This window comes from Streptomyces sp. NPDC007346 (genome assembly GCF_040703535.1).
Lineage (GTDB): Bacteria > Actinomycetota > Actinomycetes > Streptomycetales > Streptomycetaceae > Streptomyces.
The window spans coordinates 1-83,378 of record NZ_JBEYKR010000013.1 but is presented as its reverse complement, the minus strand read 5'-3'; the positions used below and the strand labels follow the sequence as shown (position 1 = coordinate 83,378).

The 83,378-nt window shown below is 71.8% G+C and carries 74 protein-coding genes and 1 pseudogene; 28 read left to right on the top strand and 47 right to left on the bottom strand.

Annotated features, from left to right (window positions below):
* Positions 1 to 93: 93 nt before the first annotated feature.
* On the bottom strand, positions 94 to 1,731 hold the full coding sequence (locus tag AB0917_RS06860) for an ABC-F family ATP-binding cassette domain-containing protein (RefSeq protein ID WP_366818419.1): 1,638 nt from the start codon (positions 1,729 to 1,731) through the stop codon (positions 94 to 96).
* Between the two features lie 130 nt (positions 1,732 to 1,861).
* On the opposite strand from AB0917_RS06860, the gene AB0917_RS06855 reads away from it, so the two are divergent.
* Positions 1,862 to 2,794 (top strand): FAD-dependent oxidoreductase, encoded by a 933-nt coding sequence (locus AB0917_RS06855; protein ID WP_366818421.1) that lies wholly within the window; start codon positions 1,862 to 1,864, stop codon positions 2,792 to 2,794.
* Between the two features lie 27 nt (positions 2,795 to 2,821).
* Here AB0917_RS06855 and AB0917_RS06850 read toward each other — a convergent pair whose 3' ends face one another.
* Together AB0917_RS06850 and AB0917_RS06845 are read right to left on the bottom strand one after the other, a co-directional pair.
* Positions 2,822 to 4,570 (bottom strand): BCCT family transporter, encoded by a 1,749-nt coding sequence (locus tag AB0917_RS06850; RefSeq protein WP_366818418.1) that lies wholly within the window; start codon positions 4,568 to 4,570, stop codon positions 2,822 to 2,824.
* Between the two features lie 72 nt (positions 4,571 to 4,642).
* Complete coding sequence (locus tag AB0917_RS06845; protein WP_366818416.1) at positions 4,643 to 6,019, bottom strand: M14 family metallocarboxypeptidase; 1,377 nt, start codon at positions 6,017 to 6,019, stop codon at positions 4,643 to 4,645.
* Positions 6,020 to 6,466: 447 nt separating this feature from the next.
* Between AB0917_RS06845 and AB0917_RS06840 the strand changes: the two genes are divergently transcribed.
* Positions 6,467 to 8,038 carry a M1 family metallopeptidase gene (locus AB0917_RS06840; RefSeq protein ID WP_366818415.1) on the top strand — a complete coding sequence of 524 codons (1,572 nt, stop codon included), beginning with the start codon at positions 6,467 to 6,469 and terminating at the stop codon, positions 8,036 to 8,038.
* Positions 8,039 to 8,080: 42 nt separating this feature from the next.
* Here AB0917_RS06840 and AB0917_RS06835 read toward each other — a convergent pair whose 3' ends face one another.
* Entirely contained in the window at positions 8,081 to 8,971 is an 891-nt protein-coding gene (locus AB0917_RS06835) for an oxygenase MpaB family protein (RefSeq protein ID WP_366818414.1), read from the bottom strand.
* 165 nt (positions 8,972 to 9,136) lie between these two features.
* Positions 9,137 to 9,229, bottom strand: a pseudogene (locus AB0917_RS06830) (Appr-1-p processing protein); the annotation flags it as partial.
* Positions 9,230 to 9,359: 130 nt separating this feature from the next.
* Here AB0917_RS06830 and AB0917_RS06825 point away from each other — a divergent pair.
* Positions 9,360 to 10,091, top strand: a complete 732-nt coding sequence (locus AB0917_RS06825) for a MerR family transcriptional regulator (RefSeq protein WP_366818413.1) — start codon at positions 9,360 to 9,362, stop codon at positions 10,089 to 10,091.
* A gap of 30 nt (positions 10,092 to 10,121) precedes the next feature.
* On the opposite strand, the gene AB0917_RS06820 is transcribed toward AB0917_RS06825, so the two are convergent.
* From AB0917_RS06820 to AB0917_RS06805, 4 genes are all read right to left on the bottom strand, one after another.
* A complete protein-coding gene (locus tag AB0917_RS06820; protein WP_366818412.1) occupies positions 10,122 to 12,293 on the bottom strand; it encodes a 3-hydroxyacyl-CoA dehydrogenase NAD-binding domain-containing protein in 2,172 nt (723 codons plus the stop codon).
* 40 nt (positions 12,294 to 12,333) lie between these two features.
* Positions 12,334 to 13,548 carry an acetyl-CoA C-acetyltransferase gene (locus AB0917_RS06815; protein WP_366818411.1) on the bottom strand — a complete coding sequence of 405 codons (1,215 nt, stop codon included), beginning with the start codon at positions 13,546 to 13,548 and terminating at the stop codon, positions 12,334 to 12,336.
* Between the two features lie 64 nt (positions 13,549 to 13,612).
* Positions 13,613 to 14,755: an acyl-CoA dehydrogenase family protein gene (locus AB0917_RS06810; RefSeq protein WP_366818410.1), complete on the bottom strand. Its 1,143-nt coding sequence runs from the start codon at positions 14,753 to 14,755 to the stop codon at positions 13,613 to 13,615.
* A gap of 8 nt (positions 14,756 to 14,763) precedes the next feature.
* Positions 14,764 to 15,897 carry a CaiB/BaiF CoA-transferase family protein gene (locus AB0917_RS06805; protein ID WP_366818409.1) on the bottom strand — a complete coding sequence of 378 codons (1,134 nt, stop codon included), beginning with the start codon at positions 15,895 to 15,897 and terminating at the stop codon, positions 14,764 to 14,766.
* A gap of 235 nt (positions 15,898 to 16,132) precedes the next feature.
* Between AB0917_RS06805 and AB0917_RS06800 the strand changes: the two genes are divergently transcribed.
* Positions 16,133 to 17,323 (top strand): saccharopine dehydrogenase NADP-binding domain-containing protein, encoded by a 1,191-nt coding sequence (locus tag AB0917_RS06800; RefSeq protein WP_366818408.1) that lies wholly within the window; start codon positions 16,133 to 16,135, stop codon positions 17,321 to 17,323.
* A 24-nt stretch (positions 17,324 to 17,347) separates the two neighbouring features.
* On the opposite strand, the gene AB0917_RS06795 is transcribed toward AB0917_RS06800, so the two are convergent.
* Both AB0917_RS06795 and AB0917_RS06790 read right to left on the bottom strand, forming a co-directional pair.
* Positions 17,348 to 17,491 carry a hypothetical protein gene (locus tag AB0917_RS06795; RefSeq protein ID WP_366818407.1) on the bottom strand — a complete coding sequence of 48 codons (144 nt, stop codon included), beginning with the start codon at positions 17,489 to 17,491 and terminating at the stop codon, positions 17,348 to 17,350.
* A 78-nt stretch (positions 17,492 to 17,569) separates the two neighbouring features.
* A complete protein-coding gene (locus AB0917_RS06790) occupies positions 17,570 to 18,262 on the bottom strand; it encodes an endonuclease V (RefSeq protein WP_366818406.1) in 693 nt (230 codons plus the stop codon).
* A gap of 53 nt (positions 18,263 to 18,315) precedes the next feature.
* On the opposite strand from AB0917_RS06790, the gene AB0917_RS06785 reads away from it, so the two are divergent.
* The 5 genes from AB0917_RS06785 (at position 18,316) to AB0917_RS06765 (ending at position 24,684) form a co-directional block, all read left to right on the top strand.
* Entirely contained in the window at positions 18,316 to 18,618 is a 303-nt protein-coding gene (locus AB0917_RS06785; protein ID WP_366818405.1) for a YciI family protein, read from the top strand.
* Between the two features lie 227 nt (positions 18,619 to 18,845).
* Positions 18,846 to 19,262 carry an SsgA family sporulation/cell division regulator gene (locus AB0917_RS06780; protein ID WP_366818404.1) on the top strand — a complete coding sequence of 139 codons (417 nt, stop codon included), beginning with the start codon at positions 18,846 to 18,848 and terminating at the stop codon, positions 19,260 to 19,262.
* Positions 19,263 to 19,497: 235 nt separating this feature from the next.
* Positions 19,498 to 21,129 carry an ABC-F family ATP-binding cassette domain-containing protein gene (locus tag AB0917_RS06775; RefSeq protein ID WP_366818403.1) on the top strand — a complete coding sequence of 544 codons (1,632 nt, stop codon included), beginning with the start codon at positions 19,498 to 19,500 and terminating at the stop codon, positions 21,127 to 21,129.
* Positions 21,130 to 21,196: 67 nt separating this feature from the next.
* A complete protein-coding gene (locus AB0917_RS06770) occupies positions 21,197 to 23,518 on the top strand; it encodes an excinuclease ABC subunit UvrA (protein ID WP_366818402.1) in 2,322 nt (773 codons plus the stop codon).
* A 191-nt stretch (positions 23,519 to 23,709) separates the two neighbouring features.
* The gene (locus AB0917_RS06765) at positions 23,710 to 24,684 is read left to right on the top strand and encodes an acyl-ACP desaturase (protein ID WP_366818401.1); all 975 of its coding nucleotides are present in this window, start codon (positions 23,710 to 23,712) and stop codon (positions 24,682 to 24,684) included.
* 274 nt (positions 24,685 to 24,958) lie between these two features.
* Here AB0917_RS06765 and AB0917_RS06760 read toward each other — a convergent pair whose 3' ends face one another.
* Positions 24,959 to 25,213, bottom strand: a complete 255-nt coding sequence (locus AB0917_RS06760) for a WhiB family transcriptional regulator (RefSeq protein WP_366818400.1) — start codon at positions 25,211 to 25,213, stop codon at positions 24,959 to 24,961.
* Between the two features lie 94 nt (positions 25,214 to 25,307).
* A complete protein-coding gene (locus AB0917_RS06755) occupies positions 25,308 to 26,102 on the bottom strand; it encodes a VOC family protein (RefSeq protein WP_366818399.1) in 795 nt (264 codons plus the stop codon).
* Between the two features lie 211 nt (positions 26,103 to 26,313).
* Here AB0917_RS06755 and AB0917_RS06750 point away from each other — a divergent pair, with 211 nt between their 5' ends.
* On the top strand, positions 26,314 to 28,494 hold the full coding sequence (locus tag AB0917_RS06750) for a DEAD/DEAH box helicase (protein WP_366818398.1): 2,181 nt from the start codon (positions 26,314 to 26,316) through the stop codon (positions 28,492 to 28,494).
* Positions 28,495 to 28,501: 7 nt separating this feature from the next.
* Here AB0917_RS06750 and AB0917_RS06745 read toward each other — a convergent pair whose 3' ends face one another.
* Complete coding sequence (locus AB0917_RS06745) at positions 28,502 to 29,548, bottom strand: multicopper oxidase domain-containing protein (protein WP_366818397.1); 1,047 nt, start codon at positions 29,546 to 29,548, stop codon at positions 28,502 to 28,504.
* A 305-nt stretch (positions 29,549 to 29,853) separates the two neighbouring features.
* Between AB0917_RS06745 and AB0917_RS06740 the strand changes: the two genes are divergently transcribed.
* Together AB0917_RS06740 and AB0917_RS06735 are read left to right on the top strand one after the other, a co-directional pair.
* Positions 29,854 to 32,358, top strand: a complete 2,505-nt coding sequence (locus AB0917_RS06740; protein ID WP_366818396.1) for a ThuA domain-containing protein — start codon at positions 29,854 to 29,856, stop codon at positions 32,356 to 32,358.
* On the top strand, positions 32,355 to 34,595 hold the full coding sequence (locus AB0917_RS06735) for a family 16 glycoside hydrolase (protein WP_366818395.1): 2,241 nt from the start codon (positions 32,355 to 32,357) through the stop codon (positions 34,593 to 34,595). Before AB0917_RS06740 ends, AB0917_RS06735 begins: the two co-directional genes overlap by 4 nt.
* Before the next feature lie 18 nt (positions 34,596 to 34,613).
* On the opposite strand, the gene AB0917_RS06730 is transcribed toward AB0917_RS06735, so the two are convergent.
* Together AB0917_RS06730 and ligD are read right to left on the bottom strand one after the other, a co-directional pair.
* A complete protein-coding gene (locus tag AB0917_RS06730; RefSeq protein ID WP_366818394.1) occupies positions 34,614 to 35,789 on the bottom strand; it encodes an ABC transporter permease in 1,176 nt (391 codons plus the stop codon).
* On the bottom strand, positions 35,786 to 36,811 hold the full coding sequence (gene ligD, locus AB0917_RS06725) for a non-homologous end-joining DNA ligase (protein ID WP_366818393.1): 1,026 nt from the start codon (positions 36,809 to 36,811) through the stop codon (positions 35,786 to 35,788). The genes AB0917_RS06730 and ligD overlap by 4 nt, the downstream gene beginning before the upstream one ends.
* A 76-nt stretch (positions 36,812 to 36,887) precedes the next feature.
* Here ligD and AB0917_RS06720 point away from each other — a divergent pair, with 76 nt between their 5' ends.
* Positions 36,888 to 37,949 carry an ATP-dependent DNA ligase gene (locus tag AB0917_RS06720; protein ID WP_366818392.1) on the top strand — a complete coding sequence of 354 codons (1,062 nt, stop codon included), beginning with the start codon at positions 36,888 to 36,890 and terminating at the stop codon, positions 37,947 to 37,949.
* A gap of 119 nt (positions 37,950 to 38,068) precedes the next feature.
* A complete protein-coding gene (locus AB0917_RS06715) occupies positions 38,069 to 38,500 on the top strand; it encodes an ATP-binding protein (protein ID WP_366818391.1) in 432 nt (143 codons plus the stop codon).
* A gap of 75 nt (positions 38,501 to 38,575) precedes the next feature.
* On the opposite strand, the gene AB0917_RS06710 is transcribed toward AB0917_RS06715, so the two are convergent.
* The 17 genes from AB0917_RS06710 to AB0917_RS06630 form a co-directional block, all read right to left on the bottom strand.
* The gene (locus AB0917_RS06710) at positions 38,576 to 39,910 is read right to left on the bottom strand and encodes a lytic transglycosylase domain-containing protein (protein ID WP_366818390.1); all 1,335 of its coding nucleotides are present in this window, start codon (positions 39,908 to 39,910) and stop codon (positions 38,576 to 38,578) included.
* Between the two features lie 39 nt (positions 39,911 to 39,949).
* Positions 39,950 to 40,813 (bottom strand): hypothetical protein, encoded by an 864-nt coding sequence (locus AB0917_RS06705; RefSeq protein WP_366818389.1) that lies wholly within the window; start codon positions 40,811 to 40,813, stop codon positions 39,950 to 39,952.
* A 78-nt stretch (positions 40,814 to 40,891) separates the two neighbouring features.
* Positions 40,892 to 41,422: a hypothetical protein gene (locus AB0917_RS06700; RefSeq protein WP_366818388.1), complete on the bottom strand. Its 531-nt coding sequence runs from the start codon at positions 41,420 to 41,422 to the stop codon at positions 40,892 to 40,894.
* 20 nt (positions 41,423 to 41,442) lie between these two features.
* Positions 41,443 to 42,033, bottom strand: coding sequence for a hypothetical protein (locus AB0917_RS06695; protein WP_366818387.1), 591 nt, complete (start codon positions 42,031 to 42,033; stop codon positions 41,443 to 41,445).
* Positions 42,030 to 42,551 (bottom strand): hypothetical protein, encoded by a 522-nt coding sequence (locus tag AB0917_RS06690; protein ID WP_366818386.1) that lies wholly within the window; start codon positions 42,549 to 42,551, stop codon positions 42,030 to 42,032. Before AB0917_RS06690 ends, AB0917_RS06695 begins: the two co-directional genes overlap by 4 nt.
* On the bottom strand, positions 42,548 to 43,837 hold the full coding sequence (locus AB0917_RS06685; RefSeq protein WP_366818385.1) for an MlaD family protein: 1,290 nt from the start codon (positions 43,835 to 43,837) through the stop codon (positions 42,548 to 42,550). Before AB0917_RS06685 ends, AB0917_RS06690 begins: the two co-directional genes overlap by 4 nt.
* On the bottom strand, positions 43,834 to 45,024 hold the full coding sequence (locus AB0917_RS06680; protein ID WP_366818384.1) for an MCE family protein: 1,191 nt from the start codon (positions 45,022 to 45,024) through the stop codon (positions 43,834 to 43,836). Before AB0917_RS06680 ends, AB0917_RS06685 begins: the two co-directional genes overlap by 4 nt.
* Positions 45,021 to 46,208, bottom strand: coding sequence for an MCE family protein (locus tag AB0917_RS06675; RefSeq protein ID WP_366818383.1), 1,188 nt, complete (start codon positions 46,206 to 46,208; stop codon positions 45,021 to 45,023). The genes AB0917_RS06680 and AB0917_RS06675 overlap by 4 nt, the downstream gene beginning before the upstream one ends.
* Before the next feature lies 1 nt (position 46,209).
* Complete coding sequence (locus AB0917_RS06670) at positions 46,210 to 47,226, bottom strand: MCE family protein (RefSeq protein WP_366818382.1); 1,017 nt, start codon at positions 47,224 to 47,226, stop codon at positions 46,210 to 46,212.
* Positions 47,223 to 48,254: an MCE family protein gene (locus AB0917_RS06665; protein ID WP_366818381.1), complete on the bottom strand. Its 1,032-nt coding sequence runs from the start codon at positions 48,252 to 48,254 to the stop codon at positions 47,223 to 47,225. The genes AB0917_RS06670 and AB0917_RS06665 overlap by 4 nt, the downstream gene beginning before the upstream one ends.
* Entirely contained in the window at positions 48,251 to 49,531 is a 1,281-nt protein-coding gene (locus AB0917_RS06660; RefSeq protein WP_366818380.1) for an MCE family protein, read from the bottom strand. The genes AB0917_RS06665 and AB0917_RS06660 overlap by 4 nt, the downstream gene beginning before the upstream one ends.
* Complete coding sequence (locus AB0917_RS06655) at positions 49,531 to 50,334, bottom strand: ABC transporter permease (protein WP_366818379.1); 804 nt, start codon at positions 50,332 to 50,334, stop codon at positions 49,531 to 49,533. Before AB0917_RS06655 ends, AB0917_RS06660 begins: the two co-directional genes overlap by 1 nt.
* Positions 50,335 to 50,339: 5 nt before the next feature.
* Positions 50,340 to 51,203, bottom strand: a complete 864-nt coding sequence (locus AB0917_RS06650; RefSeq protein WP_366818378.1) for an ABC transporter permease — start codon at positions 51,201 to 51,203, stop codon at positions 50,340 to 50,342.
* The gene (locus tag AB0917_RS06645; protein ID WP_366818377.1) at positions 51,200 to 52,198 is read right to left on the bottom strand and encodes an ATP-binding cassette domain-containing protein; all 999 of its coding nucleotides are present in this window, start codon (positions 52,196 to 52,198) and stop codon (positions 51,200 to 51,202) included. Before AB0917_RS06645 ends, AB0917_RS06650 begins: the two co-directional genes overlap by 4 nt.
* A gap of 361 nt (positions 52,199 to 52,559) precedes the next feature.
* The gene (locus AB0917_RS06640; protein WP_366818376.1) at positions 52,560 to 54,113 is read right to left on the bottom strand and encodes a DUF6801 domain-containing protein; all 1,554 of its coding nucleotides are present in this window, start codon (positions 54,111 to 54,113) and stop codon (positions 52,560 to 52,562) included.
* A gap of 332 nt (positions 54,114 to 54,445) precedes the next feature.
* Positions 54,446 to 55,102: a hypothetical protein gene (locus AB0917_RS06635; protein WP_366818375.1), complete on the bottom strand. Its 657-nt coding sequence runs from the start codon at positions 55,100 to 55,102 to the stop codon at positions 54,446 to 54,448.
* Positions 55,103 to 55,304: 202 nt separating this feature from the next.
* Positions 55,305 to 56,237 (bottom strand): hypothetical protein, encoded by a 933-nt coding sequence (locus AB0917_RS06630; RefSeq protein WP_366818374.1) that lies wholly within the window; start codon positions 56,235 to 56,237, stop codon positions 55,305 to 55,307.
* Between the two features lie 634 nt (positions 56,238 to 56,871).
* On the opposite strand from AB0917_RS06630, the gene AB0917_RS06625 reads away from it, so the two are divergent.
* From AB0917_RS06625 to AB0917_RS06600, 6 genes are all read left to right on the top strand, one after another.
* Positions 56,872 to 58,086: a helix-turn-helix domain-containing protein gene (locus AB0917_RS06625; RefSeq protein WP_366818373.1), complete on the top strand. Its 1,215-nt coding sequence runs from the start codon at positions 56,872 to 56,874 to the stop codon at positions 58,084 to 58,086.
* A gap of 201 nt (positions 58,087 to 58,287) precedes the next feature.
* The gene (locus tag AB0917_RS06620; RefSeq protein WP_366818372.1) at positions 58,288 to 58,551 is read left to right on the top strand and encodes a hypothetical protein; all 264 of its coding nucleotides are present in this window, start codon (positions 58,288 to 58,290) and stop codon (positions 58,549 to 58,551) included.
* 138 nt (positions 58,552 to 58,689) lie between these two features.
* Positions 58,690 to 59,154, top strand: a complete 465-nt coding sequence (locus AB0917_RS06615; protein ID WP_366818420.1) for an SCP2 sterol-binding domain-containing protein — start codon at positions 58,690 to 58,692, stop codon at positions 59,152 to 59,154.
* A gap of 4 nt (positions 59,155 to 59,158) precedes the next feature.
* Positions 59,159 to 60,373 (top strand): acyl-CoA dehydrogenase family protein, encoded by a 1,215-nt coding sequence (locus AB0917_RS06610; protein ID WP_366818371.1) that lies wholly within the window; start codon positions 59,159 to 59,161, stop codon positions 60,371 to 60,373.
* A gap of 103 nt (positions 60,374 to 60,476) precedes the next feature.
* On the top strand, positions 60,477 to 61,325 hold the full coding sequence (locus tag AB0917_RS06605) for a hypothetical protein (protein WP_366818370.1): 849 nt from the start codon (positions 60,477 to 60,479) through the stop codon (positions 61,323 to 61,325).
* 57 nt (positions 61,326 to 61,382) lie between these two features.
* Positions 61,383 to 63,476, top strand: a complete 2,094-nt coding sequence (locus AB0917_RS06600) for an MDR family MFS transporter (RefSeq protein ID WP_366818369.1) — start codon at positions 61,383 to 61,385, stop codon at positions 63,474 to 63,476.
* A gap of 369 nt (positions 63,477 to 63,845) precedes the next feature.
* On the opposite strand, the gene AB0917_RS06595 is transcribed toward AB0917_RS06600, so the two are convergent.
* Positions 63,846 to 64,289, bottom strand: coding sequence for a YchJ family metal-binding protein (locus AB0917_RS06595; protein WP_366818368.1), 444 nt, complete (start codon positions 64,287 to 64,289; stop codon positions 63,846 to 63,848).
* 102 nt (positions 64,290 to 64,391) lie between these two features.
* The gene (locus tag AB0917_RS06590) at positions 64,392 to 65,357 is read right to left on the bottom strand and encodes a helix-turn-helix domain-containing protein (protein WP_366818367.1); all 966 of its coding nucleotides are present in this window, start codon (positions 65,355 to 65,357) and stop codon (positions 64,392 to 64,394) included.
* Between the two features lie 52 nt (positions 65,358 to 65,409).
* On the opposite strand from AB0917_RS06590, the gene AB0917_RS06585 reads away from it, so the two are divergent.
* Positions 65,410 to 65,835, top strand: coding sequence for a cupin domain-containing protein (locus AB0917_RS06585; RefSeq protein WP_366818366.1), 426 nt, complete (start codon positions 65,410 to 65,412; stop codon positions 65,833 to 65,835).
* Between the two features lie 12 nt (positions 65,836 to 65,847).
* Here the strand turns inward: AB0917_RS06585 and AB0917_RS06580 are convergent, their stop codons facing one another.
* The 3 genes from AB0917_RS06580 to AB0917_RS06570 form a co-directional block, all read right to left on the bottom strand.
* Positions 65,848 to 66,657: an SAM-dependent methyltransferase gene (locus AB0917_RS06580; RefSeq protein ID WP_366818365.1), complete on the bottom strand. Its 810-nt coding sequence runs from the start codon at positions 66,655 to 66,657 to the stop codon at positions 65,848 to 65,850.
* Positions 66,658 to 66,786: 129 nt separating this feature from the next.
* The gene (locus AB0917_RS06575) at positions 66,787 to 67,023 is read right to left on the bottom strand and encodes a DUF397 domain-containing protein (RefSeq protein WP_030573999.1); all 237 of its coding nucleotides are present in this window, start codon (positions 67,021 to 67,023) and stop codon (positions 66,787 to 66,789) included.
* Complete coding sequence (locus AB0917_RS06570) at positions 67,023 to 67,883, bottom strand: helix-turn-helix transcriptional regulator (RefSeq protein WP_366818364.1); 861 nt, start codon at positions 67,881 to 67,883, stop codon at positions 67,023 to 67,025. Before AB0917_RS06570 ends, AB0917_RS06575 begins: the two co-directional genes overlap by 1 nt.
* A 205-nt stretch (positions 67,884 to 68,088) precedes the next feature.
* Here AB0917_RS06570 and AB0917_RS06565 point away from each other — a divergent pair, with 205 nt between their 5' ends.
* Entirely contained in the window at positions 68,089 to 68,547 is a 459-nt protein-coding gene (locus AB0917_RS06565) for an ATP-binding protein (RefSeq protein ID WP_366818363.1), read from the top strand.
* A complete protein-coding gene (locus AB0917_RS06560) occupies positions 68,541 to 68,969 on the top strand; it encodes a hypothetical protein (protein ID WP_366818361.1) in 429 nt (142 codons plus the stop codon). Before AB0917_RS06565 ends, AB0917_RS06560 begins: the two co-directional genes overlap by 7 nt.
* Positions 68,970 to 68,983: 14 nt before the next feature.
* On the opposite strand, the gene AB0917_RS06555 is transcribed toward AB0917_RS06560, so the two are convergent.
* The 6 genes from AB0917_RS06555 to AB0917_RS06530 form a co-directional block, all read right to left on the bottom strand.
* Positions 68,984 to 70,330, bottom strand: a complete 1,347-nt coding sequence (locus AB0917_RS06555) for a 6-phospho-beta-glucosidase (protein WP_366818360.1) — start codon at positions 70,328 to 70,330, stop codon at positions 68,984 to 68,986.
* A 100-nt stretch (positions 70,331 to 70,430) separates the two neighbouring features.
* Positions 70,431 to 72,008 (bottom strand): cytochrome P450, encoded by a 1,578-nt coding sequence (locus tag AB0917_RS06550; RefSeq protein WP_366818359.1) that lies wholly within the window; start codon positions 72,006 to 72,008, stop codon positions 70,431 to 70,433.
* Positions 72,009 to 72,192: 184 nt separating this feature from the next.
* Entirely contained in the window at positions 72,193 to 72,807 is a 615-nt protein-coding gene (locus AB0917_RS06545) for an ATP/GTP-binding protein (protein ID WP_366818358.1), read from the bottom strand.
* The gene (locus AB0917_RS06540; RefSeq protein ID WP_366818357.1) at positions 72,788 to 73,159 is read right to left on the bottom strand and encodes a DUF742 domain-containing protein; all 372 of its coding nucleotides are present in this window, start codon (positions 73,157 to 73,159) and stop codon (positions 72,788 to 72,790) included. The genes AB0917_RS06545 and AB0917_RS06540 overlap by 20 nt, the downstream gene beginning before the upstream one ends.
* Positions 73,156 to 73,563, bottom strand: a complete 408-nt coding sequence (locus tag AB0917_RS06535; protein ID WP_006128841.1) for a roadblock/LC7 domain-containing protein — start codon at positions 73,561 to 73,563, stop codon at positions 73,156 to 73,158. The genes AB0917_RS06540 and AB0917_RS06535 overlap by 4 nt, the downstream gene beginning before the upstream one ends.
* On the bottom strand, positions 73,560 to 75,269 hold the full coding sequence (locus AB0917_RS06530; protein ID WP_366818356.1) for an ATP-binding protein: 1,710 nt from the start codon (positions 75,267 to 75,269) through the stop codon (positions 73,560 to 73,562). The genes AB0917_RS06535 and AB0917_RS06530 overlap by 4 nt, the downstream gene beginning before the upstream one ends.
* Positions 75,270 to 75,836: 567 nt before the next feature.
* Between AB0917_RS06530 and AB0917_RS06525 the strand changes: the two genes are divergently transcribed.
* A complete protein-coding gene (locus AB0917_RS06525) occupies positions 75,837 to 76,601 on the top strand; it encodes an IclR family transcriptional regulator (RefSeq protein WP_366818354.1) in 765 nt (254 codons plus the stop codon).
* A gap of 92 nt (positions 76,602 to 76,693) precedes the next feature.
* Here the strand turns inward: AB0917_RS06525 and AB0917_RS06520 are convergent, their stop codons facing one another.
* From AB0917_RS06520 to AB0917_RS06510, 3 genes are read right to left on the bottom strand one after another with little or no spacing between them, the layout of a single operon-like run.
* The gene (locus tag AB0917_RS06520; protein ID WP_366818353.1) at positions 76,694 to 77,200 is read right to left on the bottom strand and encodes a MarR family transcriptional regulator; all 507 of its coding nucleotides are present in this window, start codon (positions 77,198 to 77,200) and stop codon (positions 76,694 to 76,696) included.
* Entirely contained in the window at positions 77,197 to 79,020 is a 1,824-nt protein-coding gene (locus tag AB0917_RS06515; protein WP_366818352.1) for an FUSC family protein, read from the bottom strand. Before AB0917_RS06515 ends, AB0917_RS06520 begins: the two co-directional genes overlap by 4 nt.
* 19 nt (positions 79,021 to 79,039) lie before the next feature.
* Positions 79,040 to 79,972 (bottom strand): phospholipid scramblase-related protein, encoded by a 933-nt coding sequence (locus AB0917_RS06510; RefSeq protein WP_366818351.1) that lies wholly within the window; start codon positions 79,970 to 79,972, stop codon positions 79,040 to 79,042.
* Positions 79,973 to 80,045: 73 nt separating this feature from the next.
* On the opposite strand from AB0917_RS06510, the gene AB0917_RS06505 reads away from it, so the two are divergent.
* From AB0917_RS06505 to AB0917_RS06490, 4 genes are all read left to right on the top strand, one after another.
* Positions 80,046 to 80,477, top strand: coding sequence for a hypothetical protein (locus AB0917_RS06505; RefSeq protein ID WP_366818350.1), 432 nt, complete (start codon positions 80,046 to 80,048; stop codon positions 80,475 to 80,477).
* A 128-nt stretch (positions 80,478 to 80,605) separates the two neighbouring features.
* Entirely contained in the window at positions 80,606 to 81,256 is a 651-nt protein-coding gene (locus tag AB0917_RS06500; protein WP_366818349.1) for a DUF3105 domain-containing protein, read from the top strand.
* Positions 81,253 to 81,909: a DUF305 domain-containing protein gene (locus tag AB0917_RS06495; protein WP_366818348.1), complete on the top strand. Its 657-nt coding sequence runs from the start codon at positions 81,253 to 81,255 to the stop codon at positions 81,907 to 81,909. Before AB0917_RS06500 ends, AB0917_RS06495 begins: the two co-directional genes overlap by 4 nt.
* A gap of 94 nt (positions 81,910 to 82,003) precedes the next feature.
* On the top strand, positions 82,004 to 83,251 hold the full coding sequence (locus tag AB0917_RS06490; RefSeq protein ID WP_366818347.1) for an ROK family protein: 1,248 nt from the start codon (positions 82,004 to 82,006) through the stop codon (positions 83,249 to 83,251).
* The last annotated feature ends 127 nt before the right edge of the window (positions 83,252 to 83,378 follow it).

Sequence of the window (83,378 nt, the reverse complement as noted above, 5' to 3'; positions counted from 1 at the left end):
GCTGGGGGGCGGGGGGCGCTCCCCCCGGGTGGTCGGGGGGGGGGCCCGCCGGGGGCGCCCCCCCCCCGCCCCCGTACTGCTCCGTAGGCGCGCTCAGACTTCCTTGACCCGGCCGTCGGCCACCTCGATGCGGCGTGTGGTGCGGACCGCCTCCAGCATCCGCCGGTCGTGGGTGACCAGCAGCAAGGTGCCCGTGTAGCTCTCCAGGGCCGCCTCCAACTGCTCGATGGCGGGCAGGTCCAGGTGGTTCGTCGGCTCGTCGAGCACCAGGAGGTTGACGCCGCGCCCCTGGAGCAGGGCGAGGGCGGCGCGGGTGCGCTCGCCTGGGGAGAGGCTGGTGGCCGGGCGCATCACATGGTCGGCGCGCAGGCCGAACTTGGCGAGCAGCGTGCGGACTTCGGCCGGTTCCGTGTCGGGTACGGCGGCGCAGAAGGCCTCCAGCAGCGACTGCGATCCGAGGAAGAGCCTGCGGGCCTGGTCGACCTCGCCGACCACGACGCCCGAACCGAGCGCGGCGTGGCCGGAGTCGAGCGGGAGCCGCTCCAACAGGGCGGCGAGCAGGGTGGACTTGCCCGCGCCGTTGGCGCCGGTGATGGCGACCCGGTCGGCCCAGTCGATCTGGAGGGAGGCGGGGCCGAAGGAGAAGTCACCGCGCACCACCTGGGCTTCGCGCAGGGTCGCGACGACCGATCCGGAGCGGGGGGCGGTGGCGATCTCCATCCGCAGCTCCCACTCCTTGCGCGGCTCCTCGACGGTGTCCAGGCGCTCGATCATGCGCTGGGTCTGCCGGGCCTTGGCCGCCTGCTTCTCGCTCGCCTCGCTGCGGGCGTTGCGGCCGAGCTTGTCGCCGTCGGTGGCCTTGCGGCGGGCGTTCTTGACACCCTTGTCCATCCAGGAGCGCTGCATGTGGCCGCGCGCTTCGAGGGCGGCCTTCTTGTCGGCGTACTCCTCGTACCCCTCGCGGGCGTGCCGGCGCGCGGTCTCGCGCTCCTCCAGGTAGGCCGCGTAGCCACCGCCGTAGAGGTTGATCTGCTGCTGGGCGAGGTCGAGCTCCAGCACCTTGGTGACCGTGCGCATCAGGAACTCGCGGTCGTGGCTGATGACGACGGTCCCGGCGCGCAGTCCCGAGACGAAGCGCTCCAGGCGCTCCAGGCCGTCGAGGTCCAGGTCGTTGGTGGGCTCGTCCAGCAGGAAGACGTCGTAGCGGGAGAGCAGCAGCGAGGCGAGTCCGGCGCGGGCCGCCTGGCCGCCGGAGAGCGCCGTCATGGGCAGGTCCAGGCTCACGGTCAGCCCCAGCTCGGCGGCGACCTGCGCGGCCCGCTCCTCCAGGTCGGCGCCGCCGAGGGCGAGCCAGCGCTCCAGGGTCTCGGAGTACGCGTCGTCCGCGCCCGGAGCCCCCGCGACCAGGCCCTCCGTCGCCTCGTCCATGGCGCGCTGGGCGTCGGCGACCCCGGTGCGGCGGGCCAGGAACGCGGCCACGGTCTCGCCCTCGCGCCGCTCGGGCTCCTGCGGGAGGTGGCCGACGGTGGCGGTGGGCGGGGAGAGCCGCAGCTCGCCCTCCTCGGGGCGGTCGAGCCCGGCGAGCAGGCGGAGCAGGGAGGATTTTCCGGCGCCGTTGACTCCGACGAGACCGATCACGTCTCCGGGGGCGACGACGAGGTCGAGTCCGGCGAAGAGTGTGCGGTCGCCGTGTCCGGCGGCGAGGTCCTTGGCGACGAGGGTGGCAGTCATCAGGGGGCCGATTCTAGTCTCCGGCGCTCCAGGCCCTTCGCCCTGTGCCCCTGGCCTCCGGATTCCGTTAGCGTCCGTGCAGCGACGGGCGTGCACCCGTCGACCGGGGTACGGACGACAGGTGACGGGAGTGACCGTGGTGACGGATGTGATCGTGGTGGGCGGCGGGGTCATCGGGCTCACCACCGCCGTGACGCTGGCCGAGCGCGGGCTGCGGGTGCGGGTCTGGTCGCGCGACCCGGCCGGGGCGACGACCTCGGCGGTGGCGGGGGCGCTGTGGTGGCCCTACCGGATCGAGCCGGCCGAGCGGGTCGGCGCCTGGTCGCTGGAGACGCTCGCGGTGTACGAGGAGCTGGCGGCCGGGCCCGGGGGGACCGGCGTACGCCTGGTGGCGGGGGTGCACGGCGGTGAGCGGTTCGCGGCGCTGGGGGCCTGGGCCGCGGAGCTGAAGGGCGCGGTGGAGGTGGCCGAGGGGCTGCGGGTGACGCTGCCGCTGCTGGACATGCCGGTCCACCTGGCGTGGCTGGAGCGCCGGCTGGTGGCGGCGGGCGGCGCGGTGGAGCGGCGTGCGGTGGCGGGGTTCGAGGAGGCGGCGGCGCATAGTCCGGTGGTGGTGAACTGCACGGGGCTGGGGGCGCGCGAGCTGGTGCCGGACGCGGGGGTGCGGCCGGTGCGGGGGCAGCTGGTCGTGGTGGAGAACCCCGGGATCGGGGAGTGGTTCACCGAGGCGGATCCGGCGTCCGCGGCGACGACGTACTTCTTCCCGCAGCCGGCCGGTCTGGTGCTGGGCGGTACGGCGCAGGTGGACGACGAACGCCGGGAGCCCGACGCGGCGGTGGCGCGGGAGATCGTGGCGCGGTGTGCGCGGGTCCGGCCGGAGATCGCCGGCGCCCGGGTGCTGGGGCACCGGGTGGGGCTGCGGCCGGTGCGGGAGGCCGGGGTGCGGATCGAGGCCCAGGCCCTGCCGGGCGGTGGTCTGCTGGTGCACAACTACGGGCACGGCGGTGCGGGGGTGACCGTGGCCTGGGGCTGCGCGCGGGCGGCGGCCGCCCTGGTGGGCTGAGCCGCCGCCGCGCGGTGGTACTCGGGGTCAGTCGTCCTGGGGGCGCTTCTTCACCGGGGCCTCCTTGTGGCGTTCGTCCGTGGTGACCGTCGTGCCGGGGCCGATACGGATCTCGAAGTCGCCGTCGTACTTGGCGTGCCCCTCGATCACCGCGGACTCGACCGCCTCCACGCCGAACTCCTGGCGGACGATCTGCGGGTCCCTGCGCAGGTCCCGCATCAGGGCCACGCACATGCCGAGCATCACGACGACGAAGGGGGCGGCGACCAGGATCGTGAGGTTCTGGAGCCCCTCCAGCGCGTTCTCCTTGCCGTCACCGATGAGCAGCATGACCGCGGCCACGGCCCCGGTCACGACACCCCAGAAGATGACGACCCACTTCCCCGGTTCGAGGACGCCCCGCTGGGAGAGCGTGCCCATGACGATCGAGGCGGCGTCGGCACCGGAGACGAAGAAGATGCCGACGAGGATCATGACCAAAATGCTCGTCACGGTGGCGATCGGGAACTCCTGGAGGACGCCGAAGAGCTGCGCCTCGGGGGTGTCGGCGCCGGTGAGCTTGCCCGCCTCGTCCACCTTCATGGCCGTGCCGCCGAAGACGGAGAACCAGATCAGGCTGACGGTGCTGGGGACCAGGATGACGCCGCCGACGAACTGGCGGATCGTGCGGCCGCGGCTGATCCGGGCGATGAACATGCCGACGAAGGGCGTCCAGGAGATCCACCAGGCCCAGTAGAAGACGGTCCAGCCGCCGAGCCAGTCGGCCACCTCACCGCCGCCGGTGGCCTCGGTGCGGCCGGCGAGCTGTCCGAGGTCGCTGATGTAGGCACCCAGCGAGGTGGGGATCAGGTCGAGCACGAAGATCGTGGGACCGGCGATGAAGACGAACACGACCAGCAGCAGGGCCAGCACCATGTTGATGTTGGAGAGCCACTGGATGCCCTTCTCCACACCGGAGACCGCGGAGGCGACGAAGCCGACCGTCAGCACGGCGATGATGGCGACGAGGAGGCCGGTGCCGGCCTTCTCCAGCCAGTCCAGCTCCTGGATTCCGCTGCCGATCTGGAGCGCGCCGAGGCCCAGCGAGGCCGCCGAGCCGAAAAGCGTCGCGAAGATGGCCAGGATGTCGATGAAGCGCCCGAAGCCTCCGTGGGCGTGGCGCTTGCCGATCAGCGGCTCGAAGACCGCGCTGATCGTCTGGCGCCTGCGCATCCGGTAGGCGCTGTAGGCGATGGCGAGGCCGACCACCGCGTAGATCGCCCAGGGGTGCAGCGTCCAGTGGAAGAGGGTGGTGGCCATCGCCGTCTGCATGGCCTCGGCCGAGTCGGCGGGGTCGGTGCCCGGCGGCGGGGTACGGAAGTGGGCCAGGGGCTCGCTCACGCCCCAGAACATCAGCCCGATGCCCATACCGGCGCTGAACATCATCGCGACCCAGGAGATGGTCCGGAACTCCGGCTTCTCGCCCTCCTGGCCGAGGGAGATCTTCCCGTAGCGGCTGATGGCCAGCCAGAGGGCGAAGATGACGAAGCCCGAGGCGGCGAGCATGAAGGCCCAGCCGCCGTTGTGGATGAGCCCGTTGAGCAGCTTGCCGGAGGCGGTCTCCAGCGAATCGGTGGCGGTCGCGCCCCAGATGACGAAGGCGAGGGTGAGGACCGCCGTGACGCCGAACACCACCCGGTCGGTGGTCGGGGCCCTCGTGCTGACCGGGTCGGGGGGGAGGTCCGCCGTGACCGACAGTTCCTCCCGGCCCTCCGCCGGCTGGTCGTCCTGGGACACAAATGCACCTTTCACCGAGTCCGAAAAACGCTCTCCGTAGGCAGTACCACACCTGCCTACGTTCTCGAAGGATCAACAAGCCGTATCGGCTTGACCATAGGTGAGGGAATGGGCCGCCCGCCGGTCGAGGAGCAGGGGGATCAGGTTTCGGGCCGACTGGCGCAGCGGCACATACGCGCCATCGCCGTCCCGGTGGGCCCGGACGCCGTGCAGGGCGAGCGTGTCCTTCACCGCCGCGTACCGGGCCGCGTCGAGCCGGTAGCCGCACGGCGGGTCGGTGAGGATCTCGCCGGGTGCGGCCGGTTCGTTGTCCGCGCCGTCCAGGTGGACGGGGCCGCGGTCGGCCGATCCGGTCAGGCGCGAGAGCGCGGTGGCCGCCCGGATGCGGGCGCCCTGCTCCTGCGCGAAGTCGAGGAGACCGCCGAGCGCCGTGCGCTGGGAGTCGACCCTGCGGCGGTGGTTGAGGGCCGGGTCGTCCTTCTCGGCCTCGCTCAGGGCGTCGATGCGTGACTCGACGAGGAGGCCGACCGCGTGCTTGAGGCCGGAGGTGTTGCGCAGGATGCGTTCCTGGCCGTCGCCGGCGGTCTGCTTGACGGGGTCGCCGGTGGCCGGATCGGTCCAGATGCCGTAGTGGCCGCCGGCGGTCGCGGCGGGCCGCACGTACTGCTCCGAGAGGGTCCGGGACGCGCTGCGGATCCGGCTCGACACGTTCAGGTTGCGGGGCCACAGCACGAAGAGGTCCTTGTCGTAGTACGGCTGCGTGGCCACGTACTCGTGCAAGTCGTAGATCACATCCGGCCGTTCGTCGCGGATGACGGCGGCGATGGCCCGGCCCTCCGCAGTCTCCAGGGCGATGTGGTCCCGGTTGATGTCGACGCCGTCGGCGTTGCCCCTGGTGGCGGCGGCGCGCCCGTCCGGGTTGGCGGTGGGCAGCACCAGCACCGTCGTACGGGAGAGGAGGGCGCGGGTGGCGCGGTCCTCGGCGAAGGCCAGGTCGCGCAGGGTGGTCAGACAGGCCTCACGTCCGGCGGGCTCGTCCCCGTGCTGACTGCAGATCAGCAGGACCGTGGTGGCGGCGGGGCGCTGCTCGCCGATGCGTACGAGCTGGAGGAGGCGGCCCTCCTTCGTGGTCCCGATCCGGTCGACGCCGACCCGGTCGCTCGCCCGGTCCACCGCCCCCAGGAAGGCCTGCTCCTCCCCCGGCCCGGTCCAGCGCGCTCCCTCGCTCGTCTCGAACCCGGTGCGCGGCGGACGGGGCGCGGCCTCGGCGGGTGCGATGGCGAAGGGGACCGCCAGCGCCGCCAGGACCCCGGCCACCACCGCACTCCGGCGCAGGCCGGCCGGGCCGCGGCGCCCCGCACCGGACGGCGGACGCCCGGGTCCGGCGACCGGCCCGAGCCACGGGTGCGGGCTGAGCATACGGAGCGCGCGGGTGGTGCGAGGGGTCATCAGCGGCTGCCTCCCGGAGTACGAGCGGAGTACGGGCGGTGTACGAGCGGTGCGTGCGGCGTACGGGCGCGGGGTGCGGCGTACGGGCGGAGTACGAGCGCGGCGTGCGCAAAGTGGGCGCGACGGACACCACGCTCCCCGCCCGGTCTGTCGGCGCTGCGGACGTTACCCGTGTGAACTCCTGTGCAACAGGGGGCGATCACTGCCGGTCGTGACGAGGTCATGGCGATCGTGTGACAGGGATGCCCGGATTCGACCGTCCTGCCCGGCGGGCTGCTTAGCCTCTTTCCTGACCGGTCGGAACCATCCCCCGCCCGGTTGCACGACCGGGCCGGGACCCTCCCCGGTCCGGTACGACGACCGGGCCGGGACCCTCCCCGGTCCGGTACGACGACCGGGTCGGACCCGTCCCCACCCGGTCGACCGTCCCGACGACTTGGAGTATGCGTGCACCGCAGATTCATCGTCCCCAGCGCTCTGGCGGCCACCCTCGTGCTGGCGATCCCGGCATCGGCCGCCACAGGCACCGTGGGCGCCCCGGGTATCGGCGACCCCTACTACCCGGCCAGCGGAAACGGTGGCTACGACGTCTCCCACTACGACCTGCGGCTGAAGTACGAGCCGGCGACCGACCTGCTGGAGGGCACGGCGACGATCCTCGCCACCACCGGACAGGAGCTGACCCGCTTCAACCTCGACTTCGGGCTCGCCGTCTCCGAGGTGCGGGTCAACGGCAGGCCGGCCTCCTTCGCCACGAGCGGCGACCATGAGCTGGAGGTCACCCCGGCGCAGCCCCTGGCGAAGGGCAAGGACGTCACGGTGGTCGTCCGTTACGCCGGGAAGCCCTCCGAGCTGAAGATCGACGGCTGGACCGCCTGGGCCCGGACCCCGGACGGCGGCGTCGCCGCCCAGGAGCCCGAGTCGGCGGTCTGGTGGTACCCGAGCAACGACCACCCGCTCGACAAGGCCACGTACGACATCTCGGTCTCCGTGCCGGACGGCACGCAGGCGATCAGCAACGGGGTGCTCCAGTCGCAGAGTTCCCGGCTCGGCTGGACCCGCTTCAACTGGCGCTCCGACAAACCGCAGGCCACCTACCTCTCGACGCTCGCGATCGGGAAGTTCGACATCACGACCGACAGGACCGCCGACGGCCTGCCGGTGCTCAACGCCTACAGCAAGGACCTCGGCGCCCATGCCGGTGCCGCCCGTGCCAGCATCGAGCGGACCACCGAGGTCGCCGAGTGGCTGACCGAGATCTTCGGCCCGTACCCGTTCAACGCGCTCGGCGGCTATGTCCCCAATGTGACGAGCGGCTTCGCCCTGGAGACCCAGACGCGGCCCTTCTACAGCCCGCGGCAGTTCGCCGACGGCGCCAACGTCTCGGTCGTCGTCCATGAGATCGCGCACCAGTGGTACGGCAACAGCGTCTCGGTCGACGGCTGGAAGGACATCTGGATCAACGAGGGCTTCGCCCGCTACAGCCAGTGGCTCTGGTCGGAGAAGGAGGGCGAGGGCACCGCGCAGGAGCTGGCGGACTACGTCTACGCCCAGCACCCGGCCGACGACCCGTTCTGGAAGGTGAAGCCGGGCGACCCGGGTCCGGACAACCAGTTCCACCTCGCCGTCTACGACCGGGGGGCGCTGGCGCTCCAGGCGCTGCGCAACGAGGTCGGCGACGAGACCTTCTTCGCCCTGCTGAAGGGGTGGCCGACCGAGAAGGCGCACTCCAACGCGACCGTGGGCGACTTCCTGCGGTACGCGGAGCGGGTCTCGGGCAAGCCGCTGGCGGGCCTCTTCGACACCTGGCTGTACCAGCCGAAGCGGCCGGCGCTTCCGGCGGCGTCCACGGCGGGGGCCGGCCGGGGCGCGCTGTCGGCCCGTGCGGCGGTCCGGCCGGAGCAGCCGGCGTCCTGGAAGAAGATCGCGGCGACCAACACGATCCATGACCACCGGGACCACGGTCACGGTCACGGGGAGCACGGCGAGCACGGTCACGGGGGTCACGGCCACCGCTGACCGCTGTACGCGATCCATCGGGGGTCGTCGGAGCGGTGTGGTTCAGCCGTTCCGACGGCCTGCGGTCGTGTACGCCGCCGATCGCCGGGCGGCGCGGGCCGCCCGCGCCCTCGGCAGGTACCGCAGCCGCTCGGGGAGTACGGGGACGACGACCCGCAGCACCGCGCAGAGCCGCCGCAGCCGCTTCTCCTGGGCCGCCGTCCACGGCAGTCCGAGCACGGCGCGGGCGTCCGGCGGCATGAGGCCTGTGGTGACGAACCTGCGGAAGCGGGCCAGCGGTGGCAGCAGCACCGGCCACAGGGCCCGCAGGACCGCCCGCAGCGCCCACGGGCCTCGGTCCGGTGGCGGGACGGGCTGGTCGACGGCGACCAGTTCACGCACCACGGCCGTCGCCTCGATCTCCTTGGCGAGCATCTTCTCCCAGTACGGCCAGAACTCCTCGATCGTCTGCGGCATGTCCCGGTCGTGGATGCCGAGTATCCGGCCGACCCGGAGCCACTCCGCGTACAGGGCGCGCTCCTGGGCGGGGCTCATGGGCCGGATCAAGTAGCGCGCCGCGTGCCGGTAGACCGGGAAGCCGGTGGCGTGCACCCAGGCGTAGTTGGCGGGGGCCAGCGCGTGGTAGGCGCGGCCCCGGGTGTCGGTGCCCCGGATGGTGCGGTGGAGCCGGCGCAGCCTGCGGCCCTCCTCGGCCGCCTCCGCGCCGCCGTACACCCAGAGCTGGAGCGAGCGCAGGGAGCGTTCGCCGCGCCCCCACGGGTCGGTGCGGAAGACGGAGTGCTCGTCGACGCCCGCGCCGACGGCCGGGTGGGCGACCTGAAGCGTCAGGGCGGCGGGCAGCATCAGCAGGGCCCGGATGTCACCGGCCAGGCTCCACAGGACACCGCCGGGCGGGGGAGGCGGAGGGCCCCCCGCATCCTTCGTGCTGCTCATCCGGTGCTCCCACGGTCCCGACGGGCCTGCCGTGCGCTGCCCGTCCCTCCCCTCCATGGTCCCTCGCACCCGGCGGAGACCGCAGCGGCGGGGTCCGGGGGCGGCGGAGCCCACGGGCGCCCATGGTGGTCGCACACCGTCACACGCACACCCCCGGGGCGGTCAGCCGCCCAGGTCGTTGCAGACATGGGCTATCACCTTGACGCTCCTGCCCTGCGGCGCGGTGGCGTCCCCCCGTACATACGTGATCCCCGACATGGCTTCACCGTACGGGCCCCCACTGACAACGGGCCGGGGTGGACGGCGGGGCCCCGGTGCCGGAGACTTTCACAGTAATGGTGAGACAGCGGCACTGTCCGGTGCGAGGGTCCGACGGCGGGGAGCAGAGATGGCGACGGGGACCGACGAGCCCACGCTCACGGTGGACGAGCTGGCGGCGCGCGCCGGGGTCACCGTGCGTACCGTGCGGTTCTACAGCACCCGGGGCCTGCTGCCGCCCCCGGTCATCGGGCCGCGCCGGGTCGGGCACTACGGGGCCGATCACCTCTCCCGGCTCGCGCTGATCGAGGAGCTTCAGCACCAGGGCATGACGCTGGCCGCCATCGAACGCTATCTGGAGCAGCTGCCGCCCGACCTGAGCGCCCACGATCTGGCGATCCACCGGGCGCTGGTGGCGTCCTGGGCGCCGGACACGGCGGAGGACATGACGGGGGCGGAGCTGGAGCGGCGGGCGGGGCGGGCGCTGGCGGAGCCGGATGTGGACCGGCTGGCGGCCATGGGGGTCCTGGTGCGGCCGCAGGAGGAGGGCGGGGCGTACCGGGTGGACCTGGGGCTGCTGCGGCTCGGGGTGGAGCTGCTGGACGTGCCGATCGCGCACGAGACGATCCTGGCGGCGCGGACCGTGCTGCTGGAGCACACCCGCTCGGCCGCCCAGGAGATGACCCGGCTGTTCCGGGACGAGGTGTGGAACCCCTACCGGGAGCGCGAGGGCGATCCGGAGCATGTGGCGGCGATGAAGTCGCTGTCGGCGCACATGCAACCGATCGTGGTGCAGGCGCTGGTGACGGCCTTTCAGCGCTCGCTCAAGGAGGAGCTGCGGACCGCGTTCACCGCCGAGTGACAGCGGCGGTGAACACGGTGCGCGACGGCCTCAGTCGTGGAAGGTCTCGCCCTTCGCGGCCTTGTCCACCAGGAGCGCGGGCGGCAGGAACCGGTCGCCGTAGCGCTCGGCCAGCTCCCGGGCGCGGGCCACGAAACCGGGCAGGCCGCCCTCGTACCCGTTGATGTACTGGAGCACGCCGCCGGTCCACGGCGGGAAGCCGATCCCCATGATGGAGCCGATGTTGGCGTCGGCGACGGAGATGAGGACGTTCTCCTCCAGGCAGCGGACGCTGTCCAGTGCCTCGGAGAAGAGCATCCGCTCCTTCATGTCCTCGAAGGGCACGTCCGCGTCGGCCTTCGTGAAGTGCTCGCGCAGGCCGGGCCAGAGGCCTGCGCGCCTGCCCTCGTCGTCGTAGTCGTAGAAGCCGGCTCCCCCGCTGCGCCCGGGGCGGCCGAACTCGTCGACCATCCGGTCGATGACCTCGTCGGCGGGGTGGCCGGGCCAGGTGCCGCCGGCCTCCTCCACCGCCCGCCTGGTCTCGTCGCGGATCTTGCGCGGCAGGGTCAGGGTCAGCTCGTCCATCAGGGAGAGCACCTTGGCCGGGTAGCCGGACTGGGCGGCGGCCTGCTCGATCGAGGCGGGCTCGACGCCCTCGCCGACCATGGCGACGCCCTCGTTGATGAACTGGCCGATGACGCGCGAGGTGAAGAAGCCGCGCGAGTCGTTGACGACGATCGGCGTCTTCTTGATGCGTCGTACGAGGTCGAAGGCGCGGGCCAGCGCCTCGTCGCCGGTCCGCTCGCCCTTGATGATCTCGACGAGCGGCATCTTGTCGACCGGTGAGAAGAAGTGCAGGCCGATGAAGTCGGCCGGGCGGGACACTCCCTCGGCGAGGACCGTGATGGGGAGGGTGGAGGTGTTGGAGCAGAGCAGGGCGTCGGGCTCGATGACGTCCTGGATCTCCTGGAACACCTTGTGCTTGAGCGCGGTGTCCTCGAAGACGGCCTCGATCACCGCGTCGCAGCCCGCGAGGTCGGCCACCTCGCCGGTCGGGGTGATGCGGGCCAGCAGCTCGTCGCGCTTCGCCTCCGTCGTACGGCCCCGGGAGAGCGCCTTGGCGAGCAGCTTCTCGCTGTACGCCTTGCCCTTGGCGGCCGCCTCGGTGGAGACGTCCTTGAGGACGACGTCGATGCCGGCCTTGGCGCAGGAGTAGGCGATGCCCGCGCCCATCATGCCGGCGCCGAGGACGGCGACCTTGCGCACCGGGCGCTCGGGGACGTCGTCGGGCCGGTTGGCACCGGAGTTGACGGCCTGGAGGTCGAAGAAGAACGCCTGGATCATGTTCTTGGAGACCTGGCCGGTGACCAGCTCGGTGAAGTACCGGGCCTCGATGGTCAGGGCGGTCTCGAAGTCGACCTGGGAGCCCTCGACGGCCGCCGCCAGGATGTTGCGCGGCGCGGGCATGGGCGCGCCCGCGATCTGCTTCTTCAAGTTGGCGGGGAACGCGGGGAGGTTGGCCGCGAACTTGGGGTGGGAGGGGGTGCCGCCGGGGATGCGGTAGCCCTTGACGTCCCAGGGCTGCTGGGACTCGGGGTTGGCGTCGATGAAGGCGCGGGCCTTGGCCAGCATCTCCTCGCGGGTGGCGGCGACTTCGTGGACGAGGCCGTTCTCCAGGGCCCGCCGCGGGGTGTACTGGGTGCCCTGGAGGAGCACCTTGAGCAGCGCGTCGGCGATGCCCATGAGGCGTACGGTGCGGGTGACGCCGCCGCCCGCCGGGAGCAGGCCGAGGGTGACCTCGGGCAGGCCGATGCGGGAGCCGGGGGCGTCGAGCGCGATCCGGTGGTGGGAGGCGAGCGCGATCTCGTAACCGCCGCCGAGGGCAGCGCCGTTGATGGCCGCGACGACGGGCTTGCCGAGGGTCTCGATGCGGCGCAGCGAGCGCTTGATGGCGGTGCCGGTGTCGAAGGCGGCCTGGGCGTTCTCGGGGCCGACCTTGATCATGTCCTTGAGGTCGCCGCCCGCGAAGAAGGTCTTCTTGGCGGAGGTGTAGATGATGCCGCGGATGGAGTCCTTCTCGGCCTCGGCGCGGTCCGCGATGGCCGCGATGGAGTCCTTGAAGGCCTGGTTCATCGTGTTGGCGGACTGGTCGGGGTCGTCGAGGACGAGGGTGACGACGCCGGTCTCGTCCTGTTCCCAGCGGATGGTGGTGCTCTCGGTCATGTCGGTGTCTTCTCCGTAGGAAGGTGGTGCCGGGAACAGGTCAGATGCGTTCGACGATGGTCGCGACGCCCATGCCGCCGCCGACGCAGAGGGTGACCAGGCCGAACCGCTGGTCGCGGCGCTCCAGTTCGTCGATGACGGTGCCGAGGATCATCGCGCCGGTCGCACCGAGGGGGTGGCCGAGCGCGATGGCGCCGCCGTTGACGTTGACCTTGTCCAGGCTCAGTCCCATGTCCTTGACGAAGCGCAGGACGACCCCGGCGAAGGCCTCGTTGATCTCGACGAGGTCGATGTCGTCGATGGTGAGCCCGGCCTTGGCGAGCGCCTTGCGGGTGGCGGGGGCGGGGCCGGTGAGCATGATGGTGGGCTCGGAGCCGGAGACGGCGGCGGAGACGATGCGGGCGCGCGGCGTGAGGCCGTAGCGCTCGCCGACCTCCTGGGAGCCGATGGCGACGAGGGCGGCGCCGTCGACGATGCCGGAGGAGTTGCCCGCGTGGTGGACGTGGTCGATCTTCTCGACCCAGTGGTACTTCTGGAGCGCCACCGCGTCGAAGCCTCCCAGGTCACCGATGGTGGCGAAGGACGGCTTGAGGCCGGCGAGGGAGTCGGCGGTGGTGCCGGGGCGCATGTGCTCGTCGTGGTCCAGGACCAGCAGGCCGTTGCGGTCCTTGACCGGGACGACGGAGCGGGCGAAGCGGCCGTCCTTCCAGGCGGCGGCGGCGCGCTCCTGGGAGAGGGCGGCGTACTCGTCGACGTCACGGCGGCTGAACCCCTCGATGGTGGCGATGAGGTCGGCGCCGATGCCCTGCGGGGCGAAGCCGGTCTCGAAGCTGGTCATCGGGTCCATCGCCCAGGCCCCGCCGTCCGAGCCCATCGGCACCCGGGACATCGACTCGACGCCACCGGCCAGGACGAGGTCCTCCCAGCCCGAACGCACCTTTGCGGCGGCCAGGTTGACCGCCTCCAGGCCCGAGGCACAGAAGCGGTTCTCCTGGACACCGGCGACGGAGTCGGGCAGCCCGGCGGCGATGGCGGCGATCCTCGCGATGTCGGAGCCCTGGTCGCCGAGCGGGCTGACCACGCCGAGGACGATGTCGTCGATGGCGGCCGGGTCCAGGTCCGGGAAGCGCCCCTGGATCTCGTGGATGAGGCCGACGACCAGGTCGATCGGCTTGGTGCCGTGCAGGGCGCCGTTGGCCTTGCCACGGCCGCGCGGGGTGCGGATCGCGTCGTAGACGAATGCTTCGGTACTCAAGACAGCTGCCTTTCGCAGGGTGGCGGAGAGTTCGCAGGGTGGCGGAGAGGGGGCGAGGAGGTGGTCAGGCGAGCAGCGAACGGCCGATGATCTCCTTCATGATCTCGGTCGTGCCGCCGTAGATGGTCTGGATACGGCCGTCGGTGAACGCCTTGGCGACCGGGTACTCGCTCATGTAGCCGTAGCCGCCGTGGAGTTGGAGGCAGCGGTCGGCGACGCGCTTTTGCAGTTCGGTGGCCCACCACTTGGCCATGGAGGCGTGGACCGCGTCCAGGACGCCGTCGGAGTGGTCGACGATGCACCGGTCGAGGAACGTCCGGGTGACGGCGCACTCGGTGGCCATCTCCGCGATCTCGAACCGGATGTGCTGGAGCTTGGCCAGCGGGCGCCCGAAGGCCTCGCGCTCCTTGACGTACCGCGTCGTGATCTCCAGCAGGTGTTCGGCGGCGGCGATCCCGGCGACCGCTATGCCCATGCGCTCCTGGGCCAGGTTGGTCATCAGGTGGATGAACGCGCCGTCCAGCTCACCGAGGAGGTTCTCCTTGGGGACGCGGACGTCGTTGAAGAACAACTCGGCGGTGTCCTGCGACTTCTGGCCGATCTTGTCGAGGTTGCGGCCCCGCTCGAACCCCTCCGCTCCGCGCTCGACGACGATCAGCGAGAGCCCCTTGGCGCCGCCGTCCGGGGTGGTCCTGGCGACGACGATCACCAGGTCGGCGAGGATGCCGTTGGAGATGAAGGTCTTCGATCCGTTGAGCAGCCAGTGGTCGCCCTTGTCCTCGGCGGTGGTGCGGATGGCCTGGAGGTCGGAGCCCGCGCCCGGTTCGGTCATGGCGATGGCGGTGATGGTCTCGCCGGAGCAGAAGCCGGGGAGCCAGCGCCGCTTCTGCTCCTCGGTGGCCAGGCCGGTGAGGTAGGGGCCGATGATGTCGTTGTGCAGGCCGATCGCCAGGCCGGGCGCCCCGGCGCGGGTGAACTCCTCGGCGAGGACGGCGCTGTAGCGGAAGTCGGTGGAGCCGCCGCCCCCGTACTCCTCGGGGACGGCGAGGCCGAGCAGCCCGGCGCGCCCGGCGGCGAGCCAGGCGTCGCGGGAGACGATGCCGTCGCGCTCCCACTGCTCGTAGTGCGGGAGCACCTCCTTGGCCAGGAAGGCCCGGACGGTCTCGCGGAACGCGTCGTGCTCCTCGGTGAAGATCTGGCGTTGCACAGGGTCTCCTAGTCGTGAGGGTCGGGCCGGAGCCCCGGTACGTCCCAGTCGGCGGCGACGTCGTCCGTGTCGGCGCCCGGCCGTGCGGGGCCGCTGCGGACGGAGACGGGGGTGGCGGAGAAGCGCGGGGCGGGGGCGGGCTGGGCGATGCCGCTGTGCTCGACGAAGGTGGAGCGGGCGGCCAGGTGCGGGTGGTGCGGGGCCTCGCGGAGCGAGAGGACGGGGGCCACGCAGGCGTCGGTGCCCTCGAACACCTCGGTCCACTCCGCACGCGTACGGGTCAGGAAACGCTCGGCGACGGCGGCGCGCAGCTCGTCCCAGCGGGCCAGCTCCCACCGGTCGGGGAAGGCGTCCGCCAGGCCCAGGAGGCGGACGAACTCCGCGTAGAACTGTCCCTCCAGCGGGCCGACCGCCATGTGGCCGCCGTCGGAGGTGGCGTAGGTGCCGTAGAAGGGGCAGCCGCCGTCCAGCAGGTTGGTCCCGCGCCGGTCCTGCCAGCTCCCGGCGGCCAGCATGCCGTGGATCATCGAGGCGAGGTGGGCGGCGCCGTCGACGATCGCCGCGTCCACCACCTGCCCGGCGCCGCCGGGGGTGCGGGCGTGCTGGAGGGCGGCGAGGACCCCGACGACGAGGTAGAGCGAGCCGCCCGCGTAGTCACCGACCAGGTTGGCGGGGACCACGGGCGGCTCGTCCGGCCTGCCGATCATGGAGAGGGTGCCGGTGAGGGCGAGGTAGGCGATGTCGTGCCCGGCCCGCTGCGCCAGCGGCCCGTCCTGGCCCCAGCCGGTCATCCGCCCGTAGACCAGCCTCGGGTTGCGGGCGAGGCAGGCCTCGGGCCCGACGCCGAGCCGTTCGGCGACGCCGGGGCGGTACCCCTCGATCAGGATGTCGGCGCGTTCGGCCAGGTCGAGGACGCGGTCGGCGCCGCCCTCCCGCTTGAGGTCGACGAGGACGGAGCGTTTGTTGCGGTTGGTGATGTCGTACGCGGGGTCGATGCCGAGCGCCGGGCCGCCGGGCCGGTCGACGCGTACGACGTCCGCCCCGAGGTCCGCCAGCAGCATCGCCGCGAAGGGGCCGGGGCCGATGCCCGCCAGCTCGACGACACGGACGCCCGTCAGCGGGCCGTGCCCGGTCCTTGTCATCCTTGAGCCCCCAGGGGTGTGACACAACCGATGTAACATCAATGATGTTAAGAAGGCGCCACGCTCCGCACAACCCCTCGGGCCGAGCAAGCGCTTAGTTCTTCCCGCGATCCTCTCGCATCCCCGCCGGACCTTCCACGCGCAGCGCCTGTGCCCCGCCCGGCCGCAGCCCCGTCGGCCCCCTCCGTTAGCCTGCCTGCCACGTCTCCACCCGTCCCCGTGCCCGGAGGTATTCGTGAACAGGCAGAACGGGGCGGCACGCCCCCTGGACCTCGTGCTTTTCGGCGCCACCGGCTTCGTGGGGATACTCACGGCCGAGTACCTGGCGGCACACGCCCCCGAGCAGCTGCGCTGGGGGCTGGCCGGCCGCAGCCGCTCCAAGCTGGAACGGCTGCGCGAGCGGCTCACGGAGATCGACCCGGGGTGCGCCGGGCTGCCGCTGCTGGAGAGCGACGCCGACGACGAGGACGCGCTGCGCGAACTGGCCGCCTCCGCACGGGTGGTGGCCACCACCGTGGGCCCGTACATCCTGTACGGCGAGAAGCTCGTCGCCGCCTGCGCGGAGGCCGGGACGGACTATCTGGACCTCACCGGCGAGGCGGAGTTCATCGACCGGACCTACGTACGCCACGACGCGCGGGCCCGGGAGACGGGCGCCCGCATCGTGCACGCCTGCGGCTTCGACTCCGTACCCCATGACCTGGGGGCCTACTTCACGGTCCGGCAGCTGCCCGAGGGCGTGCCCCTGACCGTCGACGGTTTCGTCCGCAGCAACGCCGTGTTCTCCGGCGGTACGTTCGCCTCGGCGCTCACCGCGATGGGCCGCGGCCCGCAGATGCTGCTCGCGGCCCGGGAGCGGCGCCTGTACGAGCCGCGCCAGGCGGGGCGCCGGGTCCGCACCCCCACCGGCTCCCCCCACTTCGACGGGGCCACGGGCGCCTGGGCGCTGCCGCTGCCGACGGTGGACCCGGCGGTCGTGGGGCGCTCCGCGCGGGCGCTCAAGCGGTACGGCCCCAACTTCCGCTACCGCCACTTCGCCTCGGTCAGGACCCTTCCGATGGCCCTGGGGGGTCCGGCGGCCGTGGGCGCGCTGGTCGCCGCCGCGCAGGTCGGGCCCGTGCGCGAGTGGCTGATGGGGCGGTACGCGGCGGGGCGGGGGCCGGACGCGGAGCGCCGCGGGCGGAGCTGGTTCACCGTCCGCTTCGTCGGCGAGGGCGGCGGCCGACGGGTCTTCACCGAGGTGTCCGGCGGCGATCCGGGCTACGACGAGACGGCCAAGATCCTCGCCGAGTCGGCCCTGTGCCTCGCCCTGGACGAGCTTCCGGAGACTTCCGGCCAGGTCACCACGGCGACGGCGATGGGCGACGCGCTGCTGGAGCGCCTGAGCGCGGCGGGGCTGCGCTTCCGGGTGGCGGCGGTGCGGTGAGCGAGCACCGACCGGGGAGAGGCGCTAGAAGATCCAGCTGACCAGCGTGTAGAGCATCGCGCCCAGCCAGACGAGGCCGACCACCCCGCCGAGGGCCATACCGAGTGCGATGCGCCGCTGGGCGGCGTCGAGGGGCGCGGTGCGGACGGCTGTGCGAGAGGTGTTCATATGTTCAGCCTGCCCAGCAAGGCCGGTTTACGCCATCCGTACACGTACTCAATCGCATCCCGTGGATGACGCCCGGTCTCAGGCGGTCGCTTCCCGCAGGGTCTGCCGGCACAGGGCGTCCGCCCGGCGGGTGCTCTCGGGCTGGCGGAAGCGGCGGGCCAAGCGCAGGGTGTGGGCGCAGGCGTTGTCGAGGCTGATGCGGTGGCCGACGGAGACGAAGACCGGGTTGGTGTTCTCCTGGGTGCGCAGCGCCCGGCCCACCACCTCGTCGCCGTCCACCAGCGAGGAGGAGTCGCCGCGCCGGGGGCCGGGGGCTTCGTACGAGAAGGTGAAGGGGTTCTTGCCGACGCCGATCACGGGCAGCCCGGTGAGCACGCCCAGGTGGCTGGCGAGCCCGAAGCGGCGCGGGTGGGCGAGGCCGTAGCCGTCGCAGATGACGAGGCCGGGGTCGACGGTCAGCGACTCCAGGGCCTCCAGCACGGTGGGGATCTCGCGGAAGGCCAGCAGGCCGGGGACGTAGGGGAAGGTGATCCTGCCGACCGCGGTGGCCTCGTCGACGGTCTCCAGCGTCTCGGCGTCCAGGACGACGGCGGCCGCGACCACCACGTCCTTCTCGTCGTCGTACGCCACGTCGACCCCGGTCACCAGGCCGCTGCCGGGCGCCGGGCCCGGCTCGTCCAGCACCACCAGCCCGCGCAGGCGGTCCTGGATCGCCCGGCCCTCGGCTTCGTCCGCGGGGGTCTCATGGGCGGGAGGGGGCTGCGTAGTCATGACCAGCAGCTTAGGCGGTGTCGGGGCGTCCCCCGTCCCGTAGCCTGACGATCATGTTCGTACTCGAATTGACCTACACGGCTCCGGCCGAGCGCGCGGACGCGCTGATGCGGGAGCACATCGCCTGGCTCGACGAGCAGTACGCCGCGGGCGTCTTCATCGCGTCGGGCCGCAAGAACCCCCGTGACGGCGGGGTGATCCTCGCCGTCGGGGACGACCGGAAGCGGATCGAGGAGATCGCCGCGGCCGACCCCTTCGCCGTGCACGGGGTCTGCGCCTACCGGGTCACGGAATTCATCGCGACCAGGACGGCACCCGAACTCGCCCCGTTCAAGCAGGAGTTGCCAGGCCAGTAGGCAGAGCGGCCACGGCCTCTTGGGCCTTCTTCCCCGCCGGAGCGCACACCGGTCAGGGTGGGCGGCCCAGAAGCGGGCAGGAGGGCGAGGGTGCAGGAGAGCGCGGAGGAGAGGCGGGGCGTGGGCGGTGACGCAGCTCACGCCACCCGCCGGTGCACGGATCGATGCGTTCCGTCGTCTACTCCAATGCCGGGAACCGTTCACCCAGCCGCGAGAGGGAGCAGGTCTTGTCCAGCGTTATCGAGCAGTCCGTGCAGGCCCGCATGGTCGCGTCCGCCCCGCGGATGGAAACCCTGCCGGCCACTTTGAGTTACGACCGCAAGGACCCCTTCGCCGTGCGGATGGCGTTCCCGGCCCCGGCCACCCTGGAGGGCACCGAGGTGTCCTGGGAGTTCTCCCGTGAGCTGCTGACGGCGGGCGTCGAGACCGCCGCCGGGGAGGGGGACGTGCGGGTCAGGCCGTTCGGGTACGAGCGGACGGTGCTGGAGTTCCACGCGGCCGAGGGCATCGCCATGGTCCACGTGCGCACGGCGGAGCTGCGCCGCTTCCTGGAGCGGGTGCAGGAGCTGGTGCCGGTGGGTGACGAGTACCGCCATCTGGACCTGGACCGGAGCCTGACCGAACTGCTCGGCGGCGCGTGCTGACCGGCGGATCGCCGGCGCCGTAGCCGCGCCGCCGTAAAACCGGTTGCCGGGCCGCGCTCCCCGGCCCTACTTTCGTGTCGTTCCTGTTGTCGTCGATCGGAGAAGGACGTTGCTGATCTGAGGTCCCCCGCACCGTGCAGCGCCGCCACGCCCCGCCGTGGCCGAGGCGCCCGTGTGCGATCTCAGCTCGTCAGCCGTCCTCAGCTCACTTCCCCGACGTACACGGGAGATCCGTATGTCTGCGTCCGACACCCACATCAGCTGTACCTCCCTCTCCTTCTCCTGGCCCGACGGCACCGAGGTCTTCTCCGGCCTCGACCTCACCGTGGGCCCCGGCCGCACCGGCCTGATCGGGCTCAACGGGTGCGGTAAGTCCACCCTGTTGCGGCTGATCGCCGGTGAACTCGCCCCGCTGGAGGGGCGGATCAGGACCCGTGGCGGGCTCGGGTACCTGCCGCAGAGCGTGACCCTGGACACCGCGCTGCGGGTCGACCAGGTGCTGGGCATCGCGGACCGGCGCGCGGCGATCGACGCCGTCGAGGCCGGTGACGTACGCGAGGAGCTCTTCACCGTGATCGGCGACGACTGGGACGTGGAGCAGCGGGCCCGCGCCACCCTGGACGGGCTCGGCCTCGGGCGGATCGGCCTGGACCACACCGTCGGGGAGATGTCCGGCGGCGAGTGCGTGCTCCTGCGGCTGGCGGCCCTGCTGCTGGCCCGGCCGGGGGTGCTGCTGCTGGACGAGCCGACGAACAACCTGGACGCGGTCGCCCGCGGGCGGCTGTACGACGCGGTCGACGCCTGGACGGGGGCGCTGCTCGTGGTGAGCCACGACCGGGAGCTGCTGGAGCGGGTCGAGCGGATCGCGGATCTGCGGGAGGGCTCGGTCACCTGGTACGGCGGGAACCTGTCGGCGTACGAGGAGGCGCTCGCCGTCGAGCAGGAGGCGGCGCAGCGCATGGTGCGGGCCGCCGAGTCGGATGTGCAGCGGCAGAAGCGCGAACTGGCCGAGGCTCACATGAAGTTGGCCCGGCGCAGGCGCTACGGGCAGAAGATGTGGGACACCAAGCGGGAGCCCAAGGTGGTGATGGGCCAGCGCAAACGGTCCGCCCAGGAGTCGGCCGGCAAGCACCGCATCCTGCACACCGAACGGCTGGCGGAGGCCAGGGAGCGGCTCGACGAGGCGGAGTCGGCGGTGCGCGAGGACGAGGAGATCCGTATCGAGCTGCCGACGACCCGCGTGCATCCGGGGAGCGGGGTGCTGCTCCTGCGGGAGACGGTACCGCCCTACGGGCCGCCGCTGCGCGGGGAGTTGACCGTACGCGGGCCCGAGCGCATCGCCCTGACCGGGCGCAACGGGGCGGGCAAGACGGCGCTGCTGCGGACGATCGCGGGCGACCTCCTGCCGCTCTCCGGCGAGGCCACGACCCCGTTGCCGGTGGGCTTCCTGCCGCAGCGGCTGGACACGCTGGACGACGGGCTGTCGGTGGCGGAGAACGTGAAGCGGTCGGCGCCCGGCCTGACGGACAACGGCGTACGGGCCCGGCTCGCCCGCTTCCTCATCAAAGGCGGAGCCGCCGATCACCCGGCCGGGACCCTGTCGGGCGGGGAGCGTTTCCGGGCGACGCTGGCGATGCTGCTGCTGGCGGACCCGGCGCCCCGGCTGCTGCTGCTCGACGAGCCGACCAACAGCCTCGACCTGGCGAGCGTACGGCGGCTGACCGAGGCCCTGGAGGCGTACGAGGGGGCGCTGATCGTGGCCGGCCACGACGTGCCGTTCCTGGAGTCGATCGGGATCACCCGGTGGCTGCGGCTGGACGGGGAGCTGCGGGACACCACGGCGCGGGAGGTGCGGGCGGGGCGGTGAGCGGCCGTGCGGGATCCGCCGGAAAAGGCGACAGAAGCTGTCGGGTATCGCGCCTAGCGTCACGGACATGGATCACGGCACCGAGCACACGCCCGCCACCGGCGGCCACCGCCCCACCGAGCGCGGCATCGTCATCACCGGAGCGCACGAGAACAATCTGCGCGACGTCTCCCTCACCCTGCCCAAGGGCCGGATCACCGTCTTCACCGGGGTCTCCGGTTCGGGGAAGTCGTCCGTCGTCTTCGACACGATCGCCGTGGAGTCCCAGCGGCAGCTGAACGAGACGTTCACCTCGTTCCTGCGCAACCGGCTGCCCAAGTACGAGCGGCCCAGGGCGGAGTCCATGGAGGACCTGTCGGTGGCCGTCGTCATCGACCAGAAGCCGCTGGGCGGCAACGTCCGCTCGACCGTGGGCACGGCGACGGACATCTGGTCGGTGATCCGGGTGCTGTTCTCCCGGTACGGCACCCCGAGCGCCGGCGGGGCGAGTGCGTACTCCTTCAACGACCCGGCGGGGATGTGCCCGGAGTGCGACGGAGTGGGGCGTACGGTCCGGCTCGACCTGGACCGGGCGGTGGACTGGTCGAAGTCGCTGAACGAGGGGGCGCTGCTGCTGCCCGGCCTCTCGGTGGGCAGCTGGGAGTGGAGCCTGTACGGCGGGTCGGGGCGGTTCGACAACGACCTGCCCCTGTCCGAGTTCGGTGAGGAGGAGCGTCGGCTGCTGCTCCACGGCTCGGGGTTCACCGTCCGGGTCGACATGCGGACGGCCTCGGCGGAGATGCGGTTCGAGGGGGTGGTGGAGCGGTTCAACCGGCTCTATCTCCAGCGCGACACGGCATCGCTGTCGGACAAGCGGCGCCAGGCGGCGGCCCGGTTCACCGTCGAGCGGGTCTGCGCCTCCTGCGATGGGGCGCGGTTGAACGCCGCGGCGCTCGCCACCCGCGTCGACGGGCTCTCGCCCGCCGACTACGGGCGGATGGAGGTGGCCGATCTCGTCGGCGTACTGGCCCGGATCGACGATCCGGTGGGCGGCCCGATCGCGGCGGCGGCCCGCGAGCGGCTGGAGCGGCTCGTGGGGATCGGGCTGGGCTATCTCAGCCTGGACCGGGAGACGACCACCCTCTCGGGCGGCGAGGGGCAGCGGCTCAAGATGGTCCGGCACCTGGGCAGTTCGCTGACCGGGCTGACCTTCGTCTTCGACGAGCCGAGCGTCGGGCTGCATCCGCGCGACGTCGGGCTCCTGGGCGATCTGCTGGTGCGGCTGCGCGACAAGGGCAACACCGTGCTGGTCGTCGAGCACGACCCGGACGTGATGGCGGTCGCGGACCACATCGTCGACATGGGGCCGCGGGCCGGGTCCCAGGGCGGACATGTCGTCTTCGAGGGGACGTTCGACCGGCTGCGGGAGGCGGACACGCTCACCGGCCGGTGCCTGCGCCGACGCACGCCGCTCAAGGGCGAGTTCCGCTCCCCCACCGGTCTGCTCCCGGTCCGGGGCGCCGATCTGCACAACCTCAAGGGGCTGGACGTGTCGTTCCCGGCCGGGGTGCTGACCGTGGTGACGGGCGTGGCGGGTTCGGGCAAGTCGACGCTGGTGTCGGAGGTGTTCACGGCGGCCCACCCGCAGGCGGTGGTCATCGACCAGAGCGCGATCACCGCCTCCTCCCGCTCGACCCCGGCTTCGTACATCGGCGCACTGGACACCATCCGCAAGGTCTTCGCCCGGGAGAACGGAGTCGACGCGGGGCTGTTCAGTTTCAACTCCGCCGGGGCCTGCCCGGGTTGCTCGGGGCGTGGGGTGATCTCCACCGACCTGGCGTTCATGGACCCGGTCACCACGACCTGCCAGGAGTGCGAGGGCCGCAGGTTCCACGACGACGTACTGGCCCACCGGGTCGGCGGCCGGTCCATCGTCGACGTCCTGGAGATGACGGCGGCGCAGGCCATCGGGGTGTTCGAGGACCGCGCGCTGCTGCGGAAGCTGCGCACGCTCGACGAGGTCGGCCTCACCTACCTGACGCTCGGGCAGCCGCTCAGCACGCTCTCGGGCGGCGAGCGCCAGCGGATCAAGCTCGCCACCCAGCTGCACCGGACCTCCAGTGTGTACGTCCTGGACGAGCCGACGACCGGGCTGCACCTGGCCGATACGGGGGCGCTGGTGGATCTGCTGGACCGGCTGGTCGACGCGGGCAACACGGTGATCTGCGTCGAGCACAACCTGGAGGTGCTCAAGCGGGCGGACCGGGTGATCGACCTCGGCCCGGACGGCGGGAGGAACGGCGGTGAACTGGTCTTCGAGGGGACGCCGCAGGAGCTGCTGGCGGACCGCACCTCGGTCACCGCCCGGTATCTGCGCCGGGATCTCGGCCTGCCCGAGGGGCCCCTGTGACCTGCGAAGACCCAGGACGACGCCCCCGAGGCCCGCCGGGGCCCGCGGAGGACGGCCGTGAGCTGCACGCATGACGGTAGGTGATCGGGGGCCAGCGGGGACGGGCTTGGCTTTGCCCTTACCGTCGCCTTAACCTACGGTCACGTAACCTACGAAGCCGTAGGTAATTCTCCCGTCCCCAGGAGCTCCCCGTGACGATCACCTCTCCCCATCTCGGCAGTTCGAAGGAGTGGACCGACGCCCAGCTGCTGTACGCGCTGGAAGAGGTGGTGGAGAAGGAACTCAACCGCCATCTCAAGGTCGCCAAGGACTGGATGCCCCACGAGTACGTCCCCTTCTCCGACGGCCGGAACTTCCCCGGCGTCTTCGAGGACGGCGAGGCGTGGGCGGCGGACCAGTCCAAGGTCACCGACATCGGCAAGATCGCGCTCGTGGTGAACCTCCTCACCGAGGACAACCTCCCCAGCTACCACCACGAGATCGCCTCCCTCTTCGGCCGCGACGGCGCCTGGGGCACCTGGGTGCACCGCTGGACCGCCGAGGAGGGCCGCCACGGCATCGTGATGCGTGACTACCTGCTCACCTCGCGCGCCGTCGACCCGGACAAGCTGGAGCAGTTCCGCATGGCCCACATGGCGGAGGGCTTCGAGTCGGACAACCGGCACTCGATGCTGCACTCCGTCGCGTACGTCGCCTTCCAGGAGCTGGCCACCCGCGTCTCCCACCGCAACACCGGCCACCAGTCGGGCGACCCGGTCTGCGACCGGATGCTGGCGCGGATCGCGACCGACGAGAACCTGCACATGGTCTTCTACCGCAACCTCCTGGGCGCCGCCTTCGAGCTGGCCCCGGACCTGACCATGCAGGCCGTGCGCGACGTCGTCGTCGACTTCCGGATGCCCGGACACGGCATGCCCGGCTTCGAGCGGGCCGCCGCGCAGATGGCGATCGGCGAGATCTACAACATGCGCATCCACCACGACGACGTGATCCAGCCGGTGCTGCGCTACCTGAAGGTCATGGACATCGACGGGCTGGGCCCGGAGGGCATGAAGGCGCAGGAGGAGCTCGGCCTGTACATGGGCGGGCTGGACAGCGAGGCGTCGAAGTTCGACGAGAGGCTCGCCGCCCGCAAGGCGCGCATGCTCGCGCGCGACCGCGGCTGAGCGCACCCGGCGTCATGCCACCGCGGTGACCTCCGCGTACGCCGTCCGTACCGTCCAACTCCAGTGGCTCCGACGAGCAGGGCCACGGCGTGCGGCGGCGGGTCCCGGTGGCCGGCGCGGGCCCGCCCGGCCTCACCGCGTACGGCCCTGCCCCGCGCGTCGTACGTCTCGGCCCGCTCCGTCGGCGCCCCGGCCGGCAGGCAGGGGCGCCGGCGGGCGGGCCGGTCCCGCTCCGGGCGGACGGCGGAGGTCCGGCGGGTCCGGGAGCGGTGGTTCAGGCCCGGCCGCGCTCTTCCCGGCGCAGCCGTTCGCGCTCCTTCTCTGAGAGCCCGCCCCAGACGCCGAACCGCTCGTCGTTGGCGAGTGCGTACTCCAGGCAGGCCACGCGCCCCTCGCAGGCGCCGCACAGCTGCTTGGCCTCGCGCGTCGAACTGCCCGGGGCCGGAAAGAAGAACTCGGGTCCGGCCTGCGCGCAGAGCGCGGTCTCCTGCCAGTCGAGCGCGTCCTCGGTCACCGTATTGATCAGCATGGGACATACGGTGCCTGCCCGCGATAAACGACCGATCAACGATTCATCAATCGCCGGGCGCGGCGGCCGTCGGGCGCGGTCCGCCGCCGGCCCGCTACTGCCTCGGCTGGGGCTTCATCAGTGCGAAGACCGCACCGAAGGGATCGATGACGTTGGCCATCGTGCCGACGCCCGGCACCTCGATCGGCGGCAGCGACTCGGCCCCGCCGAGCCGCTTCGCGGCGGCCACGGCCGCCTCCACGTCCTCGACCGCGAAATACGGCAGCCAGTGCGGTCCGCGCGCGGCCTCGGCCGGGACGTCGCTCATCGTGACCAGGCCGCCGAACGACAGCTCCGGGCCGGTGCCCGCGGGGTGGACCGTGGTGTAGACGTAGTCCGTGCCCTCCACCTTCAGCGGCTCGGCCTTCCAGCCGAAGACATCGGCGAAGAACCTGGCCGCCGCCGGGACGTCCGGGGTGTACAGCTCGGCCCACAGGAACGAGCCCGGCTGCTGGATGACGCCGAGGCCGGGGTTCTGCTGCGGCTGCCACACCCCGAAATAGGCCCCGGCCAGGTCCGTGAAGCCACCCATCCGCCCGTAGTCGAGGATCTCCATCGGCGCGAAGGCGGAACGGCCGCCGGACCGGGTCACCAGCTGGGCGGTGGCGTTGATCTCGGGCGACTGGAAATAGATCGACCAGGCGCTGGAGGACTGCTCCTCGGGGACCGCCATGACACCGCCCACCGTGTGGCCGTCCAGGGTGAACATCCCGTACCCCCCGACCTCGTCGCCGCCGGGGACGAGCTCCCAGCCGAAGAGGCCGCCGTAGAAGGTGGCGGCCCCCTCGACGTCGGGCGTGCCGAGATCGACCCAGTTGGGTGCTCCGTCGGGGAAGGCGGGGTTGAGCATGGTGTGCGCTCCTTCAGCAGATCCCGTGGCCCCGCACGCGCGGCGGGGGGCTGTTCCCTGTCCCGTCGAGTCTCGCACCGGCCACTGACAACCGCAGTCCGCGCGGGGCCGACCGGGCTGTGGGGCCGGGACACGGGGGCCTGTCGGCGGGCCGTGGGACGATGGCGGCGTACGGCGAGAAGACCACTTTCCGATGGCGGCGAGAGCGACGATGACGGACACGGGGGCCAGGGCCGCCCGCCCCGCGGCCACGGGCCGGGCCGCCCGTGAGCTGGTGGCCGAGGCGGAGGGCCTGCTGGGCCGGGCCCGCGCCGTACGCGAGGACCACGCCCGCGCCGTCGACACCGTACGGACCGTCCTCGTCCCTCTCCTCGGCTCGCTGGTCGACCGGGAGCTGGCCGCCATCCCGGTCTCCCGGCTCAAGGACGTCACGGAGGGCCGGCTGCGCCTCGGCGCCCTCGAACAGGCCGGTTTCGCGACCGTCGGGCAGGTCCACGGCACCGCCCGCCACGCGCTCCGGCTGATCCCCGGGGTCGGGGCGCACACCGCCGATCAGGCGCTGGCGGCGGCCGGGCAGATCGCCGGCGCGGTGCGCGAGACCGTCTCCGTACGGATCGACATGGACGCCCCCGACGAGGCGACGACCGCGCTGGTCGTCGCCCTGCACCGGCTGGTGGAGGCCGGTCCGGACGCGCGGCGGGCGGTGGAGGCGGCCCAGCGGCTGGACGAGCGGCTGGAGCCCCTGGTGGCCGCCGCCGCGCCGGCCGGGAGCAGGCTGCGGATGCTGTTCACCGGCGGACGGACGCGGACCCGGGTGCTCGACGCCGTGGCCGCCCTGCGTACGGCGCTCACGGAGGCGGCCGACCAGGGCCTGCCGATGCTGTTCGGCCAGGTCTCGGTCGACCTGCTGCGGGCGCCGGAGCCGGAGGCCGGGGCGTGGGTCGACTTCGAGCTGCGGTCCGCCGAGTTCTACAGCCTGCTCGCCGAGTTGTCGGGCAGCGGCCCGGACCGGGACGCCGCCGAGGGGTTCCTGCCCGCCGGGATCGCGGACCGGGTGCGGGCGCTGCGCCTCGACGACACGCGGCTGCGGGTCTCGCTGCGCGGCTACCAGTCGTTCGGGGCGCGCTTCGCGCTGGCGCAGAAGCGGGTGGTCATCGGGGACGAGATGGGGCTCGGCAAGACCGTGCAGGCCATCGCCGCCCTCGCCCATCTCACGGCGCGGGGCGCGAGCCACTTCCTGGTGGTGTGCCCGGCGAGCGTGCTGATCAACTGGGACCGGGAGATCCGGGCCCGGTCGACCCTGCGGGCCCTGCCGGTGCACGGGGCGGAGCGACTGGACGCGTTCGCGCAGTGGCGGACCGAGGGCGGGGTCGCCCTCACCACGTTCGACGCGCTGCGCACCCTCCCCGAGGAGACCACCGTCGCCCCGGCGATGCTGGTCGTGGACGAGGCCCACTTCGTGAAGAACCCCGCCACCCGCCGGGCGCAGGCCGTCGCCGGGTGGGCGGAGCGCGCGGACCACGTCCTGTTCCTCACCGGGACGCCGATGGAGAACCGAGTGGAGGAGTTCCGCAGCCTGGTGCGCCAACTCCGCCCGGATCTGGCCGATGTGGTGTCCTCCACGCACGGGGCGGCCGGTTCGCAGGCCTTCCGCCGGGCGGTCTCCCCCGCCTACCTGCGCCGCAACCAGGTGGACGTCCTCGCCGAACTCCCGGCGCTGGTGCACGTGGACGAGTGGGAGGAGTTCAGCGCCGGGGACCTGGAGGCGTACCAGGAGGCGGTGGCGTCGGGGCAGTTCATGCGGATGCGCCGGGCCGCGTACGCGGTGCCCGCCACCTCCGCCAAGCTGGAGCGGCTGCGCGAACTGGTCGACGAGGCACGGGACAACGGGCTGAAGGCCGTGGTCTTCTCCTACTTCCGCGAGGTGCTGGCCACGGTCGGCGAGGCGCTGGGACCGGAGGCGTTCGGACCGGTCTCGGGCAGCGTCCCGGCCGCCCGGCGGCAGGAGCTGGTCGACGCCTTCTCCGCGGTGGACGGGCACGCGGTGCTGCTGAGCCAGATCCAGGCCGGGGGCACCGGACTGAACGTGCAGGCCGCCTCGGTGGTCATCCTGTGCGAGCCGCAGATCAAGCCGACGCTGGAGCACCAGGCCGTCGCCCGCGCCCACCGGATGGGGCAGGTGCGCACGGTCCAGGTGCACCGGCTGCTGGCGGCGGACAGCGTCGACCAGCGCATGGTGGAGCTGCTGGCCCGCAAGGACCGGCTCTTCGACGCGTACGCCCGGCGCAGCGATCTCGCCGAGGCCGCGCCGGACGCCGTCGACGTGTCCGACGGTGAGCTGGCCCGGCGGATCGTCGAGGAGGAGCAGCTGCGGCTGGCCCGCCCGCGGTGACCGGGGGTCAGTGCTGGTGCTCCGCCGCGCCCTTGTCCGCGGAGGCCTCGTTCTCCGAGGCCTTGTCCCCGGCGTCCTTCTTCGCGTCCCCGCCCGCCGCATGGTGGGGTTCGTAGCCCGGGATCGTGCCGTCCGGCTTCTTGATCAGCAGCAGCCCGGCCATGCCCATGTCGGAGTGGCTCTGGACGTGGCAGTGGTACATCCAGGCGCCCGCGCCCACCCGTTCGCCCGCGACGAACTGGAAGCCGAAGGAGTCGGCGGGCCCGCAGATCTTGTTGTCGACGACCCGGCTGGGGTCGTCGGGACCGGTCAGTATCCCGGTCCGGTTGTCGGCCCAGCGATGCCCGTGGATGTGGAAGGTGTGGTAATACTCGCCGTGCGTGATCATCACGACTTCGAGCCGATCGCCCACCGTGGCCTCGAAGTTGGTGCTGTTGTGCTCGGCCTTGTTGTTGATCGTCATGTCGTTGAAGACGATCGTGAACGTCCTGTCGGGCAGGATGTCGCCCTTGCGGCGCACGACGACCGGCCCGTAGAGCCCCTTGCGGATGCCGCCGGTGCCGTGGTCCGTGCCGACGACATGGTCGTGGTAGTGCCAGTAGCCCGCGCTGCCCGGCTCCCAGGTGCCGTCCTTCCGGCGGCCCGGGGCGTGGGTGCGCCAGGTGTACGTACGGGTGCCGCCGGGCTCGACGTGGCTCCTGTTCATCCGGGTGCCGTCGTTGGCGATGTCGTAGTCGACGCCGTGGACATGGAGGCTGGCGTCGACGTCGGTGAGGTTCTCGAAGTCGATGTGGACCGTGTCGCCCTCGTTGAGCTCGATGAGGGGGCCGGGGATCGAGGCCCTGCCCTTCTCGAAGCCGTAGCCGAGCTGGCCGTCCGGCAGCTTCTCGGCGTACATCTTCAGCCGTCGCACCACTCCCCCGGCCGGTGCCGTGCGGGGCGGGTTCTCCGCCGAGCGGGCCTCCACCGCACCCAGTGACAACGATGTCACACCCGTCGCCGCCGCAGCCGCGCCACCGACCAGCATCCGCCGGCTGAAGGTCCTTCGGTCCATGTCGAACTCCCCACTGCGATAAGGAAACTGGCGGTCCGCGGAGACGGGAGGGGCCCAGAGGCGACCCCGGAACGGGCCACACCGTAGCCGGGGGGCGAGCGTTTATCCACACCCAGGACAAAGTTCGTGCGATTGCTGCCATAGCTATTGGCGGGCCGCGAAAAGAGGTCTAGCTTCGTGCGCTGTCGCAGTCGACACGGGGACAGCCGGCACAGAAGAACCGGTCAACACCGAGGAACCGAAGAAGTGTTGGCGATCCGACAGTCACCGAGAGGTGCAGTGACCACGAAGGGGTGGGTGACCACATGCAGCGCGCATCACATCACCGGTCCAGATCACGACGCGGCCTCGCGGCGGTCGTGGCGGCCGGCGCACTGACCGTCTCCCTGCTGAGCGCGGGAGGCCCGGCCAACGCGGACACGTCGCCGGACCGGGCCCTGGTCGAGAAGATGGCGACAACGTTGTCCCTGCCGTCACCGCCGGGCGCCGCGGACCAGGTCAAGGTGCTGGTCTTCCACGCCTCGGCGGAAGACGAGGCACCGTACACGGACGCCGGGATCGCGGCGATCGAGAAGATCGGGCAGACCGGCCCCGAGGCCGGGCGGTTCACCACCGTGGCCACGGCCGACCCCAAGGTCTTCACCAACGGCAAGCGGCTGGGCTCCTTCCACGCGGTCGTCTTCCTCACCGGCGGCGGTGACGTCCTGGACCCGGAGCAGGAGGCGGGCCTGGAGGCGTACATGGAGGCGGGAGGCGGTTTCCTCGGCATCCATGACGCGGCGCGCACCGAGCCGTACTCGGACTGGTTCACCGGCCTGGTGGGCGCCCGCCCGGCGGCGGACAGCCCGAGCGCCGTGCAGCGGGCCACGGTCGAGATCGGCGACCGGGTCCACCCGGCCACCAAGAACCTGCCGCTGGAGTGGAAGCGCCCCGACAAGTGGCTGAACTGGTCAGAGAATCCCTCCGGTGACGTGCACACGGTGGCGCGGGTGCGGGAGTTGACGTACGCGCCCGGCGCGAGCGGCAACGGCTGGGACCACCCGGTCTCCTGGTGCCGCGACTACGACGGCGGACGCTCCTTCTACACGGCGATGGGCGGTACGGCGGACAGCTTCGCCGAGACCGACTTCCGCGACCATCTGCGCGGCGCGCTCGCCTGGACGAACCGGACCTCCCAGGCCGACTGCACGGCGACCATCACCGCCAACTACACCGCCGAGCGCCTGACCCGGCCCAACCAGCCCGGACAGAACGACCAGATCGGCGAACCGCACGGCCTGGTGACCGCCCCGGACGGGCGCGTCTTCTACATCGGGCGCGGCGGCGCCGACAGCTCCGTGCCCGTCGTCACCGACTGGGACGACCCGGACATCGGCAAGGGCAGGGGCGAGATCCACGTCTACGACCCGAAGACCGGGGAGGCCACCCTGGCCGGCGCCCTGGACGTCTTCGGCAACAAGGGCGGCGGCGACGAGCTGGTGAAGGTGGAGGAGGGGCTGCTCGGCATCGAGCTGGACCCGGACTTCGCCTCCAACGGCTGGGTCTATCTGCACTACACGCCGCACGCGAAGATCGACCGCGACACGCACATGGCGGTGCGTCAGGTCTCGCGCTTCACCTTCGACTCGGCGGCGAACGAGCTGGACCTGGCCTCCGAGAAGGTGCTGCTCGACTGGCCGGTGCAGATCCACAGCTGCTGCCACGCGGGCGGCGGCATGGCGTGGGACTCGAAGGGCAACCTGTACATCGCGACCGGTGACAACAACTCCTCCGGTTTCAGCGACGGTTACTCCGGCAACAACCCGCAGCCCAACTTCAAGGGCGTCTCCTTCGCCGACGCCCGGCGCACCTCGGGCAACACCAACAACCTGAACGGGAAGATCCTGCGGATCCACCCGGAGGACGACGGCACCTACACCCTGCCCGCCGGCAACCTCTTCACCGGCGACGAGCCGGACGAGGGCGGCGGCAAGACCCGGGGCGAGATCTATGTGATGGGCGTGCGCAACCCGGCCCGGATCTCGATCGACCCCTCCACCGACACGCTGTACGCGGGCTGGGTCGGCCCCGACGCGGGCGCAGCCTCCACCACCTGGGGGCCGGCGAAGTACGACACGTTCGCCGCGATCACCAAGGCGGGCAACCACGGCTGGCCGTTCTGCATGGGCAACAACCAGCCCTACCGGGACCGCAATCTGCCCGACCCGAGCAAGCCGCTGGACTGGTACGACTGCGACGCCCCGAAGAACGAGTCGCCGAACAACGACGGCCTGGTCGAGCTGCCGCCGGTGACCCCCAACACCATCTGGTACTCGCCGCAGGGCGGCGGGGTCGACTACCCGCGCGACGCCGACGGCGTCCCCAGCTACCAGGCCGACGAGCAGAGGGAGTTGCTGCCCTGGCTGAAGGGCGGCGGCCAGGCGACCATGAACGGGCCGGTCTACCGCTACGACGCGCAGAGCGACTCCGCCGACAAGTGGCCCGCGTACTGGGACGGCAAGTGGTTCGTCGGTGACTTCTACGACGACACCCAGCCGCGCCACGCGGTGATCACCGACCCGAAGACCGTCGGGAAGGGCGGACTGCCCACGCACGCCGAGTCGTTGAAGAAGATCATCCCGGTCGGCGCGGACGGCATCCGCAACCTCATGGACTGGAGGTTCGCACCGGACGGTTCGCTCTACGTCCTGGACTACGGACGCGGCTTCTTCACCTCCGACTCCCGGTCCGCGCTGTGGCGCGTCACCTACAAGGGCGGCGGGGCGACTCCGGCCGTCAAGGACCTGGCCGGAAAGGCGGCAGCCAAGTGAGACACCCCACGTACCTCGCCCGGCGGCGGCACCGGCCGCCCAGTTTCTGGGTGGCCCTGCTGGCCTCCCTCGTCATGGTCCTCGGGCTGACGTCGACGGCCGCGTACGGCAAGGGCGGCGACGCCCCTGGCCGGAAGGCCGCCGACCAGGTGCTGACCTGGACCGCGGGCGACCCCATCGACCGCTATCTGACCGCGCCCGAGACGGCGGTGGCCGGCAGGGCGACCATCGTCTTCGAGAACAGCACGGCGACCGGCAACACGACGAGCATGCCGCACACGCTGACGTTCGGCGTCTCGGACCCGGAGCACAACAACGACGTCCAGCTGAACATCCTGGCCAACCCCGGTGACGCCGAGGGCGGCAGGCACAGCGTCGAGGTCACGCTGACGCCGGGCACGTACTTCTACCACTGCACGATCCCCGGCCACGGCGACATGAAGGGCATCCTGACCGTCACCGAGGGCGGCGGCGAGGAGGACACCGAGGCCCCCGCGACCTCGGCGAAGGTCGACGGCGACCGGAACGGCGACGGCGCGTACATCGGCCAGGCCACCGTCACCGTCGAGGCGGCCGACGAGGGTTCCGGCGTCGACACCGTCGAGTACGCACTCGGTGCCGACGGCGAGTGGCAGCCGTACACCGCGCCCGTCGTGGTGGACGAGGTCGGCGACCACACGGTCCGCTACCGGGCCACCGACAAGGCGGGCAACGCGGCGGCGGAGAAGTCCGTCGACTTCGCGGTCGCCGCGCCGCCGACCGACGACGAGACCCCGCCGGAGACCTCGGCGACCGTGTCGGGTGAACAGGACGCCGACGGCGCGTACCTGGGCATGGCCACGGTCACCGTGACCGCGTCCGACACCGGGTCCGGCGTCAACACCATCGAGTACGCGATCGGCGCGGACGGGCAGTGGCAGCCGTACACCGCTCCGGTGATGGTCCACGAGGTGGGCGAGCACACCGTCCGCTACCGGGCCACCGACCGGTCGGGGAACGTCGCGGACGAGGCGAGCGTCGCGTTCACCGTCGTCGAGCCGCCGTCCCAGGACAGGACGGCGCCGGAGACCTCGGTGAAGGTGGAAGGGGACAAGAACTCCGACGGCGCCTTCATCACCAGCGCCAGGGCCACGATCACCGCGACCGACGACGACTCGGGCGTGGACAAGGTCGAGTACTCGCTCGACGGCGGCCCCTACCTCGCGTACGCCTCCCCCGTGATCGTCGACCGGGTCGGCCACCACACGGTCGCGCACCGGGCCACGGACAAGGCGGGCAACACCTCCGAGGCGCGGCGGGTGTCGTTCACCGTCGCCCAGGGCGGCGGGGTCCCGGCGCCGAACTGCGCGGAGTTCGACGAGCGGCACACCGTCTTCGTCGGCACCGTCGACACGGGCGTCCCGAACCGGATCACCGGCAACCGCTGCACGATCAACGAGCTGATCGAGGACGAGAAGGACTGGTCCTCCCACGCGCTGTTCCTCAAGCACGTGACGTCGGTGCTCGACAGGCTCAAGGCCGACGGTGTGATCGACCAGCGCGAGCGCAGGGCGATCAACCAGGCCGCCAAGCAGTCGGGCATCGGGCAGCCGGGCCAGTCCGAGGGGTACACCAAGCTCTTCGACGGCACGGCGTCCTCGCTCGCCAAGTGGAGCCACGTGGGCGGCGGTGCGTTCGGGCTGAACGAGGAGGAGGGCTCGATCACCAGCTCCACCACGGTGGACGGCATGGGCATGCTCTGGTTCCCGACCCGCGCCTACGGTGACTTCTCGCTGAAGCTCCAGTGGCGGGACGACGCCCCGGGCTCCGGCAACGCCAACGGCGGGGTCTTCGTCCGCTTCCCGAAGGTCCACGACCACCCGGAGGAGTCGCGCCCGGAGTGGGTCGCCATCAAGTACGGCCATGAGATCCAGGTCAACGACCGGCCGGACGGCGACATGTACAAGACCGGTTCGGTCTACGGATTCGACCGGGTGGGTCTCGGCGGCGCCGGGGTCACGCCCAAGGGCACCTGGAACGACTACGAGATCAAGGTGGTGGACCAGCATTACGAGATCTACCGCAACGGTGTCCTGATCAACGAGTTCGACAACACCGGCGGCCGGCTCTTCGAGCCGCCGCGCGACGACGACCCGGGCACCGACGGCCGGCGGTTCGCCTCCGGTCACATCGGGCTCCAGGTGCACGGTGTCACGGACGTCATCTCGTACCGCGACATCCGCATCAAGGAGCTGTAGGCCGTAGGTCGCGCGCTCTCAGGAGGCCGTGGCCGCATGCTCCGGCGTGCGGGCGCGGCCTCCGGGGTGCTGGTGGCGCCACACCCAGAAGACGGTGCAGGAGACCAGCGACCAGGCGGCCAGGACCAGGTAGGGGAAGACGAACTGGTGGCCCTGGTAGTAGACGGCGGTGTGCTGGGCGTTGACGGAGGCGCCCGGCGGCAGCCAGCGGCCGATGTGTCCGAGGAGGGAGGGCAGCAGCGGCCAGGAGACGGCACCGCCGGACGACGGGTTGCCGAGCAGCACCATGACGCCCCAGGTGGGGATCATCGCCCAACGGCCCATCAGGGTGTTGAACATGCTGAAGACCATGCCCGAGGTGAACATCGTGAACGCCAGGATCAGCCAGGACTGCACGAACGGCAGGTGCACCGCCCCCAGCCACCAGTCCACGGCCGCGGCGATGGTGAACCCGCCGAGCAGGGCGTAGGCGACCGTGAACGCGATCCGTTCGGCCGGGTCGAGGCCGTTGGCGTGGACGCTGAGCTGGATCGCTCCGAGGAAGCCCATGATGACGGCGGCCAGCGAGATGTAGAACAGGGCGAGCCCGCGCGGGTCCCCCTTCTGGAGCGGCTTGACGTCCCGGACGGTGACCTCGACCCCGGTGGCGTCGCCCACCTTCAGCCCCGCCTCGCCCAGCACCTCGGCCACGGTGGCCCCCGAGGCACTGGCCACGTCGAGCGCGAGCCCGTCCCCCGACGTGTGCAGGATGGCGAACACCTTCTGGTCCTCCAGGGCGCGGCGGGCGTCCGCCACGTCCGGGTACTCGCGCAGTTCGAGCGAGGCGTCGAGCGCCTTCTCCATCCCGGCGACGAACTCCTTGCCGCGCTCCGGCTCCGGCTGGGTGACCAGCGCCGCCGGGATGCGGTGCGGGGTGGGGTTGGCCATCGCGTAGGTGTAGGAGCCGGCGAAGAGACCGGCCGCGGCGGCGATGATGAGGACGATGACGGTCGCGGGGAGGAAGGGGCTGTGCTTGTACGCCTCCCAGCGCTCGCGGAGGGTGAGCGGCCGCCCGTGGGCGCCGTGCCGCTGGCTGCTCCCGCCCCTCTCGGAGCTGTCGCCCTCCGCGCGGCTCCCGTTCTCCTCGGCGCCCCGGCCCCCCTTGCCGAGCCCGCTCTTCCCGCCGTACCCGTTCTCCTCGCCCCTCCCGCTCACGCCGTCCCGCCCTCGTCGTCGTGGCGGGCCCGGCTGGGCTGGACCCGCTTCGGTTCGCCGGGCATCTTCGGATACTCCGGCGGGTAGGGCATGTCCCCGAGGCCGCGCTCCTTCTCGTCCCGGTCGGCCAGCTCCAGCAGCCCGTCGAGCCGGAACGCCTCCTGGTCCATGTCCGCGTGGACGTCCCCGAGTTCGGCGTACCGCCCCGGCATCGTGCGGATGTCGAAGTCGCGCGGTTCGGCGTCGTCGATCTCCTCCCAGCGCAGCGGCGCGGAGACCGGGGCGTGCGGGAAGGGGCGTACGGAGTAGGCGGAGGCGATCGTGCGGTCGCGGGCGGTCTGGTTGAAGTCGACGAAGATCCGCTCGCCGCGCTCCTCCTTCCACCAGGCCGTCGTCACCCGCTCGGGCATCCGCCGCTCCAGCTCACGCCCGGCGGCGATGGCGGCGCGCCGGACCTCGGTGAAGGTCCAGGCCGGCTCGATGGGGACGAAGACGTGCATCCCGCGCCCGCCGGAGGTCTTGGGCCGGCCGCGTACGCCGTGGTCCTCCAGGACGGAGCGCAGCTCGTGGGCGGCGGCGACCGCGTCGGCGTAGTCGGTGCCGGGCTGCGGGTCCAGGTCGATGCGCAGCTCGTCGGGGTGGTCGGTGTCCCCTGCCCGGACCGGCCAGGGGTGGAAGGTGAGGGTGCCGAGGTTGGCGGCCCAGATCACGGCGGCGAGTTCGGTGGGGCAGAGCTCGTCGGCGGGGCGGCCGCTGGGGAAGGCGATCGTGGCGGTGGGGATCCACTCGGGGAGGTTCTTCGGGGCGCGCTTCTGGTAGAAGAACTCGCCCTCCACCCCGTCCACGAAGCGCTGGAGCGTGGTGGGCCGGTGGTTCAGGGCACGGGTGATCCCGGGGCCCACGGCCAGGAAGTACTCGGCCACGTCTCTCTTGGTGTAGCCCTTCTCCGGGAAGTACACCTTGTCCGGGTTGGACAGCCTCACCGCTCGTCCGCCCGCGTCCAGCTCCACCGCCGCTCCCATGTCGGCCACCGTAGGCCGGTCGCACATATGCCGCACATCGGGAGACATGGGCCGGGTGGCGGTCCAGAATCGGGCCATGGACCTGCCGGTGATGCCGCCCGTGAAGCCGATGCTCGCCAAGTCGGTGTCCAGGATCCCGCCCGGCATGAGTTACGAGGCGAAGTGGGACGGCTTCCGCGCGATCGTCTACCGGGACGGCGACGAGGTGGAGATCGGCAGCCGCACCGGCAAGTCGCTGACCCGCTACTTCCCCGACCTGGTCGACGCCGTACGGGAGAACCTCCCGCCGCGCTGTGTGATCGACGGGGAGATCGTCATCGCCCACGAGGGCCGGCTCGACTTCGAACGGCTCAGCGAGCGCATCCATCCGGCGGACTCCCGGGTGCGGATGCTGGCCGAGCGGACCCCGGCGAGCCTGATCGCCTTCGACATCCTCGCGGTCGACGACACCTCCCTCCTCTCCGCCCCGCAGACCGACCGCCGGGCCGTCCTCGAGGCCGCCCTCTCCGGCGCCTCGGAGCCCGTACTGCTCGCCCCCTCCACCACGGATGTGGAGGTCGCCCGGGAGTGGTTCGAACGGTACGAGGGCGCGGGGCTGGACGGGATCGTGGCCAAGCCGCCGAACCTGCCGTACCGGCCCGACACCCGGGTGATGTACAAGATCAAGCACGAGCGGACCGCCGACTGCGTGGTGGCGGGGTACCGCGAGCACAAGAGCGGCCCGGTCGTCGGCTCACTCCTGCTGGGCCTGTACGACACCGGGGGCGTGCTCCAGCACGTCGGGGTCTGCGCGGCCTTCTCCATGAAGCGGCGCACCGAGCTCGCGGACGAACTCGCCCCGCTGCGCACCGGGTTCGCCGACCACCCGTGGGGGGCGTGGGCGGACGCGGCGGCGCACGAGGCCTCCCGGCTGCCGGGGACGCAGAACCGCTGGTCGGGCAAGAAGGACCAGTCGTGGGTGCCGCTGCGGCCGGAGCGGGTCTGCGAGGTGGCGTACGACCACATGGAGGGCGACCGGTTCCGCCATACGACGCAGTTCCGGCGGTGGCGCCCGGACCGGGCCCCCTCCAGTTGCACCTACGCGCAACTGGAGGAGGTCGTCTCCTACGACCTGGCCGAGGTGCTCTCGGGCGGCTGAGCCGCGGCTCCGCGTACGTTCGCGACCGCCCGTGAGGTGTGGATGCGGCGGCAGGGGGAATGCGGTGGTTTCGACAGCAAGTTCCGCATTCACCGACGGCGTGGAAAGGAGGTACGGGCATGTGTGACATCCCTCCCGTACATCACGCCGACGTTCCGGCGGACGGCTCGTCCGTGGGCCTGCCGCAGAGCTCGGCCCAGGCGCGCGATGCCGTGACCCGGCTGCTGGCGGCCGAGTTCGGCGGGCTGTCGGACGAGACCCTCTCGAACGTGATCGTGGCGGACGCCCTGCTGGTGACCTCGGAGATCGTGACCAACGCGTTGCGGCACGGCGGTGGCCTGACCGGCTTCTCGGCCCGGATCACCGAGGGCGGGCTCCGCCTCGTCGTCGACGACGCGGATCCCCGGCATCCGGTCCTCCAGGAGCCGCCCCCCGGCTCGGTCGGGGAGGGCGGTTACGGCTGGTCGCTGGTCCATCGGCTCACCGCACGGCTGTCCGTCACACCTCACGAGGGCGGCAAGCGCATCGTCGCCGTGGTGTCGCTGGTCTGACGGGCCGCCGGCCGGATGCGGCTCCGGGCCACGGGTCCGGACGTGGCTCCGGGCCGCCGTCCCGGTGACGTCGGCTCAGGTGGCGGACCCCTCGCCCGGTGCGCAGGGTTCCCCGTCCCCGCCCTTCACGGACCGGCTCCCGGCGGCGGCCGAGGGCTCGGGCGGGACCGGGGCGCCGCTCGGGCAGCCGGGGTCGGTGGGGTCCGGGCTCGGGTCGGGGTCCGGGTCCGTGGGAGCGGGTGTGGGGTCGGTCGGGCCGGGTGTGGGCGTGGGGTCCGGGTCGGTCGGGCCGGGGTCGGGGTCGGTGGGGTCGGGGTCGGGCGTGGGGTCCGTCGGGTCCGGCGTCGGGGTCGGGCCGGGGCCCGGGTCCGTGGGGCCGGGGTCGGTCGGGGCGGGGCTCGGGCTCGGGGAGCCGGGTGCGGTGGGGGCTGGGGTGGGTGTGGGTGTCGGCGTGGGGCTCGGCGGGCGCGTGGGCTGCGGGCCGATGACGATGCCGCCGCCCTTGCCGGGCGCGCCCGGGGTGCCGGAGCCGACCGGCGCCTTGGGGCGGTTCACGCCACCCGGCCCGGGGCTGGTCGGAAGGGGGCCCTGCCCGTCGGCCACCGGGTGGGTGCCCTTGCGGTAGAACTCCAGCCAGGACAGCACCGTACGGAGATAGGCGCCGGAGCGGTTGTAGCTGAGGATCGCCCGGTCCAGGTCGGCCCGGACGCTCAGATCGCGGCCTCCGGCGCAGAGGTAGTGCCCGGCGGCGAGAGCGGCGTCGTAGATGTTGCCGGGATCCTTGCGGCCGTCGCCGTTGCCGTCCTTGGCCCAGTTCACCCAGGTGGACGGGATGAACTGCATCGGCCCGACGGCCCGGTCGTACGTACGGTCGCCGTCGTACACCCCGTTGTCGGTGTCCCGGATCAGCGCGAAGCCCACGCCGTCGAGCGCGGGCCCCAGGATGGGGGTGAGCGTGGTGCCCCGCGCGTCGACCCTGCCGCCGGCGGCCTGCCCGGACTCGACCTTGCCGATCGCCGCGAGCAGGTGCCAGGGCAGCCGGCAGCCGGGGGTGCTGCGGCGCAGGGAGCGTTCGGCGTTCCGGTAGGCGTCGAGCACGGTCGCCGGGATGCCCGCCTCGGACCGGAACCGGCCGACCAGGGGAGGCGACGGCCGCGCCCCGGCCTCGGGCGGCTTCAGGGGCGCGGGCGGCTGCGGGCTCGCCAGCGGCGGCAGCTCGGTGTGGTACGCGTCGTCGCCCGGCACCTCGCTCCACACCACGTCGTCCGTGCCCGACGCGGCCCGCTCCTCGTGCGAGGCCGCCACCGCGCCCGCGAAGCCGGGCGCCTGGGACGCGGTGAGCGCGGCCATCGCCGCCATCGCCGTGACCGTGCCGGTGAGCTGACGGCGCACCGTGCCGTTGAACCTCATAGCTGGTCCCCTCTCCCGGGCTGTCCTGGGCTCGGCTGTTCAGCGGGTGAACGTGTCGATGGCGGCGATCCGCCAGGTGTCCCCCTGGCGGACCGCGTCCACGGCGAACATGGCCGCCGCGTAGGTGGTCTCCTCGTCCTTGCCGGTACGGGTGTTGCTCTGGTCGGCGAAGATCAGCAGCCGGGCGCGGTCGCCGTCCAGGTACTCCACCCCGCTCCCGGTGACGGTCGTGGTGAGGACGAGCTTCTGCTGCGGCGCCTGTTCCCGTACCTCCGCGAGCATGTCCTTGTGCTGCTGCACGGCTCTGCCGGTCAGGTGGGTCTCGGCGGCGCGGTCGGAGCGGGCGGGCGAGGCGTAGTCGTACGAGAACACGGCACCGACCGCCTCGCCGATCCTGCCCTTCACCTCGCTCGTGCGGGCGATGTCGGTGAGCGCGGTGTTCTGCCGGGCGGGCTCGTCGCGCAGGCTCGCGGCCGAGGTGAACGCCCAGGTGGCGAAGGCCCCGAGGAGAACGGTGAGGGCGCAGAGGGCGGCGGGGAGCCGGGGGCGGAGCCGCCGTGGGGGCCTTATTACGTCCTCCGGATCGGGCCCGGACTCCGGATCAGGCCCGGACTCTGGCTCGGACCTGGGTTCCGGCTCGGACCTGGGTTCCGGCTCGGGCCCGGATTCCGGGTCGGGGTCCGGCGTCGGCTCGGGTTCCGGCTCCGGCCTGGGCTTGAGTTCCAGGTCGGGATCCGGCTCGGGCGTGGGCTTGGAGTTGGGCTCCGGTCGGCTCGGTGGGGCGGTGGTCTCCTGCCCGGCCTTCTCCGCGGCCTTCTCCCCCGGCACCGGTACGGCCGTCGCACGTGACGGGGAAGTGGCCAGCCTCCGGCGGCGGTTGACCAGGTGGCGGGTCGTCGACATGGGAGCGGTCCTCTCGGATGCGGAGCAGGAGCGGGGCGAGAGCGGGAGCGGGAGCCGGGGCGGGTACGGGGTGCGGGGTCAGCCGGCCGTGGAGCCGACGGGCGCCTGGCCGAGCGCGCTGAGCTTCCACCCCTGGGAGGTCCGGGTGAGGGTGCCGAGCATCCGGCTCTCCTTCACCGCCGGTTCGCCCTTGGGCGCGGTGACGGTGACCCGCAGCGCCACCATGACCCCGGCCCGGCCGGCCCGTTCGTCGAGTTCGGTCACCGCGCCGGAGAGGACCTTCGCGGTGCTGACCGTCTTCGCCGCCACGATCTGCTCGGCGAACGCGTCCCGCCCTTCGACGAGTTGCTGGTGCAGGTCGCCGGTGGTCGACTCCTCCCAGCTGTCGAGGCCCTTGTCCAGCGTGCGGTGGTCCAGGGTGTTCATGTTCTGCACCGCCTGCTCGCCCGCCGCCAGCGCGTCGTCCCGCGCCTGCGCGTAGGAGGCCGCACTGTCGTGGGCGGCGTCGTAGCGCTGCCAGCCGCCCCAGCCCGCCGCCCCCGCCGCGACGACCGTGAGCGTCGTCGCCGCGATCACCAGCGGGTTCCTCGCCGTTCCTGCCCGTGCCATGTGCTGCCTCTCCCCTGCCGTCATATGGAGCTGATCTCGACGATCCGCCAGCGCTCGTCCCGCAGTTCGGCGGTGACGGAGAGCTGCGCGGAGGCGGTGGTGGCGGGCCGGCCGCGGCGTTCGTAGACCTGGTCGAGGAAGACCAGGAGGTGCGCGCCGGTTCCGGTCAGCCGGGTCACTCCGGCCCGTACGACATGCGTGGTGAGCGTCAGCTTCTGGTCGGCGGCCTGCTTCTCGACCTGGCCGAACAGCGTCGCGTACTGCTGGAGGGCCTTGCCCGCCAGGACCTGCCGCGCCGCGTCCTTGGTGAGGGCGGTGGCGTCGGGGCCGTACGAGAAGATCCTGCCGAGCGCGTTGCTGACGTCGCCCGTGACCCGGGTGGTCGCCTCGGCGTCCGTGAGGGCGAGGTTGGCGGTGGCCGGGGTGTCGCGCAGCTCCCGTCCCTCGGCGAAGAGGACCCCGCCGGTCGCGAGGAGGGCGAGTGCGAGGAGGGCGCCGACGACGCGGGGCCACCTGCGGCGCGGGGGCTCGTCCGCACGGTCCGGTTCGGCGGCGTCGATGGGTTCCTCGTCCTCGGTGTCCCGGCTCACCAGCGCCGTTGGCTCGCTCATCCGCCCTCTCCCGCCGCCGTCGCCGTCAGCGCCTTGACCTTCCAGCCGTCTCCCGTGCGGGCGAGCGTGGCGGTGAAGCGCTTGCGCTGGGTGCCCGGGGCGCCCGTGCGCGGGGTGACCCGGACGTCCACGGTGGCGATCAGCTCGGCCGTACCGGTGCGGTCGTCCAGAGCCGTGAGCGCCGCCGAGGTCACCTTGCCCTCGGCGGTGTCGCCCGACTCCGTGAGCGTCTTCGCGTCGGCCGCCGACGTCCGCTTCAGCTGGTCGTGGAGCGGACCGGTGGAGGAGTCGCGCCACGCCCGCAGGCCGGTGGAGACGCTGGCGGCGTCGGTGCCGTCCAGGCTGTTCAGCGTGGCGAGGTGCCGCTTGCCCTGGGCCAGGGCCGTGTCGCGGGCCTTGGCGTGGGCGAGGGTGCGGTCGCCGCGCGCCTGGGCGTACGACCAGGTGCCCAGTCCGCAGACGAGGGCGGCGGCCAGCAGGACGGCCCAGCCGCCGAGGTGGCGGGTGCGGGGTGTCATGAGCCGCCTCCCAGCCCCAGGAGTCCGGCCATGCCGGGGGCGGGCGGCGCGGTGCGGGGTGCGATGCCCAGCGCCCCGGGAAGCCGGTCCTTCGCAGCGCCCGCGCCTTGGCTGTTGCCGTTGCCGTCGCCGTTGCCCAGCAGCATCGAGCCGGGTGTGGCGGGCGTGGGGACCGGGCCGCCCTTCGGGGCGTTGGTGCTGCCCCGGACGTTGATGCCGGTGCCGGGCGAAGAGGCGCATCGGGCAGCGGTGTTGAGGGCGGGCCCGGGTGAGGTGTCGAGCCCGTTGCGGTACGTCGTGGCGCCGTACCCCGAGGTGCAGGGCAGCGGCTCGAAGAAGGTGACCGACATACCGAACCGGGCGCCGTCCTCGTCGACCGCGCTCGCCCCGGCCGCCACCACGGCCGGCAGCTTCACCAGCAGCTCCTCCAGGCCGCGTTGGCGGGTGAGCGCGACCTCCGATGTGGTGAGCAGGTTGGCGACGACGACACCGAAGGCGGGGTCGAGGTCGCGCAGCAGCCCGCTGATCTGGACGGCCGCCTCCGGCGTGGTCGCGATCAGCCGCCGCAAGTCGCCGTCCGAGTCCTTGAGTTCGGCGGCCAGCTCCTTGGCCCCGGAGGCGAACCCCTTGAGCGCCGCGCCCTGTTCGGCCTGGGTGCGCAGCACTCTCTCGCCGTCGGCCATCAGCCGGGTGGTCGTCGGCAGGGCCCGGTCGGCCGCGTCGACGAAGTCGGCTCCGCTGTCCAGCAGCACCTGGAGGTCGTCGCCGCGCCCTTCGAAGGCGGTGCCGAACTCCTCGACCACCGTGCGCAGATGCTCCAGGTCGACCGAGCTCGCGAAGTCGTTGACGCTGGTGAGGACGGTGGTGGGCGGGGCCGGGAGGGTGGTGTCGGCCTCGTCGATCACCGAGCCGTTGCCCAGGTAGGGGCCCTCGGAGCGGGTCGGCCGCAGGTCGACGTACTGCTCGCCGACCGCCGAGAGGTTGGCGACCACCGCCTGGAGGCCGTCCGGGATGGGCGGGGCGTCCTTCTCGATGCGCAGCTCGGCCTCCACCCCGTCGTCGGTCAGCTCGATGGGGCCGACCCGGCCCACCGAGACGCCTCGGTAAGTGACGTTGGAGTGGGTGTAGAGGCCGCCTGTCTGCGGGAGTTGGACCGTGACGGTGTAGTAGCTGCGCAGCCCGACGTAGTGGCCGAGACCGGCGTACCGCACGCCCAGGTAGCCCAGGACCAGCACGGCGATGACGAGGAAGGCGATGTTCTTGAGCCGGATGGCGGGTGTGATCACGGCGTGCTCCCCTTCTCGGGCCCCGCGGGCCCCGGCGTACGCGCGACGGCCGGCAGCGGGAGCGGAAGGGCGCTGCGGGCCGACGCCGCGCCCTCCGCGCCGGGCTCGTGCGGCGGTGGGGGCAGGGTCGGGTCGTCCGGGGTGAGCGCCGGGATGATCCGGGTGCCGGGTGCGGCCGTGACGTCGAGATAGACGTTCAGGTAGTCGCCCTTCACCCCGCGCAGCACCTCGTCCGTGAAGGGGTAGGTCAGCGAAACCTGGAGCGCGTCGGGGAGGTCCTGGCCGGAGTCGGCGAGCGCCTTGAGGGTGGGGGCGAGCGCCTTCAGGTCGGCGATCATGTCCGCCTTGCTCCGGTTGACGGTGTCGACGGCGACGGTGGAGAGGGTGTCCAGGGAGCGCAGCATGGTGAGGAGCGAGCCGCGCTGCTTCTCCAGGACCTTCAGCCCGGGGCTGAGCCCGGTGAGGACCGTTCCGACGTCCTGTTTACGGGTGGCGAGGGTGGCGGCGAGCCGGTTGACGCCGTCCAGGGCCCGGGTGATGTCGCCCTTGTTGCTGTCCAGGTCGGTGACGAGGGTGTCGACCCGGTTCAGCATCGAGCGGATCTGCGGCTCCTGGCCGGTGAGGGCCTTGTTCAGCTCGGTGGTGATGGTCTTGAGCTGGTTGATCCCGCCCCCGTTGAGGAGCATGGACAGGGCTCCGAAGACCTCTTCGACCTCGGGGTTGCGGTTGGTGCGGGTGAGCGGGATGCGGCCGGTCTCCGCCAGCGAACCGCGGGCGGTGCCCTCGGCGGGCGGGGTGAGCTGGATGAACTTCTCCCCGAGCAGGCTGGACTGTTCGAGGCGGGCGTAGGCGTTGGCGGGGAGGTCGATGTCCCCGTTGACCCGCATGGTGACCTTGGCGCTCCAGCCGTCGGCGGCCAGGGCGATGCCGGTGACGCGGCCGACGGACACGTCGTTGACCTTGACCGAGGACTGCGGTGCCAGGCTGAGGACGTCTGCGAACTCGGCGGTGATCTCGTACGGGCTGTCGCCGAGGTCGGCGCCGCCGGGCAGCGGGATCTGCTCGATGCCGGTGAAGACCGGTCCGTCGGTACGGACCACGGCCAGGGCGATCAACGCGCCGGTGGCCAGCAGGGCCACGGCCCCGGTGGCCGCCCGGACGACGGTGGTACGCGGGGAACCACTCATCGTTCCGCCCCCTTCTTCCGCTGCTCCGGACTCTGCTGCGCCGGGTTCTCCCGCTCCGGACTCCGCTGCGCCGGGCTCTTCCGCTCCGGCTGCTTCTCCGGGGTCCCGAAGACCGTGCCGACCTCCGGCAGCGGCAGGACGGGCAGGGCCTTGCGGCGGTCGGCGTCGACGGGTGCGAGTCCGGGCGGCGGGCCGGAGGCCGCGTCCGGGCCGACGAGGGGACCGCCCATGGAGAGTTCGTTGAGGTTGGCCCGGCCGTTGAGGGTCCGGTTGGCCGGGTCGTACGCGTTCAGGACGTTGCCCGCCGCCAGCGGCAGCGTGTCCATGGCCTCCGCCAGCGAGGCACGTTGATCGACGAGCGCCTGGGTGATGGGGACCAGGGCGTCGACGTTCTTCTTCAGCGCGCCCCGGTTCTTGGCGATGAACGTCTTCACCTGGCCGAGGGCCGCGCCCAGCTCCTTCAGTGCCGCGCTCAGGTTCTTCTTGTCGTCCGCGAGGAACGAGGTGACCGAGTTGAGCTGCTGCTCGGCGGTGCGGACCTCGCTGTCGTTCTCCTTGAGCATGGTGGTGAAGGACTGGAGGTGGGAGAGGGTGTCGAAGAGGTCGCCGCTGCTCCTGTCGAGCGTCTTGGCGGCCTTGCCGAACTGTTCGACGGAGTCCCCGATCGCCTTGCCGTTGCCGTCCAGGTTCTTCGCCCCGGTCTCCAGCAGCCGGGCCAGCGCCCCGTCGGCGTTGGCCCCGTTCGGGCCGAGCGCCGTGGTGATCTCGGTGATCGACGCGTACAGCTGGTCGACCTCGACGGGGGTCGCGTTGCGGGCGGCGGGGAGTTCGGCGCCGTCCGCGAGGAGCGGTCCGCCGTCGTAGGCGGGGGCGAGCTGGACGTACCGGTCGGCGACGAGGCTGGGGGCGACGACGACCGCGTGGGCGTCCTTCGGCACCTTGACGCCCTTGTCCAGCCGGAGGACGACCTTCACCTCCTGGCCCTGGGGGGTGACGGACTCGACCGTGCCGACGCGGACCCCGAGGACGCGCAGGTCGGACCCGGCGTAGACGCCCGTCGCCCGTTCGAAGTAGGCGGTGACGGTGGTCCGGGAGTCCTGCTCCAGGGCGCTGACCCCGGTGGTGGCGGCCACGGCGACGACCGCGAGTCCGGCGCCGATCCCGATGATGCGTGTACGTCTCATGTCAGCGGCCGCCTTGCTTCGGTGGCATGCATCCGGTAGCCGGGGGTGTGCCGGCGGGGAGGTAGTTCGGGGGGACGACTCCGCAGGCGTACGTGTCGAACCAGCGGCCGTTGCCCAGGGTGTTGCCGACGAGCCGGCTGTAGGTGCCGGTCATGGCGAGCACCTTGTCCAGGCTCGTGCGGTTCTTGGCCAGGACGTCGGTGACCCGGCCGAGGGAGGCGAGGGTGGGCCCGAGCTGCTTGTCGTTCTCCTCGACGAGTGCGGTGAGCTGGGTGCCGAGCTTGCGGGTGCCGGTGAGCAGCAGGTGGATGGCGTCGCGGCGGGCCTGGAGTTCGCCGAGGAGCAGGTTCCCGTCCTCCAGGAGGGTTTCGAAGCTGCTCTTCTTGCCCGCGAGCGTCTTGGTGAGGCGTTTGCTGTTCTGGAGGAGTGTGGCGAGCTGGGCGTCGCGCGTGGAGACCGTACGGGAGAGGGCGGAGAGCCCTTCGGCGGCGCTGCGGACGTGGGGCGGGGAGTCCTTGAAGGTGGCGGAGATCGTCTCGAAGCTCTTGGCGAGCTGTTCGGTGTCGATCTCCTCGATGGTCTCGCCCAGTCCGTTGAACGCCTGGGTGACGTCGTACGGGGAGGTGGTGCGGCTCGCGGCGATACGGGAGCCGGGGTCCTGGGGGGCGTTGCCGAGGGGGTCGACGGCGAGGTACTTCTCGCCCAGCAGGGTCTTGATGGCGATGCCCACGGTGGAGGAGTTGCCGATCCAGGCGTCCTTGACCTTGAAGTCGACCTTGACGCGGGCCCCGTCGAGCGAGACCCCGGTGACCTCGCCGACCTTCACCCCGGCGATGCGCACCTCGTCGCCCTCGGAGAGGCCGGCGGACTCGGTGAAGTCGGCGCTGTACGTCGTGCCGCCGCCGATGAAGGGCAGGGAGTCGGCGCGCCAGGCGGTGAGGGCGAGGAGGGTGAGGACGATGAGGCCGACGAGGGCGACAGCGACCGGGTTGCGTTCCCGGATGGGGGTGAGGGTCATGCCAGGCACCTCGGCTGGGTGATGGCGATGCCGGTGGGGGGCGTGGAGCCGTCGTCGGTGGCCACCCCTCCGACCTTGGCCTCGCAGAGGTAGAGGTTGAGCCAGGAGCCGTAGGAGGTGAGGCGGCTGATCGCCTCCATCTTGGCCGGGGTCTTCTCCAGGAAGCTCTCGATCTGCGGTGTGCCCTTCTCCAACTCGCCGCTGAGTCGTCCCAGTTGGCGGATGTTCTCCTTGAGGGGCTTCCTGCCGTCCTGGAAGAGGTCCGCGGTGACGGTGGTCAGGGCGCCCATGGCGGTGACGGCCTCGCCGAGCGGTTTGCGGTCACCGGCGAAGCCGGAGACGAGCTTCTCCAGGGTGACGACGAGGTCATCGAAGCCCGCCTCCCGGTCGTTGACCGTCTTGAGGACCGTGTTGAGGTTCTTGATCACCTCTCCGATCACCTTGTCCTTGGCGGCGACGGTGGTGGTGAGCGAGCCGACGTGGCGCAGGATGGAGTCGACGGTGCCGCCCTCGCCCTGGAGGACCTGGACGATGGAGCCGGCGAGCTGGTTGACGTCCGGTGGGGAGAGGCCTTCGAAGAGGGGCTGGAAGCCGTTGAAGAGCTGGGTGAGGTCGAGCGCCGGAGTGGTGCGGGTGAGCGGGATGGTGGCCCCGGCCGCGAAGGTCCGGCCGACCGGTCCGGCGCCCCGGCCCAGGTCGACATAGCGCTGGCCGACCATGTTGAGGTACTTGATGGACGCCGTCACCGAGGCGGGGAGCGTACGCCCCTTGCGTACGCCGAAGGTGACCTCGGCGACCCTGCGGTCGGCGACCCGGACGGACTCGACCTGGCCGACCTTGACCCCGGCGATGCGGACGCTGTCGCCGGGGATGAGCCCGGTGGCGTCGGAGAAACGCGCCTTGTACGTGGTGGTGTCGCCCACGCCCGTGTTGGCGATGGAGAGCCCGAGGACGGTGGTGGCGAGGACGGTCACCAGGACGAAGACGAGGGACTTGGTGAGCGGTCCCGCGAGGGAGCGGCGTTTCACTTGAGCTTCACCTCCGCACCGCGGAAGGCCGGACCGATGAGCACGCTGCTCCAGTCGGGCAGGGTCTGCGGCTGCACGTTCAGTGAGGGGGCGACCAGCTCGTTGACGAGCTGGGACTCCTGGGGCGAGTTGGGCAGGCCGAGCGCGGTGTCCTGGGCGGCGGGGGGCGGTGCGGTGACGTCGGCCGCCCGGCGGGTGTCGGCGGTGGGTGCGCCCTTGCCGACGTACGGCACCGAGTAACAGCGCGGTCCGCCGGTGGCGTCGTAGACCGGGGTGTCCTTGCCGGGGACGTACTTCCCCTTCGAGGGAACGGACTTGACCGTCACATGCAGTCCGGGCTCGTTCGTTCCCTTGCCGAGCGCCTTGTCCATGGCGGGTACGAAGCCGGCGACCGTACGCAGCGTGCAGGGGAAGGAGTCGGCGTACTTCGCGAGGAGTTCGAGGGTGGGCCGGCCGGAGGAGGAGAGCCGGATGAGGTTCTCCTTGTTCTCCCGCAGGAAGGAGGTGACATCCCGCGCGGAGGCGGTGGTGGTGCCGTACAGCGCGGCGAGCCGCGCCTCCTGTTCGGCGATGGTCCCGCTCGTGGTGGTGGCGTCGGTGAGGGCGTCGAGCACGTCCGGGGCCGCGTCCGCGTAGAGCGTGCTCACCTTGACGAGCTGCTTGATGTCCTCGTTGAGCGTGGGGAGTTGGGGGTTGAACTTCTTCAGGTGCCCGTCCAGCGTGGTCAGCGTCTCACCGAGTTTCTCGCCGCGCCCTTCGAGCGCCTGCGATACGGCGCTCAGCGTCGCGGAGAGCTTCTCGGGCTTCACGGCGGTCAGCAGCGGCAGGACGTTGTCCAGCACCTCTTCCAGCTCGATGGCGTTGCTGGAGCGGTCCTGCGGGATCACCGCACCGGCGCTCAGGGGCCGCGCGGAGGGGACGCGGGGCGGGACGAGGGCGACGAACCGCTGGCCGAAGAGGGTGGTGGGGAGCATCTGCGCGGTGACGTCGGCGGGGACGTGCTCCAGCTTGTCCCGGTCGATGGCCAGGGTGAGGCGGGCCCCCTCACCGTCGGTGGCGATGGATCTGACCTGGCCGATGACGACCCCGCGCAGCTTCACATCGGCGTTGTCGTGCATCTCGTTGCCGACCGGTCCGGTGCGGACGGTGACGGTGGCGTCGTCGGTGAACTCCTTGTCGTACACGGCGACCGAGACCCACACCAGGAGGGCGGGGACCAGGAGGAAGACGACCCCGGCGGCTCTGCGGCGGGCGGTCCGTACTCCGCGTGGACTCATCAGCCGGCCACCTTCACCGTCGTCGTGGCGCCCCAGATGGCGAGCGAGAGGAAGAAGTCGGTGACGCTGATCAGCACGATCGCGTTGCGCACCGACCGGCCCACGGCCACGCCCACCCCGGCGGGGCCGCCGGTGGCGTGGAAGCCGTAGTAGCAGTGGGCGAGGATCACCAGCACGCTGAAGATCAGCACTTTGAGCACCGACAGCAGCACGTCGTCCGGGGAGAGGAAGAGGTTGAAGTAGTGGTCGTAGGTGCCCGCCGACTGCCCGTTGAAGAGGATGGTGATGTAGCGGGAGGCGAGGTACGAGGAGAGCAGGCCGATCGCGTACAGCGGGATGATCGCGACGACGCCGGCGATGATCCGGGTGGTGACGAGGTAGGGCATGGAGCGCACGCCCATCGCTTCGAGGGCGTCGACCTCCTCGTTGATCCGCATCGCGCCGAGCTGCGCGGTGAAGCCGGCGCCGACGGTGGCGGAGAGGGCGAGTCCGGCGACCAGGGGGGCGATCTCCCGGGTGTTGAAGTAGGCGGAGATGAACCCGGTGAACGCCGAGGTGCCGATCTGGTCGAGCGCCGCGTACCCCTGGAGGCCCACGACCGTGCCGGTGAAGAGGGTCATGGCGACCATCACGCCGATGGTGCCGCCGATCACGCCGAGGCCGCCGCTGCCGAAGGCGACCTCGGCCAGCAGCCGCTGCACCTCCTTGAGGTAGCGGCGCAGGGTGCGCGGGATCCAGAGCAGGGCCCGTACGTAGAAGGTGAGTTGGTCGCCCGATCGGTCGAGCCGGCTGAGCATCGCCATCTGCCTCAGCCCCCCTTCGCGGGGACGATCTGGAGGTAGATCGCCGTGATGACCATGTTCACGAAGAACAGCAGCATGAAGGTGATGACGACGGACTGGTTGACCGCGTCGCCGACGCCCTTGGGGCCGCCTCGCGGGTTCAGGCCGCGGTGGGCGGCGACGATGCCCGCGATGAAGCCGAAGATGAGGGCCTTGAACTCGCTGACGTAGAGGTCGGGCAGCTGGGCCAGGGCGGAGAAGCTGGCGAGGTAGGCGCCCGGGGTGCCGTCCTGCATGATCACGTTGAAGAAGTAGCCGCCGAGCGTGCCGACCACCGAGATCAGGCCGTTGAGCAGGACGGCGACGAGCATGGTGGCCAGGACCCGGGGGACGACCAGGCGCTGGATGGGCGAGACGCCCATGACCTCCATCGCGTCCAGCTCCTCGCGGATCTTGCGGGAGCCGAGGTCGGCGCAGATCGCGGAGCCCGCGGCGCCGGAGATGAGGAGCGCCACGATGATGGGGCTGGCCTGCTGGATCACGGCGAGGACGCTGGCGCCGCCGGTGAAGGACTGGGCGCCGAGCTGCTGGGTGAGCGAGCCGACCTGGAGGGCGATGACCGCGCCGAACGGGATCGAGACGAGGGCGGCGGGCAGGATCGTGACGCTGGCGACGAACCAGAACTGCTCGATGAACTCGCGCAGTTGGAAGGGCCTGCGGAAGACGGCGCGGCCCACCGCGATACCGAGCGCGAACAGCTTCCCGGTCTCCCGCAGGGGGGCGAGCAGCCGGCTGGGGCGCCGCTGCTCGGGGGCCTTGGAGAGGGCCGTCGCGGGTCTCCCGGGCGGCTCGGGCGGCTCCGGCGGTCGCACCGGCATCGGGGCGGTCACGCTCGCGCACCCCCCGCGGCCGGGGCGTAGCTGTCGAGGATGGCCCTGCGGGCGGCCTCCGGCAGCTGGCCCATCATCGCCATGACCCGCTCGCGGCGGCGCAGCGCCCCCTGGCGTACGGGCATCCCGGGCGAGGGTTCCAGCTGCGGGACGACGCTGCGGGGTACGGCGGCCGTGCGGGGGAAGCCCGCGGCGTCGCTGAGCTGCTGCTCGGCGGCGAGGGTGGCGGCGTCCTTCTCCTCCGACATCCCGATGGGCCCCTCACGGCGTCCGGCGAGGAACTGGGAGACGACCGGGGTGTCACTGGTCAGGAGCACCTCGCGCGGCCCGAAGGTGACGAGGTTGCGGCAGAACAGCATCCCCATGTTGTCGGGGACGGTCGCCGCGATGTCGAGATTGTGGGTGACGATCAGCATCGTCGCGTCGATCTGCGCGTTGAGGTCGATGAGGAGCTGCGAGAGGTACGCGGTGCGCACGGGGTCGAGTCCGGAGTCCGGTTCGTCGCAGAGGATGATCTGCGGGTCCAGGACGAGGGCGCGGGCCAGGCCGGCGCGTTTGCGCATGCCGCCGGATATCTCGCCCGGGAGCTTCCCCTCGGCGCCGAGCAGCCCGACGACGTCGATCCGCTCCATGACGATGCGGCGGATCTCGGATTCCTTCTTGCGGGTGTGTTCGCGCAGCGGAAAGGCGATGTTGTCGAAAAGGGACATCGAGCCGAAGAGAGCCCCGTCCTGGAACATGAGGCCGAAGAGCTTGCGCGTCTCCATGATGTCGCGCTCGGAGCTGTTCACCATGTCGACGCCGTTGATGAGGACGCGTCCCTGTTCCGGCTTCAGCAGTCCGATGATGGATTTCAGGAACACGGTCTTTCCGGTGCCGGAAGGACCGAGCATGACACTCACTTCACCGGCGGGCAGGGTGAGGCTGACGTCCTGCCAGATGTTCTGCTTGCCGAAGGACTTCGTCAGGCCTTCGACGACTACTTCGATTCCCATCGGTCCTCCTTCGAAGTGGTGGTGACCAAAGTCATCTGTCGGCGCTCCGGCTGTCGGAAATCGGTGAACGCGGTACTGGGTGGATCACTTGTCACTCGGTGACAAACACGCTTCCGAGCCGCCCAGCTGGGACGCTACGGCTCGGTAACCTGACTTCGCAATACTGGATACGGAACTTTCTGACGCGCGATCGAACCGCCTCGATTTCTTGTTTCCGAGTGAGTGATCGGCGTGCCAAACCTGTTAATCGATGATGAGTTTCCGGCGGGGCGGCCGGCGTCCTCGCGTGCCGAAGAGCCCTTCCGGCCGGGCGAGGGACCGGAAGGGCCGCGGAGGTCGGTTCACCTCACCGGCAGCGCGGTCACCGCTCGGGGTCCGGCACCTTCGGCGGGCAGTCGGGGCCGTCCGGGTTGGTCGCCACGCAGAGCGGTGCCTGCGTCATCTTGGTGTAGTTGTCGGCCTTCTTGCCGACGCTGGAGATGGCCGAGGTGAAGAGCGGGTCGAGGTTCTCGCCGACGCCGCACCCCTTGAACGGCGGGATGTGCGCGTGGCCGGTGAGGTTTCCGCCGTACGCCACGAGGTAGCCGGCCGGCGGGTAGCTCTGGCCGTATCCCTTCAGGACCTGCTCGAAGGGCCGTTCCGTGCGGCAGTCCGGGCCCACGTCCAGCGGTACGCCGTTCACCTCCACGTCGTACAGGCGCATGGAGAGCTGGGCGGTGACCGTGGATTCCTCGGGGTAGGTCGGGGTGTTGGTGACCGTGTGGGTCTGGACGACGGCCGGCGGGCCCACCTGTTCCAGCACCATCGTGGCGGTCGTCGGCATGAACCCGTAGCTGAGGAAGGTCGCCTTCGTGGGCGGGAGCTGCCGTTTGCCCTCGTGCTCGAACTCCACCTCGGAGGTGACGTCGACGGTCGAGGCGCAGGAGTCGTTGATGTACCGCTTGTTCAGGACCACCTTCATGAACGCGGGGCCCAGCGCCACGGCCCCGTCCAGCTTCACGGCGTTGGCGTACCCGGCGGCGTACGTCTCCGCCGTGGTCATCACCCACTCGGGCGGGATCTCGATCGGGCAGCTCCCGGGGTCCTCGTCGTCGAGCGCTTCGAGCCGTGCCTCGGTGAGGTCGTCGATCTTGCGGTGGGCGTCCGGGTCGAGCCCGGGGGCCGGCCGGGCCGGTGTCGCGGGTGGTTCGGCCGGGTCCTCGCCGGGGGCGGGGTCCTCCGGGGCGGGGGCCGTCGGGCCGGCGCCGTCGCGGACGGTGATGCGGGCGAGCGGGCGCTCCTCGTCGGCGTCGGGCTCGCAGGCGACGGTGAGCCCCGGCGGCGAGGTGGGGGCGCCGTCCCGGGTGAAGGAGGCGAAGGTGAGGCCGAGTCCGGCCGGTGCGATCGTCGCGTGTCCGGGGGTGCCGAACGTGACGGTGGGTACGTCGCCGGTGGCGGCGAGCACCACGCCGCCCTGTCCCCTGCCCTGCCCCCCGCCCTCGCCTTCGCCTCCGCCCTCATCTTCGTCCTCCGTCGGCAGGGTGACCTCGGGGGCTTCGAGCCGGCGCCAGGAGGCGTCGGCGGTGTGTTCGCCGACGGTGTTGCGTACGGTCAGCTCGGCGACGGCCGACATGGTGGCCGCCTCCACGGCCGTGAACTGCGTCAGGGCGGAGCGTCGCAGCGCCACCTCGACGGAGACGTCCCCGGGGCGGATCTCCTCCCCCGTCCGGGCCGAGGCGGGCAGTAGCGCCCGTACCGCGACGTCCGCCTTCTCCGCGCCGGAGGGGAACTGGCACGTATAGGCGATGGTGACCTCGGCCGTCTGGTCGGCTGCCACCGATTCGGCGCTCGGGATGAGCGCGGTGGCGACGACGAGCGCCCCGCCCACGGCGAGGTGGAGGGGGCGTCTCGCCGCGGCGCGTGCATCGAGGGTCATGCGGATGGTGTCCTTCCGGCGCGCGCGGGCCCATCGGTTCGATGGCTGCGAAATGGGGTCCACTTCTCGGCAACGGCCTTTCGGTGGCCTGGGAACGGTCCACCTACCGACCGGTACGCTACGCACACCGCCGACGCCCTGGGAAGAGCCGGGAATTCCGCCGTTCCCCGGGAACGCCTTTTTTGGCAGGCGATGACAATTCCGTACCGGCGAACCTGTCGGTGAGTGAGTGATTCATCGGTGGGTGAGTGAGTTCGGGCGCACGCGGGTGCCCGGCCGCCGGACCGTACGGCCGGGCACCACGCTCATGCGCCGGTCACGACCGGCCGGGTTCAGCCGCTGATGACGGGGGACGCGCCGGAGGCCGTGTTGGCGATGGTGTAGAGGCCCTGGAAGCCGGCGGTCGTGCCGACGATGCCGCAGCCGCCGCCGACCTTGTTGGCGATGGTCAGCGTGAGACCGCCGCCCGCCGTGTTCAGCGTGCCGTTGCTCCCGCCGGTGCTCGGGTTGTTGTACTTGGCCGCCACCTTGCCGGTGACGTCGAAGGTGCACGGGCCCAGCAGGCTGCTCCCGGTCACCTTCGCCTTGATCGCCCGGATCTCGCCGGTCACCTGGCCGGTGGAGTTGGTGCCGGCGCCCGCCGCGTAGTCGAGCCCCCAGATCTGCCAGGGAACCGTGGTGGTCACGGTCCACGTCGAGCTGAACGGTCCGGTGCAGGGCGAGTTGAACGAGATCGCCGAGATGGACGCGAGCTGTGCCGGGGAGCCGGCCACGGGGGACGTGGGGGCGGAGCCCGACGCCGCGGAGGTCGCACACTGGATCTTGTTGCCGTTGTTGTCGGTCAGGACGGTCACGCCGGCGCTGCCGGTGAAGGCGCCGGTCGGCGTGATGGTCCAGCTGGCCGGCGCGGCCACGGCCGACGGAACGGCCAGGGCGACGGATGCCACGGCGGCACCGATCGCGGTCAGTACACCGGATCGCTTGATCATGGAATTACTCCCTTTTCTTGTCCCGTTGGGGATACGAGTGGACGTGCGCACGGGAATTCCGGGCGACACGCTTCGAACTGGACTGGAGAAGGCGCGGCTCTCTTTCAGGGCCGGTTTTCCGTCAGGAGTGATCAGGCGGCTGTCGCACCACCTCCTTCTTCCGGTTCCGTCATGCCCCCGGGGGAATGCGGGGCGTGGACCGCTACCGCACCGCGGAGTGCCAGAATTCCGACAGCTTCCGGCCCGCGTCCGGTGCCAGGCCGGCCGGGTCGTAGGGGCTGCCGAAGTAGGTCGAGGTGTCGTCGAGCGTCACGCTGTTCTTCCCGGCGGCCGACGGGAGACCGGTCTTGAGGTTCACCGCCCAGTCCAGGAGTCCGGCTCCGCAGCCGCTCGCCCCGGGGACGGCGAACGCGGCATCACCCTGGTCCGCGCCGGAGAAGGTGTACCGGCCCATCTCGCCCTCGTCGTCACGGGTTCCGTCGGCCGCGAACCGCTCCAGCGAGAGGGACGGCGCGTTCAGGTTCCGCGGCTTGAGCAGCACGGGGTTGGCGGTGGTGCCGATGTAGCACTTGTCACCGAGGAACGGGTTCTTGAGGTGGATGCGGACCGGGATGGTGAGAATGGGCTCACCGGTGGAGAAGGACGCCGCCATGTCGAAGTCCTTCGGCGCACCGGCGGGTTCGATACTGGCCGTGATCCGGTTGAGGTTGTTGTCCGTCAACTGGCGGCAGATCGCGGTGACGAAGGGGACGGAGCTGGGGCACATCAGCCCGAGCAGCCCTCCGGGGACCTCGGCCGGGTCGGCGGTGAGCGCTCCCCCAGGGGGTGCGACCAGGGTGTTGGTGCCGTCGCTGTGCTGAACGACGCCGAGTTGCAGATCACTGTTGCCGGTGGGGACCTGACTCTTGCCGAGGGTGATGGAGCCGGTGACCGAACTCGACGCGATACAGGTGGCGACATCGGTGATGCCGTCCGCCGCGAGCATGGCGGGCGCGTCCACCGGGCAGCGGTCGAACGGCGCCCAGTCACCGTTGAGCTGGGTCGCCGCGGTGGCCGAGCCGGTGGAGAGCACGGCGCTGAACGCGGTGAGCGCCGCGAGCATTCCGACACGGGTGCGGTTGGAAACGGATCTCATGTCATCCCCTCTGATGAGCCGCTACATTGCGGCCTCGTGCGCGAAGTCGACCGGTTCTCCGACGCATGCCCGCACCGCGACGAAGTCGTCGGCAGTGGTGGAGCCGCGGGGTGGACCCGGGGGAGAAGGATCTGAGCGTCCAATTTCGGGCAGATTTCGCGACCGAATTGAATGAAGCGTGATGTTACTCGCGGGAAACACAGCGACACAATCCGTCCGTCCAAGAATTTTTGTGCGGCCCTGTTTTTGATCCGTAAATGAGTAACCGGGGGTCACCCCCTTATCAAGGAATGCGCATCCGGCACCACCGAAATGCTGACCGGCCACCGGCACCCGGCCTCCGCCGGCCGCCGGGACGGGCCTCGGCGCGGTGTCGCCACCCTTGTCACCACCGGAGCAGGCGGCTGAAATTCATTGTCCGAAAGTGCGTAGTACCGCCCGACCTGCACGGAAGTCCCACCGCGCGGACACGATGCGTGCCCCCTGCACTCCGATCTTGTCCAAGTGGTGTGCAGTGCCTGTTCCTTGGTCTATCTTCGTCGCGGACTTGGTATGCACCCTGTCGGTTCGTGGGAGCGCTTTCCCTCACCGTCTCACCCCCACCACCGGGCGCCGAGAGCAGAGGGGACATGGCATGGCACACCTCATACAGCCGTTGGACACCGATGACCCCCTGGGGCCGCTCCCCCAGGAATTCGCCGCGATCATGCGGCCCGAACTTCCCAGCCTCATCAAGGAAATCGGCGTGGAGGTCACCCGCGCCTATCCGGAATACGCCCGGCTGCTGGACGGCCCGAACGGCCAGGCCATCCGTGTGGGCGTGGAGCAGAGCCTGGCCTCCTTCGTCGACCTGGTGGCCGAGCCCACCACCTCCACCACGGTGCGGGACGACATGTGCCGGCGCTTCGGGCGGTTCGAGGCGTACGAGGGCCGGACCATGGACACCCTCCAGGGCGCCTACCGGCTCGGCGCGCGGGTGGCGCTGCGACGGGCCAAGAAGGTGGGGCAGAGCTACCACCTCTCGCCCACCTTGATGCTCAGCTTCGCCGACGCGCTCTTCGCCTACGTCGACGAGCTGGAATCGCTCTCCCGCGAGGGGTTCCTGGAGGTGCAGTCGCAGTCCGGGGAGCAGAGCGAGGCGCTGCGCCGGCGCCTGCTCCACCTCATCCTCGCGGGGCGCCCCGCGCCCCGGAGCGCCATCGCCGACCTGTGCGAGCAGACCGGCTGGACGCTGCCCGACGAGGTCACCCTGGTCGCCGTCCGCGCCCCGGCCGCGCTGGACCGCCTCAGCGCGGACCGGGACATCCTCCTCGATCTCAGCCACCCGCAGCCGCACCTGCTCATCCCCGGCCCCCTGGACGACGCGCGAAGATCCATGCTGGAACAGGCCCTGTCGGCCGGCCACGCGGCGATCGGGCTGACCGTCCCGACCGCCCTGGCCTGCGACTCCATCCGCTGGGCCCGCCGGGTGCTGGAGCTCGTCGACTCCGGCGTGATCGACGGCGCCCCGCTGATCCGCTGCGAGGACCACCTCATCACCCTGTGGCTGCTCTCCGACCCCGCCCTGCTGGACCAGCTCGCCCAGCGGGAACTGGCCGCCGTGGCCGGCATCAGCACCTCCCGCCGCGAGCGGCTGGTCGAGACGCTGCGGATCTGGCTGGACACCCGTGGCACGGCTGCCCAGATGGGCGAACTGCTCGATGTGCACCCGCAGACCGTGCGCTACCGGATGCGCAGCCTGGAGACCATCTTCGGTGATCAACTCGTCGACCCGGAAAGCCGTTTCGCGACCGAGGCCGTGCTGCGCGCGCTGCGGCTGCGCGCCCGCTCGGCCGGCACACCCCCCTGATCCCGATCACATCCGGCGCGACGGGTCAACTTACCCGCGCGTAAGGGGAAATAGACGGTCACTCCCAAACGGTTGCGACACGGAGACGTATCCGACGAGAAACCCGGAACCGCGTCCCGTACACAAGGAGGAGTCCGCCGCTCATCCCGCGGCGGCACTCATGTACCGCCTCCTGGCCAACCATCCGAGAGGGAACGCCCCATGACCGCCTCGCACCTCCTCGTACCCGTGCCGATCCCGGACCGGGTCGCCGCACTGATCGGCTCGTGCATCCCGTCACACATCCTGGACGCGGAGTTCGAAGCCGACTGCGCGGCCCGCGAGGTCCGCAGGTTCCGGGGGCCCCGGCTGGGCATCGAGGACCAGGCCGACCGGGAGCAGGCGCTGTCCGAACTGGCCCGCGCCAACAAGATCCTGGCCGCTCACCACCCCCGGCTGGCGGTGGGTCCCGGCTCGTTCTCCTGACCCGGCCCCGGCGCCCCGGACCGCTTGCGGTGCGCCGCCGCTCCCCTTACCTTACTCCAAAGTAAGTTGACCCTGGAGTAAGGATTTGGCGTGGACGGCAACAGCGTGGATGGCGTGAGCAAGGGCGGGGCATCCGGCATGAGCGGCGGCGACCTTACCCACGACCTGTCCCGGCTCGACTTCGCGGCCGTCTCGCCCGAGGAGTTCGCCCGGATCGTCAAGGGGCTGTCCGCCCGTCAGCTCGGTGAGGTCCTGCACGGCGACCTGCGCGCCCGGGTGCTCGGCGAGGTCTTCGGCCGGATGAAGCAGCAGTTCCGGCCCGAGGCGGCCGGTGCGCTCACCGCGCTCATCCGCTGGAAGATCACCGGCGAGAGCGAGGAGGTCTACGAGACCGCCATAGCCGACGGCGCCTGCGAGGTCACCCGGGGCCGCTCCTCGGGCGAGCCCCGCACGACCCTCGTCATCAAGGACGCGGAGTTCCTCAAGCTCGTCTCCGGCAACGGCAATCCGGTGACCATGTTCATGACGCGCAAGCTGAAGGTGGCCGGGGACGTCGGCCTGGCCTCGGGGCTGACCCGCTACTTCGACATCCCGAAGGCCTGAGCCCATGAGCTTCTTCTCGCTGGCACTGACCGAGGAACAGCAGGACCTGCGCAACTGGGTGCACGGCTTCGCCGCCCAGGTGGTCCGCCCGGCGGCCGCCGAATGGGACGCCCGGGAGGAGACCCCCTGGCCCGTCATCCAGGAGGCCGCCCGGATCGGTCTGTACGGATTCGAATCGCTCGCCGACCTCTACGGCGACCCCACCGGGCTCTCCCTCCAGATCGCCAACGAGGAGTTGTTCTGGGGCGACGCGGGCATCGGCATGGCCCTGTTCGGCACCTCGCTCGCCGTCGCCGGAATCTTCGCCTCCGGCACCCCCGACCAGCTCGCCGAGTGGGTGCCGCAGTGCTACGGCGACGAGAACGACCCGAAGGTCGCCGCCTTCTGCGTCTCCGAACCCCAGGCCGGATCGGACGTCTCCGCGATGGCGACCCGGGCCCGCTACGACGAGGCGGCCGACGAGTGGGTCCTGACCGGGCAGAAGGCGTGGATCACCAACGGCGGCATCGCCGAGATCCATGTCGTCGTCGCCTCGGTCGACCCGTCGCTCGGCTCCCGCGGCCAGGCGGCGTTCATCGTCCCGCCCGGCACGAAGGGCCTGACGGCGGGCCGCACGGTCAAGAAGCTGGGCCTGCGCGCCTCGCACACGGCGGACCTCTTCCTCGACGACGTACGCGTCCCCGGCCACTGCCTGCTCGGCGGGAAGGAGAAGCTGGAGGCCCACCTCGCCCGCGCCCGGGAGGGCTCGGCGGCCAAGGGCCAGGCGGCGATGGCGACCTTCGAGGTGAGCCGCCCGACCGTCGCGGCCCAGGCGCTGGGCATCGCGCGGGCCGCGTACGAGTACGCGCTGGAGTACGCCGGTGAGCGCGAGGCGTTCGGCAGGCCGATCATCGAGAACCAGTCGGTCGCCTTCGCCCTGGCCGACCTCCGTACCGAGATCGAAGCCGTACGCCTGCTGATCTGGCAGGCCGCCTGGATGGCCCGCAACGACCGGACCTTCGACGCGGGCCAGGGCTCCATGTCCAAGCTGCGGGCGGGCGAACTGGCGGTCGCGGCGACGGAGAAGGCGGTCCAGATCCTCGGCGGGGCGGGCTACAGCCGGGAGCATCCGGTGGAGCGGATGTACCGCGACGCCAAGATCTACACCATCTTCGAGGGGACCAGCGAGATCCAGCGGCTGGTCATCGCGCGGGCGATCTCGGGGCGTCACATCCGCTGACGGGCGCGGTCGCTCCGCCCCCGCACCCGTCGGCCCCGGCAGCGGCCCCGGTGGGGCCGTCAGGGATAGTGGCCGTCCATCCGTTCGCTCATCCGGAGAATCCATGACCGCCCCTACCGGTACCCGCCGCTCCTCGCTCCTCCTCGTCACCGATCTCGGCTACGAGGCGCGCGGGCGCCGCTACTGCGACGAGGACATCTTCCTCGCCTCCCGGCTGCGCGAGGAGTTCGACGTCGCGCTCTGCCACCCCCGGGACGCGGCCGCGCTGCTGGACCGGTTCGACCTCGCCCTCGTACGCAACAGCGGGCCGGTCCTGCACTACCGGGAGGCGTACGAGGCGTTCCGCGCCCGCGCCCGGGAGCTGCGGGTGCCGGTCTGCAACCCGCTGGACGGGCGCGGCGACATGGCGGGCAAGGAGTACCTGGTCGAGCTGGGCCGGGCCGGGTTCCCGGTGATCCCGACGGTGGACCGGGCGGCGGATCTGGGGCTGCTGCCCAAGGCCCGGGAGTACGTGGTCAAGCCGAAGCTGGGGGCGGACTCGGTCGGGCTGCGGTTCGTCGCGGAGGCGGAGGTCGGGGCCGAGCTGGAGCGGGAGGCGGAAGGAGCCCTGCTCGTGCAGCCGCGGATCGACTTCCGCCACGAGGTGTCCTTCTACTTCGTGGACCACGACTTCCAGTACGCGCTGTACGCGCCGGATCCGGAGCGGCGGTGGGTGCTGGAGCCGTACGCGGCCGACGCGGCCGACCTGGCGTTCGCGCGGCGCTTCGTCGAGTGGAACTCCCTCGACCACGGTATCCAGCGGGTCGACGCCTGCCGTACGGCCGAGGGCGAGCTGCTGCTCGTGGAACTGGAGGACCTCAATCCGTACCTCTCGCTCGACCGGGTGGGCCAAGAGGCCCGGGAGGCGTTCGTCGCGCGGCTGAAGCGGTCGCTGGCCTCGCTGGCCGGCTGACCCCCGTCCGGACTGTCCCCGCATGCGGGGGGCGGGGGCCGGTGTGAGGGTGCAGACGTGACCACTGCCAGCGAGCAAGCCCCCGCCGCGCAGAGTGCCGCCGCGCCGCCGCCCGTCCTGGACCGGCGGCGGCGCAACATCATCTTCGCCACCATCGTGCTCGGCATGCTGCTGGCGGCGCTGGACCAGACGATCGTGGGCACGGCCCTGCCGACGATCGTCTCGGAGCTGGGCGGCGCCGAGCACATGTCGTGGGTGGTCACCGCGTATCTGCTCGCCGAGACGGTCGCCACCGTCCTGGTCGGCAAGTTCGGCGACCTGTTCGGGCGGAAGCTGGTCTTCCAGATTTCGGCGATCGTCTTCATCACCGGCTCGTTCCTGTGCGGTCTCGCCTCGGACATGCTGCTGCTGATCATCTGGCGCGGTATGCAGGGCATCGGCGCGGGCGGGCTGATGGTCACGTCGATGGCGCTGATCGCGGACGTGATCCCGCTGCGCGAGCGGGGCAAGTACCAGGGTGCGATCGGGGCGGTGTTCGGCATCTCGACGGTGATCGGGCCGCTGCTCGGCGGGCTGTTCACCGACCACCTGACCTGGCGCTGGGCGTTCTACGTCAACGTGCCGATCGCGATCGTGGTGGTGATCGCCGCCGCCCGCAACATCCCGTCGGTGAAGGCCGCCGGACGGCCGGTCATCGACTACTCCGGCATCGCCCTGGTCGCCGTCGGGGCGAGTGCGCTGATCCTCGCGACGAGCTGGGGCGGGAACGAGTACGCCTGGGGCTCCCCCATGATCATCGGGCTGTTCGTCGCCGGGATCGTCGCGCTGGCGCTGTTCTGCCGGGTGGAGACGCGGGCGAGGGAACCGATGCTGCCGATGCGGCTGTTCCGGAACCCGGTGTTCACCGTCTGCTCGATCCTCAGCTTCATCGTGGGTTTCGCGATGCTCGGCTCGATGATCTTCCTGCCGACCTACCTCCAGTACGTGGACGGGGACTCGGCGACGCTCTCGGGCGTGCGGACCCTGCCCCTGGTCGCCGCCCTGCTGGTCGCCTCGATCTTCAGCGGCACGGTGGTCAGCAAGACCGGCCGCTACCGCGTCTTCCCCATCGTCGGGACGCTGATCATGGCGGCCGGTCTTTTCCTCCTCTCCCGGATGGGCCCCGAGAGCGGGGTGTGGGTGGAGTCGCTCTACATGGTGGTGCTGGGGCTCGGGATCGGGCTCGCCATGCAGGTGCTGACGATCGCCGTGCAGAACACCGTCGAGTACGCGGACCTGGGTACGGCGACCTCGGGCGTGACGTTCTTCCGTACGCTCGGCAGCGCCTTCGGCACGGCCGTGTTCGGGACGATCTACGCCAACGCCCTCAAGCCCAACCTCACCGACGGGGTCGCGCAGGCGGTGGCGGCGGGCGGTGACCCCGCGACGCTGGCCGGTGCGTCGCAGAGCCCGCAGGCGCTGCACGCGCTGCCCGCCGCCCAGGTGGAGCCACTGGCCCAGGCGTACGCGCAGACGCTGCACACCGTGTTCCTCTGGACGGTTCCGGTGGCGCTCATCGGCTTCGTCGTCGCGCTGTTCCTCAAGGAGGTGAAGCTGCGGGACTCGGCCCGGCTCGCGTCGACGGACATGGGTGACGGCTTCGCCCAGCCCGGCAGCGGCGACTCCGAGAAGCTCCTGGAGACCGCGGTCGCCACGATCCTGCACGGCGCCGGCCCGGACACGGCCCGGCGGATCGTCGCCGGGTCCGACACGCGGCTGGACATGGCGGGGGCCTGGGCGGTGATGCAGGTGGACCTCTTCACCCGGCTGGTCGGCCACGCGGGCCTGCGGCTGATCGCGGCCCGGCACCGCCTCCCGCCGGAGGTGCTGGTCCCCGTCTTCGACCGGATGATCGAGGAGGGCTTCCTCACCGGGGACGGCCGCCTCTTCTCCCATACGGCGGCGGGCCTGCGCGAGGCGAGGGTGATCACCGACGCCTGGGGCCGCTGGCTCAACGAGCGGCTCGACGAGGACGGGGCCCGGCCCGACGACACCCAGCTCCGCGCCACCGTGGACGTGATCGCGAAACGGCTCCTGGCCGAGGACCTGGCCCAGGAGCTGTCGCCGGCGCCGCACCCGGGCGGTTCGACGCGGGTGGGGGCGCCGGCCTGACTCCCCGCGTCAGACGTGGTCCCAGGACCGGGGGCGGGTCTGCGCCTCCCACTCCGTACGGAGCAGAGCGAGGAGCGCGTTGTCGTGGCGGCGGCCCCGGTGCAGGCAGGAGGAACGGCGTACGCCCTCCTGCGTGAAACCCGCTCCCCGGCCACACGCCGATCTCCTGGGCGGCGACCGGGTCGGCGCGCCAGTGCTGGATCAGCTCGGCGTCGTCCGGCTCGACGGGGGTGAAGGCCACGTGCTCGCCGCACCAGAATCGTTCCCGCGCGGCGTACGGCGCGGCTTCGTCGTCGTTCATGCGCGGATCGTACGGGCCTGTCCGCCCTGGTGGGAAAGGGGTTTCGGGGCCGGCTCCCACGGTCGGGCTCAGTCGACGAAGACCGCCGTCGCGTAGACCCAGGCGCCCTCGTGGCGGGCGAAGCGGCTCTGCTCGTGGAGGGAGTCGGGGCGCCCGCCGTCGGTGTAGTGGGCGCGGAAGGTGACGGTCCCGCTGGTGTGGAAGGCGCTGCCCTCGGTGGTGCCCAGGATCTCCAGGCCCGTCCAGCGCATCGCGGGGTCGAAGTCGACGCCGGGCGGCCGGGTCTCCGGGTGCCAGGTGCGCAGCAGGTAGGCCGCGTCCTGGACGACGAAGGCCGCGTACCGGGAGCGCATCAGTGCCTCGCAGGTCGGGGCGGCGGCGCTGCCGGAGTGGAAGCGGCCGCAGCACTCCCCGTACGTCGCGCTCAGGCCGCAGGGGCAGGGCGAGGCGGGCGTGATGCGCGGGGCCTGCGGGGCGGCGGGCTGCCGGGGGCGGGAGGAGCGTCGTGACATGGCTCCATTGTGACCCGCACCGGCTCGGCGCCCCCGCCCCGGTACACCCTGCGCCCCGCCTCGCCCCCGCCCTCGCCCCCGCCCGCGCGCCCGCCCCCGCGCTCAGTGCGCTGCCGCGAAACGGCGGCGGTACTCCGTGGGCGTCAGCCCCGTACGGCGGCGGAGCTGGGTGCGCAGGGTGGTCGCGGTGCCCAGGCCGCTGGTGCGGGCGATCACGTCGAGACGGTCCTCGCCGCGCTCCATGAGGCGGCAGGCCAGCGTGGTCCGCTGCTCGGTCAGCCAAGCCAGCGGGGTGGTGCCGAGCTGGGCCCGGAAGCGGCGGTGGAGGGTGGCAGGGCTGACGGCCGCGCGGGCGGCGAGGCCGGACACGTCCAGGCCCTCGGCCAGGTGTTCGGCGGCCCAGGCGAGGAGCGGGGCGAGCGAGGCGTCGGCGGCCTCGGGCAGCGGGTGCTCGATGAACTGGCGCTGGCCGCCGTCCCGGTGCGCCGGATGGACCAGCCTCCGGCTGACGGCCGCCGCGATCTCGGCCCCGTGATCGGCGCGGATGAGGTGGAGGCCGGTGTCCAGGGCGGCGGCGCTGCCCGCCGCGGTGATCACCTGCCCGTCGTCGACGAAGAGTACGTCGGGCCGGAGGCCCACCTGCGGGTACCGGGCGGTGAAGGTCTCCGCCCAGCGCCAGTGCGTGGTCGCGCGTCTGCCGTCCAGGACGCCCGCCGCGGCGAGCGTGAACGTCCCCGTGCAGAAGCTGACCAGCCGGGCGCCCCGAGCGGCGGCGCGCCGGATCGCCGCCAGGACCTCCGGGACGGGGTCCTCCAGCGGATCGGGCCGGTTGGGGACGATGACGGTGTCGGCGCGGTCGACGGCTTCCAGCCCGGACACGTCGGAGAGCTGGAAGAAGCCCCCGTGCATCGTCACCGCGGGGGTGGGCGAGCAGAGCGTGAAGTCGTACCAGTCGACGGAAAGCTCAGGGCGGCGGAGGCCGAAGAGTTCGGTGGCCACGCCCATCTCGAAGGGGTTGGAGCCGGCCGAGACGATCATGACGACCCGGTGCGAGGATTCTTTCGCCATATGCGATTCGTAGCACTCACACGCGCGGCGGTCCACTGCCGACCATGGGCACATGACCACGGACACGGCACGACCTGCCACCCAACCGATCCTGATCGGCGACGCCCTGGGCTCCTTCGACGCGCTGTGGAGCCCGCGCGTCCTGACCCACGTCAACGACTACGACGTACGCGTCGCCAAGGTCCACGGCGAGCACATCTGGCATGTGCACGAGAACACGGACGAGTTCTTCCTGGTGGTGGAGGGGGTGCTGGACATCGCCCTGCGCGACGGGGAGGACCCGGCGGACGAGCGGGTGGTGACGCTCCCCCGCGGCGCGGTCTTCGTCGTGCCGCGGGGCACGTGGCACCGCCCGCGCTCGGCGGACGGTGCCTCGCTGATGCTCTTCGAGCCCTCCGGTACGTCGACGGTGGGCGACGCCCACGACCCCGTACCGGACCATGTGGACGCGACGACGGGCCACGCGCTCATCCGGTGAGGCGGGGCGGGCTCAGGGCTTGCGGGCGACTCCCGCGTAGCCGGGGATCGGCTCGTCGCCCGGTACGTCGATGACCTCGCCGAGCTCCGGGCGCCAGTCGGCGGAGAGTGTAACGCCCGGATCGACCAGTTCGAGGCCGTCGAAGAAGGCGGTCAGCTCGGCGCGCGAGCGGGGGCGCAGGGTCATCCCGCGCTCCTTGTACATGGCCCGTGCCCGCGCCGCGCCCTCCGGGTTGAAGTCGCCGGTGGTGTGCGAGAGCACCAGGTAGCTGCCGGAGGGGAGCTGGTCGACCAGCTTGTCGACCAGCTCGGCCGCGCCGTCCTCGTCGTCGATGAAGTGCAGCAGAGCCAGCAGGGAGAGGGCGACCGGCTTCTCGAAGTCCAGGATATTTCCGGCCTCGGCCAGGATGGTCTCGGGCTTGCGGGCGTCGGCCTGGATGTACTCGGTGGCGCCCTCGGGGGTGGAGCGGAGCAGGGCCGCCGCGTGGGCGAGGACGATCGGGTCGTTGTCGCAGTAGACGATCCGCGCGTCGGGGGCGTATCGCTGGGCGATCTGGTGGAGGTTCGGCTCGGTGGGTATGCCGGTGCCGATGTCCAGGAACTGGCGTACGCCCCTCTCCGCGAGCCAGCGGGTGGCCCGGTGCATGAACGCCCGGTTGACCCGGGCCATGTCCCGGCCCCGGGCGTCCAGGGCGAGCAGCTGTCGCGCCATCTGTTCGTCGACCGGGTAGTTGTCCTTGCCGCCGAGGAACCAGTCGTACATCCGCGCGGGATGCGGCTTGCTCGTGTCGATCTCGATGGTCTGGGGGTCTTGCCCGGTCATGGCGCGCTCCGTGGGTGGTGGTCGGCGTTCAAGGGGAGGGGGAACACAACGCTGGTAGTGGCCGGGACGAGCCCAACTGCGCCGAGAGGCCGGGTCCTTCGGTGCGGGGACAGCATAAGTGACGGGGCGTCAGGTGAGAAGGAAATCCGCCTGGCCCGCCTTGGCGCCCTGGATGAACGCGGCGATCTCGCCGTTGGAGTAGATGAGCGCGGGGCCGTCCGGATCGGCGGACTGGCGCACCGCGACCCGGCCGTCCGCGAGCTTCATGGCCTCGATGCAGTTGCCCCCGTTGCCGCCGCTCCAGGGCTTGTACCAGCCTTCGGAGCCGAGGTCGGCGGCCGGCATGCCGTTGTATATGTGGTTCATCACAGCTCCTTGCGGAAGTCCCGGAGGATTTCCTTCGTGCGTTGTGCAGTTGCGGCCTGAGCCGCCATCCGGTCCATGACTTCGAGGTAGGAGGCCACCTCGGGCCGGGCGTCGAAGTAGACCGCTCCGGTGAGGTACTCGCTGAAGACCATGTCCGGCAGTTCGGGAATGGCGAACCGGAAGAGGACGAACGGCCCGTAGGTGCCGGGGTGGTGGCCGCTCGTGAACTCCGCTATCTGCAGGGTGACATGGGGCAGGTCGGTGGATTCGAGCAGCTTGTCGATCTGGGCGCGCATCACCTGAGCGCTGCCCACCGGCCGCCGCAGGACGGTCTCGTCCATGATCACCCACAGTCGGGGGGCGTCGTCCTTGGCGAGCAGGGACTGGCGCTCCATGCGCAGGGCCACATGGCGTTCGATGTCCTCGGGCCGGGTCTGGCCGACCGCTCCGGTGCGCATCACGGAGCGCGCGTAGTCCTCGGTCTGGAGCAGCCCGGGGACGAAGTGCGGCTCGTACATGCGCAGCAGGCTCGCGGCGCCCTCCAGGCTGACGTACATGCTGAACCAGTCGGGCAGGACGTCGTGGAACCGCTGCCACCAGCCCGGCTTGTTCGCCTCCTCGGCCAGTTCGACGAAGGCCTCGGCCTCGTCGTCGGCGATGCCGTACTCCTTCAGCAGCAGCTGGACGTAGGGGATCTTGAGGCCGACCTCGGCCGTCTCCATCCTGCGTATCGTCGCGGGAGCGACCCTGAGCACCTTCGCCGCCTGGTCACGGGTCAGGCCGACGCGCTCCCGCAGATCCTGCAGGCGCTTGCCGAGCACGACCTGGCCCACGGTCGGGGCGGACCGCGGTTCGCTCACTTCAGACCTCCCCATGCGCTGTTTTGCGAGCAGTGTGCCACGCGTGCGCCCCCAACGACACAGTCACTCTGGAAATTTCAGAGTGCCCCTTGCCAAGTGTCGGAGACAGGGGGAGAGTTGGCTGTCGAACCAGTTCGCTCAGTCATGACCGCTCCTCACACCGGGGAACGAAGCGTGACGCAGCCCCCACTGTGAGGAATCGGTCGTGGCACCTGGCAGTGCGCTCATCCCCCGGCTCATGGATCTCAGCCCCGGGACGGAAGCGCTCCGTTACTGCTTCGCGCTGCCCGCGCACCCGGAGTCGGTGGCCGGCGCACGGCAGCTGACCCGGGCCCGGCTGGAGGCCTGGAAGCTGGGCGGCGACGTGTACGACGCGGCCGTTCTCATCGTGTCCGAGCTGGTCACCAACGCAGTCGTGCACACCGCGAGCACGCGTGTGGTGTGCGAGCTGCGCTGTCTCGGCAGACGCCTGCGGATAGCCGTGCAGGACCAGGGGCACCAGCCGGGCGGCCCACAACTGCGCCGCTGTTCCGACGACGAGCACGGACGCGGCCTGCTGCTGGTCGACGCGATGAGCAGCTCGTGGGGTTCCCACGACGCCGGGGACGACTCCGGCCGCATCGTGTGGGCGGAACTCCCGCACGGCACGGAGCGGCCATGCTGAGGAACGCGCTGTCCCGGCTGCGCGGCACGCACCGCACGCGCCCGTCGGAGGAACCCCGCGGCGGCCGGGTGCAGTTGTCCCTGCCGCCCTCCATGTCGGCCAGCCTGGGATGCGACGCCGTCGGCGTGCCCGCCCGGCACGGCTTCCGCCTGATGTCCCATCTCCCGCGCACCGGGTGCGTGTTCGCCGACGCGGACCGCTGGTGGTGGATCGTCCCGGCCGGTTCCGACCTGGACCTGGACTGGCCCGAGCAGGTGGTGTACGCCCGGGGCGCCGACGTCCCCGCCGTGCGCCCCCGCCTGATCCACTCGCCGGACAGCCTCACCCCGTACACCCCGCCCATCCCGCTCTTCTTAATGGTCTGCCAGGTGGCGGGAGTCGCCCCGACCTGGGCCAGGAGGAGCGCCGTCCCCGCCCCCTGAGCCGGGGCAGCCTCCTAAGACCGGTCGAGGTAGGCGAGTTGCGGGTGGGCCTCGACGTACCCCTCGACCAGCCGGCGGGCCACCGCGACGGAGTCGACCAGCGGGTGCAGCGCGAAGGCCCGCACAGCCGCCGCCCGCGACCCGCTCTCCGCCGCCTCCAGCACGGCGCGCTCCACGGCCTTCACGGCGGTGACGAGACCGACGGCGTCGTACGGAAGTGGCGTCACGGCCACCGGGTGGGCCCCGTTGGCGTCGACGAGGCAGGGGACCTCCACGACGGCTTCGGCGTCCAGCACCGAAAGGGCCGTACGATTACGGACGTTGAGGATCAGCGAGGTGCGTTCGTCACGGGCGATGGCCCGCATCAGCGCGAGGGCCACCTGCTCGTAGCCGCCGGACTCCAGATCGCTCTCCGCACGCTCCCCCGCCCCCGCCACGTCCCGGTTCTCCGCCATGTACGTGGCCTCACGCTCGGCGCGGGTGCGGTCCCAGGTGGCCAGGGCCGGGGTGCCGGGCTGCCGCATCCGGGCGTAGAAGCCCTCCTGCTGGTCGCGGAGGAAGGCGCCCCGGGTCAGCTCGGCCCGCTGGTAGGCGGCGGTGGCCTCGCGGGCGAAGTAGTAGTAGTGCAGGTACTCGTTGGGGACCGCCCCGAGCGACCGGAGCAGTTCCGCGCCGAAGAGACGGCCCTCCTCGAAGGAGCCGAGCAGCGCGGGATCGGCGAGCAGCCGGGGCAGTTCGTCCCGCCCGTCGACGTACAGGCCGCGCACCCAGCCGAGGTGGTTGAGCCCGGCGTAGTCGATCCAGGCCCGGTCCGGGTCGGCGCCCAGGATCCGGGCGATACGGCGCCCGAGCCCGACCGGTGAGTCGCAGATGCCGATGACCCGGTCGCCGAGGTGGCGGGACATGGCCTCGGTGACCAGACCCGCGGGGTTGGTGAAGTTGATGGTCCAGGCGTGCGGGGCGAGCCGGGCGATGCGCCGGGCCAGCTCGACGGCGACGGGAACGGTGCGCAGCCCGTACGCGATGCCTCCGGCGCCCACGGTCTCCTGGCCGAGCACGCCCAGGTCGAGGGCGACCCGTTCGTCGGCGGCCCGGCCGGCCAGGCCGCCGACGCGGATCGCGGAGAAGACGAAGTCGGCGCCGCGCAGCGCCTCGTCCAGGTCCGTGGTGGCGACGACGGCGGGCGCGTCCAAAACGCCCTGGGCCTGTTCGTCGAGCACGCGGGCGACGGCGGTGAGCCGGTCGGCGTCGGTGTCGTACAGGGTGACGTGGGAGACGCGGCCCTCGGCGTGATCACCGAGCAGGGCCCCGTACACGAGAGGCACCCGGAATCCGCCACCGCCAAGAATTGTCAGCTTCACGCTGCTCGATGGTACGGGGGCCGGGCCCGTCGGCGCCGCCCCGCGCGCGGCGGGGCGGCCCCGGCCCCGCCGCGTACGGGCCCGGAGCCGCCCGGACGGGTCAGTAGCCGTTCCACCAGCGGGAGACGATCTGCCAGAACCGGGTGGGCGCGGCCGGGGGGAGCGGCGACGGGGCCGCGGCCGGGGCGGGGGCGGGTTCCTCGGCCACCGGAGCCGGCTCGTCCACGGGGGCCGGAGCCGGGGCCGGGTGGGGCCGCGGCGCCGCGCCCGGGGCGTGGGCGGGCTGCGCCCCGGCGACGGAGTGGGCGGGCTCGGGGACGACGCGGGCCGGGGAGGAGATCTCCCAGTCGCCCGTGGGGCGGACGGCGCGGGCCATCACCGAGAGCGGATCGGCGTCCAGCTTCTGCTGCGGGCTGGGGGCGAACTTCACCGGCAGTTCGACCAGGTGGCGCGACATGATGTTGCCCACCCAGTGCAGCTCGCTCTCCTCGACGGCGAGCTCCAGGTCCGGCAGCCGCATCAGCAGGGCGTCGACGCCCACGTCGGCGATGGCGCGGCCGATGTCCTGGCCGGGGCACTCGTGCGGGCCGCCGCTGAACGCGAGGTGGGCGCGGTTGCCCTCCATGTTGGCGGTGAGGTCCGGGCGCACGGTGGGGTCGGTGTTGGCCGGGGCGATGCCGACGAGCAGGGCGTCGCCCGCCTTGATCTGCTGGCCGCCCAGCTCGGTGTCGCCGACCGCCCAGCGGCCGAAGACCGCGGTGAACGGCGGCTCGTCCCAGAGGGTCTGCTCCACCGCCTCGGGCACGGTCATGTGGCCGCCGCTGAGCCGGGCGCGGAAGCGCGGGTCGGTGAGGACCATGCGCAGCACGTTGGCGATGAGGTTGGCGGTGGACTCGTACGCGGCGATGAGGATGAGGCGCAGGTGCTCGACGACCTCGATGTCGGTCATCGTCGCGGGGTGTTCGACGAGCCAGCTGGCGAAGTCGGGGGCCGGTTCGGCGCGGCGGCGCTCCACCAGGCGCGTCAGCACGGAGACGACGTGGGCGTTGCTGGCCACCGCGGTCTCCGTGCCGCGGATCATGTCGCGGGCGGCCTGGACGAGGCGCTCGTCGTACTCCTCGGGCATGCCGAAGATCGCGCACACCACCATCATCGGCAGGTGCTCGGCGAACTGGCCGACCAGGTCGGCGCTGCCCTTCTCGCAGAAGTCGTTGACCAGCCGGTTGCTGAAGCGGTTGATGTGGCGGCGCACGCCTCGGGTGTCGATGCGCTCCATGCTGTCGGTGACCGCGCCGCGCTGCCGCTCGTGCTTGGCGCCGTCGGCGAAGGCGCAGATGGGCTGCCAGGTGAAGATCGGGGCCAGCGGGTGGTCCGGGGCGACGCTGCCGTCCTGGAGGGCCCGCCAGCGGCGGGAGTCCCGGGAGAACTGGGACGGGGTACGGGTGAGGTGGAGGTTCTCGCTGTGGCCGAGAACCAGCCAGGCGGGTACGTCGCCGTGGAGCAGGACCGGGGCGACGGTGCCGTGTTCGGCGCGGAGCTTGGCGTAGAGACCGGCGGGGTCGTTCTCCGCCTCGGGGCCGTACAGCCGGCGCAGGCCGCCGGGGCCGATGCCGAGGTTGTGGGCCGGGCACCCGGGCGGCGGGGCGACGCCCGGTTCGTGGTGGAAGGGGGTTGTCACAGGGGCTCCAGGGATCAGGGTGGCCAGAGATCAGGACGGCCGGGATCGAGCACAGGCGGGCAAGGGTGTACGGGGGCGCGCGTCGGGGGAACGGCGCGCGCCCCCGGCGTCGGGACGGCCGGGAACCGTCCCGAGGCCGGCGGGGCGTCGGGCGAGGGGGACGGCCGGAGCCGTTCCGGAGCCGTCAGATGAGCGGGACGGCCAGGCTGTGCAGATAGCGCATCAGGGTCATCAGCACATCGCGGCTGGAGGCCCGCAGCCGCGCGTCGCAGTCGATCATCGGGACCTCGTCCGGCAGGTCGAGGGCTCTGCGCAGGGCCTCGACCGGGTGGTGCGGTGCGTCGGGGAAGGTGTTGACGGCCACCACGAACGGCACTCCGCGCTCCTCCAGCCGGCCGATGACGTCGAAGCTGACCTCGAGCCGCCGGGTGTCGATGAGGACGACGGCGCCGAGGGCCCCTTCGAAGAGGCCGTTCCACAGGAACCAGAAGCGCTCCTGGCCGGGGGTGCCGAACAGGTAGAGGATCAGCTCCTCGCTGAGGCTGATGCGGCCGAAGTCCATGGCGACGGTGGTGGCGGTCTTGGTCTCCACCCCGGCGTTGTCGTCCACGCCGACACCGGCCTGGGTCATGGTCTCTTCGGTCGTCAGGGGCCGGATCTCGCTGACCGAGCCGACCATGGTCGTCTTGCCGACCCCGAACCCGCCGACGATCACGACCTTCACCGCGGCGGTTGCCGTGGTGGGGAGGACGTCCTCGCTGCGCGGTCCGGTGATCGTGTCAGAGCTTCTGAAGTCCATGCATCACCGCTTCGAGAAGGGACCTGTCGGGGAGTGTGGCGCGGACGATCGGCGCACGCGACTCGATGAGTTCGGTCGCGAGGAGATCGCTCAGGAGCGAGGTGACCACGCTGAACGGCAGGCTGAGGTAGGCGGAGATCTCGGCGACCGACAACGGGGCCTGGCAGAGCCGCAGGATCGCGGCCTGCTCCGGCTGGAACGTCGGCGAGGGCTCCGCCTGGGCGACAACCATCGTGACCAGGTCGAGCGCTCCACGCTCGCTGTCGTCGAGATCGCCGGTGATCACATACAGCCGTTCCGGGTCGCTGAGCTCCGGATCGGTCTTGCGGCGTTCTCGTCGGGGTCCGCTCATCCGGACTGCCCGCCGTGGCGGGGCGGACTGGTCAGGTGGGCGCCGATCCGCACGACCATGTCCCTCATCCTGGCGCCGACCAGCCCGGCGTCGACGGTCTCGCCCGCCAGTACGGCGAGGTAGGCGCCGGTGCCGGCCGCCATCAGGTAGAAGAAGCCGCCGGTCACTTCGATGACGACGAGCTTCATCAGGCCGTCGCTGTAGGGGATCTCGGTGGCCACCGCGGCGGCCAGGCTCTGCAGTCCGGCGCAGGCCGCCGCCAGCCGGTCGGCGACATCGGGGTCGCCGCCGTGCATGGCGATGCGCAGCCCGTCCGAGGAGAGCACCACGATCTGGTGGATGCTCGGCACGTCGTCGGCCAGCTCCTTGAGCATCCAGTCCATGTTTCCCCGCTGCTGGATCACTTCAGGTCTCCCTTGTCCCACGCGTCATCGGAGTCTTCGCCGTGCTTCGGTTCCTGCGGTACGCCGTTGACGGCCTTGGTGAAGGCCTCCAGCCAGAGGCCGGGGGGCTTCTCGCCGTCGTGACCGCCGTGACCGCCGTGACTGCCATGGCCGCCGTGACCGCCGTGGCCGCCGTGGCCGCTGTGGCCGTCATGGCCGCCGTCCGGGTGCCCGCCCCGGCCGGGCAGTTGCCCGTTGACGGGGGCGGGCGGTGGGGGCGGCTGCTGCGGCAGGTTGTGCGAGCCGAGCGGGGCGCGGCCCCGGCTGCGGCGCTGCGGCAGTCCGTTCTCGGTCCACTCGGTGACCACCGGGACGTCGTCCTCCATCGCCGCCGGCATCGCCGGACGCGGTGCGGCCGCGGGGGCACCGGTGGGGGCCGGTGCGACCACGGAGGGCACCGGCCCGGTGGCGGCGGGCTTGGGCTTGCGCTTGCCGGGCGGCGGCACCACGTGCTGGAGCTGCGACATGTCCAGCGAGCTGGTGGGCCGCGAGGTGGCGCCGATGCCGTGGGCGATGCCCGGGGCGGGGCCGGTGGTGATCATGTCGCGCGGCACGATGAGGACCGCGCGGACACCGCCGTACGCGGACTGGCGCAGGGAGACCTGGAGTTGGTACATCCGCGAGAGCCGTCCGACGACGGCCATGCCGAGCCGCGGGGACTCCCCCAGGTCGTTCATGTTGATGCCGGCCTGGGCCTGGGCGAGCATGTTCTCGGCGCGGGCGCGGGCCTCCTCGCTGAGGCTGACGCCGCCGTCCTCGATCTCGATGGCGATGCCGGTCTGCACCTCGACCGCGGTGACGTGCACCCGGGTCTGGGGCGGGGAGTAGCGGGTCGCGTTGTCCAGGAGTTCGGCGCAGGCGTGGATGAGCGGCTCGACCGAGGTGCCGACGATGGCGACCTTGGCGATCGAGTGCAGATCGACGCGCTGGTACTCCAGGATGCGGGACATCGCGCCGCGCAACACGCTGAACAGCGGTACGGGCTTGGGCCACTGGCGGCTGGGGCGGGCACCGCCGAGCACGGCGATGGAGTCCGCGAGCCGGCCGATCAGCGCGGTGCCGTGGTCGATGCGGAGCAGGTCGTCGAAGACCTCGGGGTTGCGCCCGTAGTGGTCCTCCATCTCCCGCAGTTCACTGGCCTGGCGGTGCACGATCGCCTGGACGCGGCGGGCGACGCTGACGAAGGCGCGCTGGGCGGAGTCACGCCGGGCCTCCTCGTTGTCGATGACTTCGAGGACCTGGTAGACCTGCTCGCGCAGCGCCTTGGGCAGATGGCGGTTGGCCACGTCCGCGTCGAAGATGTCGCGCATGACCTCCTCGGGCGAGTTGCCCACCCGCAGACGCCGGATGGCGGCGGGCATGACCTCCTTGGTGAGCCGCACGGTCTCGGAGTCATGGCTGAGGATGCGGTGTTCCAGGTAGGCGATGCGCTGTTCGTACTCCGCGCGCTGGGCGCCCATGGCGCGCCGGCGGCGGTGCAGCGCCACGGTGAGCACGGCGACCACGAGCGTGGTGATCGCGCCGCACACGGCGACTGGTATCCGCGCGGCCGGGACCACCAGGGCCGCGCCGGCGGCGGTTGCGCCGGCCAGCAGGACCACGGGCGGCAGGACTACGCGGACGACGGTGACTTCTCTGTCGGTCGGCGGTGATTCAACACGGACCATCTAAAACCCTCTGGCGGTTGATTCCGGGATGTATGCGCACGTGAGCGGAGACTCATGAACAAGTGCTCGAATTCGTATCAACTCGACTTCACTGCGCGTGAGCTTAGCCAGATCAGAACAGGGGATCGGCATATTCACCCAACCCCCTGCGGGAGCCCGCGAAGAGGAATACACTCGCCAGTTTTCGCACTCACCGCTGTGGAGCGTGTGCGTGGAGTGACGGCGCCCGAAAAGCCGCTCCCCGCCTCTCCTCGCGTACCGATGTCCGGGACGAAGTGGTGGACGAATGAGCCGATTGCCGGTCAGATCGCGGATTTCGTAGGAGGTTTCGTACCGCAGAACAGGACAGAGGCACAGATGATCGAACCGGATCGAAAGGGACAGATTCCTGATCGTGCGAAGGGTGACCCGAAAAATCGCTGTGCTGACGCGTATACGGCCGCGGATTCCACGGACCCGCCGGACGCCCCGCGCGTACGGTGCCGTAGCGGGGATCATGGCGGTCGGCACCCGCCCCGCGGTGGCGGCGGTGGGATACCCGGAGTGACGACAGGGAGCGGCGGAAGCATGGCAGCGACAGGTGACTACACGATCGCTTCGCTGGATACGGGGCTCCGCGCCATGCGGCTCTTCCTCACCCACGACACCCTCACCGTCACCGAGGCCGCCGAGCGGCTCTCCGTCGGACGGTCCACCGCGCACCGGGTGCTGAGCACGCTGGAGAGCCGGGGGTTCGCGATCCGGGACACCTCGGGGCGCGGCTACGCGGCGGGCCCGGAGCTGGTGCGGCTCGGCCGGCCGGCGGGGTTCGGGCGCGCGGCCCGCGACCGGCTGGGCCCCGTGCTGGAGGACGCGGCCCGGCGGACCGGTGAGACGGTGTGGAGTGTGGCGCTCATCGGCGACCAGGTCATCGTCACCGACGGCCGCGAGTCCCCCCATCCCGTGCGCGTGGCGCTGGAGTTGGGGCGCACGGGCCCGGCCCACGCGGGCTCGGGCGGCAAGCTGCTGCTCTCCTCGATGACGGCGGACCAGGTGTGCGCGCTGTATCCGTACGAGGAGCTGGAGCCGGTCACCCCGGCCACGCTCACCTCGCGGACGGCCCTGCTGGACGAGCTGGCGCTGATCCGCCGGACCGGCCACGCGGTCGGCCGGGGTACGTCCGTCCCGGGCATGACCACGGTCGCCGTCTCCCTGGCCGGGTCGAGCTGGCGGGACCGGCTCGCCCTGGTGGCCGCGGCCCCGGCGGACCGGTCCGGCGACGCCGCGCTGGCCGAACGGGCGGAGCGGCTACGGGAGTCGGCCGCGCTGCTGACCTCGGCGCCCCCGCCCTGACCGCCTCCGCTTCCCTGCCGCCTCGCGCCGCGCCCGGCCGGGAGCCGTCCCACCCCGGCCGACCGAGGCGGGGCCTGCCCGCCCCGCCGCCGTCAGCGCCGCGCCCCGCCGATCCGGCCCTCCAGCTGCACCAGCAACTCGCCGAGCCGCGAGCCGAGTTCGCCCCGGCTCCGTTCATCCAGCCCCGAGAGCACCGCTTTCTCGTACGCGAGCTGTTCGGGCAGCAGCCGGTCGACCAGGGCGCCGCCCTCCTCGGTGAGGCGGACATGGGCCACCCGCCGGTCGCGCTCGTCGCCCCGGCGGTCCACCAGGCCGCGTTCCTGGAGGGCCCGCAGCCGCTTGGTGACGGCGGCGCCGGAGGAGAAGGTCTCCCGGGCTAGCTCGCCCGGGGTGAGTTCCCGGTCGGTACGGCGTACCGCGCCGAGGAGGTCGAACTCGGCCCGGGTCAGCCCGGCGGAGCGCAGCGGGGCGTCCTCCGCCTGCTGGAGCAGGGCGGCGCAGCGGTTGATCCGGCCGATGATCTCCATCGGGCCGGTGTCGAGCTCGGGATGGACGGCCTGCCACTGCCGCACCACCGAGGCAACGATGTCGTCGGTCACTCCGCTCCGATCCAAGGGGCAGGGGCCACCGGGCCGCGCCCTTTCTCCGGGGCGCGGGCCACCGGGCCCAGCCGTTGTGCTGTCGCGGCGAGCGTACGGTGTCCGGCCTGCTCGGCCGCGAGAAGCTCCCCCTCGGGCAGGGCGCGCTGCCACCACTCCCCCGCCGCGGTGTCGGCGGCCTCGCGCAGCTCGACGAGGCTCGCGGTGAGCGCGCGGCGCGCCCGGTCCAGATCGGCGGGGGCGGCGGCGGGAGCGGCGTGGGCCCGTTCGGCGTACGCCTTTTCGGCTTCGGCACGGGCTCGCCCGGTGGCTTCGAGGGCACGTCCGACACGGCCGGCCGCCCTCCGGTTGGTGACGAGCGCCGCCGCGAGGAACCCGGCGAGCGCGCCCAGGACGGTGTCCAGGACCCGGTCGCCGATCAGCTCCCCGGCCGGGTGGGTGGAGCCGAACTCCAGGACCAGGAGGGCCATCGGGGTGACGGCGACGGAGCCGAGCCAGTAGTTCCGGGTGATCAGGGCCTCGGCGGCGAAGCTGAAGAAGAGGCAGCACAGGATGAGCGCGAGAGGGCCGGTACGGGAGAGCGGCAGGACGGCGGCGAAGACGAGGACGCCCAGGAGGTTGCCGAGGGTGCGCTGGAGGGTCCGGTTCCAGGTCAGGGTGACGTTGGCCTGGTAGAGGGAGGCGGCGGTGACGATGGCCCAGTAGGGGCGGCCGACTCCGAGGGCGGCGCAGAGGTATCCGGCGAGCGCGCAGCCGATCAGCGTACGGGCGGCGATGGGCAGCAGGTGCGATCCGGGGCCGAGGCTCCGCAGCAGGGTGCGGCGGGCGGCACGGCGGCCACCGGAGGCTCGCAGGGCGACGCGTTCGGCCTCGATCCCGTACGAGGCGGCCCGCTCGGCCTCGATCCCGTACGACGCGGTCCGCTCGGCCTCGATCCCGTACGACGCGGCCCGCTCGGCCTCGATCCCGTACAGCTCGTCGGCCGTTCCCTCGGCGGGCGGCGGTGCGGGGACGGGCCCCCGGGCGCGGGTCAGGGCGGCCCAGGCGCGCAACCGGTCCGGATCGGCCGTGCCCGGCCCGGCGGCGGCCGCCTCCGCGTGCACCACCAGCCGTTCCAGGGAGCGTCGTACGGGGGTGGGCCGCCCGGAGGCGAGCAGGCACTGCCAGGCGGCGTGCACGGCGGTGGCCACACCGCGCCGGGCGCGGGGCCCGGGATCGGCGGCGCAGTCGGCGGCCGCTTCGAGGGCACGGGCGACGGCCCGGCGCTCGGGCCCCTCGCGGCGGACCAGCGCGGGCCCCGCACAGACGAGCCAGGCGACCGCACCCGCGGCCAGGGTCAGGGCGAGGTGGGCCGGGACCTGGCCGAGGTACTGGGGGGCGAACAGCGCGGCGGAGCTGACGAAGGTGAGGATCACATGGCCGGGCGGACCGATCCGGGTCGCGTCGCACAGGACCTTCTGGACGGCGGCGAGAAGCGCGCCGACCGCGACGAGCACGGCGGTGGAGTGCGTGAGGGAGGCGGTGACGAGGGCGACCGCGAGCCCGGCGGACATGGCGAGCACGACGCCGGCCACGGTCCGGGCGCGCCGGGCGTACGGCAGGCCGTGGCCGTACAGCGCGCAGAGCGAACCGGCCATCGTGTACATCACGAGGTCGAGCCGGCCGAGGGCCAGGAGCGTCAGATGCGGTACGGCGGAGGCGACGACCACGCTCAGCGCGGGCTTGAACCAGGTGTCCGACGGGCGGCCGAGCCGGAGTGGGGCGGCCAGGGGAAGGCTGCGGGCGGAGGGCCGCCGGGTCCGGATGGATGTATCACTCACCCATACACGTTAGCAGGTGTTACACCCGTAAAAGGCTTTCGTCGCGCCCGGCCGGGAACAGCCCGGGAACAGCTCGGCGCCGCCACCCCCGAAGGGGCGGCGGCGCCGGTCGGGTCCGTTCGAGCGCGGGGGAGCCGAGGCCGCGGGCGTCCTGCTTGAGCGCGGTGTCCACGGTCAGGGCCGTGGCCACGACGAGGCTGAGCAGCGGCTCGGGCAGCCGCTGGTGGATCTGGAGCACATAGTTGTCGGCCGTCGTGAACATGGTCTTCGCGAGGCCTTCCCAGGTCTTGGTGATCCGGGCGATCTCGGTGCCGTGCTGGTCGACGATGGCGAAGTTCCAGGCGCGCCAGTTCTCCGCCTTGACCGCGCCGACCTGCACACCTCCGGCCGTCATCGCGAAGTTGATCTTGCCGATCGCGTTCTGCTGGACGATCTCGCCGACCGGCTGCCCGTCGGGGCGCTGGACGATGACACGGGACTTGATGAACTTCGCCGGACGGGTCAGCAGCAGCTGCGGCCGGCCGTGCGCGTCGCGGATCTCCAGCCGGTGCGTCAGGTACTGGTCGATGCTGGAGACGAACCGGAGCACCTTGCGCAGCGCGCCCTGCCCGACCTGGACGACCGAGCCGACGGTCGCACCGTGCTGGTCGAACACCCGGTACTCGTTGGTCACCTCGATCAGCTTGGCCTTCTGATTCACGACCAGGACCGGCTGGTCGAAGAGCGACCCGGCGGAGACGGCATACTGACCGGCAGGCTGCTGGGCAACGTGCTGCTGTTGTTGCTGCTGTTGCTGTTGCGGCGCGGGGGACCCCGCGGCGGCCGGGGCCTGCTGCCCGTCGGCCGGATGCGTGTGCTCGGTCCACCGGCTGCCGTCCCAGTAGCGCAGCAGCTGGGGTGCGCCGTGAGGATCCGGGAACCAGCCCGCGGCTATGTTCGATTGCGTGGTCACTGGGGCACACTATCCCGCGGAATCAGTGCCCCATAGTCTTTGAATCTTCATACAGCTACTACGATGACGGGCCATGACCAGGGTGAGCGCTCGGACCGACCGGCAGGGGTACCGCTCACGCCTGCCCGTCTCGCTGGGCTGGACCTTCGCCCTGCTCTCCCTGCTCCTGTGCTGTTCGGTCGCCCCCTCGGCCGCCGCCGTGCCGGTGGCGATGGAGACTCCGGGCCCGGCCCCCGTACGGATGCTGACGCCGGTGCCCGAACCGGCCGTCGAGCCGGTGGTCATGGCCACCCCCGCCGACCGGGGGCTCGGGACCTCGTGCCACGGCGGCTCGACCCACTCGGCGGCCGTCGTACTCCCGGTGTCACCGGCACCCGTGGCGCTCCCCTCCCCCGTGGCCTTCGCACCGGCCGCCCCGCTGACCGGGGCGGCCGCCGTGCGGGGGCCCTCCCACGACGGCGCCCACTCCGTCGATCAGCTGCGTCTTCAGGTCCAACGGATCTAGAGCCGGGTCCGCTCCCCCTCCGCGCCTCGTGCCGGGCCGGGAGCGGCTGCCCGTGTGCTCTGTTTCCCCTTGTTTTCCTGCACGACCCTCCGCATCCCCCCGCATCCGCTGAACGACGAGGACCTTCCATGGCTTCCGCCAAGAACCAGAACTCCCCCGCCAACGCGCGCCGCGCCAAGCTCGAGGAGGCCCGCCGCAAGGAGCGCGCCCGTGAGCGCCGGGGCCGCCTCATCACCATCGGCGCGTCGGTCGCCGTGGTCCTCGCGCTGGTCGCCGGAGGCGGCTACCTGGTGTACCAGGCGAACGAGAAGGACAAGAAGGAGCAGGAGGCCAAGAACGCTCCCGTCACCGGTGAGCGCACGTGGGACGACCTGGCCCAGAACCACGTGGAGACGAAGGTCGACTACCCGATGAACCCGCCCGTCGGAGGCGACCACAGCCAGGTCTGGATGAACTGCAACGCGGACGTCTACACCGAGGAGATACCGAAGGAGAACGCCGTCCACTCCCTGGAGCACGGCGCCGTCTGGGTCACGTACAACGACAAGGCGCCGGAGGCCGACGTCAAGGCGCTCACGGAGAAGGTCAAGTCCACCCCGTACTCCCTGATGAGCCCGGTCAAGGACCAGAAGGACCCGCTGATGCTCAGCGCGTGGGGCAAGCAGGTCACGATCGACAGTGCCACCGACTCCCGCGTCGGCCAGTTCTTCAGCAAGTACGTGCAGGGCCCGCAGACCCCTGAGCCGGGTGCCGCCTGCACCGGCGGGCTCGACAAGTGACCTCCGCGACGAGTTCGCCCCCCGCCACCCGCCGGATGGTGCTCGCGGGCGCCGTCGTGCTGCTGCTGGCGGTGGGGCTGGTGGCGCTGATGGTGGTCCGGCCCTCGGCGGCGTCCCCGCCCGCGCGGGCGGCGCTGTCCGCTCCGGCGGACGATTCGGCGGACGCCGGGTTCGCGCGGGACATGGCGATCCACCACCAGCAGGCGGTGGAGATGTCGTTCATCGTGCGGGAGCGCACGGATGACGAGGACGTGCGGCGCCTGGCGTACGACATCATCAACACCCAGGCCAACCAGCGCGGCATGATGCTGGGCTGGCTGGACATCTGGGACCTGCCCAAGAGTTCGGCGGAGCCGCCGATGGCGTGGATGGGTCACACCGTCGAGCCGACCGGCGACGGTTCGCTGATGCCGGGCATGGCCACCGACGCCGAGCTGAAGGCGCTGGAGGCGGCCGAGGGCAAGGCGGCCGAGGTGCTGTTCCTGCGGCTGATGACCGTGCACCACCGCGCCGGTGTGGACATGGCGCGGGCGGGAGCCGAAACGGCCGGGACGGACGTCATCCGCAACCTGGCGCAGGGCATGGTCCGCGGCCAGCAGTCCGAGATCGGGCTGATGGCGGACATGCTGAAGGCCCGCGGCGCCAAGCCGTGAGCGCGGGCGGCCCCTGGTGGCGGGATCTTCCCGCAAGGGGCCGCCTCCGCCGCGCCGCCCGCTCCGTCCGGCATCGCATAGGCTCGGCGACGATATGAAGAGCATCCTCACTCCGCTGGGGCCCAAGGCCGACAAGGACACCGTGCGACGGCACAATCTCAGCCTGGTACTGCGAGCCGTGCGGGACGAGGGCGAGAGCGGGGAGGCGACCCGCGCCGGAGTGGCCGCGCGGGTCGGACTGACCCGGGCCGCGGTCTCCTCGCTCGTCGAGCAGCTCATGGACAGCGGCTTCCTCACCGAGTCGGGCAAGACGTTCAGCGGGCACGCCGGGCGCCCCGGCACCGCGCTCAAGGTGGCCCGCACCGGTCCCGCCGGGCTCGGCGTGGAGATCAACATCGATTACGTGTCGGTCTGCGTCGTCGACCTCGCGGGCACCGGCCGGGTCCGGCAGACCGAGCACCTCGACAACCGGGGCGCGCCCGCCGGGGAGGTCCTCGCCCGTGCGGCCCGGATCGCCGCGCGGACCCTGGACTCGGCGCGCGAGCAGGAGCTGCGCCCGGTGGGCGCGGCGCTGGCGCTGCCCGGCCTGGTCTCCGGCGGCTCGGTGCGCCAGGCCCCCAACCTCGGCTGGAACCAGGTCCCGGCGCAGGAGCTGTTCGCCGACGCGCTCGCCGCTCTGCGCCCCGGCCAGGAGGCGCTGCCGGTCACCTCGGAGAACGAGGCCAATCTCGCGGCCCTGGCCGAGCTGTGGTTCGGCGGCCTCGGTGACGTACGCAGCTTCCTGTATCTGACCGGTGAGATCGGGGTCGGCGGCGCGCTCGTGCTGGGCGGCGAACTGCTGCGGGGTGCGCACGGGTTCGCCGGGGAGATCGGCCATGTCGTGGTGGACCCGGACGGGCCGGAGTGCCGGTGCGGGTCCCGGGGCTGCCTGGAGCAGTACGCCGGCCAGACGGCGCTGCTGCGGGCGGCCGGGGTCGAGGGGGCCGGGGGCGGCGCCGGAGTGCTGGAGCTGGAGCGGCGCGCGCGGACCGGGGACGGGCGGGCGGTGGCGGCGGTCGCCGAGGCGGGGCGGATGCTGGGCCGGGTGGTCTCGGGCGCGGTGAACCTGGTCGACCCGGACGCGGTGGTGCTCGGCGGGATCTACCGGGGCCTGATGCCGTGGCTGTCGCCGCCCGCCGACGAGGAGCTGACCGGCCGGGTGGTGTCGGGCCTGTGGTCCCCGGGCAGCGGGCGGCTCCGCGCGTCGTCGGTGGCGGGGGACGCGGCGCGGGGCGCGGCGGCGCTGGTGGTGCAGGACGTGCTGGACGATCCGGTGGCGTACGCGGAGCCGTCCGGGGGGTGACCCCGGGCGGGGGCCGGGGGGGCGGGGCCGGGCGGAGGCCGGGGGGTGCCATCGTCCTCCTTCTCGCCGGCGGGGGGGCGGGGGGGGGGGCGGCGGGGTGGGTCTGGGGGGGGGGCGGCCCCCCCCG

Coding starts and splice junctions, on each gene's coding strand:
- AB0917_RS06655 (WP_366818379.1), bottom strand. CDS start 50,334: ATGGCGATGCTCAGCCGGCTCGACCGATCGGGCGACCAACTCACCTTC.
- AB0917_RS06545 (WP_366818358.1), bottom strand. CDS start 72,807: ATGGACTTCAGAAGCTCTGACACGATCACCGGACCGCGCAGCGAGGAC.
- AB0917_RS06575 (WP_030573999.1), bottom strand. CDS start 67,023: ATGAACCACATATACAACGGCATGCCGGCCGCCGACCTCGGCTCCGAA.
- AB0917_RS06745 (WP_366818397.1), bottom strand. CDS start 29,548: ATGGACCGAAGGACCTTCAGCCGGCGGATGCTGGTCGGTGGCGCGGCT.
- AB0917_RS06500 (WP_366818349.1), top strand. CDS start 80,606: ATGGCTTCCGCCAAGAACCAGAACTCCCCCGCCAACGCGCGCCGCGCC.
- AB0917_RS06790 (WP_366818406.1), bottom strand. CDS start 18,262: ATGACTACGCAGCCCCCTCCCGCCCATGAGACCCCCGCGGACGAAGCC.
- AB0917_RS06530 (WP_366818356.1), bottom strand. CDS start 75,269: ATGGTCCGTGTTGAATCACCGCCGACCGACAGAGAAGTCACCGTCGTC.
- AB0917_RS06795 (WP_366818407.1), bottom strand. CDS start 17,491: ATGAACACCTCTCGCACAGCCGTCCGCACCGCGCCCCTCGACGCCGCC.
- AB0917_RS06635 (WP_366818375.1), bottom strand. CDS start 55,102: ATGATCAAGCGATCCGGTGTACTGACCGCGATCGGTGCCGCCGTGGCA.
- AB0917_RS06640 (WP_366818376.1), bottom strand. CDS start 54,113: ATGACCCTCGATGCACGCGCCGCGGCGAGACGCCCCCTCCACCTCGCC.
- AB0917_RS06610 (WP_366818371.1), top strand. CDS start 59,159: ATGAGCTTCTTCTCGCTGGCACTGACCGAGGAACAGCAGGACCTGCGC.
- AB0917_RS06620 (WP_366818372.1), top strand. CDS start 58,288: ATGACCGCCTCGCACCTCCTCGTACCCGTGCCGATCCCGGACCGGGTC.
- AB0917_RS06585 (WP_366818366.1), top strand. CDS start 65,410: ATGACCACGGACACGGCACGACCTGCCACCCAACCGATCCTGATCGGC.
- AB0917_RS06845 (WP_366818416.1), bottom strand. CDS start 6,019: ATGACCCCTCGCACCACCCGCGCGCTCCGTATGCTCAGCCCGCACCCG.
- AB0917_RS06775 (WP_366818403.1), top strand. CDS start 19,498: ATGTCTGCGTCCGACACCCACATCAGCTGTACCTCCCTCTCCTTCTCC.
- AB0917_RS06580 (WP_366818365.1), bottom strand. CDS start 66,657: ATGACCGGGCAAGACCCCCAGACCATCGAGATCGACACGAGCAAGCCG.
- AB0917_RS06770 (WP_366818402.1), top strand. CDS start 21,197: ATGGATCACGGCACCGAGCACACGCCCGCCACCGGCGGCCACCGCCCC.
- AB0917_RS06825 (WP_366818413.1), top strand. CDS start 9,360: ATGGCGACGGGGACCGACGAGCCCACGCTCACGGTGGACGAGCTGGCG.
- AB0917_RS06645 (WP_366818377.1), bottom strand. CDS start 52,198: ATGGGAATCGAAGTAGTCGTCGAAGGCCTGACGAAGTCCTTCGGCAAG.
- AB0917_RS06560 (WP_366818361.1), top strand. CDS start 68,541: ATGCTGAGGAACGCGCTGTCCCGGCTGCGCGGCACGCACCGCACGCGC.
- AB0917_RS06750 (WP_366818398.1), top strand. CDS start 26,314: ATGACGGACACGGGGGCCAGGGCCGCCCGCCCCGCGGCCACGGGCCGG.
- AB0917_RS06715 (WP_366818391.1), top strand. CDS start 38,069: ATGTGTGACATCCCTCCCGTACATCACGCCGACGTTCCGGCGGACGGC.
- AB0917_RS06700 (WP_366818388.1), bottom strand. CDS start 41,422: ATGGCACGGGCAGGAACGGCGAGGAACCCGCTGGTGATCGCGGCGACG.
- AB0917_RS06540 (WP_366818357.1), bottom strand. CDS start 73,159: ATGAGCGGACCCCGACGAGAACGCCGCAAGACCGATCCGGAGCTCAGC.
- AB0917_RS06710 (WP_366818390.1), bottom strand. CDS start 39,910: ATGAGGTTCAACGGCACGGTGCGCCGTCAGCTCACCGGCACGGTCACG.
- AB0917_RS06660 (WP_366818380.1), bottom strand. CDS start 49,531: ATGAGTCCACGCGGAGTACGGACCGCCCGCCGCAGAGCCGCCGGGGTC.
- AB0917_RS06785 (WP_366818405.1), top strand. CDS start 18,316: ATGTTCGTACTCGAATTGACCTACACGGCTCCGGCCGAGCGCGCGGAC.
- AB0917_RS06755 (WP_366818399.1), bottom strand. CDS start 26,102: ATGCTCAACCCCGCCTTCCCCGACGGAGCACCCAACTGGGTCGATCTC.
- AB0917_RS06760 (WP_366818400.1), bottom strand. CDS start 25,213: ATGCTGATCAATACGGTGACCGAGGACGCGCTCGACTGGCAGGAGACC.
- AB0917_RS06820 (WP_366818412.1), bottom strand. CDS start 12,293: ATGACCGAGAGCACCACCATCCGCTGGGAACAGGACGAGACCGGCGTC.
- AB0917_RS06705 (WP_366818389.1), bottom strand. CDS start 40,813: ATGTCGACGACCCGCCACCTGGTCAACCGCCGCCGGAGGCTGGCCACT.
- AB0917_RS06595 (WP_366818368.1), bottom strand. CDS start 64,289: ATGTCACGACGCTCCTCCCGCCCCCGGCAGCCCGCCGCCCCGCAGGCC.
- AB0917_RS06590 (WP_366818367.1), bottom strand. CDS start 65,357: ATGGCGAAAGAATCCTCGCACCGGGTCGTCATGATCGTCTCGGCCGGC.
- AB0917_RS06670 (WP_366818382.1), bottom strand. CDS start 47,226: ATGACCCTCACCCCCATCCGGGAACGCAACCCGGTCGCTGTCGCCCTC.
- AB0917_RS06615 (WP_366818420.1), top strand. CDS start 58,690: ATGAGCGGCGGCGACCTTACCCACGACCTGTCCCGGCTCGACTTCGCG.
- AB0917_RS06675 (WP_366818383.1), bottom strand. CDS start 46,208: ATGAGACGTACACGCATCATCGGGATCGGCGCCGGACTCGCGGTCGTC.
- ligD (WP_366818393.1), bottom strand. CDS start 36,811: ATGGGAGCGGCGGTGGAGCTGGACGCGGGCGGACGAGCGGTGAGGCTG.
- AB0917_RS06490 (WP_366818347.1), top strand. CDS start 82,004: ATGAAGAGCATCCTCACTCCGCTGGGGCCCAAGGCCGACAAGGACACC.
- AB0917_RS06695 (WP_366818387.1), bottom strand. CDS start 42,033: ATGAGCGAGCCAACGGCGCTGGTGAGCCGGGACACCGAGGACGAGGAA.
- AB0917_RS06505 (WP_366818350.1), top strand. CDS start 80,046: ATGACCAGGGTGAGCGCTCGGACCGACCGGCAGGGGTACCGCTCACGC.
- AB0917_RS06630 (WP_366818374.1), bottom strand. CDS start 56,237: ATGAGATCCGTTTCCAACCGCACCCGTGTCGGAATGCTCGCGGCGCTC.
- AB0917_RS06860 (WP_366818419.1), bottom strand. CDS start 1,731: ATGACTGCCACCCTCGTCGCCAAGGACCTCGCCGCCGGACACGGCGAC.
- AB0917_RS06835 (WP_366818414.1), bottom strand. CDS start 8,971: ATGAGCAGCACGAAGGATGCGGGGGGCCCTCCGCCTCCCCCGCCCGGC.
- AB0917_RS06690 (WP_366818386.1), bottom strand. CDS start 42,551: ATGACACCCCGCACCCGCCACCTCGGCGGCTGGGCCGTCCTGCTGGCC.
- AB0917_RS06740 (WP_366818396.1), top strand. CDS start 29,854: ATGCAGCGCGCATCACATCACCGGTCCAGATCACGACGCGGCCTCGCG.
- AB0917_RS06680 (WP_366818384.1), bottom strand. CDS start 45,024: ATGAGTGGTTCCCCGCGTACCACCGTCGTCCGGGCGGCCACCGGGGCC.
- AB0917_RS06605 (WP_366818370.1), top strand. CDS start 60,477: ATGACCGCCCCTACCGGTACCCGCCGCTCCTCGCTCCTCCTCGTCACC.
- AB0917_RS06720 (WP_366818392.1), top strand. CDS start 36,888: ATGGACCTGCCGGTGATGCCGCCCGTGAAGCCGATGCTCGCCAAGTCG.
- AB0917_RS06525 (WP_366818354.1), top strand. CDS start 75,837: ATGGCAGCGACAGGTGACTACACGATCGCTTCGCTGGATACGGGGCTC.
- AB0917_RS06625 (WP_366818373.1), top strand. CDS start 56,872: ATGGCACACCTCATACAGCCGTTGGACACCGATGACCCCCTGGGGCCG.
- AB0917_RS06805 (WP_366818409.1), bottom strand. CDS start 15,897: ATGACAAGGACCGGGCACGGCCCGCTGACGGGCGTCCGTGTCGTCGAG.